Here is a 100,060-nt window from a genome sequence, read left to right on the forward strand (position 1 = left end):
GCGGGTAAAACCGGTACCAGTAATGATAGTCGTGACTCGTGGTTTGCTGGATTTGATGAACGTAACGTAGCGGCTATTTGGGTTGGCCAAGACGATAACAGTAAAACGGGCTTGTATGGTAGTAGTGGCGCAATGGCCGTGTATCAGGCCTTTTTACATCAACGTCCACCGCTTAGTTTACGAATGATGCCTGTTAATGGGGTGATTAATGGTTATTTTGATCGTACAACGGGTGTGGCTAAGAAAGGTAATTGTGACAATATTATCGGTCTACCTGCATTAGACGCTAGCTATCATCCGGTTGCCAATTGTGGCGAGTCATTATCTTGGTGGCAGAAGTTGGTGGGAGAGTAACGCGTTAGCTTAGCCATTATGTTGTTGCCAACAATAAGCCCAAAGTAAGTGATTACTTTGGGCTTATTTTTTTGTCTCGCGCAGGATAATCAACATTTTTAAGCAATCTTTTTTCCTGCTGACGATATTGCAGAGCAGAAGCTATTTACCTTGTCCGAGTTGATTACGTAAGGTAGCAATTTCTTCGATCATTTGCTGCTGATTGTGCTCCATGCGCTCTAGCGCTTGTTCTAGCTTGGTATTGATTTCTGCTTTATGCGCTGCTTGAGCCTCTTGCGCTTCGTTACGTTCTTGCTCATCTGGTGCGACGAAAACAGATGCCATATAACCGGATATCACTCCGAAAAAGCTGACACCACTAATGATCACTAATCCACCGATGATATGGCCTACCGTACTGACGGGATAGAAGTCACCGTAACCGACGGTTGATATGGTCACTAATGCCCACCAAATAGCTTGCTCTGCAGTTTGTATATTGGCGTTAGGTTCAGTGCTTTCTACTAGTAAAATAAGTACAGATGCAGTGGCCAAAATTAATACCATCGCCACCAGTAAACTGGCCAATGTAGATTGTTTTCGCTGACGCAATAATGGGATTAATAATGACCGGCTCATGCGGATTAAACGAATAACCCTTAATATTTGGAATATACGGGCGATACGCAGTGCTTCAATGGCTGGAATGCTGGCAACAAAGTCTATCCAATGGTGCCTAAAGTAAAAGGCTTTATTACGTGCTTTGAACAAACCATGGAAAAACTTGGTCATAAAAATCATGCAGATTGTAGTGTCTATATACAGCAGTACTTTGTTGGTTTCAGCGTCTAACTTACCAAAGGTAATCGTGAGTACTATCACCACAGAGATCAGTGATAACACCATCATTGCGAGTTCGAATGGACTTGGGCCATCGACATTTTTGACCGACCAACGTTTAGATTCGAGCATATAATAAGTCCGTTTGCATTCGTTCGCCGTGAGGCTTTGTTAAGATGTTGAGTTTATCATAACAAAAAACGCACAAGACAAGTGTCTGGTGCGTTGTTTTTAGTTAATGTATTGTGCTGATAACGGTGTTTATTTTGACGATTTAGTATCAACGAAGTGGACCAAATCATCTAATACGCGCTTTTTGATTTCCAGCTGCGACTCAGATTCTAAGCCGTATTTCTGGGCTAAAATCACATAATCTTCAGCATTTAATGACACAGTTAAACGAGGACGCTTTGGACGTTTGGATACAGAGAGTCCAAGTATGGTCCTGATTTGGTCTGAAGGACTGACGCCTTTATCTAAGGCTTCTTTTCGGATTGAGTATTGAAACTTCTCATCCAGATCAAAAGCCACTTGGGTTGCTTTTGCAGCTTGTTGGTTTTTAAGCCATTTCTCTGGTAACGGTTTGCCTGAACTCATTAGAAAATCGTCTCCTACCTGTATCAGCTTGCTGGCCAATACTCTCTAATATCGGTCAGTGGGCGATATAAAGTCAACATCACTTCAGTGTCTCCACTTTCGTAAACTTCAATATCAACCGCGTGAGAGTCATCAGCATTAGCCAAACTGTAACCTTCAAAACCTTCACCGCGAGCATCATCGTCATTTTGAGGAGGCTTTAGGTCGCGATAATCTTGACGATGGAAGTAACCAAAACCGGCAAATTCAACTTGATGATATTCATCACTGAGCCATTTATCGAACTCAGCGGCTAACTCGGCAGGAAGTGCCTGCAATGTCAGCGTTGCTTTGCCTGGTTCTTCAAATATTTCAGCAAATGCGTCAAGTTCAAACAATTGTTCAACCACAGCGCGGTTGATTTTGATTGAAATACTTAAGTAAGATTCGTCTTCTTGCACGTAGGATAAATAGATTGCGGTGCCGCTATGGCCACGTAATAAGAATTCACAAAGCTGCGAGCGTTGGTATTCATAAGTATGAATAGCTTCAACCTTAAGCTGTTGCCCGCGCAATTGCGTAGGCAAAGCAAAACTGTCATCAAAGGTGATCATATCACCCTTGAGCAGTTTATTTGGATGGTCAAGCTTACGCTTCGGGGCTTCTTTTTTGCCGAATAGGCCACTAAGAAATCCCATAATAGCTTAACCTTTACGTGCTTTAATGCGATCTAGCACAGCATTAGCATTCGACTTTTGCTCACCAATACCTGCTTCAGCTAGCTTGGCATGTAATGACTTATCGCTATTCTCTTCAGCTAATGTTTCTGACGCTTTTAAGCGGTCATCAAACTGTTGTTGACGTGCTTTGATGCGCTCTAGTGAATCTTTAGCGTTAAGCAGTTTTGAATTACTTGACGCAAATGAGTCAGTGATAGTTGCAGTGGCTTTTTGCACGCTTTCAGTGGTTTTAACCATAGTAAGTTGACGTTGGTAATCATTTAACTGACGCTCAGTCTTCTTCACTAAATCTTTTAAACGCACTGCATGTGAGCTAAAGCTATCATTGGCTGTTTGTTGTTCAGCTAATTCTTCGTCTAGCTGAGCGATCTTTTCAGCAATTTCAATTGCTAAAGCTTCGTTGCCTTTGTCTAGCGCTTGGGTGACATAGCCTTCGTGCTCAACAACACTACGCTTTAGGCGATCAATTTCACGACTGGCTTGCATTTCTTTAGCCATAACATCAGTTAATTCACGTTTAGCTCGGGTTAAATGCTTTTCTGCATCACGAATTTCTTGTTCAAAAATTCGGGTTGAGTTTGAGTCAACGATATTTTGGCCAACTTCAGTTGCACCACCACGAAACGCTGTAAGAATCTTGTTTAGAATGCCCATAATTGGCTCCTTAGATTAAAAATTCGACGAGTTCGTCGATGACTTCCAGACAGTTGTCTGACAGTACTGCTAATTCTTGTTCAATTTCTTCCATGCTTGATTGCACAGATAATGCCCCGTAAACCACATATTTATCATCAATTTTAGCAAACGATGATAATGGCATTGGAATGTTGAGCTCTAACATGGTCTCGAACATTTCAGCGCGGCGAGCTTGGTTTACTTCGTTTTCGCCCCACAAGTAACTGATACACAATATTTGGTTGTCAGTTACTGATACAAACACCGGAATTTCTTCTCGGCCGACAATATTGACTTGTAACACTTCAACATCACCGTCAATCGGATAACAATCAAACTGAAAACCGGTTTTGCTGTGATCGCATAGTCCGTTTAGGTGACCTGCAATGGTATGGATGTTCATATTCGTCCTTAATTGACATATTATGTCTGTGAGTAAAGATAGCATCTAGACATAATATGTCAAGCGCTATCTGGTCCAATTAAAAAAGATTAATTACTTCATTTTCTGACCAAGCCGCTAAGTGGTAGTAATACAGCTGTAATGAACCAATTTCGTTTACTTTGATGTTGTCTATATCGGCATAGAAATTCTTTGGGAATTCAAATGAAGCGTGAATAAGTCCTGGGGTTAGCCATTCTTCTGGTACCGGTATATCTGTTAGTGCAGCAAGTCGTTGTTGTGGGTTTTTACCCATTTTACTGCCAATGCTCCAACCCCATTCACCAAAGCTAGGGACATTATGGTGATACTGTTTTACATTAAACCCTGCAGCAGTCAGTGTTTTACCAACCGATATAAACGCTTTTGGCGCATGATAAGGTGAGGTTGATTGCACCGTTATCACGCCATCGGCGCTAAGTAATTCATTAAGCTTACGATAAAATAAGTCTGAATACAGTTTGTTTAAATCAGGATGACTTGGGTCGGGTAAGTCAACAATAATGGCATCAAACATTTTGCCATTTTGAATTAGCTTATCAACCCCGTTAAATGCATCGTCGACCATTAATGTTAAGCGTGGATCGTTTAACGCATCGCCGTTTAACGCCAGTAATGCATCCTGTAAGCGTTGTGGCATATCTGCTGGTGGCGATTTAAACAGTGCCAGTAAGTCTTTATCTAAATCCATTAAGGTAACCGTTTTAGGTTGCCATTTGAGTACTTGCTTCAGTCCTAAGCCATCACCACCACCAATAATGAGCACGTTATCGTGCCGTGCGCTGGCAGCCAATGTTGGATGAACCAAAAAGCTATGATAGATGTGCTCGTCGCTGCTTGAAAATTGTAACCGACCATTGATGTATAAATTATAAACGGGAGGTAAACCACCACCGCGCAAACGCTCAGTAAAATTGAGCTGCTGAAAGCGGGTCGCTTTGGCATAAACCACATGATCTTTATACAAAAGATTATTAAAATGCTGTTCCCAGCTCGGGCCTTTAACGGCTAATATGCCAATCACCACACTGGCAATAATATGGCCGATAAGCAGCAATTTTACATGATTTATTTTTGACCAAAAACGCCAAATAAACACCAGTCCAGCGAGTAGGTTAACGCTCGCTGTAAGCGCAGCAGCTAATTGAATATCAATGGCCAGCATAAAACCGACCCAGATTGCGGCGCCTATTCCAGCGCCAATGTAATCGGCACCATATATGGTGCCGGCATTATGCAGTAAGTGCGCTTCAGACAATGATTGTCGAACGCGGGCAATAAGTGGAATTTCCATGCCAATCATTAACCCGAGTAATACACCCCAAACATACGGTAAATATGCACTGAGAGTTTGCAAACTGGCAATAAAGCCACCATTGGGTAAATGATCTGGCGGTAGGCCGAGTGTATTGGCGATGGTTAACGGCAGTTGTTGACCGAATCCGATGACCGCTGCGGTAATGATAATGGCAAAAGAGCCACACAGTGCTACGGTTAATTCAAGCATGGCAAAGCCAGTAAAAGCGCATTTTATTTTACGTGCGGCAAAAGCGCCCACACCCATGGACACAATCATTAGACCAATCATGGTGTAAATGGCGGCTTCTAATGCGCCGAGAATGCGACCAGCATAGTGTGATAATAAGTATTCATAAATAAGACCGCATCCCGCCAACGAGGCCATAATGCCGAGTAACAAGGCATCATCAAACCATGATACTTGACGGGATGGAGGGGAACTTTGCTGCGAGTCCCCCTGTGTAGTGTTAGCGGGAAGATCATCGAGCAAAGGTGTTGTCATAGATTAAGCCATTAACGCCGTGAGAATAAGGGCAACGGCAATACTAATCGCCATTTCAACGGCTGCAATACCGATGTTTTGTTGTTTCTCAACTTCTTCAGCAAGATTGATACCGGCTAACACCATTTTTTTCACTATGGTTATTAATAACGATAATACCACCAGCATGATCAATGAGAATGCGCACCAACCAATAATGTTGCTTACATGGGCTGTTGGGTCATAAGCAATAAAATGACTCGCCGCATTAAAGCTTAGTGCCATGGCAATCATGTAGCCGCTGTGACGAAGTGCTAATGCCGTTTGGCCCTGAGTTAACGCTTGTTGCATTGACGCGCCTTGATTACGTTTGGCATAACGCTTTTCACGTAGTCGGGTGAGTATGACTAACATCAGTTGTGAGATTAAAAAGGCACTAAAAATAGCGATAAAGGTATCTAGAGTAATATCTTCAGCCCACATTAATACCGCGCGGATAATAATGGCAGTGGCTATGGCTGCAGCAGCATCAACCACAGCAACAGAAATATTACCTTTAAGAATCTCATCGTTTTTAGCAAATTCATTTAAGGCGATTTTATCATGTAAAAAACGGCCTAATTTAATCAGTATTAAGCCAAACAAGCCGTATGCCGACATGCCAATCGCTTCAGTTAAATAAGACGGAGCCGCTTCGCCTGTGATAGCGCCAGTTAGCACAATACCTAAAGCCGCCACAGCACCAGCGGTACTGATCCCAAAGGCAAAGTTGTCGCGCTCGGCTAACTCTGCACTGCTGTTGACTTTAACGCTCCACCCCTGCAAATAACGCATTAGCGTCAGCAAAATGATAGCGATGGTTAAATCAATGGCTAAAATAATCGCCAAATGTTGAGTTAAGCCATATTCTTGAAAAAATGTCATGGTGAGTCCTTACCTATTTTCCACGGCTAACACCGCGACTAGTGCGGCTGCTTGAGTTACGGAAACTGCTGTCTTTTGAGTAGCTCGAACGAAATTTTCTACTCGCGCTCTGAGTGGTGCTATTAGCTTTGGGTGCACTGGTACTTTGACGTGACAAGCTAGTAGAGCCTGTTCGAGCTTTTGCATAAGGGCTGTCGAATCGTTTCCCTTGGCTGTTAAAACGTTTCTTGGTTTGTTCAAAGGTTTTGGTTTGCGAAGTTGCTTGTTTTGGTGAAGTGTAACGGTAACGTCCCACATCATTATAATAGCTGTAACCACGGTTACCCGACCAACTACCGTAGCCTATTGGGCGGGAGAAGTTAGAAAACATCGCATACATGCCATACCAAGCCCAAATGGAGGTGCCGCTTGAATTATTTTGCCAGCTACCATATGCAGGATTACCCACAAGTTGGCTGCCTGCACCACTGCCTTCGGTGCCATTTGCTAGGGCTTCAGCCTCACGGCTAATAGCATTAACTCGAGCGAGTTGCCCTTTAGACATATCGGCAACAACATTGACTGGATCAGACAGCATATCGTTATACAAACTGGTGTCAGCGGCTTGATAAATATTCTGTGCTTCAGCTAACTGTTGATCTAAATCAATAAAATTAGCGCTGTCGTTTAAGTCTTTGTAACGACGCGTTAATGACTTAAACATTGGCCCTTCAGTGCTGGCATCTTTAGCCAATTCTTCTAGTAATGGGGTTAAGTCGGATTGACGCTGAGCGAGAACTCGAGTGTATTGTTTGAGTAACGTCGCATTGCGTAACTGATTGTTATCGAGCGAACTGGCCAACAGATCAAGTCGTTGTTGGGTCAGTTGCTGGTACTTAGCAATTTGTTCCGGTCTATCGTCACCGCAACCGCCAAGGGTTAAGGCAACAAACAATACCGTTATCAATGTGAGTACACGTGGGAGGTGACCTACCATGTTTTCTCCAAAATGTAGATTTTTCATGTGCTAATTCAATATGACACAGGTTATAGTAATCTTAGTGTCAATGATATTAATCTGATCATTTGACTGGCTGATAGATATACCATTCACGACATAATATGTCCAACGTTCATTTTCTTTAGGGATCATTATTGCCATGCAAAACCAAAGTAACAAGGTATTATCTGCAGCGATGCTAGACAGCGCAGATCGTTACTGGTTAAGACTCTGCGACGTTTGGCCAGAAGCTAAAACAGCACTGACAGCCATGCAACAGCAAGAGTTAAAGGCCGTATTTGGCTTAAGTGACTATATGGGTGAGCAACTTTGTCGTCATCCAGAATGGATTGTGCAGTTATTTGATGGCTTATTAAGTGATGTTGTGCGCAGTGAGTTTGATGCTCAGTTACATTCGCTATTAGCTGAGTTAACTCAAGAAGAGCAAGTTAAGTCTGCCTTACGTCGTTATCGTAATCTGCAAATGGTGCGCTTAGCGTGGCGTGACTTTTTAAATTACACCCCAGTTGAAGAGTCATTACTCGATTTATCTGCATTAGCAGAGGCATTGGTAATTGCTGGACGTGATTGGTTATATCAAGAGATGTGTCAACAATACGGCACACCAACAAGTGCTGAAGGTAAGCCACAACCCTTATTGATTTTAGGCATGGGTAAACTGGGTGGTCGTGAACTTAACTTTTCATCAGACATCGACTTAATTTTTACCTTTCCAGAACATGGTGAAACCGTTGGCGGTCGACGGACTCAGGCAAATCAGCAATTTTTTATCCGCATGGGACAACGCTTGGTGAATTTACTCGACCAAGTCACCGTGGATGGATTCGTTTTCCGTGTCGACATGCGTCTACGACCTTATGGTGAAAGTGGTCCTTTGGTGGTCAGTTTTAGCGGTTTAGAAGACTATTACCAAGAGCAAGGCCGTGATTGGGAGCGTTATGCCATGGTCAAAGCGCGCGTACTTGGACCTTGGTCTGGCTATTGCGATGAGTTGCATGACCTACTACGACCATTTGTTTATCGCCGCTATATTGATTTTTCTGCGATTGAATCACTGCGTAAAATGAAGCAATTAATCGCCCAAGAAGTTAGGCGTCGTCAGTTAACCGATAATATTAAGCTTGGCGCCGGCGGGATCCGCGAAGTTGAATTCGTGGTGCAAAGTTTTCAGTTAATCCGTGGTGGCCGCGAGCCTGCATTGCGTCAGCAAAGTTTATTTGGCGCCATTGATACCTTGTACAGCTTAGGGCAATTGGAATACTTAGCGGTTGATGAGCTTAAACACAGTTATATTATATTGCGTCGAGTGGAAAACTTGTTGCAAGCCATTGACGATAAGCAAACGCAAACCCTGCCTAATAATGAGCTCGATTGGCAACGTTTATGTTATCCGCTAGACATGGCCGATGAAGCCGAACTTCGTCAAAAAATTAATCAAGCAATGGTCACCATTCATGGCCATTTTAATGCCACTGTGGGTGGTACTGACAGCCATGAACACAATGATCATTGGACTGCTTTATTTTGGAATGTGCAGCAAGATGAACACGCTAACGCCTTATTGCAAGAGCAACAAATCGATGATGCCGAATTATGGCCACTATTAAATGAGTGGCATCAAACGGTGTCGAAACGTTCTATCGGACCTCGAGGACGTGAAACGCTAGACAAATTAATGCCTAAGTTGCTTGAAGAGTTAGTGACTCAAACTAAACCGAGCCAAGCGTTTAAACCAGTAGCTAAAGTGCTGGATAAAATTTTAACCCGTACTACCTATCTAGAACTTTTATGTGAAAACCCAGGCGCTAGACAGCAATTAGTGAGTTTGTGTTGTGCAAGCCCTTGGATTGCCCGCGAGCTGGCGAATTTCCCAATGCTGCTCGATGAGTTAATTGATCCGTCGCAGCTGTATGACATTACTTCGATTGATGATTATCCTAGTGAATTACGCCAGTATTTATTACGTGTACCTGAAGATGACATGGAACAGCAAATGGAAGCGTTGCGGCAGTTTAAATTGTCTCAGCAGCTTAAGATTGCGGCCGCAGATGTTACTGGGGTATTACCTGTCATGCAGGTTAGCGATCATTTAACCTTTTTAGCTGAAGCCATTATCGAACAAGTTGTACTACAAGCTTGGCATCAGGTGGCATCTCGCCATGGTATACCTGCAGGAACGAGCCCAAGTAACATGGGTTTTGCCGTCATTGGTTACGGTAAGTTAGGTGGAATTGAGCTGGGTTATGGTTCTGATTTAGATTTGGTGTTTCTACACGGCCACACAGGTGCTGGCACAACTGATGGTAAGCGTCCTATTGATATCGGCCATTTCTACCTCAAGCTTGCCCAACGTATTGTGCATTTATTTGCTACCCGGACAACGTCTGGTGAGTTATATGAAGTGGATATGCGCTTACGTCCGTCAGGTGCTTCTGGTTTGTTGGTGAGTGAGATTGAGCATTTTGGTACCTATTTACAACAAGAAGCGTGGACTTGGGAGCATCAAGCATTAGTGCGATCTCGTTTTGTATTTGGTGATTATTCGCTTGCCGGTCGTTTTAGTGATTTACGTGCGAAAATATTGAAAATAGAGCGTGATAAAGAGGTATTAGCCAAAGCGGTCAAAGACATGCGGATAAAAATGCGTGAGCACTTGTTGCAAGTTGAACCAGGGCAATTTGATCTAAAACAGAGTGCTGGTGGTATTGCAGACATAGAGTTTATCGCTCAGTACTTAGTGTTAGCGAATGCTCATCAATATCAGGAATTAACCATTTGGTCTGATAATGTGCGTATCTTTGAAGTGTTGGCGGAGTTGGAGTTATTACCCATCATGCAAGCCCAACATTTAACCCAAACCTATTGCTGGCTGCGTGACGAGAATCATGAACTGACATTACAACAGTTGCCCGGTAAATTACCCATACAAAGTGTGCAACAAAAAATCGACAGTGTAATTGAAATTTATAATGAAATTCTATCGGTTTAAACATTAATCAAAGTAGATTAGGTTGATATTTAGTCACTTAACTGCTTTGATTATAGAACTATTATTTTGATTGAATAGGTTGTTTAATGCTGCTGGCACCGATACCTGACAATGAATACACTCGACTCGAAACGCTTCGAGGGCTGAACGTGCTCGATACGATCGCTGAAGAACGTTTTGATCGTATCACTCGGTTGGCTAAGCGATTGTTTTCAGTGTCAATTAGTGTGGTGAGTTTAATCGACTCCGATCGCCAATGGTTCAAGTCTGTGCAGGGGTTGGATGTATGCGAAACCCGGCGTGATATTTCATTTTGTGGTCATACTATTAATCAACAACATGTTTTAGTTGTGCCAGACACACTAAAAGATGAACGTTTTGCCGACAATCCGCTTGTATTGGCGGCACCTAAGATTCGATTTTATGCCGGCTATCCGTTGACTATGCCTAATGGTGTGAGGGTAGGTACCTTGTGTATTATCGATGACAAGCCGAGATCTTTCTCTAAAGATGATGAAGATGCCTTGGAAGACCTTGGCAAAATTGTCGCAGAAGAACTGCTGTCGATTCAGCAAAATACCTTAGATGCGCTAACCGGTATTTCTAATCGTCGTGGCTTTGAATTACTCGCTAATAAGACGCTTGCTTATGGTGATAGGCTTGATTTTGCAACGTGCTTAATTTTCTTTGATTTAGATTATTTTAAAGCAATTAACGACAATTTTGGCCATGAAGAAGGTGATACTGCCTTGAGGACTTTTGCTGGCTTATTGATCGACAGCTTCCGCGAATCGGATATTATTGCCCGCTTTGCTGGTGATGAATTTGTGGTAATGCTGAGCCAAAGCGATGAAATTAGTGTTAATAATGTATTACAACGTTTTCAACAGTGCGTTAATCAACATAATTTGCACAGTGGTAAACCATACCAATTAAAGTACAGTAAGGGCGTGGCGCATCGACAAGCTAGGCAGTCATTATCGTTAAATGATTATTTGGTTAAGGTCGATAAAGCCATGTTTGTCGATAAAGCAATACATCACCAGAGAACTCAAATTGATGTGAAATAGCGATGATTCGGCTGATGATATTGGTTTGCTTATCATTCATATGAAAATTACTCGATAAGCGATAAGAACGCTAAGCTGCTGCAGATAATACACTTGGCGCAACCATTATTCATTTGCACATCCGTCACGGATTAAATCAACGCTAACAACCATTGTAGACAAGAGCCGTTAACAACAGCCGTTAACATCGATTTACCAGCACGGTTATGAGTGTATCAATGCTCAGCTTAGTATCTGTTCTATCCACATTTTATAGATAGGTAAACCAATTAATACGTTTATTGGGAACGTTATTCCGAGTGATGCCAACATCGCTAAACCAATATTAGCGTCTGGTATTGCTGCCTTAATTGCGGCCGGCGCAGCAATATAAGACGCACTTGCACTTAAGCCTGCAAGTACTAATATGCTGCCAGAAGGTAAATCAAGTAACACGCCTAAGCCGATACCCGCCCAAGCTAAAATAAATGGAATTACCGCAGCAAATACCAATAAACGCCATTGTTTGTAAGGAATAGGGAAGCATACTTTGGCGGTACTAATCCCCATTTCTAATAAGAACAGTGCTAATAACGTTTTAAAACCACCCAATAACATTGGTGTAAGTGGTGCCATGCCACTAGTGCCATATATCCAGCCTATGATCACCCCTCCACAGAGTAATACGACTCCGCGGCTTGTCAGCGCTTCATGTAATACGCTGCCTGCCGAAGAGTGTTGGCTATCGCCTGCTACTTTTGCTTGTAAGTAGCGGTGTAGCCAAAGCATGATAATAATTGCAGGCAATTCGAGTAGCACTAGATACAACGTTGTTTCAGGTCGTAAAGGCCACTGAGATTGATCGACCATGGTCATCACCACGGCAAATGTTCCCGCACTCACAGAGCCGTAATGAGCAGCAATACTTATGGCTTCTTTTTGCGGTAATTGAATTAATTTTCGCAGTAGAGGATAAAGGCTAAGTGGGATTATGAATCCAAGTGCAATAACAGACAGTAATTCGGTGATCGCTAAATTGGCAGTTTCTCCATGCAGTGCCATGCCACCTTTTAGTCCTAGCGTAAGCATAAGTAAGATAGATAGGGTTTCGTAGGTTGCTTTAGGGACTTTTAAATCAGACTTTATCAACCCGGCAAGCAAACCGAGGGCAAAAAAGGCAATCACAATATCAGGCATGGTATAGGTTCTGTCTGTTATAAAGTATCGCGATTCTGCCTTGTTGTGTTAACAAAGGGAAATCTTTTCAGCGAAAAAATACTGCTATAGTAAACTTATCCATTTAAGGCTGATCAGTCGTGTTGTACTTTGCGGGTTTATCATGTTGTTCTTTGTTGATCTATCATGTTTTTCTTCGCTGATCTATTAAGTGCAAATGGCGTATAGTATGCTTAAATGATAATGCAAAACATTAATAGCAGAGCATGATATGAAAAATGAAATTGATATTCACCGCGCGTTGAAAGTGTTTAACAAAGTCACGCAATATGGTGAGAAGCGGGCGCTTGAAGACGGTCATAATGGTCATGATTATTGGTTGTGTGGAATCAGTGCGCAAACGGATCATGATGGTTATACCATTACTTTAGCCGATGCTCAGGTTAGCTTGACAGTATTTTTTCACAATAAATATCAGTTCGATTACCCGACCAATGATGCTCTTGACAACTTTTTACTTCGTTTTAATGATGTTGAAAACTATCAAGCTTCATAATCTACTGCATAGACTCGCCTGTTAAGCGGTTCATTTCAGTGCTGCAGGCTTATTTACACCCATTGTTGCATTTCAATCAGGCGGCTATAAGTGCGTCTAAATTCAAATTGTAATGCCCCGTCGATATATAAATCTTCTAAGTTGCAGTCGCTATTGAGGATTAACATCACTTTTTGATCGTACAATTCGTCCACTAAACTAATAAAGCGTCGAGTCGGATCGTCTTCACAGGCATACGCCAGTTGTCGTTCGCCTGTGGTGGTAGCTAATGCGCCATCTTCGGTGCCGCGAGCTTTAATCCAACTACGTACTTCACCGCCTAATGTAGGCACATTACTGAGCAATATATGGCTAAATCGGCTAGCTAATTCAATGTAATCCAATGCCGAACGTGGGCCTTGGCACAAAGCTGAAAATTCAAACCAAGCAAGTTGTCCATATTGAGCCTCAATGGCAATAGTGCGCTGACAAATATCGATTGAGTCAGGTGTATTTATTATGCTGACATTAGCTTGTGGGTATTGTTGACACAAAAGTGTAAACACCGCTTGAGGCGTTATTGCCGACGGCAATGTTAACCAGCGGGCTGATGTTGTAGGCGTTACGGCGCTAGAATGTAAGCGATGATCGATTTGACCGTCTAAGTGGATCGATTGGGTATATTGTAGGAGCAGATCGATTGTGGGTAAAAAACGATCGCGTTGTAAACCATTTTTATACAAGTCGATTATTGGTACATTTGAGGTTGCAACTAAGATGACGCCTGACTGAAATAATGTTTCAAATAATCGACCGAGTAAAATGGCATCACCGATATCAGCGACAAAAAACTCATCAAAACAAATAACAGAATATTTCTCCGCAATCTGCTTGCCTATGTGAGTTAATGGATCACGTATCCCCGAAGTTTGATTTAATTGCTGGTGGACCATGGCCATAAAACGGTGAAAGTGCAGGCGTAATGCGGTTTTATCCGTTTTATGTTGTGAGCTATACATGCTCTGGTTGCACTGAATCTGATCGCACTGAATCTGATCGCACTGAATCTGGTCACACAAGCTTTGATAGAACATGTCCATCAAAAAGGTTTTTCCTCGGCCCACATCGCCCCATAAATATAAGCCTCGGCTATTTGTATTAACACAGAGGCATTGTTGATAAAGCAAATCAAGCGCGAGTATTGCTTGCTGCTGTGCAGGATCATCAACAATATTTTGCTGAAGACGTTGTTGGTAAGCTTGTAATGGCGACATAGCACTTAGGGTAAATTGTTGATCTGGGTATTATACCATTAACGACTTACTTTATTATGAAGTGTATTTCCTTTAAGCTCTTGTGATAAAAATAACAATCTATCAACAAAGACGATTAACCCAGAGTAATAACTAAGAATAATAACCAAGAGTAATAATCCTAACAAGGACCCAAAATGAATAATAAAAATAAGGGCATGACCTATATTGGTGTCGATATGGCGTTGGAAGGTGATATGCATATTCAAGGTCCAGCAATAATCGCGGGCCAAACTAAGGGTAAAATCAGTTCAACCGATCAAATAAAAATAGAACCTAGTGGTGTGGTTGAAGGTGAGGTTTTTTGTCAAGAGCTGCGAGTGTCTGGCTTATTCAAAGGCAAGTTACATTGTAATAAACTCATAATTGTCAGTTCGGGTATTGTCGAGGGTGAAGTATCCAGCCATCAAATGGAAATTTATGATGGCGGTCAATTTATCGGCATGCGCACTAAAGGGCCTGAATCGTCTGGGTTACCCCAGGTTGATAACGAACGTTTTTCCGAACTCAATCAAACTCCTTCAATGCCGGATAAGAAAACGCCAATTTCTATGGGTAAGCTTAGTTTGGTTGCTGTCGCCGCAATCGTGATTATTACCGCTATGGTTATGCAACCGACAATTAGCTCCATGCTAAATCGCGGTCAAGCACCGTCAGCTGATAGTAATCAAGCAAATGCTCAGCAATACCCACAATCAGCATTAAATATAACAGAAGAAAATGCTGCCGCGCTTCTACAAGAAATGGATCAACAGACTTCATTTGCCGAGCAAACCGAAGAGTTAATTAATGCCGGTCAAAGTGACATTAATGTGGCGATGGAAGATTTACATGCATTAGCACAAACCAGTGAAGCGCTGGGTGATAGTCAGAATGTGAGTGACAGTGATAATGTTGATCAGAATGGGTCGACGATAAGTACACCTGATAAGTAACTTCATTTCTTATCCTGAGTTGGGAGTAACTATCAAGCTGATATAAAAAATGGCTTTGTTAATCACAGTGTTTACTGAATTAACAAAGCCATTTTGTTATGTTTGCAGAAATCCAAACATTTTATGTCTTATGGATTAATGCTTATGGATTAATCCGAGTTGGCATTCCAGTACGTTGCTCAAGTAATCGTTTTAATGTAAATGAGTCAGTGTCTGGGTGAGCAACAAAGCGAGTCATGGCTTTATCGAATGATAGTGCTACTGGTTCTAACGAATCAAATTCAGCTTGAGTTCGTGACAGTGGCTCATGAACTTCTAAATAGCGGTTACCATCAGGTTCTTCAGTGGCTTTAATCGGTTGGTTAATAAACTCAACACGTGTGCCAACTGGTACGCTATTATATAAATGTTCAATGTCTTCATCGCGTAAACGAACACAGCCAGAACTTACCCGTAAACCAATACCAAACGTGGCGTTAGTACCGTGAACCGCATACAAGTTACCGACATAAAGGGCGAATAAACCCATTGGGTTGTCAGCGCCTGCTGGCCATACAGCCGGTAATGTTATCCCTTTAGCCGCGTATGATTTACGAATATTAACCGTAGGTGTCCAAGTTGGATTAGCGCGTTTACGTTGTACTGTTGTTACCCAATTTTCAGGGGTATCTTTACCAATTTGACCAATACCAATAGGCAATACTTCGACGGTATTTTTACCCTTCGGATAATAATACAAACGCATCTCGGCAGAGTTAATGACCACACCTTCTCTTTTAGCGTTAGGTAGAATCAGCTGATGCGGGATCAGTAATGTGCTACCCGGTTTAGGTAAGAATGGGTCAACACCTGGATTAGCTTCTAATAAATTAGTCAACCCTAGCTGAAATTGTGAAGCAATTTGCTCTAAGGTTAGTTTCCCCTCAGGAACAACATAATATTGATTTTCACCTACTAAATTACTGCCTTCAGCCGGTAGACGATATTCAACAGCAGCACTCGAAAAACTTAATACAATGGCAGTCGCTGCAATTAAAGTAGAACGTAACGAATTTATCATAAGGGTTATATCATTCCAAAACAGACGTTATATTAGTCAGACTACAATATTTTGCCAAGTTTGACTATTTAGTACAAATAATTAGTACAGGTCATTTGTACAGATGGTTAGGGCGCATCGTTACTTATTACGGCTAATATTTCAACTGAAATTTTTTACTTTTTTTATTTTAATCCTAAGCGTTTAGCCAGCCTGTGTAAGTTACCTGAATCTATTTGCAATTGGCGTGCGGTTGCAGCCCAATTACTCCCTTGCTGAGTATATATTTGCTGGATAAATTGATTTTGAAACTGATCTGTTGCATCTCGTAAGCTTGTTTGTGGTAAAGATGTTGCCGACTGTTTAAGCGTCAGGTTTTTGTTTGAATGGATAGCAACAGGCGATGACTGTGCAAATTCAAAATGGCTGTTGTTAATGATGCATAAACCATCTTTTTGGCTTTGTGATTTAGCTAAAACAGCGGCTCGATGAATGGAATGCTCAAGTTCACGTATGTTGCCAGGCCAGTCATATTGCTCCAGTAATTGCAATGATGAAGGCTCTAATCTTAAATGGGCCAAGTGTAATTGCTGTCTATAGCGCTCGATAAAGTAGCCCGCTAATAAATGGATATCTTGTTGACGTTCTCTTAGTGGTGGAACCATAACCGGGAACACGCTTAAACGATGGTATAAATCTGCTCTAAATCGTCCGGCGAATACTTCGCTTTTTAGGTCTTTATTGGTTGCGGCAATAATACGAACATCGACTTTTAAGCTACGATCATCACCGACCTTTTGTACGTCGCCAAATTGCAGTACTCGCAGAAGTTTTGCTTGTAAGTTAAGAGGTAGTTCACCAATTTCATCTAAAAATAATGTGCCTTTATCGGCTACTTGAAATTTGCCGCTACGATGGCTAATAGCGCCAGTAAACGCGCCTTTTACATGACCAAAGAGTTCGCTTTCGGCAACGGATTCAGCAAGTGCAGCACAGTTTAAATACTCCAGTGGTTTATTGGCTCGTGCAGATTGTTGATGGATCTGCTTGGCTATCAATTCTTTACCGGTACCCGTTTCTCCTAAAATCAACACGTTGAGTTCAGTTTCTGCCACCACATTCACTTCATTAAGCAGCGATAATAGATTATCGGCCTGACCAATTATTTCGGTTTCTGTTTCTGTGTCTAATAGCCTAGAGGGTTGGGTATGGGGGATGGTAAACGTTGACGCTTGTTTTTCAAGTTTATCAATCAGCAATGCGTTGTTTAATGAAGCCGCTGCAATTGCGCTAAAGCTGCGCAGTTCATTATTACTGAATTGATCAAACTTATTGGGATCTAATGCATCAATAGTTAATGCGCCAATGAGTTGCTCGTTAGCGAATAATGGTAAACCGATGCAGGCATGCACTTTTAAGTCACCATCTACATTGGGGATTAAGCCATCGTAAGGGTCGGGTAATTCGCTATTGGAAGGGAAACGGACAATATCACCCGCTCGGGCAATGGTTTCAAGTCGCGGATGCTCACTTAAAATAAAGCGCCGTCCTAATACATCTGCACTCAGTCCATCAATCGCTAATGGCTTGAATTGATGCCCTTGGAACGATAACAGTGCAGCAGCATCACAATCGAGGGTTTCTCTTACTGTGGTTAATAAACGAGAGAATCGATCACGTTTAGATAAATTGGACGTGATATCAAGTGCGATACGGGTTAAGTCAGCTTGTCTCAATGCCATGCTAAACTCCAGAAAGGAACATAATAAGTGTCATTATGACAAGTGTGAATATAACAACAAGGGTAAAGCCCAAATTGTTGAAACTAAAGGGGCCACAAAGGCCCCTGATGATGGTTATCAAAGCGTGTTTATTAATGCATACTTAGTTAATCGTTAATGGACTAGCTTGTTTCGCTTTAACGCCTTTGCTAGCAATGGCTTTCTTGATGATGTCAAATAAGAACGCCGCCATCAATAATCCACCAATACTGAAGATAATGTCACCGAACATTCGTGTCCATACAAGGCTTTCCACTAAATCGCTGTGGATCACCGCAGGTGAACGAGCATACCAATAGCCGTGGTCAATGACCGCAAAGAACTGCACAATTCCGACAGGCAATAATGACATAAACAGCATTGCTGCTAAGCCGATATTTAATGTCCAGAATGCCCCTTTAAGGTATTTTTGGTTCCATTGCATATCGCCTGTTAATCCGCGTAAACAGAATAGCATTAGCCCTATGCCTAACATACCGTACACGCCCATAAATGCACCATGAGAATGTGTCGCAGTAGTATTTAAACCTTGGATAAAATAAAGCGATATTGGTGGGTTAATTAAGAAACCTAATACACCTGCACCAATTAAGTTCCAAAATGAGGTTGCCACAAAGAACATAATGACCCAGTGATAACGTTCCATCCAAGGGCTCGCTTTACGTAAACGATAGGTTCCCACTGCTTCAAAACCAATTAATGCTAACGGCACCACTTCAAGTGCCGAGAATATGGCTCCCCAAGCAATGACTGAAGTTTGAGTACCGGTAAAGTATAAATGATGTAAAGTGCCGATTAAGCCGCCAGTTAAAAACACCACGGTTGTGAATAATACCGCACCGTTGGCACTGCGTGCACGGATAAGGCCTAAGCGAACGAGCATTAATGCGATAACGGCTGTTGCAAATGTTTCAAAGAAGCCTTCTACCCATAAGTGCACCACCCACCAGCGCCAATATTCTGCGATGGCAAGGTTTGAGTGTTTGCCCATAAACAGGCCTGCACCATAAAACAAGCCGATGGCGACACAAGAGGCGTATAGAATCCAAATTGCCGGCAGTATGTCGCTGTTAACTTTTAATGCAGGACGCATAGCTGCAGTGATTAACACGGTCCAAATTAATAAGCCCACAAACAATAATATTTGCCATACGCGTCCTAAATCAATGTACTCATATCCTTGATGTCCGAATAAATAGTTCATGTCTAGGTCAAAGTATTGTTGTACGCCAATCCATTCACCAGCCATAGAGCCCAATACGATAACGACTAACGCGACCCAAAGTACGTTTACCCCTAAGCGTTGATACTTAGGTTCGTATCCTGATAGTGCAGGGGCAATATATAGCCCTGTGCCTAACCATGCTGTCGCAATCCAAAATACTGCGAGTTGAGTATGCCAAGTACGGGTAACAGAATAAGGCAGAATTTCAGATATTGGGAAACCATAAAACTCTTGGCCTTCAACTGCGTAATGCGCAGTAATTCCGCCAACTAATATTTGCAGTAAAAACAGTCCAATTGCAGTAACAAAATACTTTCCGACAGCTTTTTGAGATGGCGTAGGTTTAGTAAAAAATAATGGATCACCTTTGGCTGGTTCTGGCAATGGTTCCTCTTTGCAGGTGGCGTGATGCCAAGCCAGCATGCCAATACCAAGAAGCAATGTCACTAAGCTTAGTACTGACCAAACAATGTTGTCTGAAGTGGGGACGTTGCCAATTTGTGGATCGTATGGCCAGTTATTGGTGTAAGTATAATCATAACCAGGGCGCTCAGTTACCGCAGCCCACGCTCCCCAAAAGAGGAAGGCATTTAACAATTCACGATGTTCAGCATCAGTGATAGTGCCTTCTTTCATGGCATATTGTTCACGTAATGAACTTAATGCAGGATCATCACCAAATAACGATAAATAGTGCTTAGTCACTTCATTAATTGCCGCAATTCGCGTATTTGACAGCGCGACGTGAGTTTCATCCCCAGTACCTTTGATCACTGTGTTATGGCGAATATCATCTCTTAAGCCTTTTTCTAAACCGGCTTGCTGTTCTGAATCGAGTTCAGTGAAATCGCGGTTATAGCGCTCGTTTGCGGTGATAGACAACCAAGCTTGTGCTTCACGATGTAACCAATCTGCAGTCCAATCTGGTGCCACATAAGAACCATGGCCCCAAATTGATCCTAACTGATGCCCGCCCATTGAACGCCATACAAGTTGACCTTGCTCAATATCATTTTTGGTAAATATGGGTTGGCCACTGGTGTCAGTGAAAGCCGTTGGAATCGGCGGTTTTTCTCGATATATGCCGCTGCCTAAACTGAGTAATACCGTGAAGGAAGCCACTAGCACGATTAGCAGTGCAATGCCGGTGAGTTTATTTTTGCTCATAAGTCCTCTTAGCGCAAAGTCATTTTGATACAGATGACCAGAGCATTACACAAGTCGTGCCAACTTTTTATTGTTATTAAGCTACTGTTATTAATGTTTTTTATTTTTACCTGTCGTTAGGTTACTGTTAAAATGACATCTTTTTATTGGTGTCAAAAAGACTGCTGATGTCAAAGTGACACTTTGTTTTGGTGATACTGATCATCTTTGTCTAAATAACACTCATATTCTCTTTTCCGCGTAATGTCATGTGACTAAAGGCCTAATCTTTATTGTTCGTGTAATCAACGCTAGTCATTTTTAGTCACAGTTATCAATAAATTAGTTTCAACGCTATAGAAGTTTTATGGATTAATTAACATCAGTCATTTACTTAGCATGCTAAGTTGTTATAATGCTTAGCACGCTAACTAAATGGCAATTTATTATGTATAAAGAATTAGAGCGATTAAAAGAACTTTCACTTGCTGAGCACTTAGGGCGATTACATCGTTTATGGCGCACCGCTGCAGACGCGGAGCTCGTACCATTAGGGTTAACTCACCCTCGCTGGACTGCGCTGTGGAAGTTACTGCGCTTGGGCGATAACGTCAGCCAAAAGGTGCTTGCCGATGCTTTAGAGATAGAATTGCCCTCTTTAATGCGCACTTTGAGCCAGTTAGAACAGCAAGGATATATACAGCGCCGCTGCTGCGAGAACGATAAGCGAGCACGAATAGTCAGCTTAACTCCTGAAGGCATCGACATGCTTAAGCAGATGGAAAGCCGCATTATGTTGGTTCGTCGAGATTTACTTGCAGGTATTAGCAGCCAAGAATTAAGTGAATTTGAACGTGTCATTAGTCTTATTAGTGATAATGCTCTTGCTGCGCTGCATAAGAACACTGAACAAGACAACAAAATTCCTGAATGAGAAATAACATGACCCCAGATCAACAATTTGCTCGACTCGTTAAAATCGCTATTTTTATGTTTGTAATGGTGTTTGGTTACTTTATGTTTGCCGATGCAGTAATGCCTATGACGCCGCAAGCCATGGCCACACGAATGGTCACTAAAGTGACGCCACAAGTCAGTGGTAAAATTGCATCTATTGCCGTCGAAAATAACCAACTTGTGGCTAAAGGTGATGTGTTATTTAGCATCGACTCAGCCCCTTACGAGTTAGCGGCTGAGCAAGCTACATTGGCGTTAGAGCAAGCAAAACAAGATAACGCTGAACTTGATGCATCGATACTAGCAGCCAAAGCAGATGTTCAGGCAAATCAAAGTAGTGCACAGCAGAGAAATAGTGAAGCAAAACGCCTTGATGCTCTGTATGCCTCCCGAGGTGTATCGCAGCAGTTAACTGATCAAGCTCAAAGTGAGGCCGTCACGGCGCAGGCCAATTTACTTGCCGCTAAAGCTCGCTTAACTAAGCTAGTGGTAAGTCGTGGACGCAATGGCGAAGATAATTTAAAAGTCCGTCAAGCTCAAAATCGTTTAGCTCAAGCAGAATTAAACCTGTCATACACTCAAATTCGCGCAGACCAAAATGGCGTGGTGACTAACTTACAGTTAGAAGTCGGCAGCTTTGCCACTGTTGGACAGCCGCTATTAGCTGTAGTGTCAGAAAACGTCGATATTATTGCTGATTTTAGAGAAAAAAGTTTACGCGGTATTGAGCCACAATCAACTGCGCTTGTTGCATTTGATGGTCAACCTGGACGTTTATATCATGCCAAAGTGAGTACCGTAGATGCCGGTGTGAGTGCCGGGCAATTTGATGCCAATGGCCGTTTAGCTGATCCGCAAGAATCAGTACGTTGGGTACGTGATGCTCAACGCTTACGTTTACACCTTGAACTTGACCACCAAGGCGTTAATGCATTACCCGCTGGAGCACGTGCAACGGTGCAATTAGTACCTAATAGCGGTTTACTTGGCTTTCTAGCCAAGGTTCAAATTAAGGTTATCAGCACGCTGCATTATATCTATTAACGCCGCAGTTAAGCCCAATATTGATTGTTAATACTCATTACACCCATTCACACTCAAGGCAATGCTGCAGGTTAATTTATTTGCGTGCAGTATCTTGTATCAATGTCGTAGGTTGTTCATATGTTATTACGCCATAGTCCTTTGACTACAAACGATTTACGCCAATGTTTACGCATAGCAACAGGCGCCACGCTAGGATTTGCGATCTGTAAATTTTTCGACCTCAGTTATGGTGTATTTTTTACCGTCACTCCAATGTTGTTACTGGGTTTAGTCCCTGTGATGAATGCACATGCGATGAGGCAATTATTGGCATCATCTGTAATGTCTGGGATTGAAGTAGGTATTTTAGGGGGCTTATTTGGCTCTCACGCTGGGGTGATATTACCCATCGTGTTTGTGCTATTTTTGTATCGTTTTGCGGCAATGTCACGCGGTAGTTTGTTTTTATTTGGCGCTAACGGGGTTATCAGCTTAAGTATTATGCTGCACTTTGCCAGTTATCCGAGTGTCGATATTAATAATCTCATTTTCAGTAATTTTTGGGCGACAGCGGCCTCTGTTGTAATCGCTTATGCTATGACGGCTTTATGGCCCGATGTTGAACCAAGAGCGCCAGTTGCTGCCGTGGTTAAAGTGCCTAACCGCATGCGACACGAAGCGTTACTCGGTGCATCTATTGCAACTGCATCATTTGTGGTTTTTCAGGTATTTAACTTACGTGATTCTATGTCTGCTCAAGCCACCACCTTGTTATTGTTATTCCCAATGCATTGGAATGGTGCGCTCGGTTATGCCCGCAAACGAGCTATCGGTACCTTGTTTGGCGTGACTTTCGGCTTGGTGGGACAAGGGTTACTCTATGATTGGTCTGGATTATTGATTTTTGTGATACCACTATTGTGGATAGGCTTAATGTTGTTTAGCCAAGTACACGTGAGAGAAGCGAGTGGCTCTGGAGTGGGATTCGGTGCTATGACTACCTTAGGGATATTATTCGGTCAATACTTAACCCCAGATAATGACTTAGTTTTTAGTGCTTTGTACCGAATAAGCAGCATATTAGTCGCTATCGTGGCAACATTATTACTGTGTTATGTGGTGCATCGGGTATTGAATCGATTTGAAGCTACTCGATTTGGTTGAACATTGGTGTGTGCGGTAAATAAATCTCATTGGAGCATATGAGTTTACTAATATTCGTCAGTTGTGGATTGATTTCAATCGCAATAGGGAAGTGGCTATTGTTAGAGTATTAGATTACTTTTGAAGAATAATTAGGTAATCGATTGATAATATTAGATATAACGTACGGTTAATTTTTATAGACATAGTTACTATATACATTTGTTATATAAATGCTAATAGTAATGAATTGTATATAAAAGGACTTAACATGATGAAAAAAAATACTATTATTTTGAGCTTAATATTAAGCTTTCTCGCTTTCGCTCCATTTAAAAGCCAAGCAAACCAATTGCCTGAGTGCAACACGTCTGAATGTATTGAATACTTTAAAGCCTATCGCATTTTAACGAAACGAGGCCACTCCTCAGCAATGGCCATGTTAGCTGAATTCTATTACACCGGTTATGGCACCAATAAAGATTTAGACATGGCGTTAAAATGGTACCGACGTGCAGGTAAATATGGTGTACTGGATGCAAAATATAAAGCGGGTGTCTTGTATTTACAAGATACTCCTCTGAAAGATGTCGACGAAGGTGTTGAGTTTTTACAGTTCGCATCAAAGATGGGCCACTCTCAGTCATCGTATTTATTGGGTAAAATGTATTTAGGTGGTGGCATGGTAGAACAAGATTTGGCACTTGCAGATCAATACCTTGCTATAGCTTATGAAGAAAATAATTTTGCAGCCAGAAATTATGGGCAAATACTTTACTTACATGAATCAACTAAAGATTTACCGCTGAGCAAACTTTACGCTTTAATTTCAAAAGATGTTGTCACGTTAATCTCTGAGAAAACTGTTTCAAACCAGCAGACTGCAGCGATCAATTTTCCTCAAGGTGAAATGGAAACCATTGACGTACAAATGGATACATTTGAAGACATGTTTGGCTCGCATATTACCCAATTGAACCACATGATCCCTGACACTTCAAAAGGCACTGGATCCAATATAGCGGGACAAACATGTGCAAAAATGTGGGGATGTAGTAGTGAAGGTGATGGCCAACGAATCCAGGACGTCATGTTATCTGATTGGGGTTTAGAAACCCTTCAATTTAGGCTCGAAGGTTCAATATTTATCATAAAATAATAGCCGAGTTAAATAGAATAATGGGTTTCAATGACAAACTGGTTATTTTTGTTGCAAGGCTAATAACGAAGCTATAGTCAGTTGTTGTAGTCAATGCAATAGTAAACAGATCAACAAGCAGTTTGATAACCGTTTATTATCTTGAAACTCGTTAGCTAAGGTTATGCTAATGCTAGTATAAAAAAGTGACTCATTGTATTTAAACAAGAGTCACTTTTTTTATTATCAAACGGCATAATAAATGTGTTTTGCAGTAGATTATTGCCAACCAATTTTCCACTGTTGCGGATCCTTAAGAACGCGCCAATTAATAGAGAATTCTTCTGCATTCATTTCTGCACGGATAAGACATTCAACCACGTTTTGTTGCTCGTCATACTCAACCTTAGTCACTGTAAAATGCTTCAACTTTTGAACCACGTTAACTTTAGTCCATTTACTATTCAGTAATTTTTTAGGGTGAATTTGATTCATATTCATGTGGTAGTTCTTATTTATTATTAACGTTAGTACTGGCGTTAATCGCTCGGTGAGTTATTGATTACTAATTGCTGGAGTTGACTCAACTCTTCGATAACAATATCGGCTAAATGTTGATAATCGCGTTCGATGCCATGATTAATTAAACAGGCTATCATTCCCGCGTTATTAGCTGCTTGAATATCGTATAAGTAATCACCAACATAGATAATATGCTGTGGATGTATTTGCCATTGTGTTGCAATGGCCAGTAACGCATCGGGTGCCGGCTTTGCAGGGAAGTGCTCTCGGGTTAACACATGGTCTATGGCGATATTATTTTGTGTTACCTTCATGGCACTGGCTGCAAGGCTATTACGAGTCACTATGGCTGTGGGTAATTTGGCCGCTTCAATAGCGTTAATCAGTTCGGTCATGCCTTTGATTGGTTTGGCACTCATAGCATCTTGATATTCATGCTCAAGAATAATTTTGTTTGCGTTGGCTTGAGTGGCTTTGCAACTTAACTCGTCGACGTATTTAAGAAGGTCTACGCCATTAGGGCAACCAATTTGTTGGCGAATTAAGTCAAAATCTAAACTGGACTCAACTAAGGTGCCGTCTAAATCAAAAATAATGCCTTTTATGTGTATTGGTAAATTCAATGAATACCCTTATGTATTAACATATTTATCGGTCAAACTGTATTGAGTGTAACTCAATTATAAATGGACCTTGTTGTTTTTGTGCCACGAGAAAACCAACACGATCAATATCTTCAAAGTTTAATGTAGGGGCATTCGTGACCGCTCGCCCTCTAAAGCTGACAGTAAAATCTGCCGGGGTAAAAGTATGTTGAGTGAGTGTATCAGCTTGAGTATTAACGTTAGCCACATAGGCTTCACCATAAGATAAATTCGGTGTTTTTAGGCGGATTTGATATATTTTTCCGTCACCTTTGGCCGTGATAGTGAGTAATGATGCATCGGCAATTTGATGGATAAAGCTGGATTCTGTCGATGCAAATCCGCCATTATTTGCCAAGGAAACCTGTCCAGAGAATAATAACGCTTGTTGCTCATTAAGCTTAATTTGGCTTTGCGAAATACCGCCCATCACAGTGTCATTATTGATGTTCCACGCTGTGAAGTGGCTTGGGTCAGTAAAGTGAAATAGCATGTTGTCCTCACTGGCACTCCAGACGGGTTGGCCAATTAATAATAAAACCCCAACGGCAGTAGCAATGCCTATTTGTATTATTTGGCAGACATGCCGATTATTTGCATTGAGTGATCCCATCATATACTCCTATTCATTTTAGTTCGATAAGCACATGTGCTATAGAAACAATGCCGTAAAAAAATGGCTTATCAGGGTGAGGGATAAGCCATAAAGGGTCTTACGGAGGATGATTGTCTTAGAACATCGGGTGTTACTTTATCGGATCAGCTGTATCGGGGGATAGTCAATCAGATATCACTTAACGTCTAACTATTATGCATTACGCGTATTTGTGAATGTAGGTTCAGTTTTTTTAGGTTTTTTTAGGTTTTTTTGTTTATGTTGCATTATTCCTGGTTGAGGGGAGTTAAATTCGACAAATAACAATGTTGTCAGTACCCTTAATATAAGTTTTACAGAGAGCAAAATATTTTGGACGTAAACGATGTATCAACCGCTCCATCACCCGAGCTTACATTTAGTGTCGTAAGCATTAATTTATTTAACTTTATTGAACCGCCTCACGCCTACTACGACTTTGAAAACATCTATAGTGATAAGCAATGGCAAAAAAAATGTGCATGGTTAGGTGAGTTTATTAACCACAATCAACCTGACATTATTGCTTTTCAGGAAGTGTTTAGTCCTGATGCCTTAGCTAAGTTGACTGAGTCGTTGGGTTATGAATATTTTGTGGCGCTAGATTTACCCGAGGTAGTAAGTGATTATGTGTACCGCAGCCCTGTGGTCGCGATAGCATCAAAGTATCCTATTATTGATTCAGCTAATGTCAGCCCAGATCCGCAATGGGTTAGCCAGTTAGGTTTAGCGGAGTCATTTAGTTTTAGCCGTAAACCGTTACGGGCTACGATACAGTTACCAGTATTTGGTCCATGTGATTGTTATGTCATTCACCTTAAGTCTAAACGCAGTGGCGTGAGTCGTGACGATATCAGTGAAAGTGGCTTACATGGCGGTGCTGATTTTGTTGCACGGCAAGTGCTTGGGCGTTGGGCATCCAGTTTACAGCGCGGCAGTGAATCAGCTCTATTGTGCCATCAAATGCTGATGAGACGACAGCAAACTCAGCAGCCCTTTATGCTGATGGGTGACTTTAATGACACCATGGGCAGTGAACTCTTAGCGGCATTTAATAATCAATTACGAGTGTATCGCAGTGATATTGAAGACCCTGGGCTGGCTAAACTAGGTGAAACCTCATTAATGGCAGAGTTACAGCAAAGCAGTTTGTTTGACAGCTATGAGCTGTTTATCGCCGCGACTAAGTGTAACGCAACATTGGCCCTGGATGAATTTGAGTCAAGCTCACTAGTGGATGAGCAACCGCATCCTGCTAGGCAGCCGACACATTACTATGGCAACAGTGGCTCAGTACTTGATTACATATTAGTCTCAAGTGAGTTTAATCCGACTCAGCAGCAAAACCTCGCTCATATAATTGATTATAAAACGTTTGATCGTCATCTAGTTCGGCCTGACTATGAACGCGACAGCGACAGTACCGATCATGCACCAGTGATGATGAGCTTTTGCGTGCGCACTTAGTGAGTGGCAATGATGATGTTTATAGATGGACTATTGAAAGTGATCGCCACATAACTTGCTAAGTGTCGGCTCCATTTGGTCAAGATAATAAAAAGCGCTGATAAATATCAGCGCTTTTTTAGATTTAACGTAATTGATTTACCGTTGTAATGGGTAAGCTTACTGTAATGTTTGTTTGATTTTTACGCAGCGTTGTTCTTGTTGACGGGTTTCGAGTAGGGCGCGTCTCACCAATGGTGATAAACCCGTTTGTGTATCTAAAACGTGGCTAATAGCATCTATGTTTGTTGCACTACAATCGGTCGGAATTAATTGCGCCGCAAAACTGCGCATAAATACCGGACCTTTATCGTCCATTAGCGGCAAGTTGGCAAAGCGTTGTTCTGCCGTTGCGGCACTTAACAGTTTTTGTTCAGCCGGATAAATATTGTACATTGCGACGCGAATTTTTGAGAACGCCATGCTGTCATTGTTTTCAATAGTATTTAACCACTGACGCTTAAGCGATGACTGTGGGCGGATAACCTCGGCTGCAATCGCGGCTTTTTCACCAGAGTCAGATTGATCAAGGTGTTTTTCTTGGGCGAGTAGCGCCTGAGCATCACCGTAATCATAACGGTTTAATTGGCGGATCATCGCCCAGCGTAAATCTTGATCTATGCTTAACCCTTTAATATGGCTCTTACTTTGCAGTAATGATTGGATATGCTTTAACGCATCGCCATGGCTAGATAAACTAATATAAGCATCGAACCAACGGCGTTGAAAATCACTATTACGGTAGCTTTCCATACTCATCCGCAGGCTCATTTGGCTAAGTGCCTTAGATATTTTACTGTTGTAAGCCGCATTAGCTGGCGCCATTAAATCAAGATAGTTCTTAGCACGCTGCAGATTACCAAGTACTTGACCTAGAATGGTGTAGTCTTTTTCGAGTGGCGCATTAATTAACGCGATATTTAAAAACTGATCCAATGATGTATTACCATCAATCACACTGTCCCACATGCTTTGCCACAACATAGAGCGTAATAGCGGATCGGTTACTTGACCTAAAGACTGTTTGGCGGTGTTAAATGAGCTAGAGTCTAGCGTTACTTTCACAAATCCCCAGTCATCGTAGTTTGGATACACTAAATCAGGACAAACCTCGCCAATTAACTGATCAACTTCGGTATAAGCGCCTTTGTATGTCACCGCAACCACTTGTTGTTTTTCTATGCCATATCGAGTTTTATTGAACAACCCTAGTTGTACTCGTTGTTCACGTAGCGTTGGATGTTGTTCATCATCAGATGTTTGCACTAACCCAAACGAGTCAATTTGACCTCGCTGACAAGTGTACTGAGCTTTGATGGTATTTACACCCGCCGCGTACAACCATTCTTTGGTCCACAAAGACAAATCACGACCACTGGCCTTGGCTAGACTGTTGATAAAGTCATTAAGCTCAGCATTTTGATAACTGTATTGTTGTAAATATTGGCTCACTCCACGGCGGAAGGTTTCTTCACCGAGTAAATGACGTAATTGCTTGATGGTCGATGCGCCTTTTTGATAAGTAATGGCGTCGATATTATCAAAGGCATTTTGGCTGGTGGCCACGGGCACTTCAATTGGGTGAGTCGTGACTAAACTGTCTTGATGGTAAGCAGCTTGTTTACCAGAGGCATAAAAAGTGCGCCATGCATGACTAAATTCAGTGGCTTCACTGGTAGCAAGGGTGCCCATAAATGAGGCAAAGCTTTCATTTAACCATAAGCCATTCCACCACTTCATGGTGACTAAGTCGCCAAACCATTGGTGCGCCATTTCGTGCATGATAACGCCTGCTAAACGTTCTTTTTGTTCGGCAGTCATCTTGGCATTAAATAAGAAACGGTCTTCAGAAAAAGTGATCGCTCCTGCATTTTCCATTGCGCCATAAAGAAAGTCAGGCACTAATACTTGGTCGTATTTTTTAAACGGATAAGCAATACCAAAGTAGCTATCAAAAAAGTCTAAACCTTGCTTGGTATAAGTGAACCAATCTTGAGGGGTAACTTGGTTGGCCACAGACTGACGCGAAAATAAACGCATCGGATAACGGCCTGAATTATCTTCCCAAACATGGTACGGACCTGCGTGCATAGAAAAGTTATATGGGCTTAATTTTGGGGTAGCAGGGAAGGTCCATAAGTTAGTATCGCCTTGGTCAACCACATTGGTTTCACGCATGGCACTGATCACTTGCCAATCTTTGGGTGCATGGACGTTAATCTGATAACTGGCTTTAAGATCCGGTTGATCAAATACTGCAAACATTTGCTGGGCGGCTGCAGGTTCAAAATGTGAATACAAATAAACTTTACTGTCTACTGGGTCGACAAAACGATGTAAGCCTTCGCCATTGGTACTGTGTTCTCGAGTAAATTCAACCTCTACAGTGTTGTGACCATCAACTAATAGACTTTGATTTAACACAATATAAGCGCCATTGTAATTAGGATATACCTTGGTTCCGTTAACAATAAATTGCTTAATATTGGCTTTGTTAAGATCAAGCGTCAGTGATTTTGGCACGCTGCTTAAGTCAAAGTGAACAATCGATTTTGCACTGAATTGGCTGTGCTCACTTAAAAAGAAAGTTAGCTCATATTGTGCATTTGATACCACGTTGGATCTTGCTTGTGCTTGTACTTGGCTTATGTAGGCAGAGCCATCCCGTTGCAAGGATGATGTTGAAAGTGAGCTGCTGCAGCTGACAAGGCTAGCACAACATAATGCGATGAGACTGGTTTTGATGACCCGAGGACTAAACAATTCAGTGGATAACAATTTCACGTTAGTGTTCCTAACTTTTTATTTGATGTATGAAAAAGCCGACAACAATGTCGGCTTTAGTGCTATGAGTAGTGATTTATAAGCCTAAAAAAGACTTTGATTTCATTTTACGGATTTCTTTTTCATCTGACCATTCAATTAAGCCCGTTTCAAGATCCATTAACCGCATGGTCATTTTGTAGTAAACATCTTTGGTGCTGCCATCTTGTTTAACGATGCTTGATAAGTTGCCATAAAGCATATATTGCGCGCCAATTTGACGGCCAAATTTAATTGCCGTAGATGGGTCTACCATGCCAGCATTGTTTTGATAATCAAGTTGTTTGCGTACAGTATCAACCTTAGTCATATCAATAAAACGGAACTTACCAGAGCGTAATAGTTTATTGCTAATGGTGTCGGTCACTGATTCTGTATCGATATGTTCAGAAGTTTTATTTTTAATTTTATCCACAAATACAATCGGGCGGTTGCTCTGTGTCATTACTACAACAGGTGGGAATGCCATCATGCTGTCGACCATTTTTGCTGCGATGACTTGCAGATCAGTTGAACCGAAGTTTTCGTTAACGGTTTCGACTTCCGTCGCGTCACCATACTCTACTTTAGATTGACAGGCGCTCAGCCCCATTACTGCAGCTAATACAAATATCAGTTTCAAATTTTTCATAGTAAATTCCATTGGTGATGAGTGACAGTTGATAAGCAATTATCGTCTATCAGATGATTATCGAATAAAAACGGGTACGATTTCCAGTCTCTATTGCCCAAATTAATGTTGTACGGTTTGGTTTTACGTCAATATTTACATTTTGGCTGCTATTTAAGCGAACATTATAGCTGCCGGCATCGATAAATTGTCGAGCAATTTGAGCCTGACGTGGCAGGGTTAACCAACTTCTACGGTCGGCTTGCTCGGTGATAACATTAAATATTTGCATTACCATCGCAGCAGCATCAACTTGATTATTGGCTCGTTGACTACTGTTTTGTACACTGCGATTCATTTGGTATTTAGCATAAACTCTTGCGGCTTGTCGAAACAACGCAGCGGGTAAATCTTCTTTTAAGGCATTAATGGCTAACGCATCAATGTTAGCAATAGTTTGTGCTGTGAGTGGCGCGTCTAACCCTTGGATTTGGCTGTTATTGACTAACTGACGTTGTGGTTGATAGGTCGCTAATGACGCGGATTGGATATTACCGTTAAGTGGAAAAGGTACCGTAATACTCTGTTTTTCTGGTACAAAATCACGTTCAATAATAAACACAACTTGGCCTTGGTCGGGTGTAGGCATTACCGCCTCTCCCCAGCGACGTTTAAATTCGTCGTATTGAGGCATCCCCAGTTGTTTAGCTAAACGAACTAAATCTTGCTGTAAATACACATTGTCTGGGGTAATTTGTGCTGCTTTGCGATAATCAATAAACGCATCATTAGGCTCGTTAGCAAGTTCGTGCAACAAGCCAGTAGTGTAATAGCTGTAAGCGTTTAGAAACGAGCTGGTGACATTGCCCGCTTCTTTGCTTAATTGGGCTACTTGCGCGTCAATGGTGCCATTGGCCATGTCTTGCACTGATTTTTGTGATTTCTGATAGCGTGCTTGTTCCATACTTTGCAATTCATTACTGCGGCGAACTTCTACTAATGCCCCTTGAGCGTCGCCACTAAATAAATAATTAAGTGCCTGATATTGATGCAACATAATACGCTCATAACCCGGACCTCGATAAGGAATGGCATTATCGTTGAGTAAAAGACTGCTCGCCCCTGCACCTAATTTACTGGCACTCACGATGGCTTTATCATCAAAAACTTGATAATCGTCAATGGCTTGTTGGTAATAGGTTTTACTGCCGCTAAAGTCACCCGCAATTTGCATAATACGCCCAGACTCTTGGGCGTAAAGTAAGCCATCATTGCCGCTAATATTGTCGGCCAAATCAGTGATTTTTGCTGTTGGTGAATCGCTATTGAGTTGTTGCTTGTATGGCGCTATTTGCGATGGATAGTTAACAAATACACTATTAAAGGCACAACCGGATAGGCCAATAATGAGACTCAACCCAATACAGAATGTTCTTAACATTGTGGCACCAGTATCTGAGGTGTCATGAGGTTGACCCGTTCAAGTAAAGTAATACCCTGCAGGTGGTCATATTCATGTTGAAAAATACGCGCAACAAATCCCGTTAATGTTTGTTGATGTAACTGGCCATCAAGCGACTGATACTGAACTTCTATTTCGCTGTGTCGTGCAATAGATAGCCGCTGACCTGGAATGGATAAGCAACCTTCTACATCTGTTTCTGTTGCGGCAGATGCCGATAGAATCTGTGGGTTTATGACTACCGTTGGAGGCATTGATGGCGCATGGGGATAACGTTCGTTAGGATTTGACGCCATGATAAACATTGCTACGTTGCTGAACACTTGCGTTGCCGCAATACCGACGCCATTTGCATTCAGCATAGTGCTGAGCATGTTATCAGCTAAGGTATGTAATGCGTCGTCAAACACCGTCACTGGCTCAGCAATTTGAGTCAGTATCTGTTCGCCTGTGGTAGCAATGCTGAGTAGTGGCTTTAGCTGCATAGGTGACGGCTGTCCTTGTTATTCGCGTTAGATGACGACCTAGGTTAATCTTATTTATGGTTTAAATTGTTATGAGTAAGCAAGGTTATTACTTGCATAGTCTCATTCTATGGTACTGACCATTCACTCGATTTCAATACAGTCTATATCATATTTGCTGAATATCAGCTGACTATAAGCTGACTATGATAGCAGTCAAAGTATCCTAAAATATCTTGTATGGTCGCAAGGCTTTAGTAATGTGGTGGTGGAGTCTCTTCGGCAGAAGACGCCATGTTACTAGGCTCAATAGAATGCAGTTTATTAACCATTAATAGCATTTGCTGTTGCTGTCTGGCAACTAATGCATTGAGTTTTATCACTTCTTGGTTTAACTCTTCAATGGAGATATCTTGAAATGATAATTTCATTTCAAGATCATCAATCTTTTGTAAAACGCTTTCCATGTCGACCTCTTATTACTGAATTATTACATTAGTTATTACTGCCAATATTCAACTAAACCTTGGCTGCTAATACTGACTATCGAGCCAGGTGCTATCATTGCGGCAGAGTATACTACAGCGCCTTTGTTTTGGGTGTTTTTACTCAATTGAACTTGCCAGCGAGAAAGTCGTTTACCTGAGTCTATTTGCCATAAAAAGATTTCTCTTGATGGCGTACCTGTGAGTAATTGCTGGTCATTATTAACAAAGCGAGCACTTGAAAAATTCATTTGGCGTCGATTAATATCGAGATGACTTATTGGTTTACCGGTATCCGACTGCCACAGGGTGGCATTACCAGTGATATCGCTTGCAAAGCTGAGAGTCGCTGAATCGTTAATCGCCACTTTAGTGATGCGGGATGTTAACTGCCATTGTTGTAATGGTTGACCCGTTTGGGCTTGCCAAAGTAATACTTTACCATCATTCCCGCCGCTTAATGCTGTATTGCCATCGGCACTAATAGACACGCTATTCACTTTTTCTTGATGGCCCAAAAATTGAATTAAGCGTGATTTTTCAGGTGACAATGACATCACAGAGCCATCGACTAAACCCACAAGGGTTTGCCCTGTATTAGCGATGGCGACACTTTGCGCATAAGAAGGCAAAGACCACCATCCGACAGATGAACCATCGGTTAATCGCCATATTGCAAGTGAGTGGCTGCTAATTGTTGCAGCATAAAGGCTATTTGCTGATATCGCAGTATCAATGACGTTACTGGTATTTTGTTGTTGGCCTTGGAGCCACTGGTAAGACAACGTTGAGTCAGTAAGATCCCATACCTGTACGCCATTATGAGCCGTGCTAACCAAGGCTATGGTTGCATCATTTGACAAACTTGCACTATAACTGGCATCAGTAGTGATGACCTTAACTTTCGTCGCTGTTGGTTGGCATGCAGATAATAGGCTTACTAAGACTAGAGTTGGCCAAAAAAACAGCATTGGAACGCGTATCATGAACTTGCTCCTTGAATTATTGTCCTAAACCTTGTCATATAAGGTTTACCCAATGGTATAACCGTTTTAACTAGTATAAAGTGGCAAGAGAACATGACCAATTAAACATCTCATTGATTGAATGTATTAAGGTTATTGTAACCACTATAGGATGCTGAGGAAGCTTTAATGAAATCTATTTACAAATTATCGTTAGTTGCATTAGCCGTTGTTGGCCTTACTGCGTGTAATCAGGAACAAGACGTTGCTCAAAAGAAAGTTGAATTGACAACTGACGTTCAAAAAGAAGCATATAGTGTTGGTGGTTCAATTGGTAAGTACATGTCTGGTCACATTAAAGAGCAAGAAGAATTAGGCTTTGCTGTTGACCGCGCTATGGTGATTAAAGGCTTTAGCGATGGCTTAGGCGAAGAAATGCAGTTAACTGAAGAAGAAATGCAGACTGTATTACAAAACCTAGATAAAAAACTAAACGACAAGCGCTTAGAGCAAGCTGAAACGTTAGCTGCTAAATCAATTGCAGATGGCAAAAAATTCTTAGAAGACAATAAAGCCAAAGAAGGCGTAACCACGACTGAGTCTGGTTTGCAGTACGAAGTATTAGAGGCCGGTAGTGGTGAAAAGCCTGCTGCTGAAGACACTGTTGAAGTTCATTACCGTGGCACGTTAATTGATGGCACCGAATTTGACAGTTCATATGCTCGTGGTGAAACGGCTAAGTTCCCACTAAACCGTGTTATTCCTGGTTGGACTGAAGGCGTACAGTTAATGCCTGTAGGCGCTAAGTATAAGTTTGTTATCCCATCAGAATTAGCTTATGGCGAACGTGATACTGGCACTATTCCTGCTAACTCAACATTGGTTTTTGAAGTTGAATTAATGTCAGTAGAGAAAACACCTGCTGCAGTAGAAACTAAGTAATATCAACATTGTTTCAGTCGTTAAAAGACTGATAAATATAAATTAAAAAGGACGCTTCGGTGTCCTTTTTTGTTTACAGTTAAATTTGCTTAGAATGGCCTTGGATAAGTGATTAACTCCGTCGCTTTATATTGCTCAACGTTAGTAGTTTAACGTTAGGTAATACCAAGTTAACTCCGCTAATCATTTTATTGTCATTACGTGCAAATTAGCCGCTCTTGACGAGTAGTTAACCCTCAGCAGATCAATGTCCATCATGTATATTAGAGGCGGATTATAGCCATTTCAAACGGTAGAATAAGTACATTTGCAAACCTATCAGCGCAAACAATCCGCCACAGAATGCGGCAAAAGCCCAATTTGATTCAGCGCCAGGTATTCCGCCAATATTGACGCCCAATAAACCTGTTAAAAAACCTAATGGTAAAAATACCGCCGAAATCAATGATAAGAAATACAGTCTCTGATTCACTTGTTCTGACTGTTGTGATTGAAGCTCTTCCTGCGTAACGCTGGCTCGATCGCGTATTGCATCAAGATCTTCTATTACTCGAATAAGGGTTTCGTGTATTTCACGTAAGCGGACTTTATCATTGTCGTCAAATAGTTCGCTGGCTTCTTGTAGCATACGAGAAAATGCTTCTCGTTGGGGCGCGAGGTAGCGACGCAATACTACGGTTTGTCTGCGCAGCTCGGCAATGTCAGTACGTAAGGTTTTGTTTACTTGAGTGACAACGCGTTCTTCTAATTCATCGAGCTGCTCTTCCAGTTTGCCAATAAACTCCACTTTACGTTGCGTCAGACGCTCACAAATGGCCATGATAAACGCTGCACTATCAACCGGACCTTTGCCTTGTGTTATCGCATCGGCAACATCAATCACCGATTGTAACTGGCGCTCGCAGGTTGAGATGATCTTGTGCTCTTCAGCGTAGATCCGCACTGCGACCATGTCTTCTGGATCGGAGTTTGGGTTTAAATTAACTCCTCGTAACGCCAGTAAAATTCCTTTGTCGGAACTTAATACTCGTGGACGAGTATCAGTGGCCAACAGAGTATCCATCTCAACCCTCTGTAAGCCGGAGTTGAGGATCCATTTACGAGCTTTAGGTTCACGATATCGCAGATGTAACCACAACAGCCCATCAGCAGGCTGCCATTGTGCTATTTGTTCCGCGGTAAGTGACTGGCCAGCATTGGGGCCGGTAAGCAATAAACTGTATATAAAACCATTATTCATTATTAGAGATTCCATGTGATCACTATTGTAATAATTTACGCTATTTTTTTATCTTGCCCAAGTTTAAAACAACCTTATAAAATGAAATCCTTTATTTATCGTGCATTTAACCATCAAGCGCAATATTTGCTTAACTAACGAGCAGCAGAGTGGCCGTTCATCGGTTAAAATAGAAAAAATGCTAATAAAAGAGTACTAGTATGGAATATCAATTTCGTCGAAATCGCCTAGAAGGCACGGTCTTTGCTGAATTTAGCATGGGTCATGAAGTGTTAGGCAGATGGTTTGCTGAAGAGCTTGGTGACGACAAGAGCAAAGCTAATCATATTCTAGCCCAGATAGTGTTAATCAAATCTGGGGCGCTTAACCATTTGCGGGATATCGGTGGAGAGTTAACTATCGACATCGACTTTGAGCAAGTGAGAGTGTTTGCCAGTGTGATTGATTTTGAGGAAGAACATTTATTAGAAGACTCCATGAGCCTGTATAATGCGGAATCTGAGTCTTATTGTGGTCTGGAAGACTTTGAGTCAGTACTGCAAAGTTGGTTAGCATTTATTAACGATAAATAACCCATCTCTTAATTCTAGTGGATGATAAATAACAACAAAACCACGTTTAAGTGGCCTTGTTGTTAAATATGATTTTGATAGTGGGCTAATTGTTAAGGTAGCGTACGGCCATTTCTGTGCGAGATTTTGCATTTGCTTTACGCAGCAAATTCTTCACATGAACTTTAACAGTGCCTTCGCTGATGTGTAAGTCTTCGGCGATCATTCGATTACTTTTACCTTCCGCCAGCTCCTGCAATATTTGTAATTCACGCGGGGTTAAATTCTCTATCCAGCTGTTGTCGTCAATGGTATTTTTCAACTCATAAAGATAAGCTTCTACTTCATCACTAATCACTCGGTGACCCAGCATGGCTTTTTTGAGTTGCTCTAACAGTAAATCAGGCTCAGTGTCTTTGAGTAAATAGCCGTCAGCACCCGCTCGCAGTAGTCTAATGACATCTTGTTTAGCGTCTGAGACGGTTAAAATCACAATTCTTGCTGTTACACCTTCTTGACGCATAGCATTGAGAGTATCAAGCCCAGACATGCCTTTCATATTCAAATCGAGCAAAATAATATCGGGTTCATCTTCGGCTACGGCGGTAAGAGCTTCTAGTCCCGTGCCCGTTTCACCAAAAAGCGAAAAGTCACCGTCGGAGGTGATTAATTGGCAAATACCACGGCGTAATAATGGATGATCATCGACAACAAGTACGGAATACGGCTTACCCATTTAAAGGCTCCTGTTGAGGTGGAAAACTCAGCGTAACAGTAGTACCGCCGAGCTGGTTACTATTGAACGAAACGATACCATTCAGTTTGTTGGCGCGTTCATGCATGATGCCAATACCGAAATGCTGATCTCGTTCAGCTAAATGTGTCACGCCAATGCCATCATCACATATTGTAATAGTTATCATGCCATTATTTGTTAACTGACAATCTACCACTATATGAGCAGGGTTAGCGTGTTTAATTGCATTTAATGTCGCTTCGCGAATTAATTGTAAAATATGAATGTGTTGTTTAGCTTCAAGTAAATGTGCTGATATCTTGTAATTCAATTGGATATTGATATTCGTTTGATGACGTAATTGATCCAACATAACTTCAATAGCTTGACTTAAATTAGGCTCTTTAATGGTTAATCTAAAGGTTGATAACAGTTCACGTAATTGTACATAAGCAGTACTGACACCTTCATTAATCTCTGTCAATTGACCTTCTACTTCAGGGCTACGACAACTGTGAGCAAGACTTTTACGTAATAAACTCACCTGGATTTTCAGAAAAGATAATAATTGCCCAATTGAATCATGTAATTCTCTAGCGATGACCGCACGTTCTTCCAGTAGCGCCAGTTGCTGCCGTTGTTCAGTAGCATTATGGATAGTAATTGAACGGGTTAACATCATGGCGAAGTTTTCAAACAATAATTTATTCAATGGCTTATTAGATATTACATCTAAATAGCCCATTTGGGTCTTTTCTATTAATAGCGGAAACTGTACCGATTCAGTGGCTAACTCATCAGGCCAGCCGCCTTCAGCTTTAATAACGTCTTTAGAGCCATCATCATGCTCAACGACTAAGCGAAGAAAGGTTAAGTCTTCATAATATTTCAGCTGATTGATTGCAGATTGTAATGCTTTATAGTCGAGTTTATCAGCATGTAACATGAGTAGATTGTCGTATAAAAACTTTAGCTCATTGTTTGCTCGGGTTAATGCCAAGGTTTTTTCGTTCACTTGGTTTTCTAAATCTTCATATAAATGGGCTAATTCCGCTGCCGTCTTTTGCAGTGCATTACCTAGAGCCGTCAGTTCTATATAACCCGTTTTAGGCATCTCAACTTTGAAGTTACCTTTCGAAATAGTTGCTGCGCTATCCATCAACAATTGCAATGGTTTAACAACCCGTTTACGTGTGAATACTACGGCAAAGAAAGCGATAACAAGTAAAATAAATAAGCCGATAATCTGCCCAATAACCAATAACTTTAATTTAAAGGCCGCGAACAATTCCATCTTTAATACCAAGGTATCAATGGTGTCGACAAAGTCGGTTAATGAGGCTGAGTAAAGTCGCGTATTCCCTTCTTCAATATACACTCTCATCACTTGCCATTTATCGATAACCAATAAATATTGGTCTCGCAGCTCTTTGGGGCTATACCATTGAAGAGAGCGTTTAAGTGCTTCTGAACTAAGTGTATTTTCGAATGCAGTAATTTTTTCATCGGTATTACTACTGCCGGCATTGGTATACAACAACAGCCTATAACTTTGCATTCGCAGTGAGCCTGAGGCGTTGATGCCTTTGGCATCGCCTAAGCTGAAGGTTAAATTGACGATAGAAAACACCGCTAAGCTTGATGACAACAAAATTAAAATGAGCATTAAACTTAAAATGGTGGAAGTAAGGCTGCCACGAGTAAACATAAAATCCTGCTGTTGATAGCGATTAGTGATTAAAAATAAGTCAAAAGTACTGTTTTATATGATGTCCAATAGTGTGTTCTACATTAGGTATGGGTTGATAACATTAACAAGTTTACAAAACTGTGAAATACATCCTGTTTACATGTTGATCTGGCGCAAACTTTCATCGCTATACCCCATAAGGGGTATATTTAAAGCGGTGTTAAATCGCTAACTTTGACTTTGGAGATGTCGTGATTATTAAATTAAATATAATGTAACACGGAGATAAAGGGTGATGAAGATGAATATGAAATCAATTGCACTGAGTGCAGTGATGGCAGCCAGTTTTTTAGCTGCTGGCGCAATGGCGAGTGATAAAACGGAGCCTCGAAATGAGGTTTATAAAGATAAATTTTCTAAGCAATATGACAGCTGGCATGCAACTGATGAAAGTAAAGAAGTTGTCGATATGTTAGAAAAAGTACCTAGTCTAGTCGTATTGTGGGCAGGCTACGGCTTTGCTAAAGATTACAATGCACCACGAGGTCATATGTATGCGGTTACTGACGTAACGAATTCATTGCGTACCGGTGCGCCAAAAAATGCTGAAGATGGTCCAATGCCAATGGCGTGTTGGAGCTGTAAAAGTCCTGATGTGCCTCGTGTGATTGAAGAGCAGGGCGAAGATGGCTATTTCAGTGGCAAGTGGGCTAAAGGCGGTCCAGAAATTGTCAATGTTCTTGGTTGTGGCGATTGTCATGAAAAAGGCTCATCTAAGTTACGTATGTCTCGTCCATTTGCAGAGCGCGCAATGACAACATTGAATACTCCATTTGATAAAGCTTCTCGTAAAGACAAGCAGTCAATGGTGTGTGCTCAATGTCACGTAGAATATTATTTCGAGAAAACGGCTGAACGTCCTGGTTTCGTTAAATTCCCTTGGGATATGGGTACCACTGTTGAGCAAATGGAAGTGTATTACGACAACATGGAGTTCTCTGATTGGACTCATGCTGTGTCTAAAACTCCTATGCTAAAAGCACAACACCCTGGTTATGAAACTTGGAAAATGGGTGTTCACGGTCAAAATAACGTGAGTTGTGTTGATTGTCATATGCCTAAAGTGACTAATGACAAAGGCCGCAAATTTACAGACCATAAAGTGGGTAACCCATTTGATCGCTTTGAAGAAACATGTGCAACTTGTCACAGTCAAAGCAAAGAGTTTATGGTTAAGCAAGTTAATGAAAGCAAACAGAAAGCACAAGACTTAAAAGCACGTGTTGAAACTCAATTAGTTAAAGCTCACTTTGAAGCTAAAGCTGCGTGGGATGCTGGTGCAACTGAAGTTGAAATGAAGCCAATCCTAATGGATATTCGTCATTCACAGTGGCGTTGGGATTATGCGACTGCATCTCATGGTGCATCATCTCATGCTCCTGCTGAAGTATTACGTATTTTAGGTACTTCATTGGATAAAGCAGCTGATGCTCGCGTTAAACTTGCTCAGTTACTCGGTGCAAAAGGTGTTAAGCAACCAATTGCTTACCCTGACACTTCAACGAAAGCAAAAGCACAAGCAGCATTAGGCATGGACATGAAAACCATGAATGCTGAAAAAGCTGAGTTTAAGAAAACACTGGTGCCTAAGTGGAAAGAAGAAGCTAAAAAGCGCGAAGCGACTTATAAATAAGTTGTACTTAGCATAAAAAATCTCCTCAGGTGCAAGCCTGAAAAATCTAACAAACAGCCCTCATTTGAGGGCTGTTTTTTTATCTGTGTTATGTAGAGATAGTGCACCGGCTTCTTGCTGCTAGGTAGCATGAAAGGTGGATGATTTGCTGCACCAAAACGATGCGTCGATGTTTCTTGTGCACTTGATTGGTGCCTTAATGTTAATAAATAAAAGAGTAAATAAAATAAAAGCTATATATAACAGCGTATTGAAAAAGTGGCCTAATGATTGAATTAACTCATCCAACAAATTAATAACAATTACATTTTTTCACACTTTTGGAGGTCGAGATGAAACTCGTCAGCGCTATCATCAAGCCATTTAAATTGGATGATGTCCGTGAAGCCATTGCAGGCATGGGCATTGAAGGTATGACTGTTACTGAAGTAAAAGGCTTTGGACGCCAAAAAGGTCACACTGAACTTTATCGTGGGGCAGAGTATCAAGTGGACTTTCTTCCTAAAGTAAAATTAGAAATTGCCACCAAAGATGAAAATTTGGACATGCTTATTGAAGCCATTACCAGTGCTGCACATACCGGCAAAATAGGTGATGGAAAAATTTTTGTGACTGATTTAGAACAAGCGATCCGTATTCGTACGGGTGAACTTGATAACGAAGCATTATAAGGTGGCTGCTATGGAAGAATTAACTCAATTAGGCCTGACGGTAACTGAACTACGTTTTGCATTAGACACGTTCTATTTCCTCATTTCAGGTGCGTTAGTTATGTGGATGGCAGCGGGTTTTGCCATGTTAGAAGCCGGCTTAGTTCGCTCAAAAAACACCACTGAAATATTAACTAAAAACGTGTGTTTATATTCAATTGCATGTGTGATGTTTTTATTCGTCGGATACAACATCATGTATGTCGACAATGTAGAAGGTGGTTTTATTCCTTCTTTTGGTTCGTTAATCGGTTCGCAAGCCGATGGTGCAGACCATGCTTTGGAATCAGACTTTTTCTTCCAAGTCGTGTTTGTTGCTACGGCAATGTCGATAGTATCTGGTGCTGTGGCTGAACGGATGAAGTTATGGTCTTTCTTAGCTTTTTCGGTCGTCATGACCGCGGTCATTTATCCTATTGAAGGTTACTGGACATGGGGTGGTGGATTCCTCTCTGAAGCTGGTTTTGTTGACTTTGCTGGTAGTGGCATTGTGCACATGGCTGGTGCTGCAGCTGCAGTATCTGGTGTGCTGCTTCTTGGTGCTCGTAAAGGTAAATATGGTGAAAATGGCCAAGTTCATCCTATTCCAGGCTCTAACTTACCAATGGCTACTTTAGGTATGTTCATTTTATGGATGGGTTGGTTTGGTTTCAACGGTGGTTCACAGCTGTTGGTTTCTGATGCTGAAAACGCCAGTGCTGTCGCTAAAATCTTTGTAAACACTAACTCTGCCGCCGCATTTGGTGCAATCTCAGCGCTTATTGTGTGTAAAGTTGTTTGGGGTAAAGCTGATTTAACCATGATTTTAAACGGTGCGTTAGCGGGTTTAGTGGCAATTACTGCTGATCCTTTATCACCTTCGTTGTTAATGGCCGGTGTAATTGGTTTGGTTGCTGGTGCAGTTGTTATCTTCTCAGTGATTGCATTTGACCGAATTAAAATTGATGATCCAGTCGGTGCCATTTCGGTGCACGGTGTTGCGGGATTCCTTGGACTAATGTTAGTACCATTATCAAATGCCGATGCTAGTTTTGGCAGTCAGCTATACGGTGCTGCGGTTATCTTCATTTGGGTATTTACCACATCGTTACTGGTATGGTTTGTATTAAAAATGACTATGGGTATCCGTGTGACAGAAGAAGAAGAGTACAACGGTATGGATGCTTCTGACTGTGGAGTAGATGCTTACCCTGAGTTTGTGAGTGTGAAAACCGCTGGCTAATGAGTTAATTAGCTAACATAGAAAACAGAACCTTAGGGTTCTGTTTTTTTTTGTAGATTAATAACGTTATTACTGACTCAATTGAGGTAAATAAAGGGCCATGTGCCAGCTTAACGTATACACTATTAGATGATGAAATCTGTGATGAGGTGATGATGAAACCAATACTGATAAATTTATTAATGGGATCTTTGTTATTAAGCGCAGCAAGCTATGCTGGCACCGTTGTGGTGCGCCAGTCATCAACGCCTTTTGATGCTTTTGCTGTTCGCGACAGTGTATTACAACAGCACGAATGGCAAGAGTTGTTAAGACAGCAACAGCAGATAATGATTTTGCAATCACTGCCTATTGGTTGTTTAGCCGTGACGTCACCATTTCCTTATTTTAGCTGTGGCAATCAATTTTATCGTCCCTACGAATATCAAGACACACAACTTTTTATCCAAATAGATCCTCCTGTTAGTGTAAATCCTCCTCAGTAGCTAATAAGCCATTACAAACTTGTAGTGGTTGTTTTGGCCTAATGGGCATCTATTGACTATGCTTTTAGATAGCGTATTCCTATCTGAGGGCTGAATAATGTTTACTCATCACCCAAAAAAGACAGAGGTTAATTCCTTTGCCAAGGATGACCACTTACGACTTCAATGGACCCATCTACTGCTTATTGTTTTACTTTTCAGCATGAGCGCTTGTCAATCAACTCAGCCCCAAAACAAAGCAATCAAGATTACTGACCTATTTCATGATGAAATGTTCATGCCTGTTGAGACTGTGGCTATTGATGATATTTATCGTTTACCTGATAAGTTTGTCGCACAATTTAGGCGACAGTTTCAAGCAGATAGTACTCTTCGCAGTCAAAATATTCTGGCTAATGAATGGTTGGCTCAATATATAGGCGCACAAGATGGTGGTTTTGAGTATCGTGATAATGTTACCCGCTCAGCCAGTGAAACGGTGCTTAATCGTCAAGGTAATTGTATGTCTTTGGTTGTGTTATCGGCGGCGTTGGCTGATGCGTTAAATGTGCCCGTGGAGTTTAATGACATAGATGTAGAACCCGTTTGGGATAGGCGAGGTGGTTTTTATTTAGTTAATGGTCACGTTAATTTACGTTTGTTACCTCCAAGGGCTAATAACACTGTGTTATTTAGAGGTACTGATGTTCTAGTGGACTTTTTGCCTGAACGCTCTGTGCGTGCGTATCATAAAAAAACAGTTAATAAGCGCCAGCTAACCGCGATGTTTTATAATAATATTGCAGCAGAAGCGTTAATTAAAACTGATTTTGATGCGGCTTATGCACTGGTTAAAAAAAGCATTCAATTGGATCCGCAATATGTGGCGGCCATCAATACTCTAGCGGTTATTTATCGACATAAGGGCTACGAAGTTGAGGCTGAATATGCATATCGTTTAGCGTTACAAATTGACTCGCAAGATTTAACCACATTATACAATTTGGCGTTGATTTTAGGTGAACAAGGGCGTTTAGATGAATGGGCGCAAATACATAAAGTGCTTGAACTCGCGAGAATAAATAATCCGTTTTACTATTTTGACATGGCTCAACAAGCGTATTTTGATAAGCAATATCAAGATGCACTCATATGGTATAAACGAGCAGTTGATAAAGCGGATTATCGTCATGAATTTTATTTTGGGTTGTCTAGGGCTTATTGGGCAACAGGTGAAGAGCGTCTGGCTGAGAAAAACCTTAAACGTGCGTTAGCCTTAAGTGATAGCAATAATAAGCAACGTTACCAAATTAAGCTGCAAGCGTTTAAACAAAATTAGTACCTTTAAGGTATTTGATACTGCGGTTGATAATTGTTTTGTTCAGCTAGATCGAGTATCTCTTGGTAGCGATATGACTGTTTGAGTGTAGTAATGGCACTATCTACTCGGTTAGTCGTTTTTTGATCATAACAGGCAATTTTACGTTGAGCAGGGTCAAAGAGTGCCACTTCTGTTACTGGTATGCTGGTATCGAGTTTTGATTTGAGTAAATGACGATAATATTCAAATATTCGTCTTTCTAAAACAATGACCTCCACATATCCATTAAATAACATCACCACTTGGCTTTTCTGATTGGTGATTTCACTGTAGTTAGGGTTGGCATTCGCGATGTCTTTAAACTCATCACCTAAGTATTGTTTTGAATTTTGGAATCCTAAAATAGACAATGCGCTAAGATCGGTAATTTGTTCAATCTTAAGGTTATTTCTAGATAAGTAAAACACGCTATTTTGATATTCAAGCAAGCTCTGTGTATAAAATAGTCCTGCCACGTTATCGGGTGCATTGATCATGCAGTCTATTTTATTGGTTTTGACTAGGCGCTGCGCACGCAAATTAGGCGCATGCACAATCTCTTTTATGTCTATATTTTCACTGTCCAGAGCAGCCTTCAGAAGGTCATACTGCACACCAGTGTTTTCATCGGTAAAGAAGTAGGGTGCAATACTGTTACTGGTAGAGAAACTGATGCTATTAATGATCGGAATCAACGTTGTATGGTAATTTTGCGAGTGGAGTTCGACTAATTCGTGCGTATCATCGATGGGATCTACTGACGTGGCAATCGCAGGATTGCAAAGAGTTAACAATGAACCTAATAAATAAATATTAAAATATTTCAATCTGTTATCCTCCTCTGGATAGCTTGCCAAGTATTAAGTTGCTCATCTTCCTTGTGTTGAATTAATGATGTTAATCATTAAAGTAAAGCATATTAATATCATCAGAGTGTCTTTTTTATGAGACAGTTTATGTTAGTGATATTTGGTGCTAAAAAATCAATGTATAAGTGTATTTCATACTCGGTTTACGGGGTAGCCAAGTGAGCTCAGTTGCTATTGCTTCCTATTACGTATTCCCAATCACATACTGATAGTCACTACTATCGGCACTGATGAATAATACTTGATTGATTTGTCGATAGATACTGGTTAAATTGATGATTCATGTTCATTTTTTCGATGGTTTTTTATCATTTTTAATGAATCGTATCAGCTGATTTATTTATTGAATCAGACTCATAAGACGTTTTGCCGGAGTTGTAACCACTATGCATTATCAAAATGACGATATTCGTATCGATGAAATAAAAGAATTGCTTCCACCCATTGCGATTCTAGAACGATTTCCGGCAACCGAACATGCATCATCAACTGTTTTCAATGCGCGTAACAGTATTCATCAAATTCTAGCCCGTAAAGATGATCGCTTATTAGTGGTGATTGGCCCTTGTTCAATTCATGATCCTGTTGCCGCCTTAGAGTATGGTCAACGCTTAGTTAAATTGCGGGAACAGTATAAAAATCAGCTTGAAATTGTCATGCGAGTGTATTTTGAAAAGCCGAGAACGACAGTAGGTTGGAAAGGGTTAATTAATGATCCGTATATGGATAACAGTTTTCAATTAAATGATGGTTTACGGACCGCTCGTAAATTACTCGTTGATTTAAATGACTCTGGTATACCAACAGCAGGTGAGTTTTTAGATATGATCACGCCTCAATATGTTGCTGACATGATGTGTTGGGGCGCTATTGGTGCACGTACTACCGAATCTCAAGTACACCGTGAACTATCATCGGGGCTATCTTGTCCAGTAGGATTTAAAAATGGTACCGATGGAACCATTAAAGTGGCTATTGATGCCATTGGAGCTGCGAGTGCTCCACATCATTTCTTGTCGGTCACTAAGTTTGGTCATTCAGCCATAGTGTCAACCAAAGGGAATCCAGATTGTCATATTATTTTACGTGGAGGTCGGGCGCCTAATTATAGTGCCGAACACGTGTCCGACATTGCCAAGCAGCTGGCTAAATCTGGTTTGACAGATAATATTATGATCGATTTTAGCCATGCTAATAGTAGTAAAGATTACAAGAAGCAGATGATGGTTGCCGATGATGTTGCAGGGCAAATATCTCAAGGTAATCATGCTATTTTTGGTGTGATGGTTGAAAGTCATTTAGTTGAAGGACGCCAAGACCTTATTGAAGGTAATGCATTGTGTTATGGACAGAGCGTAACAGATGCTTGTATCGGCTGGGATGATACAGAGTCACTTTTAGCAACACTAAATAAGAGTGTACTTGACCGTCGTAAAGCTTGATATTTGATTAGTTACACCTAAAAAAATAAGGCGCACAATGCGCCTTATTTTTTTATATGTTGTACTAAGTATTCATTGGCCTTAGCTAAACTGCCAAACGCTGAAATAAGATTATCACGCCCTTTATCTTGCAGTTCAGGGTTACCTGATTCAATCATCATCCATACCCATGTTTGTATTAGTTGTAATGGTGGGTATTGAATTTTCGAGCTATCCAACATAAAGCATCCTTTAAACTAGTAAATCGTTGTTTGTTTATTATCAAACAGGCGTTTATCTGTTCTTGAAGAGTAACAAATTCTGCTGACAGAAATAACTCTATTTAGCTTAAAAAAGCATAAAATGACTAAAAAAATTTAAAAAGTAGTATTTTAGTCTGTGTAATTTTATTCATTGATAGTTCTAAAGTACTATTTGCCTGGCGCTCAAATAGCCCTTTTATGATAAACATGAGTGTGGACTTAATCCATAGTAATGTGACCGATGTCTGATTAGAAAATGACATATAATAAGACAATCAATATTAGGTCGTGGCGAACTGCCTATAGCAGTGGTAATTAATTGGAGCATAAATGAGACCTTCTGCGTATTTCGAAGGCCCGGTAGGGAAGTTAAATTGGCATGTTTTAAGATTATTATGGCCATATTTATTAGAATTTAAAGCACGAGTGTTGTTAGCAATGATTTGCTTAATCGTTGCTAAAATTGCGAGTGTTGCACTGCCATTTATTCTGAAAGAATTAGTCGATACACTTGATAAGCAATCTTCAGCCCAGCTCATCGCCGTTCCTGTTGGATTGGTGCTAGCTTACGGCATGGTGCGTTTGCTGAATGTTATAATTGGCGAGATACGAGATACGTTATTTGGCCGTGTTACCGAACGCGCTATTCGCCGCCTTGGAAGAGCCGTTTTTGAACATTTACATCGGCTCGATCTTGATTTTCATTTAGATCGCCGTACTGGCGGCCTGTCTCGTGATATTGAACGCGGCACAAGTGGCGTCAGTTTTTTAATGCGCTTTATGGTATTTAATATTGTGCCAACCCTGCTTGAGATTGCCTTAGTGATCGGTATTTTCTTTTATAACTATGGCGCCAGTTTTGCACTGATCACTTTATTTTCTGTGGTGGCCTATATTGGTTATTCAATTGTGGCGACAGAGTGGCGCACCGGTTATGTGCGCGATGCTGCGAGAGCTGACTCGCTGGCTAATACGCGTTCAATCGATAGCTTGTTAAATTATGAAACTGTAAAATATTTTAACAATGAAGAATTTGAGTCACAACGGTATGATTCCGCACTTGAACAATGGGAAGTTGCAAAGCGAAAAAACCGTTTATCATTGTTTGCGCTAAACGGTGGACAAGCATTAATTATTGCTGTTGCGATGACGGCTATGATGGCGCTGGCGGCTTATGAAGTGAGCCAAGGCTCGATGACAATTGGTGACTTTGTTCTCATTAATGCTTTTATGATGCAGCTGTTCATTCCATTAAATTTTTTAGGCTTTGTTTACCGTGAGATCCGTGGAGCATTAGCCAATATTGAGCGTATGTTTGATATTTTAGACAAACAACCACAAGTGTTAGACCGCGTCGATGCTATTGAAGCCAGTCCAACTGTCGGGGCAATAAAGTTTACTGATGTGAGCTTTCATTACGACCAACGCGCTATTTTAAACAGCGTTAGTTTTGATGTGCCAGCAGGGAAAAAAATTGCCGTAGTGGGCGACAGTGGCGCAGGTAAGTCAACTATCATTAAACTGTTATTCCGCTTTTATGATGTTGACCGTGGGTCTATCACTATTGATGGTATTGATGTGCGTCAACTTAGCCAACAGGCCTTACGAAGAGCCATCGCAGTGGTACCGCAAGATACTGTGTTATTTAATGATTCTATTTATGAAAATATTAGGTATGGCCGCTCAAATGCTACCCATGATGAGATTCTCGCGGCGATTAAATTGGCTCATTTGAGTGACTTTATTGAATCATTGCCGGATAAAGGTAATACCAAGGTCGGTGAGCGAGGATTAAAGCTCTCCGGCGGCGAAAAGCAACGAGTTGCTATTGCACGCGCGGTGTTGAAAGGAGCGCCTATTTTAGTGTTCGATGAAGCCACATCTTCATTAGACTCACGCTCAGAGCAAGCCATTTTGAGCGCCTTGCGAGATGCAGCCAAAGGCCATACAAGTTTAGTCGTCGCCCATCGTTTATCGACCATTATTGATGCTGACCAAATCGTTGTATTGAGTAAAGGTAAGATTGTTGAACATGGAACTCATACCAGTTTGTTAGCTCAACAAGGGCTTTATGCTCGGCTTTGGCATATTCAACATGAACAAAAAGATCAGCCAAATGATTAAGGGTTGGTCAATGTATATCGCGCTATGATGTTGTCGGGTAAAATACTGTCGTTGCCACAAATAAAAATCTCTCTATAGCGTAAACACTAAGTATCTGACTACTTTAACAGCGCTGAGTGGTGTTTAAATCGTCTGGATATATTTAACGCGAATGAATCTTTTGACGACAGTGATCAACGCAGTTAATCTATAGCCTAACTTGTGGGTTATTTATTCCAGATAACTTTATTTTTCAATCAATTGGATTTTATCAAAGGTGCGAATTCGTGTATGGAGGTGACTTGTGCATAATATTGCGTTAATTGCGGCGCTAGAAGGCACCCGACATCAAGTGACAACCGATTGGTTTGCTATTATGGCAATGCTTAAAACGCGTAACATGTCTGATGATGCTATTAAAATAGTTTATAACGACTTATGTGCCGGTTTGAGAGTAACGACTCGAGGACTCACTTTAGCTAAAGCAATGAACAAAGACCTTGATAAAAACATTATTAAACAAAGTGATGATCCGCAGGACATGCTTTCTTAGTTTACATCGCGTTAATCAACTTATGTTGGTTCATTGATTTGCACATTATGCAGATAAAGTGATATCAACGGATGTATTTTGACATGTTCAAATGACTTTAGTCGCTAGTATTTGGCTGGTTTACGGTATCAAATACTTGGAAGAAGATAGGAATTATAGTGAGTTGATTCAATGGTAACGAGTGCTGCTACTAATTATCAGAAGCTTACTTTTTCTGCCAACCAATACAGACCATTTTTATGAGTGCAGCTGGAGAAGGATCTAAAGTTAAGCGTTTGATTTTTCCTTGTTCAAAACACACAAATTCACCTTCGATTTCTGTCATTCGATTACAGTTTTTACAGCTTAAACTTAAGCTTTTGACATTTAGATCTGCTGCATTCGTTTTTATGTTCAACACGAAATCCCCTGAATTGATGCCTCTTTAAAATCACATTAATACTGCTTATTGTGATCGATATCAAAGTATATTGTACACCTATTCTTAAATTCGGCAAAGTAATCCTCTGAGTGCCCCCCAGTAATCCGCTCAGCGCACCCAAGTTATTCACTGGGGTTGAGGTTTAATTTATTGCATATGTCGGTAATGTTTATCGAGAGTGACCGCTACACCCGTTGATTGCACTATTCGGGCATGATGGCGGGTTAAGTATCTTGGGTCGGTTACACCACATGAATGTGCGATCATGGTTAAATCGTAATGTAAGAAATGATTGTAGTTTGCGACGCGTGCAGATTTATCTTTTGGATCCAAGCCTTTTTGCAATCGTATATTGTGAGTGGTTATACCGGTTGGGCAGGTGTCTCGGTTGCACTGTAACGATTGAATGCAGCCCAAGGCAAACATGTTTCCGCGAGCTGAAGCAATAAAGTCGGCGCCAGTGGCTAATGCCCATGCCACGTATGACGGCATGATCATTTTACCGGTCGCAATCACTTTAATGCGTTGTTTAAAGCCGCGTTCATTAAGTAAATCAACCAGTAACGGTAAACTTTGGCGCAATGGTAAGCCGACATTATCCATTAAGGCTTGTGGTGCCGCGCCCGTACCACCATCTGAACTGTCTAAGGTAAAAAAGTCTGGCGCATATTCAATACCACGACGTTCAATTTCATCTAGAAATTCAGTAACCCATGACATGTCACCTAATACCGCTTTAATACCGGTTGGTTTACCGCTGATATCTCTTACTTGATTGATCATATCGACAATGTCAGCAACATTATGTAATTCAATGTGGCCATTGGGGCTTATGGAGTCTTGTCCTGCTGGGATACCGCGAATAGCTGCGATTTCTTCGGTGACTTTTATCGCCGGTAAAATACCACCTTTGCCAGGCTTAGCACCTTGGCTTAATTTAATTTCGAACATTTTTACTTCAGGATGAGCGGCAATATCGGTCAGTTTTTGTGGGTCTAAATGACCATGCTCGTTACGCACACCATATTTAGCGGTACCTATCTGAAACACTAAATCACAATGTCCTTTTAGATGATAAGGACTTAACCCACCTTCGCCAGTATTGAGCCAACAGCCTGCTTTTGCTGCACCATGGGATAGTGCTGTAATGGCTGGGCGAGACAAGGCACCAAAGCTCATGGCCGAGATATGGCAAATTTTATCGGTTGTGTAAGGGTGTTTACATTCAGGACCAATGATTACCGCGATGTTTTGGTGAGTGTCATGATCACTGACGGGGAATGCTGAGTTCATGAACATTACCGCACCCGGTTTATCCAGAACTTGTGTCGACCCAAACGCAATTGTCCTGTCAACATTTTTAGCTGCGCGATATACCCAACTACGTTCGGCTCGATTAAACGGCAGTTCTTCGCGATCTTGAGAAAAAAAGTATTGTCTAAAAAACTCACCTTGTTTTTCAAATATATATCGAAATCGACCGATAACAGGGTAGTTGTGTCGAATGGCTTGTTTGGTTTGCAATTTATCAGCGATAAACATGTAAATTACAGCGATCAGTAATAACCAAAATAACACTAAGAAAAGACCAGAAAAAATATCTATTCCCCACATGAACCAATGTTGTTGCGGCATGTTGTTATTCCTATTTGGCTATCAATCTGATTACCATATTAGCAGATGTTCATTTGGGCAAGTTAAATTGATGATGTTAATCAACAGGCTATTCTTTAGTAAAATTGATATAAATAAATTTCTCTTAATTGTTTTAATTTATGACTTTAGAAATGAGTTTTTTGGTCGATAATTAAGCTATCGGTCATTGTATGTGAGCTAATATCATGGAAATTAAACAATCAAATAGCAGTAATGCCAGTCCACTGCGTGACAATAAAACAGTTAATACATCGCAAACTTCATCAAGCCACCAAGCTGAAAAAAATTCCTCGGTTGAGCCTAAGTTAACCAGTAATCAGCTAAGTCGACAAATGATGAATAATTCGATTTTAGCGGCGCAAGAAGAAGTCAGTATTGCTGCGGGTGATAAGTCTATGGCATTACTTTACCGTGCCGCGATTGAAGCCATTAATGAAGAGCTTGCGCCAACACTGGGGGAGAACTCAGTCCAAAAGAGTATTGAAAGTGGAGTGGATTACTCTCCTGAAGCGACAGCCGATCGTATTGTCAGCTTTGCCACAAATTTCTTCTCGGTACATCAACAACAAAATAAATCCATGGGGTTTGATGAGCAAGTTAGCAGTTTTATGGTGAAAATTGGTGATGCTATTGATCAAGGTTTTAAAGAGGCTAGCGATATCTTATCTGGGCTCAAAGTATTAGAAGGCGATATTGCAGCAGGAGTCGATCAAACCTATGAGCTCATACAGCAAAAACTTGCTCAGTTTCAACAAGACCGCCTAGATGCCCATTCAGCTAAGCAAGATTCATCAACTACGTAAACTTAGCTCTGTTCTTTTAAGTGAGTTAATCGCGTGTGATTATTCACTATAGATATAAATCGGGGAGGCTTTTAATTAAGCAAATATCTGTATAGATTGGTATTATAGTAAATACATACGCCAGTCTAAAAGGAACAAAGTCATGTGGATTACCGGTACCGTGCTAAAACGCATTGATTGGAATGATAAATTATTCTCGTTGCGTATCAAAGCCGATGTCGAACCTTTTATCGCAGGTCAGTTTATTAAGCTCAGCCAAATGCGTGATGATAAACGTGTAGCGCGTGCGTATTCGCTTGTAAATCCCCCTGGGACTGATTATGTCGAGGTGCTGGCTGTTGCGGTAGAGGATGGTCAGTTATCTCCAGATCTAAAAGCATTAAGCCCAGGTGATACCATTCAAATCACGCCCAAAGCGACCGGTTTTATGACCTTAGATGAGGTGCCTAAAGGGGCATTGCAAGGTAAACACCTATGGCTGTTATCAACAGGCACTGCAGTGGGGCCTTTTATCTCTATGCTTGCAACCGATGAGCCTTGGCAACGCTTTGAAAAAGTCGTGCTAGTTTATGGTGTAAGACTTGGTGAAGATTTAGCTTATTTAGAAACGATTAAACAGTTTATTAGTCAATATCCTCAACAGTTTGTGTTTATTCCCATTGTGACCCGTGAAGATTATCCCGAAGGCTTATCATGTCGTATTCCTGATGGCATTAGCAGCGGATTAATTGAACAGAAAGCAGGCTTAGGGATTAATGCGGAACATTCTCAAGTGATGATTTGTGGTAACCCAGGAATGATAAATGATGCGCAAACCGCTTTAGTTGAAAAAGGCTTAGTAAAAAATCTTCGACGAGCGCCTGGACAAATTACGGTCGAAAAATACTGGTAGTGTTTTGGTCAATCATAATTCCATGATAGTGGCTTAAGCTTGCCATATTGGCTTACAGCATAACAATTTGATGTTTTAGCCTTGGCGTTTTAACCGCTGAATGTGAAACAGCACTTGCTCCTTTTGATATGATCACTTACCCTGTTGCAATTGATAACCATTATCAATTGCGCCGGTGGCGGCGGAATATTGATTCAGTTAAGGAGCGTTGATTAATGAAATTGCTAAAAAGTGTCGCATTATTAGGCTTGGCTTGTGTTGCTTCTTCTGTGAGTGCTGCAGATGCATTAACGGTTTATTCTTATCGCCAAGCTTTCCTGATTGAACCTATTCTAGAAAAGTTTACCGAGCAAAGTGGTGTCGACGTAAAGGTTGTTTTTGCTAAAGATGGCATTGCAGAACGTATGGTGCGTGAAGGTCGCCTATCTCCCGCTGACGTGGTGTTAACATCTGACTTCTCTCGCTTAATGGAATTAGTGGAAAAAGATCTTGTTTCTCCCGTTGACAGTGCGGTGATTAATAGCAATATTCCCCCTCAATATCGGTCACAACAGAACAATTGGTATGCGCTGACGATGCGTGTTCGTAATCTGTATTCTTCAAAAGAGCGTAGCGGTAAAATTGACATCGATTACGAAGACTTAGCTTCAGCAGAATACAAAGGTAAAATTTGTACCCGCAGCGGTAAACACCCTTATAACGTCGCATTAGTGGCGTCGATGATTGCCCATGACGGTGAAGCGAAAACGAAAACCTGGTTAGAAGGGGTAAAAGCTAATTTAGCTCGTAAGCCTCAAGGTAATGATCGTGATCAAGTGTTAGCAGTTAAAGAAGGCATGTGTGACATTGCTATCGGTAATAGCTACTACTACGGCAACATGCTGATGGATAAAAATCAGAAAAGCTGGGCTGAAGCGGTTGAAATTAACTTTCCTAATCAACAGAACCGTGGTGCTCATGTAAACGTATCAGGTATGGCATTAGCCAAACATTCACCGCATAAAGATAATGCGATTAAGCTAATGGAATTTCTTACTTCAAACGTTGCACAGAAAATGTATGCTGAAGTTAATATGGAATATCCGGTAAAGGCTGATGTCGAACCGTCTGAATTAGTGGCGTCATGGGGTGATTTTAAAGCCGATAGTTTGCCTATCTATAAGTTGGCTGAATATCATCAAGACGCTGTAAAACTGCTTGATGAAGTGAAATTTGATCTTTAATTGAAGCTTGTTTAAACATTATCAGCGCATTATCGATATGATTGATAGATTGATAGATTGATAGATTGATAGATTTATTGATTGATAGATTTATTGATGGTGCGCTAAGTTAACTCGGTATTATTTATGATTTTAGGTTTAACCAGAAGCTGGTCGCTTGCTGGTTATTTTATTACGGCAATATTAATCTTGCCACTGATTGCCTTAATTGTGCAGTCCACTCTTCCTGATCAAGCTGTATTTAGCCATTTATTCAATACAGTGCTACCGACATACATAGTCAATAGTTTATTGCTTATGTTGTTGGTTGGACTCGGAACCCTACTTTTAGCGATTCCAGCTGCTTGGTTAATTGCCCGTTGTGACTTTCCCTTTCGCCGTTACTTTCAATGGCTACTCCTTCTCCCGTTAGCGATGCCAGCCTACATTGTGGCTTATGTTTATACCGACATGCTTGATTATGCAGGTCCGGTGCAACGTGTATTGAGGGCTTGGTTTGACTGGCAATCTCCCCACGACTATTACTTTCCCGCGATACGCAGTCTTGGCGGAGCAGCGATAATATTATCGTTAGTATTGTTTCCTTATATTTATTTATTAGCGCGTACTGCGTTTATGGAGCAGTCTTCCAGTTTGTTATATGCATCGCGTGTCATGGGATGTAGTCCGTGGCGCAGTTTTTGGCGTCTTGCGCTGCCAATGGCAAGACCCGCTTTGGCTGTCGGCGTTGCACTTGTGGCAATGGAAACCGCAGCAGACTTTGCCACCGTGAGTTATTTTGCTGTACCGACATTAACCACAGCAGTTTACGACACGTGGCTCGGCTATGGCAGTTTAACCGCGGCAGCAAAGCTGTCAGCCATTATGCTGTTAGTGGTATTTTCTATGATTGGGGTTGAGCGTTTTGCCCGGCGGAAACAACAATTATTTCAAAAACAATCTTCTCTTAATGAAGCTGACAGATATGTGTTGTCACCAAAAATGGCTTGGGTCGCATTAGGCTATTGCGCTGTTTTGTTATTTACAGCCTTTTTATTACCTTTCATTGTGTTGTGTGGATATGCTATCGATTATTTCAATGAAAGTTGGGATGTTCGATTTTGGCAGTATAGCCTAAACAGTTTATATATTGCCGCTATTGTCAGTGGTGTGTGCGTAGTCCTATCATTGATATTAATGTTTGTACGCCGTGTGAGTCCGCGACAAAGTGATCAGCTTCCCGCAAGATTGAGCAGTACTGGTTATGCTTTACCGGGAACGGTGTTGGCGATTGGTGTATTAGTACCTCTGACGTTTATCGACTTTGCGATTAACGATATTTACGATTGGTTTGGCGCCCAAGGCCCAGGTTTATTGCTGACTGGCAGCGTGTTTGCACTGATTTTTGCTTTTTGTGTTCGTTTTATTGCTATATCCATCGGCAGTTTAGAAAACAGTTATAAACGTATTTCCCCTTCTTTAGACATGGCGTGTATTACCTTAGGACGAACGCCTACTCAGCTACTATGGCGAGTACATTTGCCTTTATTACGCAAAGGGATTTTTGCCGGTGCTTTGTTAGTGTTTATTGAAAGCATGAAAGAATTACCCGCAGCGTTATTATTGCGTCCTATAGGATTTGAAAACTTGGCGACTTATGTTTTCCAATTTGTCTCAGATGAAAAACTAGAACATGGCGCATTGGCCGCTATTGTGATTGTGTTAGTTGGGCTTGTACCTTTGATTTATCTTAATCGCTCTTTGGAGCAACAAGGCTAATTATGTCAACCTTAACCATTGAAAATGTTTGCAGCGATTATCACGGTCAAGTGGTGTTGCGCCATTTAGATCTTACCTTGGCGCAAGGTGAAATTGTCGCATTATTAGGCCCCAGTGGCTGCGGCAAGACAACACTGCTGCGCGCGATTGCGGGCTTACAAGCCATTAGCCAAGGTTGCATCAGCATCAATGGGCAAACGCTGAGTGGTGATGGTGTGTTTGTTGCGAGCGAGCAACGTGGTGTGGGAATGATTTTTCAAGACTATGCCTTATTTCCGCACTTAACTGTGGCAGACAATATCTTATTTGGGGTTAACGAACTCAATCGTACTGCGCGGTTAGCTCGATTGGAAGAAATGCTCGAACTGGTTAAATTAACCGGGTTGGCGTCTCGTTACCCGCATGAATTATCTGGTGGTCAACAGCAACGAGTGTCGATTGCGCGTGCATTGGCATATCAGCCAGAATTATTATTGTTAGACGAACCTTTTTCTAATATCGATGCGCAAGTCCGTAACGATATGATGTTAGAAATTCGCGCCATATTAAAACAACGTAATGTCAGTGCCGTGTTTGTGACTCACAGTAAAGATGAAGCATTTGTGTTTGCAGATAAACTGGCTTTATTTAAAGATGGCGCCATTATTCAACATGGTAAAGCCGAAACCTTATACAGTGCACCAACTGATCGCTACGTTGCCGATTTTTTAGGGGCGGGTAATTACTTACCTGTTACGGTTACTTCCAGTCATCAAGTGCACTATTCCTTGGGCGATCTTAGCAGCACAGAAGCATTGTCTTTACCTGTTGGCAGCCAAGGGCAATTATTATTGAGACCACAGCAAATTGAATTACATCCTCGTATCAATGGCCGAGGATGCATTGTCGAAAGGCATTTCCTTGGTACGGTATGTCATTATCAGGTCCAAATTGGCGATGATATTTTGGACGTCAGTAGCCAATCAACGACGTTAATGCCCGGTCAACGAGTGGACATAAATATTACAGCGCATCCACTGGTGATTTTTAATTAACTATCAATGCTGTAATTTTAATTGTCCAGCCTGTAGTGAACCTTAGTTCGGGGAAAGTGGTTATCAAATTACCCTTTGTTTGCTAAAAGTGTTGCTAACAGTACGTTATTAACTTGTAATAACGCTGCTTTAAACACCCCAGCAATAAGATACTTACCTCATGCTTGCAAAATAATGGCTAATTTTACGATGACATAGGCTAAATATCTGATTTAGGGCTTACTTTTTGGCCCTTAACTCTAGTGAGTTCGTTAACAATTGTAATGAATGATCAAGCTGTTATCTGCACGAATATGAATACAATATGTATTACAAACGGGCTAAATGTGAGTACACTTCAAGTAATTTAAATTTGATTAAGTTAATCTAATGATTAGCTTAACTGGTAAGAGATGTTAATCGCCGTCGAATAACATCAAAACGTTAAATTATCACCGTTTAGGCCGACATTTAGTATTAAGATGGATGAAGTTAATATGGGTAACCAAGTTATGCCTCGTGAACAGTTAGGAATTTGCGCAGAAGGGAATTTACACAGTGTGTACTTGATGTTTAATGCCAACGATGGTGTTGAAGATCAGTTACGCCCATCTATTGCTAATGTAGCGCAGTATATTTATGAACTCACGGATCAATATGCCGACAGTGCTTTTAATGGCTTTGTGGGTATTGGGGCTAATTTTTGGGATACCTTTTATCCAGAATCTCGCCCTGCATTATTAAAACCTTTTCCGGCCATGAGTGAAGGTAACCGTGATGCACCTGCAATGGAATATGATCTGTTTATTCATATCCGTTGTGATCGCTATGATATTTTGCATCTTGTCGCCAATGAAATTAACCAAATGTTTGAAGATTTGGTCGAGTTAGTCGATGAGGAACGTGGCTTTCGCTTTATGGACAGTCGTGACTTAACTGGTTTTGTTGATGGTACTGAAAACCCTAAAGGACGCCATCGTCAACAAGTTGCACTTGTCGGTGATGAAGATCAAGAATTTGTCTCTGGTAGTTATGTTCATGTCCAAAAATACATGCATAACTTAAGTAAGTGGCATCGTTTACCGCTTAAAAAACAAGAAGATATTTTTGGTCGTACCAAAGTTGATGATATTGAGTATGAATCAGAAGATAAGCCATTAACCAGCCACACAAAACGAGTTAACTTAAAAGATCCACACGGTAACGCATTAGAAATTTTACGTCAAAGCATGCCATATGGTTCGATTAGAGAACAAGGATTGATGTTTATTTCAGTATGTCGTACACCGGATCACTTCGAACAAATGCTCCGCAGTATGGTGCACGGTGATGGTCACGGGAATCATGATCATTTGATGTTGTTTACTAAAGCGCTGACTGGATCGTCTTTCTTTGTGCCATCATTGGATTTTTTAACTCAATTTGATGATGCGTAAACGCCAGTTTTAGGTAATAAAAAAGCAATGCCATGGCATTGCTTTTTTATTGAAATGGTTTTTTATTCACTATAGTTGAATAAAGATCTAACCGTTTCTAATGTCTCATCAATGGTTTTAATACTTGCTGGACAGATGAAAATAGTATCATCACCGGCAATAGTACCTAATATCCCTTCTGGTTTGCCTATTGAATCGAGCAAACGGGCGATTAATTGCGCAGCACCAGGGCTAGTTCTTACCACGATCATGGCTTGGTTATGATCGACATCCAATACCAAATTTTTAACTGGGCTACCCGCAGTAGGTACGCCTAGCTCGGCAGGGAGGCAATACACCATCTCTTGCTTAGCGTTGCGAGTGCGTACAGCACCAAATTTGCTGAGCATACGTGATACTTTAGATTGATTAATATTACCGAATCCTTCGGCTTGAAGCGCATTAACAATCTCGCTTTGGCTTCCAAAACGTTCTTCTTTGAGAATCGCTTTAAAAGTGCGTACGAGCTCATCCTGATTTCTTGTCGCTGGCATAGTGATAATTCATCTTATAGTTGTTATTCAAAAATCTAGCACATTTTGAATAGATTGACTTATTAAGTCAAGAAAGAATCAGATTTATTGAATAAAAATTCATTTTTTAATGGAACTTTAAACTGACACTAATAACTAATCCGGCGACTCATTTAAACCATAGGCTTTAGGATAAGGGTAACGATTGTTTTGTCAGTACCAATAGCGTATCACCATTTATAGACAATAGATTGAGTTTTCCTTTAGAGAAATCAACTTGTTCTACCAATGAAATCGCTTGCATCAGTTCAGCTTCTTGGGTGATTAAACTATCGATACAGGCTTTCATAGTCGAACCTGATGGTGCAAGTTGTAGCAAGTGACCTTGTTGGGCGTAACGACCAAAAAATTGATTACAGCTATTATTACCTGTCAGTTCACCGTTTGGAGCAAAAACTAAATTTGCTGGGCTATTATTAATGGTAGGAGTGTCGAGGACGACTTCTACATGCCAAGTACCAATTAATTGTTCATTTGAGACAATTTGAGTGTGGCTTTGACAAGCACTAAGGCCTAAAAATATAACAGTGGCGCCGAGAATATGCTTTATCATGTTGAGAGATTTCCATATACCAAAAAATTGCCGTTATTCTACTACTTGAGTGTGAATAAGAGCGTAAATAATTGTAATGTTTTGGATTAATGAACATTATTTAACGTATTAAAGAGTCGCAAATGATCAAATTAGTTAAAGTGTTACATTTCGTCGGTTTAATCATGTTGTTGGTGGGTGTCGGCTTATATTGGCAAAGTGATATCGGTCAACAAGTCAGTGGGATGTTGGTCATTGCTTCACTCATTGGCGTGGGAACACTAATTATGTCTCCGCTGCCCGTTGCGCTAGTGATAGAATGGGCTAAGAAACAATCTCCCAATTCAGGGTCAAAGGAATAATCATTGTCATTTATTATCCGTAAGGCGTTATTAACCGATGTTGCTGCTATTGTGCAGTTAGAACGAGCCCATGTTGATGATGAGTTGGTAGGTTCAAATAGCCAACTTCATGCTCATTCATTTACCAAAGCAGAGGTGAGCCAGTTGATAAATCAACATTGGTTTATCGTAGCTGAAGAGCAAGGGGTGATCATTGGATATGTGATGGCGGCAAAATGGTCATTTTTTTCCTCGCAACCATTGTACCGACATATTATTCAAAAACTTAAGTTTGCCGATTTAAATGGACAAGCTTTATCGACGACTAACACGTGCCAATATGGACCCGTTTGGATACAAGAATCAAAACGCGGCCAGGGAGTTTTTTCGGCGCTGGTTACCGAATTAAAAAAACAAGTGGCAGATACCTTTCCATTTATGGTGACGTATGTTGCCGCTGACAATGCGCGTTCGTTGGCAGCACATCAACAAAAAGCCGCAATGACAGAGATTGATCAATTTCGTTTTGAACAACGTGATTATTGTTTACTGGCCACAGCTAATATTACGTGATCGTTATACTAAGGGGTGTTGATAAAGTGGTTATTTATGAGGAATATTATGAGTACTAACTTTGAAGCACTCTTTTCACCCTATTTGGATTTAAGATTATCTGCATTTGACAATATGAAGCTAATAGCCGCGGTGTTGACTGATGCGACAGAGTTGTATGAGTGTGTTGAAGCCGATTTACAAAATCCAGATGATCCGCAATTGCAGCTATCGGGGTATTTTGTGCGCTGGCAAGACATGTGGCTATTTTGTGGCGTAACCAATAATTATCAAGCAGCGATTACGCTATTTACCGATGTCGAGCGGATTAACTTAGCGTCTATCAGTGTCAAAGTAGTGCCCGTAATGACAATGCAACAAGTGTCGTTTATGTGTATTGAAAGTTCACATTTCGATCATTGTTAACGAGTTCGATCACCTTGTACTTATGCTGACTTAGTTTGATTACGCTTAAGTCTATTTGGGCTAAATTTATTGGTGTGCAATAGCCTTGAGAGGCTTTAATACGATCTAGATTTTGTCTGAGTTTGGCTCATTGATCTTATTGAGTTAGATTATTAATCTAGATTATTTATCGGGATCATTGAGCTGCATCAACACTAGTGGTCGTTGTTCACTGTGATAGCGACGATACAACTGAGTGATGTCTGCTGGTATCGCTGATAAATCATTTTGACCTATCACGACATTTTGATCTATAACGATAAAGTGCTGCTGTTGATATAAGCCAATTAACCACGAATGAGCAAACAAGAAGCAATTTTTAGCGGTTAATTTGGGCGCGATAAATTTCAATAACTGAGTTGAAAGCTGTTGTCCACGGTAGTCAGGGTGAACCAATAATCCATTGATTAATTGATATTGGCCAATAGGTTTAACTCTTACCGCAGCGATTATTTTTTGCTGGCTTATATCAACTTCATCAGTAGCTGGTGGGCTTAGATGATGAATGACAGCCACAGACTCTTTCTGAGCTAATCGAGCATACGGCATATGTTGACGATAGAATAACTTGATTGCAGACCACTGTTTAATGGCTGGCAAGTTAATGGCTGGAATGTTAGTAACAGGGCTGTTTATCGCACAGGGGTTAGTTGCCGTTGATGGCTGGTGGTTTGCTGTTATCTTTGTGTTTAGCCAAGTGGGTTGATACATAATCTGAGCCATTGTTGAGATTAAATGTTGAGATTAAATGTTTAGATCAAATCATTGTATTGCCAATGATAGATAAAATAAAACCGCCAGTTGGCGGTTTTATTTTTTATCGTGTTAGCTTAATACAGACACTAGCTTAAGACGATAATTATGCTGGCTGATTATAAACCTGCATCTGCACGAAGTGCTTCAGCTTTATCAGTCGCTTCCCAAGGGAAGATATCTCGGCCAAAGTGGCCATAAGCAGCAGTTTGCTGATAGATTGGGCGTGCCAAATCTAGCATTGCTGTTAAGCCGTATGGACGTAATTCGAAGTGTTGGCGTATTAATTTAATCAATACTTCTTCTGATACTTTACCGGTACCGAATGTTTCAATACTAATAGACGTTGGCTCTGCAACACCAATAGCATATGACACTTGTAGCTCACAACGGTCAGCTAGACCAGCAGCAACGATATTTTTAGCTACATAACGTGCAGCATAAGCCGCACTACGGTCTACTTTTGATGGGTCTTTACCAGAGAAAGCACCACCACCGTGACGAGCCATACCGCCGTAGGTATCTACAATAATTTTACGACCTGTTAAACCACAATCACCAACAGGGCCACCAATCACAAAGCGACCAGTAGGGTTGATAAAGTATTTAGTGTCTTTGTTTAACCATTGAGCAGGTAATACCGGCTTGATGATAGTTTCCATTACCGCTTCAATTAAATCAGCTTGACTCACGTCTTCACGATGTTGAGTTGATAATACAATCGCATCAATACCGATGATTTTGCCATCATCATAAGCAAACGTTACCTGGCTTTTAGCATCTGGGCGTAACCAAGGCAGTGTGCCGTCTTTGCGTACTTCAGACTGACGCTTAACTAATTTGTGCGCGTAAGTAATCGGTGCAGGCATTAATACATCAGTTTCATTGCTGGCATAACCAAACATTAAACCCTGATCACCAGCACCTTGCTCTGCAGGGTCTGAACGATCAACACCTTGATTGATGTCTGGTGACTGTTTGCCTATGGCATTAAGTACCGCACATGAATCAGCATCAAAACCCATATCTGAATTGGTGTAACCGATTTCGCGTACGGTTTTACGGGTAATTTCTTCAATGTCTACCCAAGCAGAAGTGGTGACTTCACCGCCCACTAATACCATACCGGTTTTGACATACGTTTCGCACGCAACACGAGCCTTTGGATCTTGCTCAAGTATTGCGTCTAATACCGCATCAGAAATCTGATCGGCGATTTTATCTGGATGACCTTCTGAGACAGACTCAGAGGTAAACAAGTGCTTTGCCATAATAGGAGAATCTCGTTGGTTGCATTTGAATATACGTCTAGACGTCTATTTTAGTCGAAATCTAATTTGATAACACCCCTTTGTACGAATTTAACTGGAGAATTGTGCAATGGAGCATAATTTTTTTTGTTAATCATAGATATGTTTATACTGGTGAAAAATCAAGTGTTTGATTCATATTGCTTTATTTAAATGCTCATCGACTTGCGCGGTGTATTTATCATAAAAATAGACAATGTTTTTGATAGATTAGAGATTATATTGCCTAATCAGAGCCATAGCTCTGCCAATCACGATACTTTTTATTTATAAGTGGCAATAAATAATTACTCTGTATTTATCTCATGTTATGGTCATGATGACCATTTGGTGCTGTATTTACGATGTTTATTTATTGGCATTGTATGAAATCACCGTTTATTTAACGGTTAAAAAGAAACCCGAAAAATTTTAATTTGCGTCACATCGCCTTGTAGGGGAAAATATGGCTTCACAATTGCCCGTTAGACCTTACAAACAAGCAGGAGAGAGCATGTCATCTCGTAAAGTACTCGCTAACGCTATTCGCGCCCTAAGTATGGATGCGGTTCAAAAAGCTAACTCTGGTCATCCAGGTGCCCCAATGGGGATGGCAGATATCGCCGAAGTGCTATGGAATGATTTTCTAAAGCACAATCCAACTAATCCTAACTGGGTCGATCGCGATCGTTTTGTTCTGTCAAACGGTCATGGCTCTATGCTTATATACTCTTTATTGCATTTAACTGGCTATGAATTGCCTATTGAAGAGCTAAAGCAATTCCGTCAGCTGCATTCAAAAACGCCTGGTCATCCTGAATATGGTTATACCCCTGGTGTTGAAACTACAACCGGTCCTTTAGGCGCTGGTTTGAGTAATGCTGTTGGTATGGCTATTGCGGAAAAAACCTTGGCGGCTCAGTTTAACCGTCCAGGTCACGATATCGTCGATCACTTCACCTACTGTTTCTTAGGTGATGGCTGTTTAATGGAAGGTATTTCTCACGAAGTCAGTTCATTAGCCGGAACATTAGGCCTTGGAAAGTTAGTCGCATTTTGGGATGACAACGGTATTTCTATCGATGGTCATGTTGAAGGCTGGTTCACTGATGACACTCCTAAGCGTTTTGAAGCCTATGGCTGGCACGTTATTGCCGATGTAGATGGTCATAATCCTGATGCTATCCGCGCCGCGATTGAACAAGCTAAATCTGTAACAGATAAGCCATCGATGATTTGCTGTAAAACCATTATTGGTTTTGGTTCGCCTAACAAGTCGGGTAGCCATGATTGTCATGGTGCACCATTAGGTGATGCTGAAATTGCAGCAGCTCGTGAGTTCTTAAACTGGCCACACGCTCCTTTTGAAATCCCATCTGATGTTTATGCTGGTTGGGATGCTAAACATAAAGGTGTTGCTAACGAGTCATTATGGAATGACAAGTTTGCTGCTTACCAAGTTGCGTTCCCTGAACTGGCTGCAGAATATGAACGTCGCGTATTAAAAGGTGACTTACCTGCAGATTTTGAAGCAAAAGCACAAGCCTTTATCCAAGAAAGCCAAGATAAAGCCGAAGGTATTGCGAGTCGTAAAGCGTCTCAAAATTCAATTGGTTTCTTTGGTGCTATGTTGCCTGAATTACTTGGCGGTAGCGCTGACTTAGCCGGTTCTAATTTAACGCTTTGGTCTGGTTCAAAAGGTATTCAAGACGATCCTGCCGGTAACTACATCTATTACGGTGTACGTGAATTCGGTATGAGCGGTATTATGAACGGCGCGTCGTTACATGGTGGTTTTATTAACTATGGCGCAACTTTCATGATGTTCATGGAGTACGCACGTAACGCGGTACGTATGTCAGCATTAATGGGCATTCAAAACATTTTCGTTTATACCCATGATTCAATCGGTCAAGGCGAAGATGGCCCAACTCACCAACCGGTTGAGCAATTAGCTAACTTACGTTTAACGCCTAATATGGCTGTTTGGCGTCCATGTGATGCTGCGGAAACGGCAGTATCTTGGAAGGCGGCGATTGAACGTCGTGATGCACCAACTTCATTAATCTTTAGCCGTCAGGGTCTTAAGGCACAAGCGCGTACTGCTGAGCAATTAGCTAACGTAGCTAAAGGTGGTTATGTACTGTCTGATTGCCAAGGCACTGCTGATGTGATTTTGATTGCCACAGGTTCAGAAGTGCAGTTGGCGATGGATTCTGCCGCAGAGCTCACCAAACTAGGTCAAAAAGTGCGAGTAGTTTCTATGCCTTCTACGACTGAGTTTGATAAGCAAGATGCTGCTTACAAAGAATCTGTACTACCAAAAGGTGTCACTAAACGTGTTGCGGTTGAAGCGGCACATACTGACTTCTGGTACAAATATATTGGTTTTGATGGTGCTGTAGTGGGTATGACCACCTTTGGTGAGTCTGCTCCTGGTGGTGATTTACTTAAACATTTCGGCTTCACTGTTGATAATGTAGTAAAAACTGTCCAATCTTTAGGATAATCATCTGAGATTAAACACTTATCTATTAGGTGTTTAATCTGTATAATAACGGCCTGCAATACTATTGCAGGCCGTTTTTTTATCTCTTTAATTCACGTGAAATAATATATGCTAAGTCACTTATTAATAGATGTTTTTATCATAATTTGTTGAATAATAAGTGCTTCGGATAATTACTCTGGACCCTAAATGATTCGAGTTGCAATTAATGGTTATGGCCGGATTGGCCGCTCAATACTTCGTGCATTGTACGAATCTGGAAAACGTCAACAAATCCAAATTGTGGCGATCAATGAGTTGGCAAAGCCAGAAGCCATATGTCATTTAACTCAATATGACACGACTCATGGTCGTTTCAAGCATACCGTTAAGCTAAATGGTGATCAGTTGCTTATTGGTGATGACAGCATTTTGTTACTCAATCAACCCGATGCTAATTTATTGCCTTGGGCTGAACTTGATATCGATATCGTTTATGAAGCCACCGGCAGCTTAATTGATCGTCAAGCTTGCGAAGCACATATTCATGCAGGTGCTAAGCAAGTGCTGATAAGCCATCCTTCTTCTGCAGATGTTGATGAGACCATTGTATATGGTGTTAATCATGATTTGTTGCGCGCAGAGCATACCGTTATTTCTAACGCATCTTGCACTACCAATTGTATTGTTCCGGTTATCGATGTATTGGATAAGCATTTTGAAGTCAAGAGTGGCGCCATTACCACGATTCACTCGGCGATGAACGATCAACAAGTGATCGATGCTTATCATGATGATTTACGTCGAACTCGTGCTGCTGGTCAATCTATTATTCCGGTAGACACAAAATTAGCGCGAGGCATTGAGCGTATTTTGCCGCACATGAAAGATAAGTTTGAAGCGATTTCTGTTAGGGTGCCAACCATAAATGTGACCGCGATCGACCTGTCTGTCACGCTAGAGAAAAAAGTCAATATTGAGCAAATTAACCGTGTGTTACAACTTGCGTCAAACGGCAGTTTTAATGGTATTTTAGGCTATACTGACGAGCCTCTGGTATCGTGTGATTTTAACCACGATCCACGTTCAAGTATTGTAGACGGAACCCAAACGCGTGTCAGTGCTGGCCACTTGGTCAAATTATTATTATGGTGCGACAACGAATGGGGTTTTGCCAACCGCATGCTGGATACTAGCTTAGCGATGATTCAAGCAAAGTTAGATCGATAATATCAACAGATTATGTCGCAATGGGTTAAGCCGGTTGCGCAGCAAGACTTTGTATTAACTTAAAAAGGAACTGCTAATTATGGCAATTATTAACATGACAGATTTAGATCTACAAAATAAGCGTGTGCTTATTCGTGAAGATTTAAACGTACCTGTCAGCGACGGTGTTGTAACAAGTGATGCTCGTTTACGCGCATCATTACCTACCATTGAACTCGCATTGAAAAAAGGCGCTGCCGTAATGGTGATGTCTCATTTAGGCCGCCCAACAGAAGGCGAGTTTAACGCTGAATATTCAATGCAGCCGGTAGTCGATTATTTAGCTAAAGCGTTAGACTGCCCAGTGCGCTTAGTGAGTGATTATCTTGATGGCGTTGACGTGAATGTTGGCGAAGTTGTGGTATTTGAAAACGTTCGCTTTAATATTGGCGAAGGTAAAAACGATGAAGCTCTGTCTAAAAAAATGGCAGCATTATGTGATGTGTATGTAATGGATGCATTTGGTACGGCTCATCGTGCCCAAGCATCGACTCATGGTGTAGGTGTTTATGCTCCTATTGCTTGTGCTGGGCCATTATTGTCGCAAGAATTAGATGCATTAGGCAAAGCGCTTGATAACCCAGCTCGTCCAATGGTGGCGATAGTAGGTGGTTCTAAAGTGTCGACTAAATTAACTGTGCTTGAAAGCCTATCAACTAAGGTTGACCAGCTTGTTGTGGGTGGCGGTATTGCCAATACCTTTATCGCAGCTGCGGGTTATAACGTCGGTAAATCATTGTATGAAGCTGATTTAGTGGAAGAAGCAAAGCGTCTTGTGGCAAATGCGAGAAGCCGTGGTGGTGATATCCCTGTACCAACAGATGTTGTTGTAGCAAGCGAATTTAGCCCAACTGCAACTGCAACATTAAAGTCAGTAGCAGACGTGACCGACAGCGATATGATTTTTGATATCGGCCCAGATAGCGCAGAAGCACTGGCTAAAATTATTGAACAAGCAGGGACGATCGTCTGGAATGGTCCTGTTGGCGTGTTTGAGTTTGATCAATTCGGCGAAGGTACTAAGCGTATTGCCCAAGCCATTGCTAATTCTAAAGCGTTTTCTATTGCTGGCGGTGGTGACACGCTAGCGGCAGTCGATAAGTATAACATTGCTGACAAAGTGTCTTATATTTCAACCGGCGGTGGTGCTTTCCTTGAGTTTTTAGAAGGTAAAGAATTACCCGCTGTAGCAATGCTTGAAAAGCGTGGCGCTTAGATCACATATCAAGTATTTGTACCGTAAAACCTAATAATAATTATTATAAAAAAATGCTCTGTCATAACCTACAGGATGTAGGTTGTGCCAGAGTGTAAAATCCGTCCAAACGATAGCGACCTAGGTGAGTAATCACCCTATTAATGGAGAACAAAATGGCTCTTATCTCTCTACGACAACTGCTTGATCATGCTGCAGAGCATGGTTATGGCGTCCCTGCATTTAACGTGAACAACCTTGAACAAATGCGTGCAATTATGCAAGCGGCTGAAGCAACTGACAGCCCTGTTATTGTGCAAGCATCTGCTGGTGCACGTAAATATGCTCGCCCACAGTTTTTAAAATATCTTATGGCTGCTGCGCTTGAGCAGTATCCAGATATTCCGGTATGTATTCATCAAGATCACGGTACTGATCCTGACATTTGTCAGCGCTCAATCCAGTTAGGCATGTCATCAGTAATGATGGATGGCTCGTTGATGGCCGATGGTAAAACACCCGCGTCATACGAGTATAACGTGGATGTGACTCGTCGTACTGTGGCTTTTGCTCATGCATGTGGTGTGTCAGTTGAAGGTGAAATCGGTTGTTTAGGCAGTTTAGAAACTGGCCAAGCAGGCGAAGAAGATGGTGTGGGTGCTGCGGGTATTCTCAGCATGGACCAAATGCTAACAACTCCAGAAGAAGCAGCGCGTTTTGTTGCCGATACTCATGTTGATGCATTAGCTATTGCGATTGGTACCAGCCATGGAGCTTATAAGTTTAGTCGTAAACCTACTGGTGATGTATTACGTATCGACCGTATTAAAGAAATTCATGCGCGTATCCCTAACACGCATTTAGTGATGCACGGTTCATCTTCTGTACCGCAAGAGTGGCTGAAAATCATCAACCAGTATGGTGGTGAAATTCCAGAAACTTACGGCGTACCATTAGAAGAAATCGTTGAAGGTATTAAGCACGGTGTGCGTAAAGTGAACATTGATACCGATTTACGTTTGGCATCAACGGGTGCAGTGCGTAAATTCTTAGCTGAACATCCTGCAGAATTTGATCCGCGTAAATTCTTAAAAGCATCAATGGAAGCGATGGCTGACATTTGTACGACTCGTTATGAAGCATTTGGTTGTGCGGGTATGGCCTCTAAAATTAAGCCTAAGTCACTACAAGCAATGTATAAAGCTTATCAATCTGGTGAACTTGACCCTAAAATCATGTAAACCTTTTTTACGTTAAAACAGCAAATCAGCTCATTTTTTGAATGAGCTGATTTTTTTGTAAATTAATAACGAAAAACGTTGTTTTTTTAAACACTATCTAGCATCATCCTCGCCTTAAAAATTGACGCAAAAACGTCATCATTTATTGATATAACCTTATTCCGTTAGCCATCTTTAATAGTTGAACTCATTATATGCTTGTTAAGCCGAATGCACCTTTATCCTTATTTTCACTGACCTGGCCATTGTTCGTCGACTTTGCTTTGCACTTTTTAACGGCAGCAATTAATACTTTTATGATAAGCCATGTGTCGTATCAAGGTGTAGCGGCGCTGTCGGTTGGTAATATGGTGTTTGAACTGGCCATTACGTTATTTAGTTTCGTCAGTATTGGCGCTAGTGTTGTCATTACTCAGTATTTAGGGGCTAATAATAAAGCTGCAGCCAGTGCCGTAGTGTATTCATCTATCGGATTCAATTTTTTAGTTGGTTTGGTCGCAGCGGTAGGTATTTTAACCGGCTCAACCATGATGTTGAATCTAATGAACTTACCTGCGGAGCTTATGGCCGATGGTAAATTGTATTTACAAATTGTCGGTTTGTGTTTAATTCCCGAAGCGATGGCCATGTGCTTAGCGGCCGGAATGCGGGCTCATGGTTTTACCCAGCAAGCTATGTGGGTAACATTATCGATGAATGTGATCACCTTTATCGGCAACTTATTATTGCTCTATGGTTGGTTTGGTTTGCCACAAATGGGTGTAGCAGGGGTTGCGATTAGTACTGTTGTTGGGCGACTAGTGGGTGTGAGCATTATGATGGTGTTGTTTGTACGCTATACCAAAATACCATTACACATTCCGAGTATTTTGCGTCCAGATAAAGTCATGCTAAAAAAAGTGTTTCACATTGGTTTACCTGCCGCCGGCGAAAACGTCTCGTGGATGCTGCAATTTATGGTCGTCACTTCATTTGTTGGCTTAATGGGTGATAAAGCCTTAGCGGCGCAGTCATTATATTTTCAAATTTGTATGTTTATCTTATTGTTCGGGCTATCGATAGGCATAGGTAACGAAATTATTATTGGTCATATGGTGGGTGCTAAGCAATTAAAAGCTGCAGAGCATCAAATGTATCGCGCATTAAAATTGGGTTTGATTGTTACCAGTGTTGTGGCTTTATTCGTTGCAATATGGGGACCTAACCTTGTCGGTCTGTTTACTGATGAACAGGACATTATTGTCCTTGTGGGGCAATTATTTGTACTCACGTTAGTTATGGAGCCCGGTAGAACTTTTAATTTAGTGGTGATTAATGCGTTAAGAGCTAGCGGCGATGCCAAGTTTCCGTTTTTTATGGGCTTATTTTCAATGTGGTGTATCGCGGTACCAGGTGCTTATTATCTCGGGATCCATTTAGAGTATGGTTTATTGGGTATTTGGGCTGCCTTAGCGCTTGATGAGTGGGTTAGAGGGTTGGCGATGTTGTGGCGTTGGCGCAGTGGCCGTTGGCAGGCTAAGAGCCTTGTTGCTTAACGCTTAAGGGGATGACTATTTTTCAATTCTGCGATCAAAGTGTTAGTATGCGTGGGAATTTTAAGCGCATGACCCCCCATTAGATTTTGTAAATCGTAAATAAAGGACGAAATGACATGAAAAAACTGCTACTTACTGCAGCTATTACACTAACCATGCCATTTGCAGCACATGCTGGAAGTGAGTTTGTTGAAGGTGATGCCACTCTTGCTGGTGAAGCAGAATTAGGTGCGACTTTAACCACAGGTAATACCGATACTTCTTCGTTTAAAGCGCGCCTAGCGTTGAAACAAGAATTAGGTGACTGGGAAAACGAGTATGTGTTTGAAGGATTATACAAAGAAGATACCGAAGAAGTGACTGCAAAGCGTTATTTTCTTGGTGTGCAAGGCGACTATCAAATTAATGATTTGAGCTATTTGTTTGCTAACACTAACTATGAAGTTGATCCATTCACTGGTTATGATTTCACTTCAACGACGTCAGCTGGTTATGGTTACCGTTTTATTGATACCGACAGAATGTCTTTAAAAGCGGAGGCGGGTCCTGGTTATATTTACCAACAACTTGATGAAGAATCAGCACTGGCAGAAGGTTATGATAGCGACGACAGCGTTGTTGCTCACGCGGTGATTGATTTCCAAACCAAGATCAGTGATTCATCTAAGTTCCAACAGAAATTTATTGCCGATTGGGGTAGTAAATTAGATGCGCGTTCTGAAACTTCATTAACTGCCAATATCGTAGGTGCTCTAGCGATGAAATTTGCCGTTATTGTGCGTTATAACAGTGAACCGCTTGATGACAAAGAAAGCACTGATACTGAAACAAACATGACATTACTTTACGCATTTTAAGTGACTAATCTAAAGCCTAGTTCACTTGAGTGTAAGTAACAGAAAGCTGGCTTTGCCAGCTTTTTTTATGGGCTGTTAGCCGTAATATTGTCTTACCTATATACCAAAAAACACTGACTATTGAGCCATTGTTAAGCCGTAACTTACTTATTCAATCGGTAGTACATAAGGCATCCACTTGCTTGTCAATATACATCCAACCGTTATTCATCGCTAATTAGGTTGATTTTACTTTTAATCAGCTTGCTATTGATGGCTCAATTTCTGCTATTGCCAGCGCGATCACCAGCACTAATATTAGCTCTGTATTGACTATGGTCTTAACCTTTCCCATTTTAAACTTGGGCGAATCAACAATAATATGAATCTATAATAATATTAATTAGCAATTTCTATATTCAATATCATGCAATTATACCTTGCGCAAATAATCGCTATATTCGCGGACTGGTTCACGAATTAGCAATATTATCCGGAGGATAGCTGGCTTAACATCCATTAAACTCTCACTTTGAGAGTATACTTTTTGAATCAGTCGATACACTGAGACAGGGCGATGCAAATAGGATGTTGTTGGTTCGACAATACACAACGTTTGTTGGTCGATCAGACCACGGCAGCCCAGTGGCATTTAAATGATCACGAGTATTGGATTCTGAGCCAGTTAGTCCAGCATCGTGGTCAAGTCGTTCCCTTATCTATGCTTGAAACAGTGGCCATTTCTGGCGACTGTCCTCATCAATTATCTCATGCTGAACTACTCGATATTATCGGCAAAATTATTAATTACATGTGTAAGCGCCATACCAACCTTATTGAATATGTACCTGAACAGGGGGTGATTTTATATTCAACTGCAACCGCTAAGCGTACTAAAATCTTGGAATTACCTGAACGGCTATTATCTTTAGGTCAGTATCTGTTTATTATTATTATTCTACTATGTGTATTATTATTTGTTTACTCTAAGCTTAGCCCTCCAGAGTTTGCTCAAGCCGATGTATTGCGACAAGTGCTAAGCCCTGATGGACGTATTGTTCAGTTGTTTGTGTTTGGCAATAATAATCAGCAAGATGCCATTTTGCATGCGGACTGCTTATCATCGCAACTACGCCTTTGTCACAATATTCGCTGGGATTCCATTCACGTTGCTTTGTCGGCCAATCAAGATTATATGAGTTTCACTTTAACCGACTCCAGTGAAGCGACACCATTAATTAATAGTATCAAAGTCAGTATCGATAATATGGGTGCGCCATTTATCACCCAGCAATGGCTGCAAAAGGTACACATTTGTGGCTAGATTAAGAACCCTATTATTGCATATTAAAATACGCCGATTACTACAGTCAAAACGCGGCAAACTTTTTTTTGTATTAAGTTTTCTGCTCATTATATTCATTGCTACCAGTGTGCTTAATCGCATTGCAAATACCCATAATGTTTGGTATTTCAATTGCCATGCCGATGGTTATTTCAGTCAACAAGGAGAGTCGTCGTTAACGGTTGATAAAAGCAATTTATGGTTAATGCTAGACATTGATCACCATCAAGCTCAGCTGACTTATAAACTCGAGTCCGCAACAGACGCTACCGAAATTGCTCAACTATTAGGTAAGGTTAAACATGTTGATATTGGCTCATTTACTTATCATTTAGCGTTAACACTGCAACCTATCAGTTGGCAACAAAACAGTCGGCTGCAACCATATTTACGAAATGAATATGGTATTTCTGCTCACCACTTAATGGCTGGTTCTAGTGTATCTCAGCAGATTCAGGTAATTGACTTAGATAATACATTGACGAGAGCAACGTTAAAATTTCTGCCAAGTAATAACATCTGGTCCTGTCAGTTACTATCAGCCAATACTTCCGATTGATTTTGATTGAATAAATTAACTTTTAGCTTAATATTCCCATTGAGGTATAGTAGTTATGTGTCAATTTTAAAAGGTGTGTGAAATATATAGTGGCAAAAGTTAAAGTAAAACAAGAAGAAGCGTTATCAATAAAGTTCAGTCATCAAATGGGCCCTGGTGATCAACGGGTATTTGATCTGTATTTTTATTTGCCAACAGAAATGGGTATTGGTTCGCATACCTTAGATGAAGAAGATTATTATCACAGTAGTATTCTTGGGCGTCGTTCTTATTATTCTAAAGGGCTGCATTTACCCTTAGTTCAGTCCCGTTTCGTCAGTTTAAATAAACGCACCTTAGAAGAGTTTCGTTTATACCTCAATTTATTCGCTTATCAATTTGCTGTCGCCATTGAAACTGACGTTAAAGAGTTGCACCAAAAACTAGAATTAAATGAATTTTATCCTGCTTTAGATGAGCTTTGTGATGTGGTTGCGCAACTATTGAAAAAGTTTCGACGCAATGAACCGAATGATCCTAAGTGGAAATCTTATTTTGAGCATGCCGATAATTACTTGTCTTGGTTTTGTGAGCAGCAGTTATTAAAGACATTGGCACGTAGTCCTAGAAGTGCTGACTATAGTGATGTTAAAGAAAAAGTGCTCAATTTATGCCGTAACGAGAATCACTACCGCGAGCAAGTATGCAAATATAACTCTATGCAAACCCAGCAAGACGCTAACCGTATTTCAAATAAGATGTTGCTATTGCGTCGACTCATTCAACAAGGCGTAGTATTAAAAGAAGAATTAAAACCGCTTGGAGTAGGGTTAAAGAAATTTGTTACTGGCGTCGCCACTGGGTTGGTGATGTTGGTGGTATCGGCATTGATTATAAAAGCGCAAGGTTTCTTTAATGGCTTAACCTTGACCTTGTTGCTGACGTTAGCGGTTATTTATGGTTTCAGGGAAATCTTTAAAGAGGATTTTCGTAATGCGATGTGGCGGCTTATTCAACGCGGTCGTCCAAGATGGAGCCGTATTTTACGGGATACCACGACTCAAACCGTGGTGGCTAAGCAGTTAGTTTGGCTCGAATTCATGCGCAGCCAAGATATTCCCAAAACGGTGGCAGATATTATGAGGCAACGCCACAGCCAGAATAAAGTGGATTCGGAAGTACTGCATTATCGTATTGCGACTAAGGTGGCAAATAAGCCTTTTGAGGCTGATTATTCACAAATTCAAGAGCAAGTGAACTTCAGTTTAGTGCCTTTTGCCCGCCATTTAGAGCGAGGAAAAGCTAAAATATACTCAGAAAGTGAAGGTAATATTAGTAATGAGTCTGTTGAGCGTCGTTATCAAGTCAATTTGGTTGCGGTGTTACGTGACGGAAAGCAACAACCTGAATATGCTCGCTTTAAAGTGACCATGAATCGTTCAAGCATTGTTGAAATTACTGAAAGTAAACTACCTGATAATGTTCAGCCTTTCAGGCTCGAATCAGATGAGATCCTTCCTGAAGTGGTGAGTCATCCGAAACCACACGCTTAAGATTAGGTTGGACACCATAATAGTATGTTGATGTTCATCGAGTAGCCCAATGAATGGGCATTATCCATTGATTAAACAACCGTGCAAATTGAATATCACCTGACGTTACACAATACTGCGTCAGGTGATTTAATCTATCAATTTTACGGCGGTTATTACTTTAATTGTTACTTTAAGTGCTACTTTGTTTATTCGTAGGACGAGTAAAGGCTTGGCAAATGTTCTGGTCAACAGATTGTTTAGCTCTTTTTAAGGCTATTTCAGCGTTAGCAAGGTATGTATCCAAACTTTGTGGCTGCAAATAGCTGGCGATACCAATGTTAATCCCTTCACCTAAATTCTTTTCTTCAAGACTTTGAAGCATATTAATCGCATATTGATGTGCAGAGTTTGCATTTGTTTCGGTCAGTAAGATAACGAGTTTTCCGAGCTGCCATTGTGCTATTTGGTAATTAAGCGGTAACTCAATCAATAATTGTAGCTCAATGTCTTTTTGGCGCTTTTCAAGCTGGCTCATGTTACCCATGTTACTGAAAATCCCTTCTGGGTTAATGTCCATTACCAGTAAGCTTGAATGTTCTTTAGTGAGCTCGCTAAGTTTGAAAAAATAATTTTCTAGCTCATTTAAACGTAACACTATGGCACTTCTATGGCCAATGACGTTGCTACTACTTTGGGCAGACACCGTTGGGGTTGTCTGTTCAAATGTGCAAATAAGGTATTCAATATCACCTTCAAATGTCAGCTGGCCTGCTAGCGTCGTTTTTAAACAATGCTCATAACGACTGTGGTTAAATGGCATAATTTGCGCAGTCCACTCTCCTTGCAAGCTAATTTGTGCACTAATATTTTGCCATTGATTTTTCAACTCATCGCCGAGTAATTCAGTGATCGAAATATTGGTGTCTCCGTGTAAAGACATCAGGTTATCAAATTGGTTATTACATTTTACTATTAATCCATTGGCATCGGTGAGTGCCGTAGCAACCGCTCCGCTACTCATTAATTGATAGAGATAGGCTTGGCGCTGGCTTTCAAATAATGCGGTAATGTCTTCAAATGTCACTAACCAATAATGCTCATTACTGTTAGGGCATTTTTTACTGCGAATATGGGTTTGCAACATACTACTATTAAGCGTTTCTAAACTGATCTCACCATGCCATTGCTTATTCTCAATTAACGTCTCTTTAATGTGATTGAAGCGATCATCATCAAGGTGTAACACTCGTTGTAAACTGCGGTCTTTAAGAGCGTCAACTGGCAAAGATAATGCCGCAGCTGCTTTGGCATTAATGCTCTGGATTCGACCGTTATCATTAACGATTAAGCAGCTTAATTCGCTGTTAAACAAACCGTTGCTCAATTGAACGCTATTTTGCTTTGCGCGTCGCTCGAGTACAAATCGATGTCTTAGTATAATCAATAAACTGGCTAACAGTGCGATGAGACATCCAGCGATAATGACTACAATTCGCCATTGTGCATAACGAGTGGCAATGTCGTCATGACGAATATAAGACAATAAAAAGTATTCTCTTTTAGTCTCATATTGACTGGTTAATTCGACTTTTAAATACACGAAAGTGGCATCATGGCTGTGAAACTGGCCAAAGTTATTCATGGCCATCACTCGCCACAATTCTGGATAAGACTGCTTTAAACTTGCTCCAAGTGCATCGGGCATATTGTCTAGTGGTGCAGGTTGGTTGGCTCCTGCATAGAGGAAGCCTTGAGTATCCAGCATGAGCAATGGTGAATTTTGATTAAAAAAAGCCGGTTTTATAGTTTCAAGTAATTTAACGATCGAATTGTAAGTGACTAAATACCCTTTGATACTTTGGTCTGGATTTTCTATCCATGATAACTGATAAAAATAGGGCTCTAAGATGCCATCAATGGGAGTAAATGCCATGGGTGAAGTGTAAATGTCGTCGCCGCCCATATTTCTGCCCGAGCCTAATAATGCCGCGGGAAGTTGCATGTTATTGAAACTACCGGTGGTGGCAAACTGGAGTTGTCCTTGAGGGTTAAACAATGCCAACCCAAGCAGTTCTGGAATATTGTTAGTTAATGAATCCCAGTTTTCGATGGTTTTTAATTGCAGCTTTTCTGATGGGTTTTGCAGATATTGGCGCAGTAACTCACCTTTGGCGATGATTTGGGTTCTAAACTGCAAAAATGACACTTTGTCAGACGCTAAGGACGCGACAGTTTGTAATTCACTATAGCGTTGGTCTGCCCAATCTTCTTGTAGGCGACGCTCGCCTAAATTGACCACCATACTAGTGACAATAAACACCGCTATTAATAAAATAATCAATTGGCTTAGCAGCGAAAGAATATGCTGTTGCGACCAATGAGTTGCCTGTGAAGAAATTAATAACGAGTTTGAAGAACTCACTGCTTTGTGTTTAGACATGGTGCCACTTTTTTAGCATTCTCTTGGTGGCAATACTAGCATGAAGCCGGCAGTGGCGAAAACGTCTAGCTGCGATTAGGCGCTATTTGTTTAACCAATGTTATCAAGTTCCCGTTGTTTAAATACTATGCCATTTTGTTGTGCGATATCGCGGCAGCGGTCAATGTTGACATTTGCGAGTCCGTTAATGGCGCTTACTTGAACGAGAGGGATGTAATGAGGTGCAAGCTTAATAAAATCCAGTAATGCAGTGTACGAATTGGCAAGCTTAGGGCGGCAATGCTGTTGATAGCTTTCAGGTGTATCGGCGTTAAGCGAAATAGACAAACTGTCGATGCATTGACTGAGCTCTGGCAAAATATTGCGTCGATGAAAGTGATTACCCAGGCCATCAGTGTTTAGGCGTACTTTACCGCCTTGTGCTTTTATTTCATGAGCAACTTGCAGTAAGCAGTCAAGGTTTAGAGTTGGTTCACCAAAGCCGCAAAAGACATATTCTTCAACCTCATGAACATCGCCTAACAAGGGCAAAAGGTCCTCAGCAGTAATACGTCGGGTGAGTGATAAGTCATAGTCGTGTACTTGATTTGAGCCATTATGTTTGGGGCAAAATTGGCATCTTAAAGTGCACCTGGCGGTAATGTTGAGATAACGGTGCTTGCCGATATCGTAAACTAACGTTGGTATAGGTGAGGTGGGTATCGGTAAAGTTGTGTCGCTCATGTCAGGCTTTCTTTCATAGAGATTATAGCGGTCATTTTAGCTGAATTTTAATGGTGACTATGTTGCTCAGCTCGCAGATTTTACTGCAAAAAAAACAGAGCTGAGTTAGCTCTGTTTTTTGTTAACAATTGGGATTAATTCAATTAATGGTGCTCGTCAGATCTGAATTCACTTTCAGCAGGTTTAGGTTGCCACCACCAAATAAAAAATCGTTGCCACAAGCGTTTTATATCATCCAAAATGATGTACAAAATTGGCACCAAAATTAACGTCACTACGGTCGAAAATAAAATACCAAATGCGAGCGATGTAGCCATTGGGATTACAATTTTAGCCTGTAAGCTTTTTTCCATAATAATCGGCACTAAGCCAACAAAAGTGGTGAGCGAGGTTAATATAATGGCTCTAAAACGGTAACAACCAGAATCGATAGCCGATTGCATTATCGATTTGCCCTCTTCGCGAGCGCGGTTAACAAAGTCGACCAAAATCAACGAGTCATTTACCACAACCCCGGCTAATGCCACAATTCCGCACAAACTTAACACGCTCATGGATAAACCAAGAATATAGTGGCCAAACAAGGCGCCAATCATGCCAAACGGAATCACCGACATAATGATTAACGGTTGTGTGTACGATTTTAAAGGGATAGCCATTAAAGCATAAATGGTGAACATGGCAAAAAAGAAGCCTTGGGCTAAACCCAGCATGGCATTTTGCTCATCTAAACTGCCACCATCTAAAGCTGAAGCCACTTTGGGGAAGCGCGCGGTGAGTTCAGGTAAAAAGTCTTCCTGAATTTCGGCGACCACTTTAGATGGCTCAACATTGTTTTTATTCACATTGGCACTAATGGTAATTGCTCGGCGACCATCAACTCGGGTGATCGATGCATATGACTCACCCAGTTCGATATTGGCTACCGTTGAAAACGGTACCGCTGCGCCTGACGGGGTGCGGATAAGCATGTTTTCAAGATCGCCCACAGTGCGGCGCTGCTCAAGTGGGTAACGTACCATGACTTTCACTTCTTCTTTATTACGCAAAATACGTTGGGCTTCATAACCATAAAAACCGTAACGGACTTGGCGAGCTAAATCTGACAGTGTTAATCCTTGCGCTTCGGCTTCTGGACGAATGTTTAAGCGGATCTCGTGTGAACCCGATGAGAAGTTATCGGTAATATCATACACGCCTTCGTAAGTGGCTAGTTTTGCTTTAAGTACCTTAGCGGCCTCAGATAACTGGTCTAAGTCGGTTGCGGTTAAGCGAAAAGATAAATCGCCGCCGGCATCGTTGGTACTGGCATTGATGTTAAGCTTTTTAACTGACAATAACTCAGGTAATTGATTACGCCACTCTTCCGCAATTGCGACGCCGTCGATTTCACGGTCTTCGCCTTTAGTCAGTTCAGTAAACACAAACGCACTGCTGCGTGAACTAAGTTCGATATAGCTGTGTTTTACCATTGGGTAACCGTATTGCTCTTCAAGCTTGGCGTTCATCTTATATAACGCATCCTCAACTTGTTGCAGTACTTTTAGGGTGTTCTGCTCAGAGCTACCTTCTTCCATTTCAAGCTGGACTTGAATAAAATCTGATGGAATATCAGGGAAGAAAACCCAGCGTACTTTGCCACTTTGCACTAATGCAAGCGACAAAATTAGTACCCCAATAAACACCGCCACCACGCTATATCGTCGCGTAATACAACGTTCTAAAAAGTGACGATAGGTATTATGAATAAAGTGTTGTAACCATTCATTAAGGGCAAATTTAAAGCGCGAGAAAATGTTAGTCGGTGTAGTGCGTTTTTTGATTTTCATGTGGGCCAAATGCGCAGGTAGAATCAGTTTTGATTCGATCAGCGAAAACGCTAAACACAAAATCACCACCATACCGATGGATTTCCAAATAATCCCCATGGGCCCAGACACCATAATCATCGGGATAAAGGCCGCAATAGTGGTGAGTACCCCAAATGTGGCGGGCATGGCTACTTTTTGCACACCTTTTACGACGTTATCCAACGAGTGGCCGTTTTCTTCTAATTCGGTATAGGCACTTTCGCCGATGACAATGGCATCGTCGACGACTATCCCCAGCACCAGAATAAACGCGAATAAGGTCAACATGTTAATCGACATGTTAAACGGTTCAATTGGCATTAATAACATGGTGCCCAAAAAGCACACCGGTAAGCCCATCATTACCCAAAAAGCGAGTTTAAGGTCTAAGAACAAAGCCAGAATAATAAACACCAGCAGGGCGCCATAAAACATGTTCGACAACATCATGTTTAAACGACCTTGCAAGTAGTGAGTTAAATCACCCCAGGTATCAAGTTGAATATTGCTTGGTAAGCTTTTTTTACGTTCAGCAACGTAGGCTTTAACTTGAGATGAAATATCTAACGCATTTTGATCATCAATACTGGTAATTTCAATGACGGCAGCAGGTTTACCGTTAAAGCGGGTGTACTCTAAACGCTCTTCAAAATCATCATTAATGGTAGCGACTTGCGGTAACATAATTCGGCTGCCATCTGCGCGAGTCTCTACCACAATTTGGGCAAAGTCATCAGCAGTATAAGCTTGGCCTTTAGTACGCAGCAAGATGTCACCGTCTTGGGCCCGAATAGAACCGCCGGGTAAATCAATCGATGAGTTTTGTACCGCTAAAGCGACTTGAGTAAATGTAATGCCATATTCGCGTAACTTGTCTTCAGACAGTTCAATGCCAATTTCATAGTCTCGAACACCAGTGACTTTTGCACGAGTGACGGCAGGTAAATCGGTGATGTCGTCTCTGATCGCTTTAGCCATTTCTTTCATGTCATGTAGCGTCATGTCGCCATAGACAGACACCCAAATGACATTGTTTTCTGGCTTTATTTGATAAATGTTGGGTTTTTCGATGTTATCTGGGAAGGTCGCAATGGCATCAATACGCAGTTTTGCTTCATCTAGTACTTGCTGCACTTCGTAGCCGTCTTCGACTTCAATCGTCACCGAGCCAACACTATCACTGGCAACAGACGTCACTTTTTTAATGCCGCTAATATCTTGAATAGCTTCTTCGATTTTTATATTAATCCCTTCTTCAATTTCTTGTGGCGCAGCGCCAGGATAGGCCACATTGATATTGATGAGATTTAATTCAAACGTTGGAAAAATTTCTTTATTAATAAGCACAGCACTAAACAAACCGCCAATAAGCAAGGCTGCCATCAGTAAGTTGGCGGCGACACTGTTGCGAGCAAACCAGGCGATAATTCCTTTATTAGTATCCATTATTATTCACCTGCAGTCGTAGCGGCTTGGGTGTCAGTATCGACTGGTTCAGTTTTGGTTTCTTCACCAAGTACTTTAATGGCTTGTCCAGAGTTTAAGCTGTTGATGCTAGTGGTTGATACGCGCTCATTCGCTTTGAAACTGCCTTGAATATAAATGGAGTCAACGTCTGAGCGAATAATATTGACTGGGCGTATTTCGATAATATTGTCGGCACTTACTACAGCAACTTGACCATTTCGTACTACATGGCGAGGCAGTTTTACCACATCATTAACGGTTCGACCTGTGATCACGGCATTAACAAAACTGCCGTATTTTAAAGGTAGTTGGCCTTCGGTTTTGTTGTTACGCAAATAGGGATCATGAATTTCTGCTACCAAATAGACCATGCGAGTTTGTTCGTCGATGACATTTTCGCTGCGCACTATATTGCCTTGCCAAGAGACTTGTTTACCCGCCAGCAATGCTGTGAGTGTGACTGCTGTTTCAGGATTATCGACCGACTCTAAATAAGCGAGATCTTCATTTGCTAACGGCAATCTGATTTCGGCGATACTGGTGTCGTATAGTTCACCTAAATTTGTGCCTAACGTGACATATTGGCCTAAGTCGACATTGCGGGCCTTAATGATGCCGTCAAATGGCGCGCGAATAACGGTGCGGGCTAAGTTACGTTGTGCACGGGCTAATGCCGCTTCTGCATACTTGACGTTGGCTTGTTCTTTTTTCAGTTGTGGAATACGTAATCCAAGTTCTGGCGGTAAGCCTTTACCAAAATCTTTAAATTCAATTTTAGCCACAACACCGCGGGCTTTCTCTTCATTTAATGCAGCAGTGGCCTGTGCGACAGTCGCTTCGGCCTGAATAAGGTCAGCTTCGTAATCAGATGGTTCGATAATGGCTAGTTGCTCGCCTTTTTTAACTACGCCACCGGCAACAAAATTGGCTGAAATACTTAGCATGCGCCCTTGAACTTCGGTGACAAGTTGAGTTTTATATTTAGGGTTAACCACACCATAGGAGGGTAAGTTAAGCGATAAGGTTTGCGGCGTAACGGTTTGCACATCAATTATCGTTACACTGATGGCTTCATCTTTTTGCTCGGGTGTCTCTTGGGTGCTAATAAGTGCCAGGGCTAGCCCAACAAATACAATAATGATCAAGAGTGGTGACAATCTTCTTAGTATGATTTTTATCATTTCTTTTGCGTATCCATGCTGAAATAATGCTAAAGACAGTTAACTTCGTTGGCTAACATGTTCATTCAGATTCATTTTATTACTCATTGCATCTAAATTAACAGAGTATGACGTTTATCTAAATAGCCTGATGTAAATAAAATGTTTCAAAAAATTGTGTTTTTTATGATTCTACGATTAACGCTTAATAAGTTGGTTTTTTTGATATGTTTTAGCAAGAATAAAATACAGTATGAAAGTATTAATCCATAGCCATTAATGGTTTAGAGTCTATTTTGTTGGTGGGTGTTTTTTGTGCATAAATTGACATATCTTGACACTTTGTGGCGGTATTCGGTCTAGTTAATGATGATATATAGCGCTTTAGGGATAAAAAAAGCGAATCACTGGGTAATTCGCTTTAATACTAGTTGGTCAATGTGTTTTAGGACACTGCAAAAAAGCTGCCTAAAAGTTACTTTTTCTTATATTTTTTCGATTTAACTCGAGCATCTTTTGCATTGGCTTTTTTCTTACCAGGCACTTTAGCTTCTTTGTGTTTAGGACGAAGTTCTTCAATCACACGACGTTTCAGTGGGATCTCAATGTATCGTTCAATTTTAGACACAATACGCATATCGTGCGCTTCAACTAGTGATATTGCGGTTCCTTTTGCGCCAGCGCGAGCGGTACGGCCAATTCGATGAACATAGGCGTCAGCAGAACGTGGCATGTCAAAGTTAATCACATGAGTAATGTCATCAACATCGATTCCTCGAGCTGCAACATCTGTCGCCAAAAGCACATTAACTTCGCCTTTAGAAAAACGACCCAATGCTTGGAAACGTTTTTTCTGTTCCATATCGCCGCGCATAAATGCACATGGGATATTGGCTTTTAGTAATAAGCCTTCAAGGCTGGCGACCATTTCGCGAGTTTTAACAAACACAATGGTGCGCGTAACATTTTCTTGTTGAAGAATATGGCATAACAATGCAAATTTATGTGCTTGATCGTCGGCCAAGTGAACCCACTGGTGTACTTTAGCTTTTTCACTGCGTGGCGCTTCAACATCGACCATTACGGGATCGGTTAATAAGTCGCGAGCGAAACGGTTAACCCCATTACCTTCAAGCGTGGCAGAAAACAGCATGTTCTGTTTGCGGCCTTGAGCTTCAATGGCAATTGATTGCACTACTGATGAGAAACCCATATCAAGCATGCGGTCAGCTTCATCAATAATTAAAATTTCAACTTCAGTGGCGTCAAATTTGTCTTTATCTAGGTATTCCATTAATCGACCTGGGGTGGCGATTAATAAATCAACATTGTCTGCAAGTGCTTCTTCTTGTGGGCCATATGGAACACCACCAGTAATAATGACGATATTAAGCTCAAGCCCAGTGGCTAAATGACTTGCATAACGATGAATTTGACTGGCTAATTCACGCGTTGGCGTTAGCACCAAAATACGTGCTTGGCCTTCAAAACGACGAGGGAAGTCAATAAGGTGCTGTAAAGCAGGCAGTAAAAAACTGGCCGTCTTACCGGTGCCAGTTGGCGCACGCGCTAAAATATCCCGCTGATCCATGGCCAATGGAATAGTTTGCTGCTGAATGGTGGTAGGGGTGTTGTGTCCCATGGCCTTGAGTGACTCTAATAAGCTAGGGTCGAGCTGGAAATCTTCAAATTGCATGCGCTGGTCTCGCTGAAAAATAGTTGAGTATTATAGCTGACCTATTGAGCAGGCTAAAGCTTTAAGTAGAATGGGCGGCATAAATCTATCATCGTTTCGCTATATCGCTCTTGTTTGTCGCGGATCGTCATTTGATGATACTGAGTTTCAACAGCAGGATGAGTGAGTGTTTGTGGCTCCGTTGTTGTTGGGTAGTGCTGGATTGCCAATATTGATCGGTTAGCTACCTTTCCTTCAATGCTAATGATATCAAGCTGCTTAGCAACGAATAGACCATAAGTGTTAAGTTGTTGAGTAAAACTGGCTAAACTTTGCAGTGGCAAAATAACACTTGCCGTGCCTTGCGGAGCAAGTAATTGGCTAATCACGCTCTGCAATTCGGCAAAGGGCAAGGTATTAGTGTGCCTGGCGTCAGCTCGTGCGCTATTTTTGGCTTGTGTGCCCTGTTCAAAGTAGGGTGGATTACAAATAATATGGTCGAATAATGGCTCATCATTCTTTTTGTGCAGTTGTTGAAAGTCTTGAATAGCACCGTGAAAGAGTTGCACCGTCTCTGACCAAGGGCTTTGTTTAATATTAAATTGGCAAGCCTTCGCGGCTGCATTGTCTATTTCTACTGCAATAATACTCGTGTGGCGAGGACTACGTTGTGCTGCCATTAAACTGAGCAAACCGCTTCCTGCACCAATATCCAGAATATGCCTTGATTGAGTTAGCTCAGCCCAAGCACCGAGTAAAACTGCATCAGTACTGACGGCCATACCACACTGTTGATCATCGATATGAAATTGCTTAAACGTAAAAGACATAGATAATTGATTACTCTTTCGATTGTATGAACTACTCGAATAAGATCATAACCGCTTTGATTTTTACTGTCGCGTGTTAATTCCTTCTGACCTGTACCGTTGACTTTTTGTTACGACAAATTAACTTTAAAATCATAGATGTGGTGGATATGTACACAAGTCTTGCCATAAATCGTAACTAAATAGTTTTTTTTAATTGTTTAGGGGGCTGGTGCTTGAGTATTAAGGCGATATTTGATATTAGTTTGCGCGCTTTTTTACTCGTAAAATCGAGTAAAAAGTCTAATTAAGGCTATCTGACAGGGATGTCATGCTGAATACAGAGCTAGCGAGTCATTTTCGTTACTCTCTTAACAAAGTTTACTATTTTCTAAGTGTATTTTTAACTTTACAATTTATTGTTCGTTCAGCTCAGCAGTAGCTAATTATGGCGTAATCAATTAGGTTTGTTAAAAAACATAACAATAAAACGAGGCTAGTAGTGCAAACAACTAAAATGAGTGTGACTGATACGCTAGGGTTAGGGTTTATGACCTTTGCGTTTTTTTTAGGTGCGGGTAACTTAATTTTCCCACCTTTTGCTGGCATGCTTGCTGGCGAGAATATGTCTTTTGCGATGTTCGGTTTCTTAATTACCGCAGTGGGTATGCCACTGATAGGGTTAATTGCCGTTGCGAAAGCTAACGGTAAAGTGATGGCGCTATTACCTGCGTTTGCTGCCACAGCATTAGCCATTGCGATTTATATTATCATTGGCCCAGCATTTGCGGCCCCACGTACTGCGTTGGTGGCGTTCGAAATTGGCGCTAGACCTTTTATTAGTAATCCAGATGCGTTAATGATGCTTGGCGGCAAAGAGTTTAGTATTGCGCAACTTATTTATACTTTGGTGTTTTTCTCCATTGTGATGTTTTTATCTTTATTTCCTGGAAAATTACTCGATAGCGTAGGTAAAATACTTACGCCAGTATTGATTTTACTCTTGGTGGGGTTAGCCAGTTCAGTGATTATTCTTCCTGGCGCAGAGGTGAACCTTCCGGTCGGTGAATATATTAATAGTCCATTAACCAAAGGAATTATTGAAGGTTATAACACCATGGATACCTTGGCATCATTGATGTTTGGTATGTTAATCATCGATTTGTTACGCAAAAAAGGCGTAAACGATGCCGCCGATCAAACTAAGTATTTAGTTCGTGCAGCATTTATTGCTGCTGGTGGTTTAGCGTTTGTGTATGTGTCGTTGTTTTATCTTGGTGCTTCAGCAGGCGATTTTGCTATTGGTGCAGACAATGGCGGCCAAATTTTAACAAACTATGTGACTCATCATTTTGGTAATATTGGTACCTTAATGCTGTCAACGGTTGTAACGCTTGCTTGCTTAACGACGGCCGTTGGCTTAGTTACAGCCTGCTCTGAATTCTTCAATGAATTAATGCCAAAATTATCGTACCAGTTACTAGTGGTTTTATTAAGTGTGATATGTGCCACTGTCGCTAACGTAGGTTTATCGCAATTAATAAGCATCAGTATTCCTGTGTTAATGACTATTTATCCCGTTGCGATAGCATTGGTATTGGTAACCTTTTTGACAGAACGCTTTGCTAGACCTGCTTTTTCGCATCGAGTCGTGCTGAGTGTTGCACTGTTTTTCGGTATCTTTGATGGGTTACAAACGGCAGGCATGGACATGAGCTTCCTTGACTTTATGCCACTGCATGCAGAGGGGATGGCTTGGTTGCTACCTACTGCGTTAACAGCAATTGTGTGTTTGTTTTTACCTCAAAATCAGGCTCAAAAAGCGGATGCTTAATTGTTAAATAGATCATAATTAACAGATCAATATAACGACGTTATGATAGATTATCTAACGTCGTTTTTTATTATTTATTGGATACCGCTTTGGCCAAACCTGCTTATCAACCCGATCCCTTAATTAACCAGTTTCTTGATGACTTGTGGTCAACTAACGGGCTAAGTGATAATACCTTGGTATCTTATCGTACAGATTTACAAAATGCTGAACGTTATGTTTTGACCAAAGGTAAGGATTTGCTGCAAGTTGACCAGGCCTTACTGCGTGACTATCTTGCTGAACGTTTTGATAAACAATTTGCTAAAAGTAGCACAGCGAGACTTCTCAGTAGTTTACGACGTTTTTATGCTTACTTATTAGTTAAACAGAAAATAAGCCAAGACCCTACAGCATTAATCAAGTCGCCCAAGTTAGTTCGTCAATTACCGGATACATTGTCTGAGGCGCAAATAGATAATTTATTATCAGAGCCAAATATTGATGATCCTATCGAGTACCGAGATAAAGCCATGTTAGAGCTGTTGTATGCTACAGGGCTGCGGGTAACCGAATTGGTGAGTTTAACGATGGAGCAAATTAGTTTACGCCAAGGTTTGGTGAGGGTGATGGGTAAAGGAGGCAAAGAGCGTTTGGTTCCTTTAGGTGAGCTGGCCATTACAGCTGTTGAGCAGTACATCAAGTTTGCTCGTGCCGAGCTATTAAGTATGAAGCAGTCAGATGTATTGTTTCCCTCACGTCGAGGGCAAATGATGACCAGACAAACCTTTTGGCATCGAATTAAATTGTATGCGGCCAGGGCGGGTATTCAATGTCATTTATCACCACATACGTTACGCCATGCTTTTGCTACCCATTTACTTAACCATGGCGCGGATTTGCGTGTGGTACAATTATTACTCGGTCACAGTGATTTATCGACCACTCAAATTTATACACATGTTGCTAAAGTGCGCTTACAGCAACTGCATAGCCAACATCATCCACGCGGTTAGCTTAGTGTGATTTGTATCTGTGTAGGTTTCAAATCCTTACATTTAAGATTATGAGTATTTGTTGCGCTAGCGAAATTAAATCTGTAAGTTTTGCTTACGAAGTCGGGTCTATTGATTATGAACCCGTGTAATATAGGAATTACCATGAAGTTAACTAAAGCATTCGCCCTTGTTGCCAGCCTTATTATTGCCCCTATTGTGTCAGCGGCACCTGCGACCGATGTGTCCAATGAATCAGCGTTAAAGCAAAAACTCACTGAAACCTTGGGTGTCAACGTGATGCTCATTCAACAATCTCCAATCGACGGTTTATATCAAGCACTAACAGACCGCGGTGTATTATACGTCACCAAAGATGGCACAAAACTCATTCATGGCAATTTGTATGACATGGATAAAGGCATGAGAAACTTAACCGAGGCTGCATTGGCTGGACCTCGCATAGAGTTACTTAAGCCATTTGAAGATGAGATGTTGGTTTACAAAGCGAAAAATGAGAAACATGTTGTCACGGTATTTACCGATGTAGACTGTGGTTATTGCCGCAAGCTACACAATCAAATGCAAGGCTATAATGATTTAGGTATTACTATTCGTTATTTAGCTTATCCTCGTGCAGGTATTCCTTCTGCTAATGCAGACGAGATGCAAGCGGTATGGTGTGCTAAAGATCCTTTAAAAGCGATGTCAGAAGCTAAAGCGGGTGGTAATGTTAAAGCGGCAAGTTGTGATATTGATATTGCGGCCCAGTATAAATTAGGTATGTCGTTCGGGATTAACGGTACACCGGCACTGATTTTAGAAAATGGTGTGATGGTACCTGGCTATCAAGCTCCGGCTGATTTATTACGTACGATTGAATCGAATTTATAAATCAGACTAGTAAATCAACGTCGTAAAGTGTGTGCTAAAAACGTAAAATCAAGGTGAGCTTAGGCTCACCTTTTTGTTATGCTCTATTCTCTAATTACCCGTTTAAGGTTGCCTTTTGTCTCATAAAATAGTCCGTCGTCCTCAGGTTGATGATAGTCATTTACCCGCTTCTTTATCGCCATTATTGAAACAGCTCTATGCTCGCCGTGGCGTCAATGAAGATAACTGCGAATTAATGCTAAGTAAGTTATTACGCCCAGATAGTATGAAAGGGCTAGCAGAAGCCGCCGTGATTATTGCGGATGCTATTGCTGCGCAGCAATCAATTTTGATTGTTGGGGATTTTGATGCTGATGGTGCTACGTCGACTAGTGTATGTATGCTGGCGCTGAAAATGATGGGGGCAAAACATGTTGATTACCTTATTCCTAATCGGTTTGATTATGGTTATGGCTTAAGCCCTGAAATTGTTGCGGTGGCTTTTACTAAAAATGCTGATGTACTCATTACCGTTGATAATGGAATATCTTCAATTGAAGGGGTGGCAGCTGCAAAATTGTTAGGAATGACTGTTGTCGTGACAGATCATCATTTACCTGGCAGCACTTTGCCCAATGCTGATGTTATTGTTAATCCAAATCAGCCCGGTTGTCAGTTTGCCAGTAAGTCTATTGCCGGTGTTGGAGTGGCGTTTTATCTAATGTCTGCTTTACGTGCGCAATTAAGGCAGCGTAATTGGTATCAACAACAGCAAATCACTGAGCCTAATCTGGGCATATTGCTTGATATTGTCGCTTTAGGTACTGTCGCTGATGTTGTGTCGTTAGACACTAATAACCGTATTCTCGTTAATGCTGGTTTGCAGCGAGTCAGAAGTGGCCGCTGTCGTGTTGGCATTACTGCATTGCTTGAGGTGGCGAAACGGAGTCCTGAAAAAATTGTTGCTGCTGATTTTGGTTTTGCGGTAGGACCTCGACTCAATGCAGCTGGGCGTTTAGATGAAATGGCGCTAGGGGTCGAAACCTTACTGTGTGAAGACATCATGTTAGCCAGAAGAATGGCAGCGGAATTAGATGGATTAAACCAAGAGCGCCGCGAACTTGAAACGGGCATGCAACAAGAGGCATTAAAAAGTTTATCGAAAGTGTCACTCAATGAAGCTGATTTACCGTGGGGCATCGCCATTTTTCAGGATGATTGGCATCAAGGTGTTATTGGTATTTTGGCCTCACGGATTAAGGATCGTTATCATCGTCCGGTTATTGCTTTTGCCGATGCGGGTGATGGTGTAATAAAAGGTTCTGCCCGTTCGATTAAAGGCCTGCATATGCGAGATTTACTCGAACGCATTAATGGTCGCTTTCCTGGAATGATAACCAAGTTTGGTGGTCACGCTATGGCAGCAGGGCTATCGTTAAAAGCAAATGTGTTTGAGCAGTTTAAGCAAGCTTATGATGATGCGGTAAGAGAAGTATTAGATTATGAACAGCTGACGGGGGAGCTACTCTCTGATGGTGAGTTATCGAGCCAGTTAATGACGCTTGATACTGCCTTTTTATTACGAAATGCAGGGCCATGGGGGCAGTCGTTTGAAGAACCACTATTTGATGGTGTATTCAAGGTAGTACAGCAGCGTATAGTGGGTGAAAAACACTTAAAATTATTACTTGAAACGGAATGTGGCAGCGCGATGTTAGACGGTATTGCTTTTAATGTGGATTTAGCAATATGGCCCGATGCAACCATTAAACATGCTCGTGTGGTCTATAAGCTTGATGTGAACGAGTTTAGAGGTAATCAAACTGTGCAGTTAATGGTGGATTATATTGAGCCGATGTAATCGCTGTTTTATGTTGTCGCAGATTTTTCTGGCGAGTTGATAGACTCGTCAGTGAACAAACTGTTTGATAGAGCGTAACGAGATAGCGATATTGTAGCGTTAACGTTCAACTGATTTTATAGCCAACGAGCTGAACATTAACTATACAGTAGAGCAATCCAGTTGATAGGCTACCTGAGCCGCTAAATAATATGTGGCTTTAACACTCGTCAAAGTGATACCGGCAACAAAAACAAAAAGGCCTCGCAATGCGAGGCCTTTTTGTTAAAACTGATAAAGTTATTTGGTACAGGTGAGAGGACTTGAACCTCCACGCCCTTACGAGCATCAGCACCTGAAGCTGACGTGTCTACCAATTCCACCACACCTGCAAAACATGTATCGAGAAATAACTTTATTCTATTAGTCGCTGTCGCCACCAATATAAATATGGTGCCCGAACCCGGAATCGAACCAGGGACACGAGGATTTTCAATCCTCTGCTCTACCGACTGAGCTATTCGGGCGACGGACGCAATTTAAAGGATTTTGACCCATTGAGTCAACCTGTTTTTTATATTTATATCAAAAATCGATTTGTTTGGATGTATTTTGGGCGTATCGAATGTTATTCAGCCGAAGTACCATAGTGTAATAAATACTTCACTCCTATGATGGTAACTAGAGTAAATGGTGTTATGGTGCCTCTTTTACTGGTGTGGTTACCATAACAAGTAAAAAATATTGAATATATAGAGACTCAAATTGCCAAGGCAGATAAATCAGGTATAAAAAAACGCTCCAAGGAGCGTTTAATGTGAAACAATAATTAACAGTCGTAGAGTATGAATGATGACTAGTTAGATAATATTTCATTAGCTGGAAAGTTTGCTTTCATTACAGTTTTAACGTTTTGCTGTAATTTTTCCTGACCTAATTCGTCATACGCTTTAGCCATAATTTCTAATGCCCGTTCAGTTGAAGGTGTTCCTGGAAACTTCTCCATAACTGATTGAGCACGAACAGCAGCTGCACTCCATGCGTTCATTTTGATATAATATTCTGCAACTTGAATTGAATATTTAGCCAAACGGTTCTTTAAGAACTGCATACGTTGTTGTGCATCAGCAGAATACTTGCTATTTGGATACGATTTAATCAATCGATCAAAATCTTTAAATGCATCTTGAGCATTTTTGGGATCACGATCGGTACGATCAATATTCATTAAATCGTGAAATAAGTAATTATCTGCCTGCATATTGGTTAAACCACGCATATAATAGACGTAATCTATATTAGGATGCGTTGGATTGAGGCGTAAAAAGCGATCAATATTGGCAACTCCTGAGGCAGCATCATCCATTTTGTAATACGCATAAATCAAGTCTAATTGAACTTGAGTTTTGTGCGGACCAAATGGAAAACGAGAGTCCAATGCTTCAAGTGAACGAACGGCTTTAGAGTAATTACCTAATTCCATTGACGTTCTTGCTTGAGAGTACAGGACATCAGGTGATGCTTTACTGGCAACATCATCGTCTTCTGGACTGCTACTACAGGCTGTTATAGCCAGTGAAAGTAATACTAGGGCGGCACCTTGGGCAATTTTATACATACTTGAATTCAATTCTTTTTAAGTTGTTGTTAAGAATTTTTCCATTTCACGGTAAAATAGAAAACATCCGATTGTAACAGATAGCACATTCACTTTGGACCCCTAAACTGGGGTACGGTTCCTATGACACAAGAGATTAATCTAAAAAGCGAGATCACAGCAACACAAACCGGTCTGAGATTAGACCAAGCATTAGCTGGTTTGTTCCCTGACTACTCGCGTACACGCATCAAGGAATGGATCCTATCTGGTGCAATTACTATTGACGGTATCACAGTCGACAAGCCACGGGAAAAGGTTTTCGAGTCTCAGTTGATAGAAGTGACGGCAACACTTGAAGAAGAAGTGAGTGCTAAAGCGCAAAATATCGACTTAAATATTATTTATGAAGACGACCATATTATTGTCATTAACAAGCAAGCTGGTTTAGTTGTTCATCCTGGCGCTGGTAATGCAGACGGTACGTTGATGAATGCTTTATTATACCATTGTCCAGATATTGAACATGTACCAAGAGCAGGTATTGTTCATCGTTTAGATAAAGACACTACAGGGCTAATGGTTGTTGCTAAAACAGTTGAAGCACAAACGCATTTGGTTGCCGCATTACAGGCTCGTGATATTGTTCGCGAGTATGAAGCGATTGTATTAGGCACTATGACGGCAGGTGGCACGGTTGATGAACCTATTGAACGTCACGCAACTAGACGTACTCAAATGGCCGTTATCCATGGTGGTCGCCCATCGGTGACTCATTATCGTGTGTCTGAAAAGTTCCGAGCTCATACGCGTTTACGTTTGCGTCTGGAATCTGGTCGTACTCACCAAATTCGTGTTCATATGGCGCATATTGGTCATGAGTTAGTTGGCGATCCGGTTTATGGTGGTCGTCCTCGTCCGCCTAAATCAGCGAGCCCAGAGTTTTTTGAATTACTCAAAAACTTTAAGCGCCAAGCTTTACATGCAGTGCGTTTAGAACTTGCTCATCCATTTACCTGTGAAATCATGACTTGGCATGCGCCGATCCCTGATGACATGGTTGAGCTGACAAAAGCACTACGAGTCGATACTGAGCTTAATCCGATAGTGTATTTATAATGCTTGAGCACGATTGGCCAATACCTGTTAACGTTGCCATAGCGATGACAAATCGTTTTGGTGGCGTCAGTGTTAGCCCGTTTGATAGTTTAAATTTAGGGCTACATGTTGGTGATAAGCCTCAAGATGTATTCGCTAATCGTGCAATATTAACTCAGCAATTATCATTACCTGCTGAGCCAATCTGGCTTGAGCAAGTTCATGGTACTAAGGTTGTTGATGTACAAACATTGATGCCAGGTAGCGCGATAGCATTAGCTGATGGTAGTTACAGTAATCAGTTTGGCCATGTATGTACGGTAATGACGGCCGATTGCTTACCAATATTATTATGTAATCAACAAGGCACTGAAGTTGCCGCAGTTCATGCCGGGTGGCGCGGTTTGTGTGAGGGCATCATCGAGCAAGCATTGGCGATGTTTCATTCTCCACCGTCAGCATTAATCGCATACTTAGGGCCTGCAATAGGTCCTTGTGCATTTGAAGTTGGTATTGAAGTTCGTGATGCTTTTATCAATAAAAATCCGCAAGCTGCAACTCATTTTGTTCAGAATAATGCTAAATATTTAGCTGATTTAGTCGGCTTAGCTAAGTTGCGTTTATCTACAGCAGGCGTTACTCAAATTTATAGCGCAGATGTGTGTACCTTTTCTGAACCTGATTACTTTTCTTACCGTCGTGACAAGCAAACGGGTCGAATGGCTTCTCTCATTTGGCTTAAATCTTAAGTTATTATTGGTAACAACTTTCAAGTATAAAAAATCAACAATTTTTTGATCCAGATTAAGTTTTAACCTTGAGTTTACATTAAATGCCCCCATCTTTAAGTTAACAAATTATTCATTTCTGAATTAATTTCCCATTCCACATGTATCAGATCCTAGGAGGTTGTATGAGACTCGATCGTATGACTAATAAGTTTCAAATTGCCATTTCTGATGCCCAATCATTAGCATTGGGACGCGATCATCAATTTATTGAACCTATTCATTTAATGATGGCGCTGTTAAATCAAGATTCTGGTTCTATTCATTCTTTACTAACGCAAGCGGGCATTCGTGTTAGTGCGCTTCGCTCAGCGGTTAGCCAAGAGTTAGAACGTTTACCGCAAGTTGAAGGTACTGGTGGTGATGTTCAGTTATCACAAGGGTTAATTCGTTTACTAAACCTATGCGATAAGTTAGCGCAAAAGCGCAAAGACAAATACATTTCATCTGAATTGTTTGTCTTGGCTGCATTAGAAAATAATGACCCCCTTGCCAAAGCATTAAAAGATTCAGGTGCAAGCAAAGAGTTAATGGAAAAAACCATTGAAGACATGCGTGGCGGGCAGAAAGTTGATGATCCCAATGCTGAAGATCAACGCCAAGCATTGAAAAAATTTACCGTAGATTTAACCGAGCGGGCAGAGCAAGGTAAGTTAGACCCTGTTATTGGTCGTGATGAGGAAATTCGTCGCACGATTCAAGTGCTACAACGCCGTACTAAAAATAATCCGGTATTAATTGGTGAACCTGGTGTCGGTAAAACCGCCATTGTTGAAGGTTTAGCTCAGCGTATTGTGAATGGTGAAGTCCCTGAAGGGATTAAAAATAAACGGGTATTGTCATTAGACATGGGCTCGTTAATTGCGGGAGCCAAATATCGTGGTGAGTTTGAAGAACGCTTGAAAGCAGTATTGAATGAGCTATCCCAAGAGGAAGGTCAGGTCATTCTGTTTATTGATGAGCTGCATACCATGGTCGGCGCAGGTAAGGGCGAGGGCGCAATGGATGCTGGTAATATGCTTAAGCCTGCTTTAGCACGTGGTGATTTGCATTGTGTCGGCGCAACAACACTTGATGAATATCGTCAATATATTGAGAAAGATGCTGCACTTGAACGCCGTTTTCAAAAAGTAATTGTTGATGAACCGAGCGTTGAAGACACCATTGCCATTTTACGTGGTCTAAAAGAGCGTTACGAATTACATCATCATGTTGAAATAACTGATCCTGCAATAGTTGCAGCAGCAACCATGTCGCATCGTTATATTTCAGACCGTAAATTGCCGGACAAAGCTATCGACTTAATCGATGAAGCGGCATCTAGTATCAGAATGCAGATTGATTCTAAGCCAGAAGTACTTGACCGCTTAGAACGCCGCGCTATTCAGCTTAAGCTGGAAGAACAAGCGTTAAGTAAAGAGTCAGACGAGGCCAGTCGTAAACGTCTTGAGTTTTTACAACATGAACTGAGGGATGTCGAAAGTAAAGCTTCTGAGATGAATGAGATTTGGCATACCGAGAAAGCAGCATTAGCAGGCACACAACATATTAAAGCCGATCTCGAACAGGCGAGAATGGATTTAGAAGTAGCTCGTCGTGCGGGTGACTTAACGCGGATGTCTGAATTACAGTATGGGCGTATTCCTGAGCTCGAAAAGCAACTAGATTTAGCATCGCAAGCAGAAATGCAAGATATGACACTGTTACGTAATAAAGTGACTGAGGTCGAGATTGCTGAAGTACTATCAAAAGCCACCGGTATCCCTGTTTCAAAAATGCTCGAAGGTGAGCGTGAAAAACTATTGCATATGGAAGATGCATTGCATGAGCGTGTAATCGGCCAAAATGAGGCTGTAGAGGCAGTATCTAATGCCATTCGTCGTAGTCGGGCAGGTCTTGCCGATCCACAACGTCCAATAGGTTCGTTCTTGTTCCTTGGGCCTACCGGTGTGGGTAAAACTGAGCTGTGTAAATCGCTAGCTAAGTTTTTGTTTGATTCAGAATCAGCTCTTGTGCGCATAGACATGTCTGAATTTATGGAAAAACACACCGTTTCGCGTTTAGTTGGTGCCCCTCCCGGATATGTGGGTTATGAAGAAGGCGGTTACTTAACTGAGGCGGTTCGCCGTAAGCCCTATTCCGTGATCTTGTTAGACGAAGTTGAGAAAGCTCATCCAGATGTATTTAATGTGTTGCTGCAAGTATTAGATGATGGCCGTTTAACTGATGGTCAAGGCAGAACGGTTGATTTTAAAAACACTGTCATCATCATGACCTCTAACCTTGGCTCAGATATTATTCAAGAGGGCTTTGGTCATACGAGTTATGAAGATATGAAAGCTGGAGTCATGAATGTTGTGACGCAAAGCTTCCGTCCAGAGTTTTTAAATCGAATTGATGAGTCTGTGGTATTCCATCCCTTAGACGCCGAAAATATCAAACACATTGCCAGTATTCAATTTGAATTATTGCGCAAACGTTTGATCGAGAAAGAGTTCGATATTGAATTATCTGATGAGGCTTTATCATTAATTGCTGAAGCTGGATTCGATCCTGTTTATGGTGCAAGACCCTTAAAACGAGCATTGCAGCAAGAAGTAGAGAATCCTTTAGCCCAAAAATTGCTGCGAGGTCAATTATTGCCAGGTAAAATGATTAAAGTCGTAGTAGAAGATGGCAAGCTAGCCTTCAATCAATAATGTTATCTAGCATTATCAGCTAACGTTTTTGAACAAAGGGAGCATTAGCTCCCTTTGTTATTATTTACTTTGACAAAATAACCTGACCCGTTCGGTATTTTCAGTAATAGCTGCTTGCCTCTGTTCTTCTGTCATTGAGACAGTTTCACCAGTAGTTTTATCTTGTTGATTTAATTTGCTGTGAGTATTCAATACACTCAGGCTGTGCTTAGCACTTTCACAGATGTCTTTGGCTTGTTGTTTGTCTTTTTCATTAATGATTTTTGCTGATTGTTCTAATTGAGATTCCACGTTAACAGCGGTTTTTTTTTGTGGTGTGTAAGTGCCAATTTTAGCGGGTTCCATATCCTCACTATAAATCTTGCTTGCATCTACATTTAGGGGCTGTTGTTGGCTGTAATGTACAACGCCAGCATCATCCACCCAAGTGTAAATGGTCGCGGCAAATAAACATGTACTAAATGCAAAAGTGACTAAACCAAAAACTAAACGCGTAATTTCCATGTGAGTTTCCCAGAGCTAATTGACGTTATGCTTGAATATTTCAAAATATGCTATCTTTGAGTATAAATCCAACAACTAAAACGATAATGTGTAAAGTGTATGCAAAATTCACCTAATCACCCAGTAAAAAATAAAGGTATTTACCTATTACCTAACTTATTTACTACCGCAGGGCTATTTTCTGGTTTTTATGCTGTCATTTCATCAATGAACGGTCATTTTGAGTTAGCGTCAATTGCTATCTTTATCGCTATGATTTGTGACGGACTAGATGGCAGAGTCGCAAGGTTAACCAATACTCAAAGTGATTTTGGGGCTGAATATGATAGTTTGGCCGATATGGTTTCTTTTGGCATGGCTCCAGCGATCCTTGCTTATAATTGGGCATTGCAAGATTTAGGTAAAGTAGGCTGGTTAGCTGCTTTTATCTACTGTGCTTGTGCAGCATTGAGATTAGCTCGTTTCAATACCCAAGTTGGTGTTGCCGATAAACGTTATTTTCAAGGTCTAGCTAGTCCCGCTGCAGCAGCCTTAATCGCTGGAAGTATTTGGAGTGGTTCTAAATATGAGCTTGACCCTACCGATATAAATTACCTTGCCGCATTGATTACTGCATTAACAGGACTACTCATGGTCAGTAACTTTCGCTATCACTCCTTTAAGGAAGTAGATTGGCGAGGGAAAGTAAATTTCGTGGTGATGTTATTGCTCGTAGGTGTGTTCGTTATTATTTCTGTAGAACCAGCCATCATTCTTTGTCTTGGTTTCTACATATATGCACTATCTGGACCTGTTATCACGATTAACGCTATTAAGAAGTTAAAAGTGGCCCACATCGTTGGCGATGAATTGAATAAAACAGAGACACAACAACACTCAACCATCGATGACATCAATAATACTGATATTACCAACGAGAAAAATGAAAGTTAACTATAGAGTGATTTTCTTCAATAGCATCTAACAATAGAGTTTACGTAGTTAGTTCCTCTACTATATAGATAGCTGAGGTAATCGTTGTGACTTGCCAACATATTCATTAAATCATATCTTTTTTATCTAAATCTTAAATATGTACTATAATTATTATCCGGTTTTATATTAGTTAATCTACTCCTTTGTATTATCTGAAGCTTAATTGAGCAAAATCGAACACGGTTGTGTGTTTTTAGTACCGAGTTGTTTGATTAGTATTCGGTTGATTGCTTTTTTGCTAAAAGCTTTAAAAAAGGCCTTGCGCAAAACCGTGTGGTGCCTATAATGCGCATCCACTGACACGGCAGACAGCGCAAGCGGTTACTGAGTCAGGTTGAATTAAGTGCTTCAAAACACAGAGTTCAAGGCGAA

87 protein-coding genes and 2 tRNA genes (1 of these 89 cut by a window edge) are annotated in these 100,060 nt (G+C 41.1%); 46 read left to right on the forward strand and 43 right to left on the reverse strand.

From position 1 onward, the window contains the following. A protein-coding gene (gene mrcB / locus H5125_RS00780; protein ID WP_182743185.1) for a penicillin-binding protein 1B crosses the window boundary here: on the forward strand, positions 1 to 354 show its final stretch. 1,947 nt of this gene lie to the left of the window's left edge; the window shows 354 of its 2,301 coding nt (coding positions 1,948-2,301); the start codon falls outside the window, past its left edge; the stop codon is at positions 352 to 354. Between the two features lie 141 nt (positions 355 to 495). Here mrcB and H5125_RS00785 read toward each other — a convergent pair whose 3' ends face one another. The 8 genes from H5125_RS00785 to H5125_RS00820 all read right to left on the reverse strand — a co-directional run bounded on the left by H5125_RS00785 (position 496) and on the right by H5125_RS00820 (position 7,286). Beyond that, the gene (locus H5125_RS00785; protein WP_162023856.1) at positions 496 to 1,305 is read right to left on the reverse strand and encodes an ion transporter; all 810 of its coding nucleotides are present in this window, start codon (positions 1,303 to 1,305) and stop codon (positions 496 to 498) included. Between the two features lie 129 nt (positions 1,306 to 1,434). Continuing rightward, a complete protein-coding gene (locus tag H5125_RS00790; RefSeq protein ID WP_101085274.1) occupies positions 1,435 to 1,770 on the reverse strand; it encodes a hypothetical protein in 336 nt (111 codons plus the stop codon). Between the two features lie 23 nt (positions 1,771 to 1,793). Further along, on the reverse strand, positions 1,794 to 2,447 hold the full coding sequence (locus H5125_RS00795; RefSeq protein WP_162023855.1) for a hypothetical protein: 654 nt from the start codon (positions 2,445 to 2,447) through the stop codon (positions 1,794 to 1,796). 6 nt (positions 2,448 to 2,453) lie between these two features. Next, the gene (locus H5125_RS00800; protein WP_101085276.1) at positions 2,454 to 3,143 is read right to left on the reverse strand and encodes a PspA/IM30 family protein; all 690 of its coding nucleotides are present in this window, start codon (positions 3,141 to 3,143) and stop codon (positions 2,454 to 2,456) included. 10 nt (positions 3,144 to 3,153) lie between these two features. Continuing rightward, complete coding sequence (locus H5125_RS00805) at positions 3,154 to 3,567, reverse strand: YjfI family protein (RefSeq protein WP_101085277.1); 414 nt, start codon at positions 3,565 to 3,567, stop codon at positions 3,154 to 3,156. 79 nt (positions 3,568 to 3,646) lie between these two features. Further along, positions 3,647 to 5,407, reverse strand: a complete 1,761-nt coding sequence (locus tag H5125_RS00810) for a polyamine aminopropyltransferase (protein ID WP_259395368.1) — start codon at positions 5,405 to 5,407, stop codon at positions 3,647 to 3,649. Between the two features lie 3 nt (positions 5,408 to 5,410). Next, positions 5,411 to 6,310, reverse strand: a complete 900-nt coding sequence (locus tag H5125_RS00815) for a DUF350 domain-containing protein (RefSeq protein WP_101085279.1) — start codon at positions 6,308 to 6,310, stop codon at positions 5,411 to 5,413. A gap of 13 nt (positions 6,311 to 6,323) precedes the next feature. Then, positions 6,324 to 7,286 carry a hypothetical protein gene (locus H5125_RS00820; RefSeq protein ID WP_101085280.1) on the reverse strand — a complete coding sequence of 321 codons (963 nt, stop codon included), beginning with the start codon at positions 7,284 to 7,286 and terminating at the stop codon, positions 6,324 to 6,326. 157 nt (positions 7,287 to 7,443) lie between these two features. On the opposite strand from H5125_RS00820, the gene glnE reads away from it, so the two are divergent. Further along, positions 7,444 to 10,299 (forward strand): bifunctional [glutamate--ammonia ligase]-adenylyl-L-tyrosine phosphorylase/[glutamate--ammonia-ligase] adenylyltransferase, encoded by a 2,856-nt coding sequence (glnE, locus tag H5125_RS00825; protein ID WP_101085281.1) that lies wholly within the window; start codon positions 7,444 to 7,446, stop codon positions 10,297 to 10,299. 86 nt (positions 10,300 to 10,385) lie between these two features. Further along, positions 10,386 to 11,369 (forward strand): sensor domain-containing diguanylate cyclase, encoded by a 984-nt coding sequence (locus H5125_RS00830; RefSeq protein ID WP_182743187.1) that lies wholly within the window; start codon positions 10,386 to 10,388, stop codon positions 11,367 to 11,369. Positions 11,370 to 11,591: 222 nt separating this feature from the next. Here H5125_RS00830 and H5125_RS00835 read toward each other — a convergent pair whose 3' ends face one another. Then, positions 11,592 to 12,545, reverse strand: a complete 954-nt coding sequence (locus H5125_RS00835) for a sodium-dependent bicarbonate transport family permease (RefSeq protein WP_101085283.1) — start codon at positions 12,543 to 12,545, stop codon at positions 11,592 to 11,594. 250 nt (positions 12,546 to 12,795) lie between these two features. Between H5125_RS00835 and H5125_RS00840 the strand changes: the two genes are divergently transcribed. After that, complete coding sequence (locus H5125_RS00840) at positions 12,796 to 13,080, forward strand: DUF3081 domain-containing protein (RefSeq protein WP_101085284.1); 285 nt, start codon at positions 12,796 to 12,798, stop codon at positions 13,078 to 13,080. Between the two features lie 53 nt (positions 13,081 to 13,133). Here H5125_RS00840 and zapE read toward each other — a convergent pair whose 3' ends face one another. Then, positions 13,134 to 14,333, reverse strand: coding sequence for a cell division protein ZapE (gene zapE, locus H5125_RS00845; RefSeq protein WP_182743189.1), 1,200 nt, complete (start codon positions 14,331 to 14,333; stop codon positions 13,134 to 13,136). Positions 14,334 to 14,509: 176 nt separating this feature from the next. On the opposite strand from zapE, the gene H5125_RS00850 reads away from it, so the two are divergent. Continuing rightward, positions 14,510 to 15,307: a polymer-forming cytoskeletal protein gene (locus tag H5125_RS00850; RefSeq protein ID WP_182743191.1), complete on the forward strand. Its 798-nt coding sequence runs from the start codon at positions 14,510 to 14,512 to the stop codon at positions 15,305 to 15,307. A 142-nt stretch (positions 15,308 to 15,449) separates the two neighbouring features. Here the strand turns inward: H5125_RS00850 and H5125_RS00855 are convergent, their stop codons facing one another. From H5125_RS00855 to H5125_RS00865, 3 genes are all read right to left on the reverse strand, one after another. Next, on the reverse strand, positions 15,450 to 16,364 hold the full coding sequence (locus H5125_RS00855; RefSeq protein WP_162024395.1) for a L,D-transpeptidase family protein: 915 nt from the start codon (positions 16,362 to 16,364) through the stop codon (positions 15,450 to 15,452). 167 nt (positions 16,365 to 16,531) lie between these two features. Then, positions 16,532 to 18,088 (reverse strand): nitric oxide reductase transcriptional regulator NorR, encoded by a 1,557-nt coding sequence (gene norR / locus H5125_RS00860; RefSeq protein WP_182743193.1) that lies wholly within the window; start codon positions 18,086 to 18,088, stop codon positions 16,532 to 16,534. A gap of 142 nt (positions 18,089 to 18,230) precedes the next feature. Then, complete coding sequence (locus H5125_RS00865; protein ID WP_182743195.1) at positions 18,231 to 20,519, reverse strand: nitric-oxide reductase large subunit; 2,289 nt, start codon at positions 20,517 to 20,519, stop codon at positions 18,231 to 18,233. Positions 20,520 to 20,946: 427 nt separating this feature from the next. Here H5125_RS00865 and slyA point away from each other — a divergent pair, with 427 nt between their 5' ends. From slyA to H5125_RS00885, 4 genes are all read left to right on the forward strand, one after another. Further along, complete coding sequence (gene slyA, locus H5125_RS00870; protein ID WP_101085289.1) at positions 20,947 to 21,432, forward strand: transcriptional regulator SlyA; 486 nt, start codon at positions 20,947 to 20,949, stop codon at positions 21,430 to 21,432. A gap of 8 nt (positions 21,433 to 21,440) precedes the next feature. After that, on the forward strand, positions 21,441 to 22,499 hold the full coding sequence (locus tag H5125_RS00875) for an HlyD family secretion protein (RefSeq protein WP_162023847.1): 1,059 nt from the start codon (positions 21,441 to 21,443) through the stop codon (positions 22,497 to 22,499). Positions 22,500 to 22,619: 120 nt separating this feature from the next. Continuing rightward, positions 22,620 to 23,645 carry a DUF2955 domain-containing protein gene (locus H5125_RS00880; protein WP_182743197.1) on the forward strand — a complete coding sequence of 342 codons (1,026 nt, stop codon included), beginning with the start codon at positions 22,620 to 22,622 and terminating at the stop codon, positions 23,643 to 23,645. Between the two features lie 250 nt (positions 23,646 to 23,895). Then, positions 23,896 to 24,783 (forward strand): tetratricopeptide repeat protein, encoded by an 888-nt coding sequence (locus H5125_RS00885; protein WP_182743199.1) that lies wholly within the window; start codon positions 23,896 to 23,898, stop codon positions 24,781 to 24,783. A gap of 258 nt (positions 24,784 to 25,041) precedes the next feature. Here H5125_RS00885 and H5125_RS00890 read toward each other — a convergent pair whose 3' ends face one another. The 3 genes from H5125_RS00890 to H5125_RS00900 are packed head-to-tail and all read right to left on the reverse strand — an operon-like array spanning position 25,042 to position 26,544. Continuing rightward, positions 25,042 to 25,263: a TIGR02450 family Trp-rich protein gene (locus H5125_RS00890; RefSeq protein WP_101085293.1), complete on the reverse strand. Its 222-nt coding sequence runs from the start codon at positions 25,261 to 25,263 to the stop codon at positions 25,042 to 25,044. A gap of 38 nt (positions 25,264 to 25,301) precedes the next feature. Then, positions 25,302 to 25,907 (reverse strand): HAD family hydrolase, encoded by a 606-nt coding sequence (locus tag H5125_RS00895; protein ID WP_182743201.1) that lies wholly within the window; start codon positions 25,905 to 25,907, stop codon positions 25,302 to 25,304. A gap of 25 nt (positions 25,908 to 25,932) precedes the next feature. Then, positions 25,933 to 26,544: a CIA30 family protein gene (locus tag H5125_RS00900; protein ID WP_182743203.1), complete on the reverse strand. Its 612-nt coding sequence runs from the start codon at positions 26,542 to 26,544 to the stop codon at positions 25,933 to 25,935. Positions 26,545 to 26,895: 351 nt separating this feature from the next. Between H5125_RS00900 and H5125_RS00905 the strand changes: the two genes are divergently transcribed. Continuing rightward, positions 26,896 to 28,029 carry an endonuclease/exonuclease/phosphatase family protein gene (locus tag H5125_RS00905; RefSeq protein WP_101085295.1) on the forward strand — a complete coding sequence of 378 codons (1,134 nt, stop codon included), beginning with the start codon at positions 26,896 to 26,898 and terminating at the stop codon, positions 28,027 to 28,029. Positions 28,030 to 28,188: 159 nt separating this feature from the next. Here H5125_RS00905 and pepN read toward each other — a convergent pair whose 3' ends face one another. From pepN to H5125_RS00935, 6 genes are all read right to left on the reverse strand, one after another. Beyond that, on the reverse strand, positions 28,189 to 30,852 hold the full coding sequence (pepN, locus tag H5125_RS00910; RefSeq protein WP_101085296.1) for an aminopeptidase N: 2,664 nt from the start codon (positions 30,850 to 30,852) through the stop codon (positions 28,189 to 28,191). Positions 30,853 to 30,928: 76 nt separating this feature from the next. Continuing rightward, positions 30,929 to 31,522 (reverse strand): penicillin-binding protein activator LpoB, encoded by a 594-nt coding sequence (lpoB, locus tag H5125_RS00915; RefSeq protein WP_174839654.1) that lies wholly within the window; start codon positions 31,520 to 31,522, stop codon positions 30,929 to 30,931. Between the two features lie 49 nt (positions 31,523 to 31,571). After that, complete coding sequence (locus tag H5125_RS00920; RefSeq protein WP_101085297.1) at positions 31,572 to 32,942, reverse strand: COG3014 family protein; 1,371 nt, start codon at positions 32,940 to 32,942, stop codon at positions 31,572 to 31,574. Further along, positions 32,936 to 33,448 carry a peptide deformylase gene (def, locus tag H5125_RS00925; protein WP_101085298.1) on the reverse strand — a complete coding sequence of 171 codons (513 nt, stop codon included), beginning with the start codon at positions 33,446 to 33,448 and terminating at the stop codon, positions 32,936 to 32,938. Before def ends, H5125_RS00920 begins: the two co-directional genes overlap by 7 nt. Before the next feature lie 233 nt (positions 33,449 to 33,681). Next, positions 33,682 to 33,894, reverse strand: a complete 213-nt coding sequence (locus tag H5125_RS00930; protein WP_011638679.1) for a SlyX family protein — start codon at positions 33,892 to 33,894, stop codon at positions 33,682 to 33,684. A gap of 35 nt (positions 33,895 to 33,929) precedes the next feature. Then, entirely contained in the window at positions 33,930 to 34,898 is a 969-nt protein-coding gene (locus H5125_RS00935) for a WD40 repeat domain-containing protein (RefSeq protein WP_101085299.1), read from the reverse strand. 168 nt (positions 34,899 to 35,066) lie between these two features. Here H5125_RS00935 and fkpA point away from each other — a divergent pair, with 168 nt between their 5' ends. Then, positions 35,067 to 35,819 carry an FKBP-type peptidyl-prolyl cis-trans isomerase gene (gene fkpA / locus H5125_RS00940; protein ID WP_101085300.1) on the forward strand — a complete coding sequence of 251 codons (753 nt, stop codon included), beginning with the start codon at positions 35,067 to 35,069 and terminating at the stop codon, positions 35,817 to 35,819. A 274-nt stretch (positions 35,820 to 36,093) separates the two neighbouring features. Here fkpA and H5125_RS00945 read toward each other — a convergent pair whose 3' ends face one another. Further along, complete coding sequence (locus tag H5125_RS00945; RefSeq protein WP_162024393.1) at positions 36,094 to 37,059, reverse strand: zinc transporter ZntB; 966 nt, start codon at positions 37,057 to 37,059, stop codon at positions 36,094 to 36,096. Between the two features lie 200 nt (positions 37,060 to 37,259). Between H5125_RS00945 and H5125_RS00950 the strand changes: the two genes are divergently transcribed. After that, a complete protein-coding gene (locus tag H5125_RS00950; protein ID WP_182743205.1) occupies positions 37,260 to 37,631 on the forward strand; it encodes a YacL family protein in 372 nt (123 codons plus the stop codon). An 85-nt stretch (positions 37,632 to 37,716) separates the two neighbouring features. Here H5125_RS00950 and H5125_RS00955 read toward each other — a convergent pair whose 3' ends face one another. Both H5125_RS00955 and narQ read right to left on the reverse strand, forming a co-directional pair. Then, a complete protein-coding gene (locus tag H5125_RS00955; RefSeq protein ID WP_101085303.1) occupies positions 37,717 to 38,346 on the reverse strand; it encodes a response regulator in 630 nt (209 codons plus the stop codon). Beyond that, entirely contained in the window at positions 38,339 to 40,054 is a 1,716-nt protein-coding gene (gene narQ, locus H5125_RS00960) for a nitrate/nitrite two-component system sensor histidine kinase NarQ (protein WP_101085304.1), read from the reverse strand. The genes H5125_RS00955 and narQ overlap by 8 nt, the downstream gene beginning before the upstream one ends. A gap of 283 nt (positions 40,055 to 40,337) precedes the next feature. Here narQ and nrfA point away from each other — a divergent pair, with 283 nt between their 5' ends. The 5 genes from nrfA (at position 40,338) to H5125_RS00985 (ending at position 45,464) form a co-directional block, all read left to right on the forward strand. Further along, on the forward strand, positions 40,338 to 41,729 hold the full coding sequence (gene nrfA, locus H5125_RS00965; RefSeq protein ID WP_174839653.1) for an ammonia-forming nitrite reductase cytochrome c552 subunit: 1,392 nt from the start codon (positions 40,338 to 40,340) through the stop codon (positions 41,727 to 41,729). Between the two features lie 332 nt (positions 41,730 to 42,061). Beyond that, positions 42,062 to 42,400, forward strand: coding sequence for a P-II family nitrogen regulator (gene glnK, locus H5125_RS00970; protein ID WP_011636110.1), 339 nt, complete (start codon positions 42,062 to 42,064; stop codon positions 42,398 to 42,400). A 10-nt stretch (positions 42,401 to 42,410) separates the two neighbouring features. Continuing rightward, the gene (locus H5125_RS00975) at positions 42,411 to 43,661 is read left to right on the forward strand and encodes an ammonium transporter (protein WP_101085306.1); all 1,251 of its coding nucleotides are present in this window, start codon (positions 42,411 to 42,413) and stop codon (positions 43,659 to 43,661) included. A 152-nt stretch (positions 43,662 to 43,813) separates the two neighbouring features. Then, complete coding sequence (locus H5125_RS00980) at positions 43,814 to 44,146, forward strand: hypothetical protein (RefSeq protein ID WP_409085801.1); 333 nt, start codon at positions 43,814 to 43,816, stop codon at positions 44,144 to 44,146. A gap of 202 nt (positions 44,147 to 44,348) precedes the next feature. Then, positions 44,349 to 45,464 (forward strand): tetratricopeptide repeat protein, encoded by a 1,116-nt coding sequence (locus tag H5125_RS00985; protein ID WP_392341436.1) that lies wholly within the window; start codon positions 44,349 to 44,351, stop codon positions 45,462 to 45,464. A 5-nt stretch (positions 45,465 to 45,469) separates the two neighbouring features. Here the strand turns inward: H5125_RS00985 and H5125_RS00990 are convergent, their stop codons facing one another. Beyond that, the gene (locus H5125_RS00990) at positions 45,470 to 46,312 is read right to left on the reverse strand and encodes an ABC transporter substrate-binding protein (protein WP_162023834.1); all 843 of its coding nucleotides are present in this window, start codon (positions 46,310 to 46,312) and stop codon (positions 45,470 to 45,472) included. Between the two features lie 428 nt (positions 46,313 to 46,740). Here H5125_RS00990 and aroG point away from each other — a divergent pair, with 428 nt between their 5' ends. Continuing rightward, positions 46,741 to 47,796: a 3-deoxy-7-phosphoheptulonate synthase AroG gene (gene aroG, locus H5125_RS00995; protein WP_182743207.1), complete on the forward strand. Its 1,056-nt coding sequence runs from the start codon at positions 46,741 to 46,743 to the stop codon at positions 47,794 to 47,796. Between the two features lie 44 nt (positions 47,797 to 47,840). On the opposite strand, the gene H5125_RS01000 is transcribed toward aroG, so the two are convergent. Next, on the reverse strand, positions 47,841 to 48,017 hold the full coding sequence (locus H5125_RS01000; RefSeq protein WP_011636116.1) for a hypothetical protein: 177 nt from the start codon (positions 48,015 to 48,017) through the stop codon (positions 47,841 to 47,843). Positions 48,018 to 48,368: 351 nt separating this feature from the next. Between H5125_RS01000 and H5125_RS01005 the strand changes: the two genes are divergently transcribed. Beyond that, positions 48,369 to 50,162: an ABC transporter ATP-binding protein/permease gene (locus H5125_RS01005; protein WP_182743209.1), complete on the forward strand. Its 1,794-nt coding sequence runs from the start codon at positions 48,369 to 48,371 to the stop codon at positions 50,160 to 50,162. A 283-nt stretch (positions 50,163 to 50,445) separates the two neighbouring features. Continuing rightward, the gene (locus tag H5125_RS01010; RefSeq protein ID WP_101085312.1) at positions 50,446 to 50,694 is read left to right on the forward strand and encodes a hypothetical protein; all 249 of its coding nucleotides are present in this window, start codon (positions 50,446 to 50,448) and stop codon (positions 50,692 to 50,694) included. 205 nt (positions 50,695 to 50,899) lie between these two features. On the opposite strand, the gene H5125_RS01015 is transcribed toward H5125_RS01010, so the two are convergent. Then, complete coding sequence (locus H5125_RS01015) at positions 50,900 to 51,091, reverse strand: hypothetical protein (protein ID WP_101085370.1); 192 nt, start codon at positions 51,089 to 51,091, stop codon at positions 50,900 to 50,902. A gap of 171 nt (positions 51,092 to 51,262) precedes the next feature. Further along, positions 51,263 to 52,750, reverse strand: a complete 1,488-nt coding sequence (locus tag H5125_RS01020; RefSeq protein ID WP_182743211.1) for an FMN-binding glutamate synthase family protein — start codon at positions 52,748 to 52,750, stop codon at positions 51,263 to 51,265. A 206-nt stretch (positions 52,751 to 52,956) separates the two neighbouring features. Here H5125_RS01020 and H5125_RS01025 point away from each other — a divergent pair, with 206 nt between their 5' ends. The 6 genes from H5125_RS01025 to H5125_RS01050 all read left to right on the forward strand — a co-directional run bounded on the left by H5125_RS01025 (position 52,957) and on the right by H5125_RS01050 (position 59,896). Next, on the forward strand, positions 52,957 to 53,574 hold the full coding sequence (locus tag H5125_RS01025) for a DUF5610 domain-containing protein (protein WP_182743212.1): 618 nt from the start codon (positions 52,957 to 52,959) through the stop codon (positions 53,572 to 53,574). 142 nt (positions 53,575 to 53,716) lie between these two features. Next, the gene (locus H5125_RS01030; protein WP_162023829.1) at positions 53,717 to 54,466 is read left to right on the forward strand and encodes a ferredoxin--NADP reductase; all 750 of its coding nucleotides are present in this window, start codon (positions 53,717 to 53,719) and stop codon (positions 54,464 to 54,466) included. Between the two features lie 215 nt (positions 54,467 to 54,681). Next, entirely contained in the window at positions 54,682 to 55,689 is a 1,008-nt protein-coding gene (locus H5125_RS01035) for a Fe(3+) ABC transporter substrate-binding protein (protein WP_162023827.1), read from the forward strand. Between the two features lie 126 nt (positions 55,690 to 55,815). Next, positions 55,816 to 57,447: an iron ABC transporter permease gene (locus H5125_RS01040; RefSeq protein WP_182743214.1), complete on the forward strand. Its 1,632-nt coding sequence runs from the start codon at positions 55,816 to 55,818 to the stop codon at positions 57,445 to 57,447. Continuing rightward, positions 57,447 to 58,481: an ABC transporter ATP-binding protein gene (locus H5125_RS01045; RefSeq protein WP_182743249.1), complete on the forward strand. Its 1,035-nt coding sequence runs from the start codon at positions 57,447 to 57,449 to the stop codon at positions 58,479 to 58,481. The genes H5125_RS01040 and H5125_RS01045 overlap by 1 nt, the downstream gene beginning before the upstream one ends. A 476-nt stretch (positions 58,482 to 58,957) precedes the next feature. Continuing rightward, entirely contained in the window at positions 58,958 to 59,896 is a 939-nt protein-coding gene (locus H5125_RS01050; protein ID WP_101085318.1) for a Dyp-type peroxidase, read from the forward strand. Positions 59,897 to 59,958: 62 nt separating this feature from the next. On the opposite strand, the gene argR is transcribed toward H5125_RS01050, so the two are convergent. Beyond that, positions 59,959 to 60,429 carry a transcriptional regulator ArgR gene (gene argR / locus H5125_RS01055; protein ID WP_011636127.1) on the reverse strand — a complete coding sequence of 157 codons (471 nt, stop codon included), beginning with the start codon at positions 60,427 to 60,429 and terminating at the stop codon, positions 59,959 to 59,961. A 166-nt stretch (positions 60,430 to 60,595) separates the two neighbouring features. Continuing rightward, on the reverse strand, positions 60,596 to 61,021 hold the full coding sequence (locus H5125_RS01060) for an META domain-containing protein (protein WP_101085319.1): 426 nt from the start codon (positions 61,019 to 61,021) through the stop codon (positions 60,596 to 60,598). 122 nt (positions 61,022 to 61,143) lie between these two features. Here H5125_RS01060 and H5125_RS01065 point away from each other — a divergent pair, with 122 nt between their 5' ends. The 3 genes from H5125_RS01065 to H5125_RS01075 are packed head-to-tail and all read left to right on the forward strand — an operon-like array spanning position 61,144 to position 62,319. Then, positions 61,144 to 61,362, forward strand: coding sequence for a hypothetical protein (locus tag H5125_RS01065; protein WP_101085320.1), 219 nt, complete (start codon positions 61,144 to 61,146; stop codon positions 61,360 to 61,362). Between the two features lie 3 nt (positions 61,363 to 61,365). Next, positions 61,366 to 61,914, forward strand: a complete 549-nt coding sequence (locus H5125_RS01070) for a GNAT family N-acetyltransferase (RefSeq protein WP_101085321.1) — start codon at positions 61,366 to 61,368, stop codon at positions 61,912 to 61,914. Positions 61,915 to 61,962: 48 nt separating this feature from the next. Next, entirely contained in the window at positions 61,963 to 62,319 is a 357-nt protein-coding gene (locus H5125_RS01075) for a hypothetical protein (RefSeq protein WP_182743216.1), read from the forward strand. A 162-nt stretch (positions 62,320 to 62,481) separates the two neighbouring features. On the opposite strand, the gene H5125_RS01080 is transcribed toward H5125_RS01075, so the two are convergent. Both H5125_RS01080 and metK read right to left on the reverse strand, forming a co-directional pair. Continuing rightward, positions 62,482 to 63,069 (reverse strand): GNAT family N-acetyltransferase, encoded by a 588-nt coding sequence (locus tag H5125_RS01080; protein WP_182743218.1) that lies wholly within the window; start codon positions 63,067 to 63,069, stop codon positions 62,482 to 62,484. A gap of 161 nt (positions 63,070 to 63,230) precedes the next feature. Continuing rightward, entirely contained in the window at positions 63,231 to 64,382 is a 1,152-nt protein-coding gene (gene metK, locus H5125_RS01085) for a methionine adenosyltransferase (protein WP_162023823.1), read from the reverse strand. 532 nt (positions 64,383 to 64,914) lie between these two features. On the opposite strand from metK, the gene tkt reads away from it, so the two are divergent. The 9 genes from tkt (at position 64,915) to H5125_RS01130 (ending at position 76,400) form a co-directional block, all read left to right on the forward strand. Then, the gene (gene tkt / locus H5125_RS01090; RefSeq protein ID WP_101085325.1) at positions 64,915 to 66,909 is read left to right on the forward strand and encodes a transketolase; all 1,995 of its coding nucleotides are present in this window, start codon (positions 64,915 to 64,917) and stop codon (positions 66,907 to 66,909) included. Positions 66,910 to 67,098: 189 nt separating this feature from the next. Beyond that, positions 67,099 to 68,118, forward strand: a complete 1,020-nt coding sequence (gene epd, locus H5125_RS01095) for an erythrose-4-phosphate dehydrogenase (protein ID WP_101085326.1) — start codon at positions 67,099 to 67,101, stop codon at positions 68,116 to 68,118. Positions 68,119 to 68,197: 79 nt separating this feature from the next. After that, the gene (locus tag H5125_RS01100) at positions 68,198 to 69,373 is read left to right on the forward strand and encodes a phosphoglycerate kinase (RefSeq protein WP_182743220.1); all 1,176 of its coding nucleotides are present in this window, start codon (positions 68,198 to 68,200) and stop codon (positions 69,371 to 69,373) included. Positions 69,374 to 69,528: 155 nt separating this feature from the next. Next, the gene (gene fba, locus H5125_RS01105) at positions 69,529 to 70,593 is read left to right on the forward strand and encodes a class II fructose-bisphosphate aldolase (RefSeq protein WP_101085328.1); all 1,065 of its coding nucleotides are present in this window, start codon (positions 69,529 to 69,531) and stop codon (positions 70,591 to 70,593) included. 194 nt (positions 70,594 to 70,787) lie between these two features. Then, a complete protein-coding gene (locus H5125_RS01110) occupies positions 70,788 to 72,128 on the forward strand; it encodes an MATE family efflux transporter (RefSeq protein WP_162023822.1) in 1,341 nt (446 codons plus the stop codon). 116 nt (positions 72,129 to 72,244) lie between these two features. Next, positions 72,245 to 72,985, forward strand: a complete 741-nt coding sequence (locus H5125_RS01115) for a DUF481 domain-containing protein (protein ID WP_101085330.1) — start codon at positions 72,245 to 72,247, stop codon at positions 72,983 to 72,985. A 556-nt stretch (positions 72,986 to 73,541) separates the two neighbouring features. Next, positions 73,542 to 74,288 (forward strand): hypothetical protein, encoded by a 747-nt coding sequence (locus tag H5125_RS01120; protein ID WP_182743222.1) that lies wholly within the window; start codon positions 73,542 to 73,544, stop codon positions 74,286 to 74,288. Then, on the forward strand, positions 74,281 to 74,868 hold the full coding sequence (locus H5125_RS01125; RefSeq protein WP_182743223.1) for a hypothetical protein: 588 nt from the start codon (positions 74,281 to 74,283) through the stop codon (positions 74,866 to 74,868). Before H5125_RS01120 ends, H5125_RS01125 begins: the two co-directional genes overlap by 8 nt. Before the next feature lie 89 nt (positions 74,869 to 74,957). Then, positions 74,958 to 76,400, forward strand: coding sequence for a hypothetical protein (locus H5125_RS01130; RefSeq protein WP_101085333.1), 1,443 nt, complete (start codon positions 74,958 to 74,960; stop codon positions 76,398 to 76,400). Positions 76,401 to 76,572: 172 nt separating this feature from the next. Here H5125_RS01130 and H5125_RS01135 read toward each other — a convergent pair whose 3' ends face one another. The 6 genes from H5125_RS01135 to H5125_RS01160 form a co-directional block, all read right to left on the reverse strand. Then, positions 76,573 to 78,822 (reverse strand): PAS domain-containing protein, encoded by a 2,250-nt coding sequence (locus H5125_RS01135; RefSeq protein WP_182743225.1) that lies wholly within the window; start codon positions 78,820 to 78,822, stop codon positions 76,573 to 76,575. A gap of 90 nt (positions 78,823 to 78,912) precedes the next feature. Beyond that, positions 78,913 to 79,545, reverse strand: a complete 633-nt coding sequence (locus H5125_RS01140) for a TatD family nuclease-associated radical SAM protein (RefSeq protein WP_182743227.1) — start codon at positions 79,543 to 79,545, stop codon at positions 78,913 to 78,915. Positions 79,546 to 79,688: 143 nt separating this feature from the next. After that, entirely contained in the window at positions 79,689 to 82,841 is a 3,153-nt protein-coding gene (locus H5125_RS01145; protein WP_162023819.1) for an efflux RND transporter permease subunit, read from the reverse strand. A gap of 2 nt (positions 82,842 to 82,843) precedes the next feature. After that, positions 82,844 to 84,043, reverse strand: a complete 1,200-nt coding sequence (locus tag H5125_RS01150) for an efflux RND transporter periplasmic adaptor subunit (protein WP_182743229.1) — start codon at positions 84,041 to 84,043, stop codon at positions 82,844 to 82,846. 454 nt (positions 84,044 to 84,497) lie between these two features. After that, positions 84,498 to 85,718, reverse strand: coding sequence for an ATP-dependent RNA helicase SrmB (gene srmB, locus H5125_RS01155; RefSeq protein WP_101085338.1), 1,221 nt, complete (start codon positions 85,716 to 85,718; stop codon positions 84,498 to 84,500). Between the two features lie 53 nt (positions 85,719 to 85,771). Next, entirely contained in the window at positions 85,772 to 86,527 is a 756-nt protein-coding gene (locus tag H5125_RS01160) for a tRNA1(Val) (adenine(37)-N6)-methyltransferase (RefSeq protein WP_101085339.1), read from the reverse strand. A gap of 481 nt (positions 86,528 to 87,008) precedes the next feature. On the opposite strand from H5125_RS01160, the gene brnQ reads away from it, so the two are divergent. The 4 genes from brnQ (at position 87,009) to recJ (ending at position 92,048) form a co-directional block, all read left to right on the forward strand. Further along, on the forward strand, positions 87,009 to 88,340 hold the full coding sequence (gene brnQ / locus H5125_RS01165; protein WP_101085340.1) for a branched-chain amino acid transport system II carrier protein: 1,332 nt from the start codon (positions 87,009 to 87,011) through the stop codon (positions 88,338 to 88,340). Between the two features lie 89 nt (positions 88,341 to 88,429). Further along, the gene (gene xerD / locus H5125_RS01170; RefSeq protein WP_101085341.1) at positions 88,430 to 89,335 is read left to right on the forward strand and encodes a site-specific tyrosine recombinase XerD; all 906 of its coding nucleotides are present in this window, start codon (positions 88,430 to 88,432) and stop codon (positions 89,333 to 89,335) included. Between the two features lie 144 nt (positions 89,336 to 89,479). Next, entirely contained in the window at positions 89,480 to 90,208 is a 729-nt protein-coding gene (dsbC, locus tag H5125_RS01175; RefSeq protein WP_182743231.1) for a bifunctional protein-disulfide isomerase/oxidoreductase DsbC, read from the forward strand. A 115-nt stretch (positions 90,209 to 90,323) separates the two neighbouring features. After that, positions 90,324 to 92,048 carry a single-stranded-DNA-specific exonuclease RecJ gene (recJ, locus tag H5125_RS01180; protein WP_182743233.1) on the forward strand — a complete coding sequence of 575 codons (1,725 nt, stop codon included), beginning with the start codon at positions 90,324 to 90,326 and terminating at the stop codon, positions 92,046 to 92,048. 284 nt (positions 92,049 to 92,332) lie between these two features. On the opposite strand, the gene H5125_RS01185 is transcribed toward recJ, so the two are convergent. The 3 genes from H5125_RS01185 to H5125_RS01195 all read right to left on the reverse strand — a co-directional run bounded on the left by H5125_RS01185 (position 92,333) and on the right by H5125_RS01195 (position 93,645). Further along, positions 92,333 to 92,419, reverse strand: a tRNA-Leu gene (locus H5125_RS01185). A gap of 59 nt (positions 92,420 to 92,478) precedes the next feature. Then, a tRNA-Phe gene (locus H5125_RS01190) sits at positions 92,479 to 92,554 on the reverse strand. Positions 92,555 to 92,883: 329 nt separating this feature from the next. Further along, complete coding sequence (locus tag H5125_RS01195; RefSeq protein WP_101085344.1) at positions 92,884 to 93,645, reverse strand: outer membrane protein assembly factor BamD; 762 nt, start codon at positions 93,643 to 93,645, stop codon at positions 92,884 to 92,886. Between the two features lie 123 nt (positions 93,646 to 93,768). Here H5125_RS01195 and rluD point away from each other — a divergent pair, with 123 nt between their 5' ends. The 3 genes from rluD to clpB all read left to right on the forward strand — a co-directional run bounded on the left by rluD (position 93,769) and on the right by clpB (position 98,209). After that, positions 93,769 to 94,743 carry a 23S rRNA pseudouridine(1911/1915/1917) synthase RluD gene (gene rluD / locus H5125_RS01200; protein ID WP_059746300.1) on the forward strand — a complete coding sequence of 325 codons (975 nt, stop codon included), beginning with the start codon at positions 93,769 to 93,771 and terminating at the stop codon, positions 94,741 to 94,743. Next, positions 94,743 to 95,471 carry a peptidoglycan editing factor PgeF gene (gene pgeF / locus H5125_RS01205; protein ID WP_182743235.1) on the forward strand — a complete coding sequence of 243 codons (729 nt, stop codon included), beginning with the start codon at positions 94,743 to 94,745 and terminating at the stop codon, positions 95,469 to 95,471. The genes rluD and pgeF overlap by 1 nt, the downstream gene beginning before the upstream one ends. Positions 95,472 to 95,635: 164 nt before the next feature. Continuing rightward, positions 95,636 to 98,209 carry an ATP-dependent chaperone ClpB gene (gene clpB, locus H5125_RS01210; RefSeq protein WP_101085346.1) on the forward strand — a complete coding sequence of 858 codons (2,574 nt, stop codon included), beginning with the start codon at positions 95,636 to 95,638 and terminating at the stop codon, positions 98,207 to 98,209. A 60-nt stretch (positions 98,210 to 98,269) separates the two neighbouring features. Here clpB and H5125_RS01215 read toward each other — a convergent pair whose 3' ends face one another. After that, positions 98,270 to 98,713 carry a DUF4124 domain-containing protein gene (locus H5125_RS01215; protein ID WP_101085347.1) on the reverse strand — a complete coding sequence of 148 codons (444 nt, stop codon included), beginning with the start codon at positions 98,711 to 98,713 and terminating at the stop codon, positions 98,270 to 98,272. Between the two features lie 99 nt (positions 98,714 to 98,812). Here H5125_RS01215 and pssA point away from each other — a divergent pair, with 99 nt between their 5' ends. Then, on the forward strand, positions 98,813 to 99,646 hold the full coding sequence (pssA, locus tag H5125_RS01220) for a CDP-diacylglycerol--serine O-phosphatidyltransferase (protein WP_101085348.1): 834 nt from the start codon (positions 98,813 to 98,815) through the stop codon (positions 99,644 to 99,646). Positions 99,647 to 100,060: the final 414 nt, after the last annotated feature.

Source organism: Shewanella sp. SR44-4, assembly GCF_014163715.1.
Lineage (GTDB): Bacteria > Pseudomonadota > Gammaproteobacteria > Enterobacterales > Shewanellaceae > Shewanella.

Bases quoted from the DNA above. Each gene is read 5' to 3' on its own strand.
- H5125_RS00785 (WP_162023856.1), bottom strand. From the start codon at position 1,305: ATGCTCGAATCTAAACGTTGGTCGGTCAAAAATGTCGATGGCCCAAGT.
- H5125_RS00790 (WP_101085274.1), bottom strand. From the start codon at position 1,770: ATGAGTTCAGGCAAACCGTTACCAGAGAAATGGCTTAAAAACCAACAA.
- H5125_RS00795 (WP_162023855.1), bottom strand. From the start codon at position 2,447: ATGGGATTTCTTAGTGGCCTATTCGGCAAAAAAGAAGCCCCGAAGCGT.
- H5125_RS00800 (WP_101085276.1), bottom strand. From the start codon at position 3,143: ATGGGCATTCTAAACAAGATTCTTACAGCGTTTCGTGGTGGTGCAACT.
- H5125_RS00805 (WP_101085277.1), bottom strand. From the start codon at position 3,567: ATGAACATCCATACCATTGCAGGTCACCTAAACGGACTATGCGATCAC.
- H5125_RS00810 (WP_259395368.1), bottom strand. From the start codon at position 5,407: ATGACAACACCTTTGCTCGATGATCTTCCCGCTAACACTACACAGGGG.
- H5125_RS00815 (WP_101085279.1), bottom strand. From the start codon at position 6,310: ATGACATTTTTTCAAGAATATGGCTTAACTCAACATTTGGCGATTATT.
- H5125_RS00820 (WP_101085280.1), bottom strand. From the start codon at position 7,286: ATGGTAGGTCACCTCCCACGTGTACTCACATTGATAACGGTATTGTTT.
- H5125_RS00830 (WP_182743187.1), top strand. From the start codon at position 10,386: ATGCTGCTGGCACCGATACCTGACAATGAATACACTCGACTCGAAACG.
- H5125_RS00835 (WP_101085283.1), bottom strand. From the start codon at position 12,545: ATGCCTGATATTGTGATTGCCTTTTTTGCCCTCGGTTTGCTTGCCGGG.
- H5125_RS00840 (WP_101085284.1), top strand. From the start codon at position 12,796: ATGAAAAATGAAATTGATATTCACCGCGCGTTGAAAGTGTTTAACAAA.
- zapE (WP_182743189.1), bottom strand. From the start codon at position 14,333: ATGTCGCCATTACAAGCTTACCAACAACGTCTTCAGCAAAATATTGTT.
- H5125_RS00850 (WP_182743191.1), top strand. From the start codon at position 14,510: ATGAATAATAAAAATAAGGGCATGACCTATATTGGTGTCGATATGGCG.
- norR (WP_182743193.1), bottom strand. From the start codon at position 18,088: ATGGCATTGAGACAAGCTGACTTAACCCGTATCGCACTTGATATCACG.
- H5125_RS00865 (WP_182743195.1), bottom strand. From the start codon at position 20,519: ATGAGCAAAAATAAACTCACCGGCATTGCACTGCTAATCGTGCTAGTG.
- slyA (WP_101085289.1), top strand. From the start codon at position 20,947: ATGTATAAAGAATTAGAGCGATTAAAAGAACTTTCACTTGCTGAGCAC.
- H5125_RS00875 (WP_162023847.1), top strand. From the start codon at position 21,441: ATGACCCCAGATCAACAATTTGCTCGACTCGTTAAAATCGCTATTTTT.
- H5125_RS00880 (WP_182743197.1), top strand. From the start codon at position 22,620: ATGTTATTACGCCATAGTCCTTTGACTACAAACGATTTACGCCAATGT.
- H5125_RS00885 (WP_182743199.1), top strand. From the start codon at position 23,896: ATGATGAAAAAAAATACTATTATTTTGAGCTTAATATTAAGCTTTCTC.
- H5125_RS00890 (WP_101085293.1), bottom strand. From the start codon at position 25,263: ATGAATATGAATCAAATTCACCCTAAAAAATTACTGAATAGTAAATGG.
- H5125_RS00900 (WP_182743203.1), bottom strand. From the start codon at position 26,544: ATGATGGGATCACTCAATGCAAATAATCGGCATGTCTGCCAAATAATA.
- lpoB (WP_174839654.1), bottom strand. From the start codon at position 31,522: ATGAAAAATTTGAAACTGATATTTGTATTAGCTGCAGTAATGGGGCTG.
- H5125_RS00920 (WP_101085297.1), bottom strand. From the start codon at position 32,942: ATGTTAAGAACATTCTGTATTGGGTTGAGTCTCATTATTGGCCTATCC.
- def (WP_101085298.1), bottom strand. From the start codon at position 33,448: ATGCAGCTAAAGCCACTACTCAGCATTGCTACCACAGGCGAACAGATA.
- H5125_RS00930 (WP_011638679.1), bottom strand. From the start codon at position 33,894: ATGGAAAGCGTTTTACAAAAGATTGATGATCTTGAAATGAAATTATCA.
- H5125_RS00935 (WP_101085299.1), bottom strand. From the start codon at position 34,898: ATGATACGCGTTCCAATGCTGTTTTTTTGGCCAACTCTAGTCTTAGTA.
- fkpA (WP_101085300.1), top strand. From the start codon at position 35,067: ATGAAATCTATTTACAAATTATCGTTAGTTGCATTAGCCGTTGTTGGC.
- H5125_RS00945 (WP_162024393.1), bottom strand. From the start codon at position 37,059: ATGAATAATGGTTTTATATACAGTTTATTGCTTACCGGCCCCAATGCT.
- H5125_RS00950 (WP_182743205.1), top strand. From the start codon at position 37,260: ATGGAATATCAATTTCGTCGAAATCGCCTAGAAGGCACGGTCTTTGCT.
- H5125_RS00955 (WP_101085303.1), bottom strand. From the start codon at position 38,346: ATGGGTAAGCCGTATTCCGTACTTGTTGTCGATGATCATCCATTATTA.
- narQ (WP_101085304.1), bottom strand. From the start codon at position 40,054: ATGTTTACTCGTGGCAGCCTTACTTCCACCATTTTAAGTTTAATGCTC.
- nrfA (WP_174839653.1), top strand. From the start codon at position 40,338: ATGAATATGAAATCAATTGCACTGAGTGCAGTGATGGCAGCCAGTTTT.
- glnK (WP_011636110.1), top strand. From the start codon at position 42,062: ATGAAACTCGTCAGCGCTATCATCAAGCCATTTAAATTGGATGATGTC.
- H5125_RS00975 (WP_101085306.1), top strand. From the start codon at position 42,411: ATGGAAGAATTAACTCAATTAGGCCTGACGGTAACTGAACTACGTTTT.
- H5125_RS00980 (WP_409085801.1), top strand. From the start codon at position 43,814: ATGATGAAACCAATACTGATAAATTTATTAATGGGATCTTTGTTATTA.
- H5125_RS00985 (WP_392341436.1), top strand. From the start codon at position 44,349: ATGAGCGCTTGTCAATCAACTCAGCCCCAAAACAAAGCAATCAAGATT.
- aroG (WP_182743207.1), top strand. From the start codon at position 46,741: ATGCATTATCAAAATGACGATATTCGTATCGATGAAATAAAAGAATTG.
- H5125_RS01000 (WP_011636116.1), bottom strand. From the start codon at position 48,017: ATGTTGGATAGCTCGAAAATTCAATACCCACCATTACAACTAATACAA.
- H5125_RS01005 (WP_182743209.1), top strand. From the start codon at position 48,369: ATGAGACCTTCTGCGTATTTCGAAGGCCCGGTAGGGAAGTTAAATTGG.
- H5125_RS01020 (WP_182743211.1), bottom strand. From the start codon at position 52,750: ATGCCGCAACAACATTGGTTCATGTGGGGAATAGATATTTTTTCTGGT.
- H5125_RS01025 (WP_182743212.1), top strand. From the start codon at position 52,957: ATGGAAATTAAACAATCAAATAGCAGTAATGCCAGTCCACTGCGTGAC.
- H5125_RS01030 (WP_162023829.1), top strand. From the start codon at position 53,717: ATGTGGATTACCGGTACCGTGCTAAAACGCATTGATTGGAATGATAAA.
- H5125_RS01035 (WP_162023827.1), top strand. From the start codon at position 54,682: ATGAAATTGCTAAAAAGTGTCGCATTATTAGGCTTGGCTTGTGTTGCT.
- H5125_RS01040 (WP_182743214.1), top strand. From the start codon at position 55,816: ATGATTTTAGGTTTAACCAGAAGCTGGTCGCTTGCTGGTTATTTTATT.
- H5125_RS01050 (WP_101085318.1), top strand. From the start codon at position 58,958: ATGGGTAACCAAGTTATGCCTCGTGAACAGTTAGGAATTTGCGCAGAA.
- argR (WP_011636127.1), bottom strand. From the start codon at position 60,429: ATGCCAGCGACAAGAAATCAGGATGAGCTCGTACGCACTTTTAAAGCG.
- H5125_RS01060 (WP_101085319.1), bottom strand. From the start codon at position 61,021: ATGATAAAGCATATTCTCGGCGCCACTGTTATATTTTTAGGCCTTAGT.
- H5125_RS01065 (WP_101085320.1), top strand. From the start codon at position 61,144: ATGATCAAATTAGTTAAAGTGTTACATTTCGTCGGTTTAATCATGTTG.
- H5125_RS01075 (WP_182743216.1), top strand. From the start codon at position 61,963: ATGAGTACTAACTTTGAAGCACTCTTTTCACCCTATTTGGATTTAAGA.
- H5125_RS01080 (WP_182743218.1), bottom strand. From the start codon at position 63,069: ATGTATCAACCCACTTGGCTAAACACAAAGATAACAGCAAACCACCAG.
- metK (WP_162023823.1), bottom strand. From the start codon at position 64,382: ATGGCAAAGCACTTGTTTACCTCTGAGTCTGTCTCAGAAGGTCATCCA.
- tkt (WP_101085325.1), top strand. From the start codon at position 64,915: ATGTCATCTCGTAAAGTACTCGCTAACGCTATTCGCGCCCTAAGTATG.
- epd (WP_101085326.1), top strand. From the start codon at position 67,099: ATGATTCGAGTTGCAATTAATGGTTATGGCCGGATTGGCCGCTCAATA.
- H5125_RS01100 (WP_182743220.1), top strand. From the start codon at position 68,198: ATGGCAATTATTAACATGACAGATTTAGATCTACAAAATAAGCGTGTG.
- fba (WP_101085328.1), top strand. From the start codon at position 69,529: ATGGCTCTTATCTCTCTACGACAACTGCTTGATCATGCTGCAGAGCAT.
- H5125_RS01110 (WP_162023822.1), top strand. From the start codon at position 70,788: ATGCTTGTTAAGCCGAATGCACCTTTATCCTTATTTTCACTGACCTGG.
- H5125_RS01115 (WP_101085330.1), top strand. From the start codon at position 72,245: ATGAAAAAACTGCTACTTACTGCAGCTATTACACTAACCATGCCATTT.
- H5125_RS01120 (WP_182743222.1), top strand. From the start codon at position 73,542: ATGCAAATAGGATGTTGTTGGTTCGACAATACACAACGTTTGTTGGTC.
- H5125_RS01135 (WP_182743225.1), bottom strand. From the start codon at position 78,822: ATGTCTAAACACAAAGCAGTGAGTTCTTCAAACTCGTTATTAATTTCT.
- H5125_RS01140 (WP_182743227.1), bottom strand. From the start codon at position 79,545: ATGAGCGACACAACTTTACCGATACCCACCTCACCTATACCAACGTTA.
- H5125_RS01145 (WP_162023819.1), bottom strand. From the start codon at position 82,841: ATGGATACTAATAAAGGAATTATCGCCTGGTTTGCTCGCAACAGTGTC.
- H5125_RS01150 (WP_182743229.1), bottom strand. From the start codon at position 84,043: ATGATAAAAATCATACTAAGAAGATTGTCACCACTCTTGATCATTATT.
- srmB (WP_101085338.1), bottom strand. From the start codon at position 85,718: ATGCAATTTGAAGATTTCCAGCTCGACCCTAGCTTATTAGAGTCACTC.
- H5125_RS01160 (WP_101085339.1), bottom strand. From the start codon at position 86,527: ATGTCTTTTACGTTTAAGCAATTTCATATCGATGATCAACAGTGTGGT.
- dsbC (WP_182743231.1), top strand. From the start codon at position 89,480: ATGAAGTTAACTAAAGCATTCGCCCTTGTTGCCAGCCTTATTATTGCC.
- H5125_RS01195 (WP_101085344.1), bottom strand. From the start codon at position 93,645: ATGTATAAAATTGCCCAAGGTGCCGCCCTAGTATTACTTTCACTGGCT.
- rluD (WP_059746300.1), top strand. From the start codon at position 93,769: ATGACACAAGAGATTAATCTAAAAAGCGAGATCACAGCAACACAAACC.
- pgeF (WP_182743235.1), top strand. From the start codon at position 94,743: ATGCTTGAGCACGATTGGCCAATACCTGTTAACGTTGCCATAGCGATG.
- clpB (WP_101085346.1), top strand. From the start codon at position 95,636: ATGAGACTCGATCGTATGACTAATAAGTTTCAAATTGCCATTTCTGAT.
- H5125_RS01215 (WP_101085347.1), bottom strand. From the start codon at position 98,713: ATGGAAATTACGCGTTTAGTTTTTGGTTTAGTCACTTTTGCATTTAGT.
- pssA (WP_101085348.1), top strand. From the start codon at position 98,813: ATGCAAAATTCACCTAATCACCCAGTAAAAAATAAAGGTATTTACCTA.